Below are 82385 nucleotides of genomic sequence, written 5' to 3'. Positions count from 1 at the left end.
AACGTCCGGTCGACATCACCCCGGAACCATCGCCCGACACCCCAGTGTCCGAGGTCGCCTGACGACCCTCGATCCACAGGATTTGACTATTTCTCACTCTCGGGTCGAACAGTGTCGTAGACGTCATGGTTACTTCCTGCTCGTTGATCGGGCTTCGGGGCTGTTAGCCAACGCTTCGGCGCGGGCGCATTCCTTGTCCAGCTCAGCAACACATTCAGGGGTGAGGCAATGCGCGCCTTCGGTGACTTCGTCTGTGTCCATGTCGAATAGCGAATCGGGTTCGGGTCTGTACTGCACCACGATGCCGGGTTCGATCGCCCACAGTATCTGGCAGATCCTGGACACCATGTGCCAGTTGCCGGCGGAGTAGGGCGATTCGCCCGGGTACCAGTAGCGGCTGAGCGTGCTCACGAACACACGGTCCGGCTTGATCATGTCGCGACGGTCGTCAGAAGGGGCGCCGAAAATGGGGTGTGGCGCCGGCTTGTAGTAGCTATCGGGCCGGACGGCGAAGACCAAACCCTTCAGCGCTGGCACGATCCTTTGGTAGCGAACCGCTGGGTCCGGGATGGTCATTTCACCGATGAGGCGGTCAACGTCGCGAACCTCATCGAGAACCAGCAATGCGTCGACACCCATCTGTTAGTCCCCGTCTTTCAGGAACACGTCCCCGGCGTCGACGGGCTGTGCCGCGCGCACCACGTCCGGCGCCCGGTCGGTGATCAGCTGTTTCGGCATCGTGCTCCCCCTTCTATTCCGCCCACGTCCAAGCGCCGCCCAGGATCAGCCGGTCCGCCAAGTCATTCAGGAAGGCTTCGTCGTCGACGACATCTGCGTCCTCACCGCGACGGCACTGCATATTCAGCTTCCTTCCTCGCTCATCCAGCGCAAATCTGCGGTCGGGTCGCCCTGATCGCTCACCACAACGGCGCCGGCCTGCACCACCCACTCACCTGTGCCGGCTAGTTGCACCAGTCGTGCCCCACGAGCAGCGGGGTAGTCGTCGAGCTCAGCGTTGACGCGCCGCACATCGTCGGCGGTCAGTGCCGCCTGGCGAACGATGGTGAACGTGACGTCGTCCGCACCGGGCGTCTGCTCGACGGTCAACGTCACGTGGCCCCGGCTGTAGGTGGTGATCATGTGGTTGTCCGGTCACACCTGAGCGCAGGCCACCGGTACCAACGCCTTGCTCATCTGGCCAGGTGCACGCACCTCAGCCGCAATCTTTGCCGATAGCAGCTCGATCTGGGCGCCGATACGCTCGTAGATACCCTCAACCACCGCTTCACTGGCACCGCTGCCGTTGCCGAGTTCGGCGTACAGCTGAATCTTCTCGTTCTGCAACTGTTGGAACGTCTCGCGCCCCTCACGCCTGATGCCCAGGAACTCGGCAAATCCCTCCGGAAGCTCCGATGTGTCGTCCCGAACCACTGGGCCCGCTGGGTCATTCTTCCAGGTGAGAAACCGCCTACCCCCGGCGGAGATTCTGAGTTCCATCATCACGAATCACGAATTCCTTTCGCCTGGTTAGACTTCCGTCATCGTCGTCCCAAAGCCGGGCCCCACGACCACGACCATTGCGTCGTCGCCACGTCATCCCGAGTCCCGCCCAACCGCTCTGACAATCAGATACCGAGAGCACAAGCCAGCCTCGGCGGGCGGCACGACACTGACTGTAACCCCGCACTCGGACACGACGAAGCGATCAAAAAAGAGCGTGCGCCACACGCAGCTAACGACCCCTGGCCCAAATGTGATGTGAGAATCAAGAACATGGATATCTACAAGTTCAGCGCCGGGCACAACGGGAGGGAGGGCCTGGTTCCAGGCGAATCCTGGTCGATGCCGTTGTCCTCGCACTACGCAGCTACGACTACTAGAACCTTGGCTCGCTGAGACCACCCGGCGGCCGGCCCGGCCCCCCATCGCCCCTTGATCAACGCGCAGCAGCGTGCTGCACGAAAACGACTGGAAGACCTGCCCTATGCGAATCTGCCACGTTCCCTACACCTTGATCGCAGCCACATGCGGCCTGCTCGTTGCAGGCTGCACCGCAAACCCCGAGGAATCGACCTCCACAGCCGCCACCACCGCCGCCAGCATCGACAACCCTGATCCAAACCTCCAGAAAGCAAACGCCCCGCTCGGCGACCTGCTCACCGTCGGTGCCCACTGCTTTGCAACAGGAACAGAAGCCGTAGCCGCGCAACTGCGCGCCGCAACCGCAGACGCCAAGGGAGACGCCGAAGACGACGCGAGAGAGGCCCGCGGAGAACTCCGCAAGACGGGCAGGGACACCACCATCGTCAATGACGTTGAGGCCAACGGCACCTGCTACATCGTGACGACAAACTCACCGTTTCCCTGAGCTCTCCCACAGGCAATACCCCAGCGGGGGTCAATGGGATCCGTTCTCGCAGTAGCCCACCACCAGTCCGCCCGGGTGCACCCCGTAGCGGCTCCCATCAGGCTGCCGCTGGCCGATCTTCACCACCTGCACCTGATAGACCGTACCGTCGTCGTACTCCACTTCCAGCGCACCGTCGAACGCGTGAATCACGTACTCCGCCACTGCCTGAACGGCCTCATCGGTGGCGTCCTCAGTCTCACCGACCAGCGCATCCTGCGCCTCGTTGACCCGACCGACAACGACCTGCTTCGACGCGCCACGAAACTGAACACCGAACTCGCGCTCATCCCGCCGCCCGGTCACAGGGCGTACTCGCGCGAATGCGCCCAATAGCCAGGCACCGGGGTCATCTGCGTCCTCATCGCGCCGCCGAGCTCGATCGCATGCACGCCCGCCGCCCGACACTGACCATCACTGCCCGCGTAGTAACTGAAGTAGTGATTCACCAGCGCCGCGTAGGCAAACTCCCAAGCGTCCAGCGCCTGTCGCCAGTCGCCCCCGGCCGCATACGGCTCCCACGGCTGGGTCTCCATACCGACGAGCGCGACCGCCACCACCGGAACCTCAAGCGCCGCAGCAATATCACCGCCGGAATCGCATTGCGAACCAATGAATTCCGTGCGCCAGTCCGGATCGAGATCCCCCCGATAAGCCGCCTCGAGAACCGTCATCGTCAGCAGGGTGAAGCCAGCCTGGAAATCCGGATCGTCAACATCCAGCGCGCACAGTCGCTCCGTCAGCTGCGGCCGAACGCTCATGCGGTAGCCACCGCCTCAGCCGCAGTCAACGGAGCCCCCGCCAACCGAGCCGCGTACAACAGATCAGCACACCCCTCGGGGGTCAAGTGCGTGCGCAGACACTCGACCACCTCGGCCGCTCGCGCCGTGACCAGCGCCCGCGCCGGATCCGTTGCACCACCGTGGCCCACGTTCGCCATAGCCGTCTGGTACTCGATCAACGCCCCGAATCGTTCCCGGGTCACCTCGGGCCACAGCGCGTCATCGATCGGCTTGCGCGCCTCGAAACGATCCATGACTTCTTCGCAGGCCGGACTGTGAAGATGTCCTTCCACCGCGGCCATGAGCACGTGCCGGGAGGCGACCTGGTGGCGTTTCTCCTCGCTGAATGCGTGCGCCTGCTGCCACTCCCAGGGCATGCCGACCTGGCAGCGATGCCGTGTCGCAGGCAGCTCAAGATCATGAGCGACCGTCTTCGGGTTCACGCTGACCGGCCGCGCACCCACCTCACCGGCCCAGTCCATCACTCGGTCCATCGGCTGTGACGACGCGATCGCCAGCACCCGCGTACCCGGCGAGGCCATCTCGCGCGCCTGGGCTTGGCGCACCACGACCTCCAGCGGGTTGGCGCCGCCGGCGGCCGCCGTCTCGTCCCGCAACTTCTGACCCACCACCGAATCGTTGATTGCCAGTGACACGGCCTGCGGAACCCGCACGCCGAGCGGGATGTATGACGCGCCTTCGCTGGTGGCCAGCCACGCCGTCACCTGCCCGTTGCGCTCCCACATCACCGATACCGCGTAATCGATCGCCATGTAACCCTTGGTCTGCGCCAGCAACGCCGTGATGACGTCGCGGCCGGCGTCCATCGCCTGACCGAACAACGCGTCTCCGCTGGCGCCGTCGGCGCCGATACCCCGCACGCCCGGGCCCTGCATCGCCACCGGCGCCGGAGCTAACGACCCACTCGACCCGGCCTGCGGCGCCAAACCACCGCTGGATACCGGTGCGGGCCCGGCGGCCGCCGCTGACGACGGCCCACCACCAACATTCGGCGACCCCACTGGAGTACTCGTCACCGGATTGATCACCGACGATCCGCCACCGGCAGCACCGGCAGGCGGAACCATCATCGGACCACCGGCCGGCGCGGCCGCCGCCGGCACCGTCGACGCTGCCGCTGGAGGAGTCGCCGCCGCAGGCGCCTGCGCAGCAGCCTGAGACACCACATTCTGCGCCACATTGCTGCCCACACCAGCGGCACCAGACGCCGCGTTGACCGCGGTATTCACAGCACCCGAGGCCAACCGAGCCGACGACTCCGCAATCCCCGAGCCAAGACTCGCCAACCCCGGTGCCCGCCCGGCCGCGCCAGCTCCACCGGCCGCGGCATTCATGCCCGTCGCAGGAACCGCACCCGGCTTCGCATTCGCCATCTGACTCGATTGCGCCCCACCCGCAGGGTTCGATCCCGCACCGCCCGACGACGCAGGCGATGACGACGAGCTCGCCGGCGACGACGAGCTGCCCGATGATGCTGGCTTCAGCATCTGGCTGATGGACGACGCCGGACTCCCACCGCTACTACTCCCACCAGAACTGGACGGAGATGAGGGCGACGAAGCGGGCGACGGTGACGGCTTCTGATGCTGCGCCAGCTGATTCGGATCAGTCTTGTCCGGTGACCGCATAGCAGCCTGCTGGACGTCATTCTTTTGGTCCTGCTGAGAATCCGCAGTTTTGGTCTGTTTTGCCGCCTCTGCGCTCTGATTCGCATTGCGCATGTTGTCCGCTGTCGAGTAGTCGACAGGCTTCGCATTGCCGTTGTCCAGCGGTGGGGCGGACGGTGCCGGCGAAGCGGGCATGTTGCCGGCGCCAGCGCCGCCCTCGGGCAGGATGCTGTTGATGTACGGGGCGGCCCACTGTGCGATGTCATGCGACAGTGCCGTGACGGTGGTGGCGCCCTGCAGATCTCGTGCCTGAGCCTCCAGCTTGGCGGCATCAATCAGTGCCTGTTTCTCGACCTGGAATTTGGCCTCGATCACTTCAGCCGCGCCGGGGATGGCAGCTACCTTGGACTTCTGCTCATCAGCCGCGGAGCGCAGCGACTTGATCATCTTCTCGGCCGTGTTCACGATATCGACCAAATCCGTTTGAGTGGCCTGCAATTCACTCGCCGCTAGCCTGGCCTTGTTCCTGATGTGCCGATAGGCCTCAATGCGGTTCTGCAGCGCTGTCTCACGGCTCTGGACGAGACCACGAACGGCTTCAATGAAATTGCCGTCCATGCCTCCCAGCGACAGCTTGATGTCCATCTGAATATCAAGCTGTGCGAACAGGGTGTTTGCCTCCTGGCTATGCGCCATCGCATAGCCAGCCCACGACATCACTGACTGCGATGGCCACGACCCCGTCAAAATCTCGGCCGAATGCTCGGTCATCGGCATCGAGACCTCACCAAAACCCAAGGTGCAGACCTTTCTACGGGGCTAGGCGCTGGCAGAGTGCGACCATCTGATCGGAACTCTCCAGCGCCATCTCGAAGGCGTTGCCGGCGATTGGATCGAACGTGACGTACGCGTCTCCGACAAGCCGGAAGGCGCTGACCGCGGTATTCGCCGCCTGCGCAAGGACAGGGGTGGTACCCGGTGCTATGTGAGCGCGAAGTGCGTCACTTGCCTGCCTATAGGACTCGCCTGCAGTACGTACCGCTTCCTCCCAGGTGGGATTGTTCCGAACTGCCGGATCTAGCACCTTCACGCCGGGCGGAAGGATCGCCAGCGCTTGCGCTGCCGACTTCGTCGGCGCTTGGGTGCCGATAAATCCGACCTGGCAGGTCTCACGGTCAGCTTGGGCGGCCGGTAGCGGCGCCGGCCCAGAAGGGATGGGCGCCGGAACCGTGACTGTCGATGGCTGGGCTGCCGCCGACGGTGAGGCCGTGTCGCGGGCCTGTGTGGTGATGAGTGTGGCCGCGCCAGCCGCGACCACAGCTCCTACCGCGGCGGCTGCGACGAGCACTGGCCACCGTCGTCGGCGCTGGCCGCCGGACGGTGGGCCGGGTGGCAGCGGCGGATACCCCGGCGTCTGAGGAGGTGCGGGGGGCGGAGCGCCGAGTTCAAATGTCTTGTGACTCATCGGCACAGCCAATCCATGGCTTTCTGACTGGCCTTATAGACCGCCACCGAGTTTCCTGTGGTTGGGTCGAATGCCTTGTACGACTCGCTCAGCGTCCGAAGCGAACCGACGGTCGTCTGCGAGACCTGAGCCAGCATTGGGCTGGTGCCAGGGGCGAGCTGCGACTCGAAGCTGTCGGCGGCCTGGCCGTAGAGCTCACTGGCCCGGATGACGCCGTTCTTCCAGGTCGGGTTGCCCTGGACGGCCGGGTCCGTGATGGTCATGCCCTCGGGGATGACGCTCTGGGCCAGCGCGGCGGCGGTGTACAGCTTGTCGGTGGTGCCCCAGGCGTGGCAGGTCTGGGCGTCTGCCTGGGCGGCCGGCAGAGCCTTGGGTGGTGTCGGCGGGGCTGCGGTCACGGTGACGGTCTCGGCGGCCGAGCTCGTGGTGTCGGTGGTGGCCGGCGCGGTGACCGACAGTGTGATCACGGTGGTGATGAGGCCGGCGACGATCGCGCCCGCGCCGGCGGCCGCGGCGACAGCAGGCCACCGCCGGCGCTGTGTGGTGGGCGTCGGCGGATACTGCTGCGGCGGCCACGTCGGCGGGTAGGCCGGCGGTGGCGGCGCGATCGACATGTGGGCTCCTCAGATCCTGTGCGTGGGCTAGGCCGGCCGCACTTTGGTCACGTCGGGCGGGCCGATCGGGGGTTGGAATCCGGGCATCGGGAACACCGGTGGCGGTGCTGCGCGCTGGTAGTCGCCAGCGGCTTGGGTGTCCTGCTGCTGCAGCACTGGTGGGGATTCGGTCAGCGCTGCTTGCTGCTTGGTAGCCCACGTGGTGTCGGTGGCGTCGACTTTCGCCCGCAGGGCCTCGGAGCTGGTGGCGATGAGGGCCAGGGCGGCATCGAGCTGCGACGTGGCTGTCGGCGGTGGCGGCGGGATCGGCTTGGGCGCGCTGGCGGACAGCGTTTCGCCAGCTTTGCCGGCTGCGCCGGCCAGCTTGTCGGTCTCGATGTCGAGCTTCGTTCGGGCCCCCATGGCGTCATTGTCCCAGGCTTGGTGGACATTGACCACAGTTCACCGGGTTAAATGGTCTCGGGGGTGGAATGTGCGTCAGCTAATCGTCATCGTGGCCGTGGCAATGGCCGTTTCTGGATGTGGGGCCAGTCAGCCTGTGAATATGTCCTGGCCAGGGAAGTTTTACTCCAATGTCGGCGAAGTCGACTTCTACGGTCAAAGCTACGAGATCACCGACGTCAAGATCCTCTGTAGCGACAGTAACGGCGGCCTGACGATCCAGATCACCGCGCCCAACGGCACCGAGGTGACCTCAACCAGGCCCGAGGACGGCTCCCAGAAAGCTGCTATCCAGGTCGCTGGCGGCGGCCATCAGTCCGAAACGCTGGTCGACGGAGCGGTGTGGAACAACGTCAACGGTGAATGGGGATTCGAGGGCGATCCGGACGACACCGACAGCCACACGACATTCAACCTGCGTGACGGGGCGGCGATCTGCCCAGCGAAGTGATGTCGCCGAAGAATTAGATCGCTACCGTGCGACTTGGGACTCACCCGTGTGTGCGTGGAGCGCATGACCACCGACGACGTTGGGTGCCAGGCGTGGGACAGGACCGTGTAGGAACCCGGGGTGAATGTTTACCCCGGTTTCCTACACGAACGCCGGGGCCCGCATCGCTGAGCGACTTCGAGCGTGCCTGCCGCATTATTCGGGTTCTTTGAGCGCTGATGCTGGCCGGGTGTCCTGGATGAATCCGCAGACCCACTTCCTTCCCCACGGCGGAGCGGCGATCTGCCCGAGGTGATTGGGTCAGCGGGAACCCAAGATCAGTCGCCGACTCTGATCGACTTTTTCCCAGTCTTCGCGGGATCCGCCTTTGTCGGGATGGGCGCGGTGGTATGCGCGGCGGAGCAGGGTTTTGAGTGGTTCGTCTGGACGCGCCTGGGTGAAGTTGCGCAGCCAGGTCTCAGCCTCGACGCTGGTGTGGAATCGACCGTGACCCGTCCTGGCAAATGATGCGCGTGTGCGCTGGGAACGGTTCTTGGCCTCGTCTGCCGCCCGTTGGGCGGCGGCGAGGTGTTCCTGTGCTTCACGCAGTTGCTGCTCGATCCAGAACCACCTCAAGGTTTCTCTGCGCAAGTACTTCGCCAGTGGGACTCCATGGCGGCGCGCTTCATCTTGGAGGAACGCTTGCTCTTCGGGTGTAACCGCGAAAGTAGCTCTGCGAGTTCTGTTGACCACGGCGATGTGATTCCTTGTCGCTGGCTGTATCTGGGTTTCAGCGGGGTCAGAAGGCGCCGAGGTGGTGGGCGGTCAGCCAGAGCACAATGATCGTGACTGGGATGAGGTTGTAGACGGCATGGGCAGCCGCGGCGGCGTGAGTGCCTTGGTTCTGCAGGTTCTCAATCGCGTCGGCGTGCTCGGTTCTCTGCTGGATGTTTTGCTTCAGGGTGCTTAGCCAGTCGAGGCCGTGCGGGTGATTGACGATGCTGTCGGTGTCAGGGACGGCGTTGAGATGGCCGACTTCCTGGTTCCACATCGACTCAAGCTCGGCTTCGGCCTGGATATGTTCGATGCAGGCTGCCCTGTCAACGTGTTTGAGGTAGACCCACATGAAGTAGTAGCCGCTACCGATTAGTGCGAGTCCGGCGGCGATGGGTACCCCCGCTAGCGCTGAGTGCATGAGGCCGAATGCCGATTGATAGAGGAAGTTCTTTCCCGCCGTGCGGGTTTCGCTGTCGATTCGAAAGATCCTCTCCTCAATGAGGGCGAGTTTTGGGATCAGCAGCAGGGTGGCGATGGGGAGGAAGACTGCGAGGACGGTCCATCCCGCTCCGTTGTAGCCGGTTTGGCCGAGTGCGGCTGAGCCTGGTGTCCCGGAGATGAGCCACCACCAGGAGGCCCTGAGCACTGGTATCTGCCATAGGGCCGCGGTGGTCAGCCCGACCGCTGTCAGCACCACGATTGCCGCCGGCAACATCCACCACCTCATCGCAGCCAGAACAGCTCTGTACTCGCTGCGGTGAGATTTGTGACGGTGCGCTATGCCAACTTGGACGAGTGAGACGGCGGTGACGCCGAGAAGCCCGGCGGTAGCGATCATCGGCACGTTCATCGTCATGCTGTGAAGGTAAACGGTGAGTCGGACACGACGAGCGACGTCGTGTCCGACTCACCGACTGTCGTCGGCACCTACTAGCTGGAGACGCCTGCCTGGCCGATTTCGCCTGGCAGGGGCGGCCCGGCGATGAGCCGCTTTTCCCGGATGACAGTTTCTTTTACGCCCTGGCGCTGCATCGCTTCACTGCGGTGCTGTCCGTTGATGTACCAGACTCTGCCGTCTTCGCGGGCGAGCTCGATCGATTCGTACAACAGGGTGCTCGCGGCATCGGCGACACTCGGCGGCACGCCGTCGGGGATCGGGCCGCTGTTCTGGATCGCCTCGATGGCGACCTCCACAGCCTTGCCCCAGTCGGCCGACATGTACTGCTCCATGTCGCGGAAGAGGCGGCGTTGCGGGAGACCCTTGACCGGGAAGCGACGCCACACGTGGACAAACTTCGGCGGTGGCGGCGTGTACGGCACGAATCCTGCGCCTTCGTCCCATTCGGCGCCGAGACGGTTCAGGGTGTCGATGTCGGCGGGGTCGGCGGCGCGGTGACGGTCGAAGTTCCCGTGGTCGTCGAAGTTGAGGGTGACGATGTGCGGGGAGTCTTCGAGCTTCATGTTTGGGTTGAGGACGTTGGCAATCAGGACCGGTGGTGCTTGCTCGTGGGGGAAAAATTCTTTCCAGGCATCCTCGCGGAACATCTCGGCGCCGTTGATATGTCCGGGGCCTTGATCGCCGATGCGCTGAGTGATCAACACGAAGGTTCGGCCTGCCTCGTCGCGGAAGGCCTGGGCCCGTGATGTCCACGAGCCGCGGATCGTCCACATGTGGACGTCGGCCAGCCTGCCGGTGGCTGGCGCGGTGACGCGACGTAGCGCTTCTGGATACGGGGTGCCGGGATGTTCGCGCTGATAGCGGCGGGCGGCGGCTTTGCGTGCGTTAGGGGTGTCGCTCATTGGGTTCTTCCCATCGATTCGTGAGCCCTGTTGCCCCACACGCTTTTTGGGCTCCGTTCAACGGGGCTGGCGCGTCACCCGGTGGGTGTAGTCCCGGTATGTGGGGCAGGCTGGTGTGGGCAGCTGTCGATCCCCTGGGGAGACCGCCGCGCGCTGGCGACGTTGAGGTCGAGTGTATCGCCTCGGGGCGACATGGTGGTGGGCCAAGGAATCTAGCCGCCGGAGTGGACGGAGGACAGCACTTCCAGCGCCCAAGCGGCACCATGAATTGCCCGCTCAGTTCACCTTGATCGAGGTCCGTCGGGGAATCTGCGGCCGGAGCTCGTCAGCGCGGCGGCGCCGTCGTGTCCTCGGCGTAGACCGCCTAGACCGGGTTATGCCGTTCATCGCACGATCCCGGTGGAGGTGCGAGAGCATCAGGGTGACGTGGGCGTTGAAGTGTCTCGGAAGGGAGGTGCTGTGGGCGCGCAGGTGTGGACCATGCCGTGGATTCGGCCGACGCGGCCGCCGGCGCTGGCGGCCCTTACTGAGCTGCCTCGGCCCCTAGCAGCGTGGCGTACAGGCGAAGAGTTCGATGTTGATGACTACTATTCGCAGTTTTCGGCCAAAGAGATGACTCCAGTCGAGCGTGCTGTGCGGAAAGCGGGGGACCGCCCAGAGTGGCGGTTCGAGGAAATCTGGCTTCCTGACGATGAATCTGAGCTTGAGGAGTACGACAAGGACTGCCGTTTGGTCGAGGGGTACCGGATCAACCCGCGCTGTTTGGCGGAATACCGGGTGATGGTCGAGCGCATCGTGGGGGACGAGTTTGATGACCCGGAAGAATCCTTGCCAGACGACGATCTCGCTGAGGCGTTGGCATGGGCCGAGGCAGGTGTGTGCGTTTTACAGCAGAGCTTGCCCTACCCGTTCATGGATTGCTTGCCCTATGCGATTCTGGGAAATCGCGCTGTCCTTGAGTGCTGGTTCCTCTATGCGAGCTTGTTGAGCCGGCGGCACCCTCGCAAGGCCTCTCCCTGGTTTCGGGGTCTCGTGTTCGCCAATCCCACTGACAATTTGGGGGCTCGCTACTACTCGGCTGGGGCCGCCTACTCGGAATAGGGGCTTTGCGGATCTGTATGGCGATCTGGTGGCTTCATAGCCGGCCGCGGAGGCGGATGGCGTCTTGGCGGAATGCCGCGGCGAGATCGGGTGATGTTCCCGGCAGTCTCGACGCCTGGTCGAGCTGGCTGGATATTCGGTTGACGAGGGCTTTCGGCACATGCACCGGCAAGACCGGTCCCTTGAACATCATTTGCCCCAGCATCGAAAGGTGTTGAGCGAGTTCGTAAGCGTGATCGCGGTTTGTTTCAACGTTGCTCTGGAGGTGCAGTTGTAGCGCCTCGGCGAGGGCCGCGATGGCCCGGCCGACCATGGGTGCCGGCACCGCCACGTCCCGTGGCTCGGTCATGAGGTCGGTGCCGGGCTTCTCGTCGGCAAGCATCTCGGTGATGGAGTCAGCCAGGCCGGCGAGTGCGTCTGCGTCGATGTATCTGCGGGCTGAGGCGGTGGAGATTTGCAGGGCCGCGGCGAGGGCGTCGACACGGTCGTTGACGAGTGTTGCCGCGGCGTCGGTGGACATGAAGAGTCCACGTTCGTTGAGGTTGACGCAGAGCTGCTCGGCGCGGCTGTCAACCCATCTTTGTCGCGCCACCGCTGCCCCTCGATTTCATCGTTTGCGACTCCTCTTGATGCGTTCGCCGTTCGCGGACGTCATGGTAGGTGCATGACCCTCACCAGTGTGTTGTCATTCGGGCACGCCGTCCAGCCGTCTAAAGGTGGAGGTTTCGGAATGGACGGGGCCAGGGAGAGACGCTGATGCGGGCTCACTGCGTAAGACTGGCTCGTCAGCTTCGCCCAGGTGCGTGTTGCCGGGCAGCTATTCGGGGTTCTGTGGAGGCAGGGCAATCTTGTAGTGCGCGCAGAGTGCACGAAGGGCCGAACACGGTGCGGTCACGGTGCATTCGTCGCATGTGTAGCCCTCCCACTCCCCTGCCCAGGGCCCCGACGTCAGGGTGCATTTCATGCACACTGCTCTAGCGCAAGAACATTCGTCTCCGCGGTCATCGTCGACTGTGCCGGCGCAGTCTTCGCACACCACCACGGTCGGCAGGTGCTCAACTGCGTGGGCGAGCACATCGGCCCGTTGCGAGCGGCGGTACCGCCCCACCAAGTTGTCACCGAGCTCGTCGTCAGCGGCAATCGCTGTGAGCAGCCGGACACCTAGCGACGGGTCGCCCAACGCGGCGGTCAACGTGCTGACGTTCTTCGCGGTTGGTCTCACCGACGCGATCATTTCCGGTATGCGGCCCTGGGCGCCGGCCACGATCCACGCACACGGCACACACACGTGGCCATGCTGGAGATAGATCGAATCGCGTTCGTATGGGCCCCAGCTCGCCGCCAGCTGCACTAGGGCGCCACACACGGCGCCTGGGGCCGCATGACGACTCGATCCGTCGCCGATAGCGCGGACTGCCCTATCCCGGGTGACAGCATGGCGCAGATCGCCGCCCACACCAAACACGAGGTCGGTCTCAGGCAAGGTGATTGTTGTCCGATCAGCTACAGCACTCATTCGGCGCCTCTCTCCGACGACGTTCTCAGGGACCGGGCGGTCAGGCCGAGCGTGTCGCGCAGTGTGGAGTCCTTGCTCGCGGGGTCGGCTGGGTTGGCGTTCATCTGTTTCCTCCTGAGGCCTGGGCTGTACGTCACTTGCGCAGGTAGGCCCGCACAAGACGACCGACTGGTCGTGTGGCGAAAAGGCAAGCGGCGAAGCCGAAGACAAGCCCCACGAGAATTGCGGGCCCGGACAGTACGGCGGGGCCGGGAGTTGTCGCGATCGGGAGCGCCTCAGTGAGGGCTGTGACCGCGGCCGGGAACATGACGGCGACGATGAAGGTGAGGATGCCGGCGGCGAGGGTGAGGACCAAGGTGGCCAGTGTGGCCACGGTTTCCTTAGCGATGCAGCGGAACAGCTGCTTACCGTGGGCTGCTGAATCGCCAGGTGAATTGAGGATCGTGATGGCTTGTGGGCTGGTGCGGGTCGTGATGAGCGCTCCGGCGGTTGCTCCGATTACGACGGCCAGCACGGTGCTTGCGTGGTAGCCGATTATCCCCCACGCGGCGATGGCAGGGTTGGCGATGTCGTCGGGGATGAAGATCCCTGTGGGGGTGTCCGACAGCGTCATTTGTGAGCCGCCGGCGTACAGGATCGCTTGGTAGCAGGTGTAGCGCAGCAGCAGGCCCAGTCCGTAGGCGACAGTGGTGGTCACCGCGGTGGCAGCAGCCACCACGATGAGGACGGCTTTGAAATCCACTGTGGAATTGCGCGGGCCGCTGGTCGGGTGCGCGGGGGCGTCCATGGAGTGGACTTTAGGTGCTGGGTGCGACACGACGGCCGATCCCGATTTCTGCGGGAGCTGCCGGGTTCGTGAGTTTGCCAGTCGGGTGAATCTGACTAGGGTGCAGGGCGTGACCGAATCGCCGCTCGTCAGTCGTCAACAGCCACGGAAGTTTCCGAGCCTGGATGAGTTGACGATGATCGTGCGGCCACCGGGAAACCCGTTGGCGATCAAGACGTTTACCGAGGCTGAGCTCGCGGACGCGGAGGCATACGCGTTAGAGCACGGTGCTGTCGTGGAGCGGTTTCCACTGGGTGGATGATGCTCTCTACCTCTCAGCCGCGATGCCCTCGACCAGGGCATAGAGCGCTTTGACCGCGATAGCTAGTCCTGTGGTGAAGGTTTCGGGGCTGATGGCAGCAGCAGCCACTGTGGCGATCATCGTGATCATTACAAGCGCTCCTGCGATTGGACGACGATGTCTCGAATCGTGACGTTCGGTGGTGGTCATGTCTGTCTCGTTTCCTGGGACTAGGAGTGCCCTGGTTCGGGTTCGATGCCGAGTTTTCGGCCGATGCGGATCCGCTCCTCGCGGATGTTCCGTTTGAACCGTGCCCAGCCTTCTTCCCAGGCGTCGCTGGAGAGGTGCTGCTGGAAGTCGTCGGGGCCTGGGGTCGTGGGGTTGGCCGGTTGTCCTGTGCGCTCGGCGACGCCGCGCAGGATTGTGAGGAGGCCTTCGGCCATTTCGGCGGTGACGTCGTCGGGGCCGATAGCGGAGACGGCGAAGTCGAGTTGCCAGAAGACGTCGTAGCGCTCCTGCAGGTCGTCTGCGTGGTTGTCGGTCATTGGTGGTGTCCTTTACTGCGGCAGCATGTTTCGGGGTTGCGGGGTGTGGTCGTCGGTTTCGGCGTCGATGACGACGGGTGCGATTCCCCACCGATCGAGCATGGAGTCGAGGTTCGGCACGATTCTGGTGTATCGGTGCCCGTCTGCAACCCAGTTGTCGATTGGCACAGCGACGTAGCTGCCGTCCGGAGCTGTGGCTGGCCACCACCCATATGCAGCAGCTTTCGCGATGATTACGGCGGTTTCGTCCCAGTGCATGTATTCGTCGAGACCGCTGACGCCGGCCATTTGAGCCGCAGTTTTGCCGCTCACCGCGTTGGCCCAGGCCTGTTCCGGCGACAGTACGCAGCCTCGTGTTCGTGTTCGCACCAGCGCATCTACGACGGCTCCGAGGTCGGGTTCCACATGCACCTGTGCTGTAGCTGACTCGATTTCTCGGGATCCCGTCGGCTCCACGGTGGACCTTCCATTTGCTTTGACCGTTGCCTGGGAGCGTAAGGCGTGTGGCGGACATGACGCTCAGTTCCAGGGCGGCGAGCGCTGGGTTTCTCGGCTCCCTGCGATCTCTTCAAGCACTCGCAATATTGCTTGCACACGGTATTGCGCCGGAGTAATATTGCGGTGTGTTGATCGACTGGCCAGCCGAGTTCGACGCATACCTCACCAGACTGGAGGAGTCGGCTGACCCGATCGATCGACAGCGCCTGCGGCTGCTGCAGGCTGAGCTTTCAATCCTGCAGCGACTCGACCGGGCGCCGACCGAGGACACCCCGTCGCTCAAACAGGTACGGCAAGCACGCCGGTACCCGGTCTGGCGCGTCTCGCACCCCTACCGGGAGGGAGTCGCCGTCCGACTGATCGTGTGGTTTCCGACCACCGGTCGCGCGGTAATCGCGCTGTTCGCCGGAGATAAGGCCCGCATGGGAGATGTGTTTTACGACAGCGTCGGTACCCGCGCCGACGCGGCGATCGAGGCATGGATCGTGCAGAGTCGCGAGGAGGAGAAATGACCGAGAAGTTCATTCGCGGAAATGACCGGCTGGCCAAGATGCTGGCGGACCCGACGACCCGGGCGGAAGTCGATGCGATCGTCGACGAAATGGACCAGGTCGATCGCGCCTACAAGATGGGACTCGCCGCGGTCCGCCACGCTGCCAACCTGACGCAGTCGGAGCTGGCTCAGCGGATGGGGATTAAGCAGTCGGCGCTCTCGGGGGTTGAGAACCGCGAAGATCTCTTGTTGTCGACGTTGGCGAGTTACCTCGAAGCCGCTGGTGCCCATGACATCCGGATCTGCGCCAAGCTCGGCGACAACGAGATCGAAATGCCGCTGCAGTCGACGCCGGTTCCGCCGACTCCGGAACCGCGCACGTACACGGTGGTCTCCGGTGACACGTTGTGGGCGATCGCCGAACGGTTTTACGGAGACGGCAACAAGTACCAGCAGATCGCCGACGCCAGTGGTCTCACAGACCCAGAAGAGGACGTGCGGCCCGGTCAGGCCTTGACCATCCCCTGACCACAAGCGGATCCCAACCGATAGGAAACAGATGGTCCATCAGCATGAGGGATGGCAGCTGCAGGAGAGCGCCCAAGGTGGCTGGTACTGCGCTGCGTGTGGCCGGCCTGTCGACGACGTTGAGGCCCAGAGGCTGGGCAGGCCGCCGCTGGGGCGGGCGGGCGGACCGGCGGTCGCTGTGAGTCGCGATGGCTGACGGATTCTGGGTGGTCAGCATCAGCCGGGCCACAGGTGAGGCCAGCTCGCAGTTCGTTCTCGATCGAGATGAGGCCTATCAACGCAGTCTCGATATCGAGACTGCGGAGACCGCCACGACTGTGGTTGCGCGCCGGGAGGCGCCCCGACAGGGTGGTCGCACGCCCTAGTGGGGTTTCTCTGCGTCTAATCGCCGTAGTCGCTGGTCCGCGCTTTGATCGTGTAGTTGAGCGTGTTGGCAAGTTCGATGAGGTCCAAGACGCCCTCGACGGTGGCGTACCCGGCCACGGACCCGTTCTCGACTTCGCACTGCGCTTCGATAGCCCGCCGCAGGTCGACCGCGGTGATGGGGCCTGATGTTGGCGCGACGTCGGCCAGCGGAGCTGCTGGCTCTACTTCGAGTGCGTCGAGGAGGAGATCGACGATGTGCCCATCGCCTTCGGCCACCGCTTGATGTTGGTAGTCGGTGCACTCGCGCCATTCGCACCCTTGGCAGGCCATCCGGAAGCTTCCGGCGGGGCGTTCCACGGGGCCGATTACCTTGTGTTCCGCCAGGATTGACAAGAGTGCTGAGCGCTTCGAAGACCTCACTGTTTGACCAATCTCAGTCGTCGATTTGACGAGCTGGGTGGCGTACCGCCCACTCGTGGGCTGATAGCAGTGCGGACACGATCTCTCGCATCTGTTCGGGCTCTACCACGGAGAAGTCGGGCCACCAGTCCAGCCCTCGTCCAGGTCCACCGGACAGTCCCACCGATCCATCGCAGGTGATGACTCTGAAAGTGGAGTCTTCGTACCAGATTTCGGTGCTGTACTCGTTGGGATGTCGGCCGGAGATCTCGACTCGCAGCGGCTTGGTTCGGATGGTTGCTGCGGCGGCCGTTGTCGCCAGTCTTTCGATTTCGGCGCGCAGCGTTGCCAGTGCAGCATCGGCGGAGGTCGCTTCGTGCAAGGTCATGATTTTCGGCCTCCCTGCCCTTATGCCACCGAGATCCGTTCCGCGCAGGCGCGGTGCCCGTCGTTGGAGTAGTGGTAGCGTGCGCCGTCGCAGCCGCGGGGGCAGCCGCCTGTGCTGGCGCGGGGCTGACCTGAATGTGGGCATTGTCCGCGTTGCTGGCCCTCATCGTCATCGAGGTGGTGGATGGGCAGGGCGTCGTCGGGGTAGAAGTCGTCGTCATCACCGAGGTCATCTGCGGGATCTGCGTCGGTCGGCGCGTATGCGAACGGTTCAGCTTCCGATTCGTCCATCGTTGCTTCGGCTATGGCGTCGGCAGCGAGTTTTTTGCACTTGCCGCACAGCGTCGATTTGGTGACACCCAGATAGGGTTTCGGGCGGTCCTCGCGGGCCAGGCCGTATCCGCACCACGTGCGCCAGCCTGTGGAAGCGCTGTCGTCGCGGATCAGCATGTGGAAGACGCGATCTCGGCGCAGCGATGGGACGCGGTTGGATACTCCTTGCGAAAACATCGCTCCACTCCTCAAGGTGGTCGTTGGTCTACCTGTCGGTGGGATCCGGTCGGGGCCTGTCGCGGATCAAGGCCGCCAGTCCTGCTGCGCCTGCGATCACGCCGGGGATGAAGGTCCAGGCTGCCCAGCTTGATGTTGCCGGCGGCTGGGTGAACGACACGCTCGTTGCTGCGAGCGCGAAAGTGAAGGCGAGGCCGAACAGAATCGCTCGGGTCCGCAGGTCGTTGCCGTGGGGGCGTTTCCAGTACCAGGTGCGGATCACCGCGGCGAGCAGCACGATTCCCGACAGCGTGGTGAGGGTATCGACTAGCCAAGTGCCACTGGTCATTTAGAGCCCCAAGCGGAGTGCGTCATCGGGAGTCTGCGCGTGGTTGTCGGGCCACAGCGCCAGCACCGTGACCTTGACTTCAGGTGGCTCCGATGCGAGCAGCGGGTCGTAGTCGGGAAAGCCGGCGTGCTTGGGTACCGGCTTCACGTTGATCTGGACTTCGTGTGCGCCGGCGGCAAGCAGTCGCGGTAGAACTCGGGTTGTGTCTGCGGGCAGTGTCGTCACTGGTACCCACGTCGCGGCCGTGTCAGCGGTGCTCATGGGTTGCACTGTAAGTGCCGGATGCGACACGACAGCCGTTCCCAACGAGGTGTGAACGGTTTCAGGCTGGTTTGATCGCCCGGGTGTAGCCGTGGAGGTCGGCGGCGCGCAGTTTGTGGCCGGCGAGTAGGCGGTCGACGGTGTCGGGGTCGTCCCAGCGGGATTCGGCTAGTGCGGTGGCGTAGGCGCGTACGGCGTCCTTGAGTTCGTCGAGTTTCTTGGTTGTGATGACGCGGGCGCCGGGGAGTGCGGTGGCGTCTTTTCCGAGGCGTTCTGCGGGGTGGATCATGACGGGTAGTGCGGTGACGGTGTCGTCGTAGGCGCCGTCGAACCACAGCTTGGATCCGGTGAGCTGGTTAATGTAGACCTTGCCGATGTAGTCGGCGACGGCTCCGCTCTTGGCTTCGATCACCCAGTATTTGAGGTCGCCGAGGGCCCAGAGGTCGTCGGGGCCGCGGCCGATGTCGCGTTCGGGGCGTTGGGCGTTGAATCCGAGGTGCAGGCCGAGGTCGCAGAAGGCTTGTTCGAAGGCTTCGACGGCGGTCTGTGACGGGTCGAAGCGCAGTGCATCGAGGAGGGCTTCGAAGCCGACGCGCAGCTTGATCCGGTCGGTGCCGTAGGTCTTGGTGAGGTAGTCGCTGGCGGCGGTGGCCTGGGCGGCGGATGCCGAGATTTTCTTGTACTCCACCCCGGACAGTGGGAGTAGGACCGCTGGGTTTTTCTCTCGGGCTGCGGCGAGTACTTCCTGGGCGCGGGCGGGGTCGTACTGGTCGATGTAGGTGGCTTGTTGTTCGAGCAGCCAGCCTTGCTGGCGCGGATCGGTGGTGGAGGCAACGGCTTTGGCGAGTTCTTCGGCGGCGTCGGTGATCTTGCCGCCGGTAGCGGCCTGGAATGCTGCGCGGCGGTGGGTGGCGGCTGGGCTGACGTGGCCGACCGCCGGTGGGATGGAGGCCATGCCTTGGCGGGCGAACCGTACCCATCCGGGGTCACGGGTGAGGGCTTGCAGGGCTACGCCCATGATTTCCGAGAGTGGTTTGTCGACAAGGCCGCCGGCCATCTTGCGGGACTGCTTGAGCTGTTCCTGGGTGGCGGGGCTGAACAGGGCGAAGGTGTCGGGGTCGGCGACGAGCTGGGTGAGGCGTGCGCCGAGCAGCAGGACGACGCAGTGGTCTTCGTTGCTGCGGACGCCGCGGCCCATGCCTTGCTCGATGCGCTGGACTTGGCGGTCGTCGGTGCCGGATTCGCGGCTGGTCAGCTGGGTTTCGAGGCGTTCTTCGCCGCTGAAGGCCTCCGGGAGTCCGTCGAGAACCAGGATCCGGCAGGCGTCTCCGGGCAGGTCGATGCCGTCGTACTTGTTGACCAGCACGACCAGGCCGACGTGCTCCCCGCTGCGCAGTCGGGTCACGATGTCTGCAACGTCGTCGGCGCGGATGATGCGGGACGGGTCGCCGAGGAGTTGTTCCCATTCGGCGGCAACGCTGTTGCTGGGCACGATCACCACGGTGTTGTAGTCCTCGGCCAGGGTGAGGATGTGTGCGCGGACTTCGGCGGCGGAGATCTCGGGGTTGAGCTCCATCGGGGCGAGGATCATGCGCTCGCCGATGTCGCCGGCGGTGGTGGGGGTGATCGGTACAGACACGCTGGCCGGATCTGCGCCGAAGTCGGTGACGAGCACGGAGTCATCGGCGAGGGTGGCGGTGAGGTAGATGCGGTGCTTGGCGGTGTGGAAGTTGCTGATCAGGCTGACGGGGCTGCACAGCGGGGTGATGGTCACGCCGGTGCTGGTGAACACTGTGCGGCAGAAGCCCAGGACGTCCTTGACCGCTGGCCAGGAGTACGTCAGCGCGTCGAGCTCGCGGTCCTGGTGCAGTCTCTTGCGGACCTGTTCGAGTCGGGAGCGCCACGCCCAGAACGGGACTCGGGCGAGGGCGCCGAAGCTTTTCTCGTCGACGTCGAGCAGTGCGTTGGGTGAGAGGTTGTTGAGGTCTTCGCGGAACAGGTTGAGCAGGTCGGCGAAGAGTTTGCCTTCCGGTGTCTTGTTGTCGGCGGTGTCGCGCTTGATCGTGATGGACAGGCTGTCCCGAGCGGTGTCGAGGGCGGCGTGGGCGTCGTCGATGACCACAGAGCCGATCGGGACCGGCTTGGCGGGGTAGCGCTCCTCCCGGAACACCGAGCGGCCGTTGAACAGTTTCCAGATGTTGACGACGCCGATTGCTTCGCCGGCGCGGTATTGGGCGCTGTCGACGTTGTCGGTGGTGACGATGCCGATCCGGGCGGCTTCCTCGCGGACCTGGGCGGCTAGGTACTTGTTGGGGGCGACGTAGAGGGCGGGGCCTTCGTTGTCGTTCAGATAACTCTGCAGGATGACCAGGCCGTCGATAGTTTTTCCGCTGCCGGTGTTGACCTTGATGATCAGATCGCGCTCGTGGCGGCGCTTATGCCAGGTGGTGAGCACCTGGCCCTGGACGTCGCGCAGGTAGCCGTAGCCCTCGGCCTTGTCCGGCAACGATGTGTAGAGCTCGCGTGGCTCGATCGGCGCGGTCTGGGCGGCGTCGTCGAGCAGACGATCGAAATCCATCTCAGGATTGTGTCTTACGCCACCGTCAACCGTGCGTGGGGTGGTCGTTTCGTGATTGCTTCGTCGTGTCCTACAGCGCGGTTACATTGAGTGCTGTGCCGTCGCCGCGGCGGCGCGATTCCCGACAGAGACTGTTCGCCCACATCGATCGGTCGCCACAACAAGATCGGGACAAGCCCTCGGGGTCCGCGCGCACCCTGACAGAGAAACTGTCGCTATGCGGATGTGGGCTGCTGCGACAACGACTTTGGATGGGATGTGATTCTGTAATGTCCAGTGATGATTCGTTCAACAAGCAGGTGCGGCGCCGCCAGAAGGCGACCGGCGAGGCTTTCATGCGGGCGCGGCGCGAGGTCATCAAGGAAGGTGCTCTGGCCGGGGCTGGCGCGCTCACCGAGGTTGCGGATGAGGCGAGGTTGCTTTCGTTGTTGAGGCTTGCCCGTGGCGGTAGCCCGGCAGATGTTGCCGCTCAGTGGGCGTTGCGCGACTTGCCGGTCGGTACCGGTGAGTTGGTGGATCTCGGTGATGTGTTGCGGGTGCCGCTCGGGCTGCGGGCCGGTGGCAATCCGGTGTGGTTGGACCTCAAAGATGAGGCTGAGGGCGGGGTCGGCCCGCATGGGGTGATGATTGGGGCGACCGGGTCGGGTAAATCGGTTGCGCTGCAGGCGATGCTGATGGGGTTTTGTGCACGGCACTCCCCCGATCTGTTGCAGCTCGTGTTGGTCGACGACGTCGATTCGTCGGTGTTCGACGAGTTCGCCGACTATCCGCACACTGAGGCCAGGTTCTGTGGCGGGGAACCTGGCATGGCTGGTCTGCTGGATCTGATCAAGCGGCGCACCGAGGCCCTCAGCGCGGCAGACGCGATCGCACTGGACTACGACGGTGCGGTCAGCATCGTCGATAGCAATTCGGGGGCGGAGTTCTCGAAGTTCACGTCATTTCCGCATCTCGACGGTCTCGATCGGGCGGCTGCGGTGTCGCGAATTGAGCAGGTGGCCGAGCAGATTGAGGAGCAGTTGCGGGAACGTGCCGCGATGGCGGCGGCGGACCCCGGGTCGATCAGTCACGGCCCGGCTGGCAGCATCCTGCGGTACAACCAGGTCCGGTCGACGGCTGCGGGTGCTGATTTGCCGGCGGTGCCCTACACGCTGGTCGTGATCGAGGACTTCGGTGTGCTCGCGCACCGTCACCCCGACCTGGTGGGGGTGGTTGACACCGTGATGCGCAAGGGTCGCCATCTGGGTATCGGTGTCCTGGTGGTCAGTCAGACGATCGGGTCGTGGGGCGAGTCGATCTTGGCCAACGCGCAGTACCGCATTGCGTGGCGGGCCACGGAAGCCGAGGCGTCGTGGCGGCTGATCGGCAGCGATGCTGCCTACCACTTGCCGCCGAGGGCGACGGGTGTCGGCTTGTTCTGCCCGCATCCGGGAGCAGACCCGGTGCTCTACAAGGGTTTCCTGGTTTCGTGTGATCGGGTCCGTGATGTCGCGGGTCATTCCGTGGTGGCGCGCAGGCAGCGTGGGGCTGCGCAGGTCGTCGCCAACGATTTGCGGAAGATCAGGAGCGAGCACCCCGAGCTGGCTGGGATCGTCGACGAGTTCGAGGTGATCGCTCAGCAGCTCGACCGGCCCGCTGGGGAGACGGACACCGCGGACGATGATGCGGACAATAACCCACCGGTATGGGCGGTCGTTGCGAGCAACTACCCGGGGTCTCCGGTGTATGCCATCGTTGACCAGGATGGCACCATAGCGACAGACCCGCGGGACGGTCTCTGCGTATGGGCCACCCGTGCGACTGCTGAGTACCAGTTGAGCCGCAACGGGTTCCGCCTGCGACGCAGTTCGGAAAAGTCATCGTGATGACCTGTCGCCAGCGAGATCCGGGCGTGCTGCTGAGGTTTGCACATCGACTGTGGGACATCGCGATTGACGAGCAGGAGTGTGCGCTGCTGGCAGCGATCGCCAGCAGCGCACACCAGATGGTCGGCGGCACATCGACCGGCAGTGCGCTGGCGCGCGTGGCTCGACAGCTCGCGGGGAAGGGCCTGGTCCGGTACTTCAATAGTCGCGATGGCGGTTGGCCGGCCGGCATGTGGGCGGCCTATCCAACGTGCAACGGGCGCAACGCCATGTGGCGCCACGCTGGAGACACCCACGTCGATGGCTGTGGCGCACGGTGGAATCCCGACGGCCGGTGCTCTGGGTGCAGCACCGCACGGTTGCTCGACCTGCCCGCCTATGAGGCGTACTTGGTTGCCGTTCCAGCTGCTGAGCGCGCCAAGCAGCTGTCCACTGCGGCGCTGTGGTGCGCTGAACACGGATATCTCCGGTCGGCGGATACAACGACGCACAAGATGTGCCGCTTCGGAGGATCGCCGATCCATGACGGGATGGTCAGTCGGGTGTGCCAGCCTCGATTGCCCGACTCACGGCGGTGTCCTGGGACATCACGCGTTTAGTCGATCGCTCCGATCAGCACCGGTTGGCCGGCGGCAGCAAGGGCGCCGGCACGTCGGCCGGCGGCAACCCACAGTGCCCGGACCGGGTACGGCGTGCCGGATCGCTGGAAGCGCGCTTCGGGGTAGGCCTTTTCGAACTGGGCCTGGTCGTCGGTGACCCAGATGGTGCTCACGCCGTTTTCGTCGGTGGTCTCGAACCTGCTGGCGGTGTCGGTGATGAAGTCGTCGAGATCGAGCAGGTCGGCCAGTGTCGCCTCGCCTTGCGGGCGAGCTCCGCGCTCGGCCGCGTAGTACGACTTGACGTTGAGCCCCAGCAGGTGCGCTGTTTCGTTCTTGCCGAGGCCGGTGGCGAGTCGGGCAGCACCCAGGTCGAAGCGGCGCTCGCCGCGGTGCACCTCCACATCGCGGCCGCGCCGGCTCAGCTCCGCGGCGGCCCGGCCGACGGCGACGTGCTGCAGTGACACCGGGTAGGGCGTGTGGTCTCTGCGAGTGTGCGCGTCCGGGTAGCCGGTGGTGAATGTGTCCTGGTCGGCGATGGCGTGCAGGTCGATGGTGCCCTCTGCCGGCGCGTCGTCGATCAGCTTGTCGGTTTCGGCGGCGACGAAGGCCTCCATGGCGGCCAGCTCGTCGACGAGGCCTGCGGCTGTGCCGCGTAGATCCCGTGCACCGGTTTCATGGCTGCGGTAGCGGGTGAGGTCCATTCTGAGCAGGGTGGCGACGTCGTCGATCGAGAGGTTGAGGGTTTGGCGGCGTGCGGCCAGGTCTGACCACAGGTACTCGGGCAGCGGCTGGTCGGCGATGTCGTCCTCCTCGTAGAAAGCGGCAGGCAACGTTCCTGCCAGTGCGACATTCATGATGGTGGTCTCCCTTTCGTGGAGTTTCTGGGCCTGCCCTTGTGGCCTGCCCTCGGTTCACATGCTATCAGTGGGGGCCGTCATCAGGTCCATTCCCGCAGCCGCGGCAATGCTTTGACCAGGCGGTCGAACAGATCGGGCCATCCGGCCTGCAGGAACGCGATGTGGCCGTTGTCGAGTTTGGAGGCGTCGATGATGGAGTCGACGCGGATCCGGTGGGCTGGGACGCCCAGTTCGGCGAGTTTGGCGTACAGCGGGTTGGGTTCGATGTCGCGGCTGGCCAGGTACTCGAATACTTGGCGTGTCTGCCAGTCCCAGATCGGCCCGTAGGTGATGGTGCCGTCGATGCGGCGTATCACGCCGCCGGATGCTGCCCGGACCTGTTGGCGTGAGAGTTCTGGTTGTGTACGGGTTTCGGTGGCGAGGCGTTGGCGGTACAGGGCGCGGCGGCCGGCGGATTCTTCGGCGCGTACGCCCCAGAGGGAGCCGGGTCCGTGGCGGCGGTGGGCTTCGGCGGCCGGGCCGGTGATCATCAGTTCGGACAGTTCGAGACCGAGCAGCCGATCGGGGGCCTGGTGGTCGAATCCGCCGAGGGCGATCATCACGGTGAGCAGGTCGGGGTCGGCTTCGATCACGGTGAAGTTCAGTCGCCACGCCTCGCTGAGATCTTGGAGGTAGTGCAGGGTTTCGGGGAACTGTAGGCCGGAGTCGAAGAACACGATCGGCACGTTCGGGTCGACCTGGCGGGCGAGGTCGACGACGACGGTGGAGTCTTTGCCGCCTGACCATGAGACGAATCCGTCGTGGGTGTCGAGATGTTCGGCGATGCGGTCGAGCAGATGCCGATATGTGCCGGTGCCGCGGCGGCGCGCAGCGATCGCCCGCAGGGCCTGTATGTCCAGGCCCGGCGGGGTGGTCATCGGTTGTCCGTCACCGTGGTTGCCATTCCGGGGAACAGCAGGGCGAAGTACTCCTCGATGTAGGCGGTGGCGTCGGGGCCGTCGAGGATGGAGTCGTCGCTGGTGGTGCCGTCCCACCACCACCACTTTCCGCGGGTCTTGAACCCGAATGGTGGCGGGATCTCGGCGTCGGTGTGTTCACGGGCGAAGGTGTGCGCGACGCTGACAACGAAGAGCCAGTTGTCGGCGCTGAATGTCTTCTCGCCGCTGGTGTCGGCGAGGTGTGCCAGTTTGCGTGGCAACCGCACTCGGGCCTGGCACGGTTCGGGTGTGGACGACGGGCGTCGCGGTCGGCTGATCGGTCGGAAGTGTCCGTTGCGTCCGGGCTCATCGGGGCCGAGCGCGGAGCGGTTGGGGTGGACTACCCATTCGGTGTTGCTCATTGCTGCTCTTTCAGTTGCAGGACGAATCGAGTGCCGTGCCCGCCGCGGCCGTTGTCGTAGACGGTTCCCTCGGCTGAAACGACCTCGCACGAGAGGCCTCTGGGCAAGACGTGGGTGGTGTCTTCCACGGTGTCGGAGCGTCCGAAGTACATGCCGCGGCTGGTCGTCAGTTCGAACATCAGGTATCGGCCGCTGTCGTGTCCGGGCGCTTCGTGCAGGCTGTGGCGGGCGATCGTGAATTGGTCGAATGCGACCTTTTGGCCGGGGCGCAGGTTGGGCGGTAGTTCGCGCACACTGCCGATGTCAGCATGGGTGTCTGGCAGTTTGACCGCGACGTAGACCGTGTGGCTGCGGTCGTTTTCACGCTCGTAACTCTGGATGAGGCGGTCGAGGCGTTGCACTTTGGCGCGGTCGGTGTCGGAGAGTTCTTGTACGTCGCCGGCGGCGTGATGCAGTGCCCCGTTGATGCGCCGCCATTCGGCCGGGTCGTCATTGGTCAGCATGCTGCGGACGGCCTGCTTCTGGGATTCCGGTGCGGCGGCGAGCACCTTGCGTTTGGTGGTAGAGCGGATCTTGCGTTGCCGGCCGCTGAGTGCGTATCGGAATTCCTCGGGTTCGGGCAGTTCCCCACGGAGGCGGGTGGATTCGACGTGGCTGGAGTCGCGGGGTGTGGCGCGGTCGCGGTCGCGGGTTGCGCGGGTCAGGGAGGTGTCGCTGTCGCGGGCTTCGTCGCGGATGCGGCTGGACAGGCGGTGAAAGGCCGCGTCGTCCATTGCGGTTTCGGCGACTTCGCGGGCAGTTTTGACGTCGCGGTCGGTGATCTTGCCGCCTTCGACGTCGAAGCGTGTTTGTTCCCCGGGGGGCCGCGCGGTCTTGGCACCCATGTGGCCTCATGCTCCCCTCGACGCGCCTTTTTTCGCAGTCTAGGAGGTGGATCGGACACGGCGGCGGATCGCATCGCGGCCGGTCATCACGATGTTTGTGGCTCTCACAAGGGAGGCGGCCCCGGAGTCTGCTGCTGTGAGCTGGTCCGGGGGCCGCCTCAGGTGAAACCTTCACCCAACCCTTGTGTGCGTTTCGTGGCGTCTACGGTAGCAACCGGGGCTGGTGAGCGGCCCGTATCGTGTCGAGCAGCATGTTGTCCGATCCCGCCGCAGCGGCGTGGGTTGCTGCCGGTCGACCCGCCGTTGATGCTCCCCCGCCGGTAGCTGGGCGCTGCGGTCGCTGCGGTGAAGACGGTCCTACGGTCACCAGTTCGCGCATCATCTCGGAGAAGTTCACGGGGTTTGATGGCTGGCCGTTCGGCTCCCGCCGGCTGTGTGTGACGTGTGCGTGGGCCTACAGTGGCCAGCCCCGCGAACAATCGGCCATGCTCATCACGACTACCACGCTGACCAGGTACTCCAACGGCGCCGAGCTGGCGTCCCTGCTCAGTGCTGGGGCCCTGTCCATCACGTGTGCCGCGGTGGTCCCCAGCAGTCGCCGGCGCCACATCCTGCCGATCGCCGAGTGGGGGCACCTGGCCACCGACGGCTTGGTGATCGCGTGGGATGCGGCCGCGGCGCAGCGGCTCACCGATCTTGCGTGGTTGCGTACGACGATCGGTGCTACCTGGCCACAGTTGGCCGATCCCGTCCCACCCGCTCGGCTGCTTACAGCCCAGCCTGCCGATCAGTGGTCGCGCATCGTGGCGGCGTGGGCCTCGCTGCGGATCTGGCGGAGTGTTCCAGCGTTGTGGGATACGGTCCGGATTCTCACCAACAAGGTGTGACCGTCGGCCGGCGGCTGTCGTGTGTCGGCGGTCGTGGCGAGGCCGGCCGATACCCTGATGCCCATGACCGACGAGCTCAGCCCGACCCGCAGGTGGCAGGCGCTGGTCCCTGAGCTGCAGTCCTTCACGCTGAACGGTCAGAGGTCGGAGTCGCTGATGACGGATGCGGAGATGGCCGTCGCCCGGGCCGTCGATACCGCTGAGCGGCTGCTGTTGCTGGTGCATTACAGCATCGACTGGGACAACAGCTGGGTTGGCGAGGAGAAGTACCGCAAGACGTATTGGGATGAGATCCTGCCCGGCCGGGTGTTTCGCGCCGCCCGCCGCTCGACCACTCTGGATGAGTGGTGGTCCTCAGCTGCGCTGAGAAAACTTGGGCTCCAAGCGCCCCGCTACCCGGACCGGCGTCTCGAACTGGCCGAGTTGCTGCGCGAGCCGCCGAAGCCGGTGCTGCGCGCGTTTCAGACCAGCCTGCCGGCGCTGCTGCTGAGGGTCCGCATCATCGCCGAAGCTGTCTCCGCTGACCGGAAGTCGAATCGAGCATGAGCCTCAACACAATTCGGTGGGATCTCGACGTTGTGGCCTTGTCGTCGATCGTGCACCGCGGTTCGGACAACGATTCGGTCGGCACCGATACAACCTCGTCATTTCGCACCGAGAGAATCCTGACTTCCGAGGGCGAGTTGCTGTCTGTTCCGATCGTGTCGGGCAGCAGTTTTCGGGGCGTTTTGCGCCGCATCGGTGAAGAACTGACCGCAGCCGTCCTGGACTACGAGGATGTCGCGCTGCCTGTTGCGGCGGCGCACTTGCTCACCAACGGCGGCAGGCTCGCCAAGTCGGCGCGGCCGTTCACTGACGAGGACGAACGGAATCTCAAGGCCCTGCTCCCGCAGATCGCGGTGTTCGGCGGTGCCGCGTCGAACCGCATCATGTCCGGACTGCTCACCGTCGGCAAAGTGCTTCCCGAGGTGGCTGAACTGGCCCACATTCTGCCGCGACCGCCGCGAACCACTCCCCTGTCGTCGGTGTTCACTTTCGCCGAGGAATCGTTCACCCACCTGTCCGATCACCGGCCTCGCGCCGACCAGGCCCCCCACACCGACGGCGACGGTGACACGACCAGCCCGCTTGGACGGTTCGATGTGGAAACCCTTCCCGCCGGGACTGTGTTTCAGACCGGGGTGCGCCTGGCCAACGCCACTATCGGCCAGGTCGCGTTCATGCACGACGTTCTCAGCACCTTCGCCAGTCGCGGCCACCTCGGCGGGCGTATCGCCTCGGGCCACGGATCGGTGACCGCGATCTTCAGCAATATCGAGGTGGAACGTGGACACCTCCCCGACTACAACACCGTGGACTGGCAGGCCGAGCTCAAGGCGCACCGCAACGAGGCGATCGCCGCGCTGTCCAAAATCACCTGAACGCCATCATGATTGCGCTGCAGATCACGGCCACGACCCCTCATGGGATCGTGTTGTCTCGCCCGTGGGGTGTTGCGTTCGACGGGTTGTTGGCTTCGGTGCTGTGGCATCGGCGGAAATGGGCTGCCCGTGAAGCCGGCCGGTATGTCACCTACCAGCCCGACGGGCCTCAGGAAGTTCTGCCGTTGCCGCTGGCCCGCTGCGGCGATCCTGACCGCGACGAGGATTGGCATTGGTTGGCCACTTTCGCTGACCTACACCCCCACAGACAGACTGTCAGGGATCCCGATATCCGTTGGCGGACCTCACGAACCGACCACACACGGCTTCAGCAGCTCGCCCCGGTCATCGCCAGGGCCGGCGGCGGCGGTGTCTCCGATCGGACTGGCCGCTACCAACACCGCGTGGTGCCGGTCATGGCACATCCCGCCACCCATCTCACCTGGCGGGCTGTCGGGGATCCTGAACGGATCCGCGACCTGCTGACCGATTTGCCGGCGATCGGCAAGCACACCGGCGTCGGGGAAGGTCTGGTCACGCGGTGGGAGGTGACCGAAACCCCCGGCGTCTCGGATTGGGCGGCCGGCCACGAACACGAGCCCGGAGTACTTGGACGCACGACCCCACCGCGCTGCCTCGACGAGTCGCCGCCGATGGCCACCGGGCCGCTCGGAACCGGCTCGCTGCGGCCGCCATATCTGCATCCGGGCTCTCGCAGGGCTGCCTATCAGCCAGCGCGCTAGATGCGATGTCGCGCAATGTTTGATTACGCGGACCGACCCCGCGTTTCCCTGGACGAGGCGCCTGCGGAATCACTGTCAGGCTCGTCGAATCGGTCGCCGAAGATGTCGCGCCCTATAGCTTCAAAACTCTTGTCACGATCGTAGATGCCGGGAAACGCATCGAGATTGAGGCGGTGGAGGCGGTGGTAGCTGACCCAGCCGCGCCGATAGGCCACAACCGATATCAGCCAGGACAAGAACAGGATCGCGCCGAGGAATCTGATCGCGATGTCAATGGGGTCGTGTGCCATCGTGCGGATCTCCTTCTGCCGGACTTTCAGGCTAGAGCTACTTCGGCCTGGCCGGTGGGCGTGACGGCAAGGACCGCGGTGTGGACCGTCCCGGTCACAAGTTGCCATGCTTGGAGGCGGTCACGAAATGCCGTGTCGGGACGTCGGCAGTCGTAGTACCAGTCCGGCTGCTGTTCGGCTTCCAAGGTGTCGGGGTGCCAGCCGGTGGTGAGGCAGTGTGGATCCGTCCACCAGCGCCATCCTGCCGATCGGGGATGTCCACGGCCGTCTGCGAGTTCGTGTAGGCGCCGGGTGATTTCGGGGTAGTTGTCACGCAGGGTGTGCAGTTCGGCCCAGGGGATGCACCAGCGTGGCCGGTGACTCCATCCTTGCCATGTTCTGTCTGATTCGAACCGGAGGCCGTCGCGCCAGATGGCCCATGCCCAGCCGGGCGTCCCACCTTGGCCCCGGCGGTAGCTGGCCTTGCATTCGCCGTGTTCGAGCTTGGCCTCGATCACGGCCGGATATGCCCACCAGGCCAGCAAGTCCGGCCACGGTGTCGCGGCGAGGAACGTGCTCGCCGCGGTGGACCTTTCGCGGGCGGATTGTTCTGCGGCTGCCAGTGCGGATTCGACTTCGCCGAACAGGTCGTACTGTACCGCCGCGGTGCTGCTTCTCATCGGCGCGTCACGCGTCAGGCGACCAGCCCGACACCTGTTCCGAGGATCAGGGCAAGGAATACGGCCCCGACCGGGGAGAGGATGACACCGATGGTGGGCAGTGCTGCGATGAGAAGCACGTAGAGAATGACCGCGATGCCGGCGGTCGCGAAGATTCGACTATTCATGGCTCTGATTGTTGCCCGGTCATACGACACGACGGACGATCCCTGTAGCGCACTGCTGACCGCAGGGCAGAAGCGGACAGGTGGTTGGCATCTCCCACAGAACAGCGTCCTCAGCGAGCACACTGTGAACCGTGCTCCTCACAAACCTCGCGCACGTCACGCCCGACAAGCTCGATGAGCTCGGGATTGCGGTCCCGTCTGCCCTGGCGAGCGCCACCGTCGCGCTGTGGAGAAGCTCAGAGAAAGCCAAATGGCATTGGGCGGCTGAGCGTTCACGCTGCAAACACCTGCCCGGAAACTCGTACGGACGCAGCTCCCGTGAGATTGTGCCGCAGCAAGTCCCAGCACTCGGCCTCACCATCTCACCCCACACAGTGTGCTCGGGCTGCGTCGACCGCATTACTCTGAGTGCCCCGGCCGACGCATTCATCACCCTGGTTGCAGAACTCCTCCGCGCCCAGGACTGGCTGCACCAGGGCCGTGAGGCAGCCTCGGACCGAAAGTGGTCGTGGATAACCTTCGCTCGCTGGACGACCTCCCGGCCGCTCACAGGCGGGAACTGGGACGCCACGCTGCGCCAGGTTCGCGGCAAGCACTGGGCTGAGCCGGCTTTGGCCCTCCGCGGGCTCATCGCCAAGTACCACAGCGACGCCGATGCCATCACTCGCGCCTGCATCGACAGCATCGCAGAGAACCCCGCCCGCTCATCCCATGTCGAGCGGGCAATCCGAATGGTAGAGACCGACAGCCCGGCCCGCGAAGAATCTGATCGGATCCTGAACATCTCTGGTTGCCGTGTCCGCCCAGACGACCTTTGGGGCGAGCGTCGCCCCTATTCCCAGCACGCGCCGTGGGAAGTTGTTGCTTCAGCGTGGCGGTCTCACCAAATGAACCACAATGGCCTCGCTCTCTTTGATGCGCTCTGCGACTTCTTCGACGAGCAGTTTCCGCACGTACACGACCTCGCTGCGCTCGGCAGCTGCACTCACCGCACCCCGCCGCATGAGGCCGGGGAGTGCCTGCAGAACTGGGCGTGGCGATCAGCTCAGGCGCACCGGCGCGAGGTAGTCGGGCAATGGTTGTCCCGACTGGACCTTGCGCTCGATGGCATCTCTTCCACGAATCGCAACCCGGCGGCCAACTGCACACACCTGGTAGCTGTGCCGTTCTGGCCGCCCACCCTGGATGGCATGGAACCGGTCGCATATCTCGCCCAATTCGATGTTGTCGCAGGACCATTTGCGAAGCGCCCCAACTACTACGACACGCATTCGATCGCCGTGTTGCGCGTACCCGAATGGGCTGCCGAACATGCCGAGCAACTCCGCCGACCCCTACGAACTGTGGCTATCGACAACGAGGCCGTCCAAGTCGTTCAACTGGCCCGCGCTGAGGGGATCGCGATCGTTGCCGACGAATTTGGTGGCCGACGCAAGCCCTCTCAGCAGGTTATGGAGTCCCGTTCTACCTTGGGCGACAACTTTCACCCGTACCCCGAATACCGATACATTCGGCGCCCATTGGCTCCAGGAGCTCGACCGCCACAGCACTTTGGACGGCAGGAGCCTGAATCTGAGTGGACCTATTGGGGTGTTCAGCAAGCGCTCGACCGGGGCGCGATGTTCGTCTACGGCACAGACGATCTCGAACTGCTCCACCTCGCGTTCGCCAACAATCGCTGGCGCCCGGAAATCACGTTGACCGTTGAGCTGCAGACAGAGTGTCTACGCCACGGTGAACCCGGGCCTCATATTTGCGAGGTTGACGGCCATCTCTCGACAATGAAGCCCAACGGTTCGCTCACTTTCACTCCGCACGAGCTCGCCGACCCGATCGCCATCCCAGCTGCATACATCGCGGCCCTGACCTTTCGCTAGGCCGGGGTCGTCTATCACGACGGCCTACGTCTTACCCTCAGTTGCGGCGTTCCACCACAAGGGTTGGACCACCTGCCGGGTCGGGAGCGACAGTCAGCCAGTCCGCTGCCCAATGAGAACATTGAAATGGCGATCCGCCGGAGTGACAATCCCGTCAAGACGATTGTCACCTTCGACCGGACGATCCCTGCAGCTCGCAGTGCGGCTTCGACTTCGCCGATCGGGTCGTACTGGACTGTTGCGCTGTGTGAGTGGTTCATCGGGGTGTTGTGGGCCCAACGCGCAGCTGCACCCCGTAGTGCCCCGGTGCGAATGGGTTGTAGTCGGTTGGATGCACGCGGTATCCGTGGTGGCGCAGCTCGACCTCGGCGGCACGCGCGTTGCCTCCGGAATTCACGTGCAGGATCACGGTGTTGGTCGCAGCGGTGTCACGGGTTACCGAGATGATGGCGCTCGACGTGCAGCCGATGCGGCGGGCGATCGCACTTCGGGCGTGGCGTTCAACGTTGCGGGTGTGTACTTGCTTGATCGTTTTCATCGAACTGTGGTGTGCCGCTGGGACTATCGCCCGATGAGGTCGGACCAGATGCTAGCTGGCACGACCACGTAGGCCAGATACGCCAGGTAAGCCACCAGGCCGACGACACAGAGGATGGCGGTCCGGTGTTCGGCGCGTGCTTGCTGGGCCTCCGCTTGTCGCCGGCTCCGTTCGATCCTCTCCTGGTGTGCAGGCAAGTCGATCATCTCGCTCAGGGGCCGACTTTTGTCTCGGCCATCCAAGTCCCACATGGACCCTCCTTTTGTCCGTTTCTGTCCAGGAATTCCGGTGTTGGTCCGGCAGCTGCTCATACTTACGCGGTCATGCGACGCGACGGACGATGCCTAGTACGGCCGGTGTTCAGCGACGTAGGCCGCCGAGGGAGAGGTGTGGCCTCCGGGGTAGCGGATACTGCGACGTCGATCGTTCTCCCGCGCTTCGGCGAGGGCTGCGGCGTTCGACCAGAACGTGTGATCGGTGTCGGCGTGTTCCTCGCCTCCGCAGATGAAGCAGTTGTCGGAGGCGAGGTGCGGTGCAGTGTTGCGGGCGTGTTCTGGTTTGGTCGGGTGCATTGACCTGTCCTTTGTCTGACCGATGTCGGGGTTCGGTCTGATTGTCGCGCGGTCATGCGACACGGTGGACGATCACAGCGGCCAAGTGGTGCGCCGGCTGGATTTATGTGCGGTGTTGTCGTTGGCTTTTGCGTGCGCGGCGGGTTCGGTAGCGCCACTGCGGCAGCTCCCACGGTTGCTGTTGCTGTGTATCCGGCGGACCCTGTGTGGCCGGCCGTGTTGACCTGGGGTGTTGTGGTGCGGGCCCGTCCGGACGAGCGGGGCCCGGGCAGTCTGCGCTTCCAGCAGGGACGTGGGCTGGCGGTCCTGGTGGCGGTAGCGGTTTGGTGGCGGTAGGGGCGAGTTCGTGGTCTGGTGTGGTCGCTGCCGGCGGCGGTTCTGGTGCGGGAATAGGCGTGGTCTTCTGCGCCTGCGACAGGGGTGTGGTCGGCGAGGGGGCTGGGGTTTCGGCCGTGCGGCTGTCGGTGGGCCACGGAATGGCTTGCAGCGCTTGCTGGGAGCTCCGTTGGATCGTGCGCCGCACTGCCCAACGCCTGATCAGCGACACCGGGTGAGCTTATCTGTGAGGATCACTCGGTAGCAGCGCTTCCCCACGGCTGGCTGGCGGCCAGCGCTGAGAGGTCCACGGCTGGCGCGTCGTTCATCCACACTTGGGTGCGGCCGGTCTCCAGCTGCTCTTTGGCGGGATGCACTCGCCAGGCCTGGTGGTGGGTCATGACGGTGTGTGCGAGGGCTTGTCCGTGAAACCAGGTCGGCACCTCTACGGTGTCGAGAATGGTGCCGCGGCGGCGAAGGTCGGCGAGTGCGCGGTGGTTGGCCTTGGTGACAGCCACCTGGTACCAGGGTTTTCCGTAGATCGCGATGATGGCGACGGAGTGGGGTTCGAGCCAGCGCTGTTTCTGCCAGGCGGGCTGTGGAGGCTGGTCGTTGTCGAGGCTGTCGATCGCGGCCAGGGCGTGCTCGTATTGCTGTTGGTTGCGTCGTTCGACGAGTTCGGGGCCGCGTTGCAGCTGGGTGATGCGTTTCGGGGGGCATGGCGTTTTGCGGCGGCGGTCGTTGGAGTCGCCGCTGATCCAGCGGCGCACTGTGCGTGGTGTGACGCCGGCGTATTCGGCGACGGCCGCGAGGTCGATGCCGCCGTTGTCGTTGGGGCCGTAGCACTCGAGGAGCATGCCGGCGAGGCGGGCGCGGGTCCAGCGCGGCCCGGGTATGGGGGCTACCACAGTTCGTCTTGCCGTCCTCTTTGTTGGCCGAATCCGAAGTCGTCGATGGAGATGTATCCCCAGTCACCGACGTATTTCTGGTCGGCGATGTCGGTCAGCCAGCCGTGGACGCCGGCGTCTCCGTCCTCTTCGTATGCGCGCAGCATGGCTTGGATGTCGTCGACGTCGATGGGGAAGGCGACGGTGCGGTCTCTGGTGTATCTGTCGGTGTCGTTGCCGCCGGGGCCTTGGTTTCCACTGATCCACAACGTTGTTCCGCCGGTGATCGCCTTTTGCCCCGCTGCGCTGGATCGGAAGTCCGCGGTGGCGGATTTGCGGCCGGCTTTGGTGGTGGTGGCCTGTCGCGACGCCTTCTGCAGCGCGTCGAGGTGCGCTGCTGATGGCTTCTGCTTTCCTGAGGCCCAGCGACGGACGGTCGACACTGCGACGCCGAGTTTGTCGGCTGCGGCCTTGGCGTTCACCGCGGCGCCGCGTGCACCCCGGCCGAATGCGCCCAGGAGCATTCCCTTTGGACTGCCCTGCCCTGTGGCGTCGGCTCCGCGGCGACCTGAGATGGCGCGGAAGTAGGTTTGGCGGTGCGCATCTTTAGACTGTTTGATCACCTCGCGCACTTGGCTTTTCGGGATGTTCATGCGTGCGGCGGCCTGGTCGACGTTGACGGTTCCTGCTGCGACCGACCCGTACTTGCCGAGGTCGTCGCCGGTGAGGTTGCTGCGGCGGCGTGGCCTTGCCATCAGTGGCCTTTCTTCGCGTCAGCGGGGGTATCCAGTGTCGGGAGCAGTTCAGCCCACTCGTCGGGGTCGAGCAGCGCGGCTTTGCCTTTGTATGCTCCGCCGTTGAGGTACTCAACGTGGTCTGCCAGCAGGGCTGAGCCTTCGTGTTTGTATTGGCCGAAGCCGCGGCCCCAGTTTTCTGGTTTGCCGGGCCAGGCGGCCTCGGGGTCGGGGTTGTCCGAGATGTAGAGCACGGTGTCTTTATCAGCGGCTATCGGCCAGCAGTCGGTGTCTTGCCCGATCTGCTCGATGCGGTAGGCGATGTTGGCGCTGGCCTTTCCGATGATGCTGAGGCGCTTCATCGGGTCATAGCCGGTCTTGCCCTTCAGATTTGGATCTGATCCCATCAGGCCGATACCCACGCTGCGCACCACTTTGGACTGATCGCGGGCGGCCTGGGCGTCTGGGTCGTCGGTGTCCAACATGGTCGACGCGTCACGGATGCGTTCGTACCAGGTGTTGAGCACTCGGCCGTGTTCTGGCCAGGTATAGGCCTCCACGATGGTGGGTTTGTAGCCGAGCTTCACCGCTCGATCTAGACGGGCCGTGGTGACCGGTTTTGGTCCGGTGAACTGCAATCCGGCCGGGTTCAACAGAAAAGGCGCGCGCCAATCCTGGGGTTCGGGGACATCGATGGTCACCAGGCCGGGCGCCTTGAGTAGCTGGTCCAGCTTGGCGGGATCTTTGAACACCGATCCGTCTGGGCAGTGGACGGGGTCGCCGATCGGCAGCTCCAGTCCTGCGATGGCCGCCGGGTAGGAACCACCTCGGTCGTAGGCGTGGACGTAGCGGCGTTTCGCCTCATCCGCCGTGGGGATGCGCGTCCAGTTGAAGTCTCGCTCAACGTCGTTGACGGTGAACGGCACCTCGAACGTCGATGGTGCCAGCGGCCCATTGCACCAGTCGGCGATCGTGGTGCCCTTGGGCCTGCACGCAACCATGAGGTCGATCGCCGTGACGCCGGGGTTGAGCTTGAACGGGAAGCGGTGTGCGTCGGCGAAGAGCTTGAGTCGGCGAGCGATCTGGTGGGGCGGCGGCAGTTCGATGCCGTCGTCGGTGGTCTTGTCGATCAGAATGGGCAGGTTTCGGACACCCTCGCCCGAGTCGCCGCGACTAGCCATCCCGGGAATGACGGCCACCCAGACGCCTTTTCGTTTCTTGTCCGCGGGAAACACGCGAGTCCAGGTTCCCAGCCACGTGGCGGTGTCCTCGTCTTTGGCGCCGCCTAGCCGCCACCCGTCGTTGATCGCGTCGGTCACGAATGGGATCTGGTGGGTGATTTCGCGCAGCAGCTCGTCGCGGCGGCGGGGCTTGGCTTCGGCCAGTGTGTCGACTTCGATGCCGAACCGCCGGCACGCGGCCTCGGTGATCCAGATCTGCCCCGGCTCGCCGTAAGCGGGCTTGTCGCCGCGTGCGGGTGCCAGTTGGTATCCGAGGTTGTAGGTGTAGGCCAGCTCAGCAACGTGACCTAGGTGGGTAACAGGTTCGGTCAGTTCGATTTTCGTGCCGTCGGGCATCCAGAGTCCGTCGGCGTCCAAGACCGCCGCGGGTGTGCCGCCGAGAGCCGCAGTGGTTGTCGTGCGGTGTTTGCGCTTGGCGGTTTTCGGTGCGGGTCCGTCGCCGGCCGGCTGTGCCGTCTCGGAGGCCTCGGTCTCGTTCTCAGTGGTCTCGGTGGCGGGTGCGGGTTCTGGCCGCGCGTCGACGCTGGTCTGCTGGATTGCGGTCGCCGTCTCATCGGCGTCAGGTGTGGGTTGGTTGTTCAGGGCGGCTGGTAGTTGCAGTGCTGTGGTGAGCGCCGCGGCGACGTCGGTGACGGATTCGGCCAGCAGCACCGCCAGTATCGTTTCCGCAGTCAGTTCGGCGCGCGCGGTGGTGACCAGCCGTCCGAGCCGAGTGTGGGTGTCGGACAGGTCAACTGGTGGCTCACCTTCGGCTGACCGGGCCGGGCCATACACCATCACGGTGTCTTCGACGTACACCGGCCAAGCGTGGTACTCGCGTGAGATGCGCATCGCGCCCCGCCGTGTCCGGTATCGGATGTGCGCGGCGATCGCCGCGGCGTCAGCGGGCCGGTAGTGGTGCCGCATGTCCTCGTCGGCCCACATTTCCGGATCGGCCAGTGCGGCAAGGTAGTCGGCAGCAGCTGCCTCCACCAGTGCGCGCAGCGCCGCGTCGTCTGCGAAAGCTTCCAATGCGGCGCGCAGTCGTTTGGCCCAGGTTTCCAGGATTCGCGTCTTCTGTGGCCAGACAACGGCTTCGCTGATGTTGAGCTTCTCGATGGCCAGGCCCGCGCCGCCGGCGCGGACATCATTGGTCAGCCCTTCGAGGTCTTCGGTGCTCACCCACGCCTGCACGGCATGGTCGAGGGCCATTTGTGGATGCGGCAAGGGCAGCGTTTTCGGTAGGTCGAGATCGTTGGCGGCCGGCAGATCCACCAGCCATTGACCGAACGGCGGTTTGGCGGCGGCCGCTGCGGTGGTTGCGGCTGAAGCGTCCAGCTCGTCTGCTTGGCCGTGTCCGAACGTGAGCATCCCCGCTGAGGCCAGTGCTGGGCTCTGCTGGGCCAGGCACATAATTTCGTCACAGTGTTGAAACTCGTGCTCTACCTGGTCTGGGGTGGTCGCCCATGCAGGTTGGGTCCGAACCTCTGGTTTTACCCAGGCTGGCAGCGCTCCCGAGTCAGAGATCACGGCGCCGCGGCGGCCTTCACGGCCGGCCATGATGTGGTCGACGATTCTTGCTCCCGAGATGGCTGCGGTCTGCGCAGGCAGCACTCCCATCGCGGCGTACCAGCGGCCGAGGCGCCGGCCGAGCTCGTCGGGGTCGTCGGTGATCGATTCGTCGTCGGCTGCGAGCCACGGCTGCTGCTCAGCCAAGATCTCCACGAGCACTCTCTCGGAGTCGCCTCCGCGTGCCAGCACGACTGCCGGTCCACTCCCCTTGCGCAGTTCCCAGCCGTCGTCGACGAGCGGGGCCAGTGTCTGGGCCAGGTGGTCGGCTGGGTTGTCGGTCGAATCTTCCGGTGTTCCGGTCAGCAGTCGGACTGCGCCGCCGACCACCCATACTCGTGCTGGATCGGGTTCGTCGCCGGGGCCGGGGATCGGCTGCAGTCCCCCGCGTTTCTTGTCGGCGGCCCACAGGATGAGCTTGCCCAGCTTGTCAGCGGTGTCGACTGGGCCGGCCAGGCGCCGGCCCGCGATGGTGAATGTTCCTGTCGGGGTGAGGATCAGGACGTGGCGTCCGATCTCGATCCTGTCGCTCATGATGGTCTGCTCTGCGATTGCGCCTTGGCGTCGGCGAGGTAGGACCGCATGCGGGCGCTGATCCACTGCTGGCTGACCCCGAGCACGGCGCCGACCTCGGTGTAGGTCGCCCCCGCCGCCACGGCCGCGGCTGCTGCCGGCCTGTCGTCGAGGCCCGCAGCCCGCAGGAGTGCTGCGCGGGTCAACTGCACTGCTTTGGCCTCGACGGCGTCCCCTCTTTCAACTGCTTTGATCAGGCGCGCCCGCTGGGTTGGGGTGACTTTGCGTCGCGCGACCCGCCGCAACCACAGGTCGCATGCCGCCTCCAATGACACGTCGGCGATCTTGGCGGCGAATGATTCTGCATCCCGTTGTGCCGCAGCTTGAATCAGAGCGACAGACGGATCGCCATTCGCCACTTAATGCTCCCGATCAGCCGAGGGCTTCGGCTTGCCCGGTCGGTGAAATAGGTCGGCCGTGCCGCTGGCGATGACCGGCGCTTTGGCCAGCAGGGCTGTTTTGTCCACATAGCCAGGCAGTGCGCTGTGGACGCCACTTCCTCCGAGTGACGCTGGCCCAGTCGTGGCAGTTTCCGTGACCCCCAGGAGCTGGAAGACGTCTCGCGCAGATTCGTACGATCCGCTGTCGTTCATGCTCTTTTCCCCTCGTGCTACACGGATTTCGATATGAGCGACGCTATCGGACACCTCGGACACGCACAAGTGATTGTTGTACGTGGCCACAACAATCACTTGTGGATCATCATCGCGTTACCGCGCGCCAGGCTTACGTCCGGCGGCGCCTGGTGCGAACATTTGTTCGATTACACTGGTGAAGTGCGCCCTACTGATGGTGGGCACGCCTGTGTGCAGCTGGGATGGTGCGAAATGTTTGAGGATTGGCCAGTGCGGATGCAGCCGGCCCCGAGGCGGCTGGTCGACCCTCCCCAGGCCGTTCTCGTGGATCTCAGCCTTCTCATCAACAATCCCGACGACCGGTTTCGCCGCGACTGCGTGCCAATGCACATCAAGATGGAAGGCCTCGAATTCTTGGCCCAGGTGCCTGGGCTGCTGCACGCGTGGGCACGGACCACCCGCGGCGGCTGGCTTGCGTTGGTGAGTTGCGACGTGCCGACGGGCAACCAGGCCGGCAAGCTCCCGATCCGGCAGTGGTGCCCAGCGCGGGCCGTGGCCCCGCACCCGCGGCATGGGGATTGAGCGCGGTCGTCTACCAGTACCAGGCACGGTGGGTCAAATCACGGAACTCGTTCTCGCTCATGCCTTCTGGCGCGACCACGCCAAAAGCAACCAATCCGTCCTCACCGTGGGTGATGATGCAGCCAGCGTCGGCGAAGACGGTGAGCGCGTGGTGGTAGCGGAATCTTTTGCCTGCGCCCATCTCGCCGGCGATCGCGGCGTGTGGTGATGTCGCTGAGCCGATGTCGAAGGGTACGTGTCGGCGACCGGATGGCGTGTCAGTCACTGGTTGTTCTCTTCTCCAGTTGCAGCCGGAATCGATCTCGGAGAGTCGAATTCGTGCAGTGGATCCAGACTGTTAGCGGGGGCACCGAGATCGATGGCATCGGGGTTCGTGGGCAGGTCGTTCACGAACGAGGCCCATTCACCACCGTCACCGGGGGCACGTCGCACAGCCTCGATCGGCGCTGTGCGACGGTGGCGTAGGCGAGCCCAGAAGCCGACTGAGCCGAGCAGGCCGACGACCCCGAATGCGGTGACGATGGAGATGAAGATGACCACGACGCTGTTGCCGATTGTGGTGCTGCCGATCGGTTCGGTGCACAAGCGGTACACGGTCAGTGCGACGTTGGTCAGCGCGAGTAGGCCAGCGCCCACCCACAGGGCCTCTGTCGCGATGAGCCGGCGTCGCCGGCGGCTGGGGCTGGTGGCTGTCGTCGACCACACGAGGCAGACCGCGCCGGCCAGCAGCATCCCCACTTGCGCGAAGATCATGGCTTGTTCTGGCATGCCCCAAGTCTCCCCTCCGGGTCGGACATTTTGATCGATCACTTCCCTGGCGGCCTAGGCCCTTGAGTCGATCAGATCTTGCAGCGCCTCTTGGTTCGGGGGTAGGTGCGGATCTCGACTTCAGCTCCGGTGTCGTGGTGCAAGTACCCCTTCCACGATCCCTGGAGACTCACGATTTCAAGCGCCGCCCTCTCCCCCGCTTGAGCGTTCATTTGTCGTCGGTGCCGTTGTCCATGGCGGCGTCGAGTGCTTCCCAGCCGCTGTCGGACAGTCGGCCTTTGCCGTTTCCTGCGGCGAGCATGGCGGCTGCGATGTCGGCGAGTGTGTCGCGGGTGGCGCTGAATTCGTAGTCGAGGTTGGGTTCTGCGATGCGGACGCGCTTGGGCAGGTTTCCGGAGAGGATGCCTTGGACGATGGTCACGAGTGTGGGTTCGCCGCCGAGCAATCCGCCGGCGAGGCCGCCGGGCTGGGTCGGTAAGGGTGCGGCCTTCGTGCTGTAGGTGACGGCACCGCGAGTGGTGCTGAGGGTGATGTTGGTGGCCATGGCGCGGTGGGGATCTCCTGGGGGCTGCGGTGGTGCGGTGGTGGCGCGGGTGGTGCGCTATGGCGCACTGAGGAGTAGTCCGTTGGTCGTGGCGGTGAGGCTGTGGTGCAGTGCGCCCAGCCGTGTCGTGAGGTTGGTGTTGAGGTCGGCCAGTTCGCTGGTGACCTCGTGGATATCGCCGGTCTGCAGGGTGTTGCCGGCGGCGTCGACGTGCAGTTGGTGCACCGCGGTGTCGGTGATGCGGTGGCTGCTTTGGTGTAGTGCGGTGATCTCGGCGAAGACTGCGTCGATCGGTGCGAGTTGGGTTCGGTAGTCCTGCAGTTGGCGCACCAGGTTGACCAGGGTGTTCCAGGCTGCGGTGGCGGCGTCGGTGATTTCGGCGTTGCGGCGGGCGACGACGTCGTCGGGTGCGGCTGTCGGTGGTGGTACGAGGTTGGCGCGGGCGCGCCAGATTCGGTGCGCGCGTAGGTAGATGTCGTCGAGGGTCGCGGTGAGATCGATGCGGACGCGGTGGACGTCGAAGAGGTCGCTGTTCCATGCGGCGCTGGATCTGATCTCGCGGCCGAGCAGGTGGGCGACGGCGACCAGGTGGGGTTCGCGCCAGACGAGGGCGGCGGCTCCGGGCTGCATGCGCCACAGCCATCGCTTGTGCCATTCGCGGCGCAGCGTTTCGGCGCTGGCGTATCGGTCGAGTTCTTCTGGGACGGCCGGCCAGTCGAGTGCGGCTGCGTCGAGGGTGGCCACTTCGTCGGCGGTGTAGACCCATGTCGGCGAGGGGCGGTGGAGCCAGCGCAGGCGGTCGCCGATCCGGGCGAGCAGTGGGCGTGGGGCTGTCAGGTTCTCGGAGTGGGCGATGTTGGATAGGTCGTCGCCGTGCTCGGCTGCTTTGCGTTGCAGGTCGATCGGCAGTGCGCTGGCGTCGACGGCATTCGATCGCGGCAGGGCGTTCATGATCTCGCTGGCGGTGTAGGCGTGGGTCAGTGGTGCTCGCACTGCGTCGTCGATCGGTGGGTGCAGCGGCACGCTGCTGTTGCGTACGTAGTCGTCGATGTCGGGCTGCTCACTGTGTGATTCGTGCTCGTGACGCTGCGCAGCCAAATCGGTTCCCTTTCGACGGTTTTGCACAGGTCCACTATGGGCTCTGAATGCGACACCACGGCCAAGTTCTTCCCGCGCTCCCGAACGCTGTTGGGCACGCGATCTGGTGTGTTCTTACCGTCGGCCAGGATCGAGGGGGGCGGTATCGGGAAAGATCTCTTGGCCACCGTTGTAGTCCCGCGCGATGACCGATAACTGGGCCATGAACGCTTCCCTGACGAACTGGGCAAAGGTGTAGGGCCGCCCGGTGACCTTTCGCACGATGCGTACGGCCGCGCGGGCCCGCTGATGGAGGTCTCTGGGAATGTTGACCTTGCTGACCGGGCTCCCTCCGGACGTATCAGCGTCAGACATTGACGGTTGCAGGGAACATGCCGAGCTCCTTCGACATGTGCGCGATGACCTTGTCGTAGTCGCTATTCACGTCCTTTGCGCGATGCCCGTAGAGCGGGACCGGCAGATAGTTCGTGTAAGCCTCATCGACGATCGTGCGGCGCCGCACCTGTGGGGTGACCTTGTCGCCGAATCCCTCGCGCAGGAACTTGACCTGCTCGGGGTAGAGATCACCGCTGCCCGGCACCCCGCAGGGCACGATGGCCTGCAAGCGAATATCGATCCGGAACGTCTTCTTGATCGCTGTCAGCTCTTTCAGCAGCTGCTGAATGCCCTCTGATTCCTTTCCTGACGGCTTTGTGCAGGTGATCAGGCCCCAGGTGCCGGCCGGCCCGTCTTCGTCGATCGAGGTGGCGATCAGCGCGGCGGTGACGAGGGAACTGTTGGATCCCGGGCCATCGATCAGGGTGACGTCGACCGGATCGGCGTCTTCCAATGCGTCGCGCAGACGCATCACTCCCCCGGTCAGCGCCGACAGTTCCACCATGACCTTGTCCAGGGTTGCTCGGGCCGCAGGCACAACGGTGAGATTGTCGATCAGGTATTCCGGATCATCGCTGTACTCGGGCTCGCCGTCGTCGCTGTAGCCCTGGATGATGCGGGCAGGTCGTTCGACGTCGTTGATGGTCGCTTCCCGGCGCAATACGTTGGCGGTGGTGCCGTTCTCGATGTTCGGGTAGCCCAACCAGGTGGAAGCGTTGGCCTGCGGGTCCATGTCAATGACCCGTACGCGCAGGCCCGAGGCGGCAAGTTTGACTCCCATGGTGACGACGGTGGTGGTTTTTCCCACGCTGCCGGACAAGTTTGCGAAGGCGAAAGTGGCCATGAGATCGGTCTCTCCTATCGGTGCGAGTGTTAGTGGTCGGTGATGCAGGCTGCATCACCGGGCCGGACGGTTGCGGTGATGCAGGCTGCATCACGCGTGGCTGATGGTTCTGCGTGATGCAGGCTGCATCATGCGCGGTGGGTGTGGTCGGTGATGCAGGCTGCATCACCGGGCGACGGTGTTGAGTTGTTCGCGTTCCCAGGCGGTGGGTTGATAGCCGACCCGGTCGATGAGCAGTTCCACGTGGGCGACTGCGTCGTCGTCCCACGCCTTGTCCTTGAGTTCGGCGGTGTGCAGTTCGGCTGCAGCGACCGCTCGGTGGTAGGCGCTGGCGTTGCGGGCCTTCTCCCCCGCGCCGTCGGCGTGTGCATCCCAGTCCTTCAGGAGTGCGTTGACGGCGGAAGTTTGACTGCGCGCGGCCACGCCGGACAGGTACTGCCGGACCAGAATCTTGAGCAGGTCGGCGTTGGACGGCTGATGAGCGATCAGTTCGGCGCAGGATTCCCGACGCCGCTCCTGGGCCGCCGCGGCTGCGGCCGCCTCGACTCGCTTCTGTTCGGCGATCGCCTCCGCTTCGGCGTCCTGGCCCGACACCGCGGGTTCGTCCGACTCCGCGGGTTCGATGGTGGTGTCGTCGTCGGACTCCCCTGTCGCAGCTTGCGCCGGCCCGGTGGGCGCAACGGGCGCAGTGGGCGATGCGGTTGGTGGTGTGGGGTGATCGGGAACGTCGCCCGACACGGGAGCGGCGTCGTTGGGGGCTGCGGAGCGGCGGTACAAGTCGAGGCGGCCGGTGTTGGGGTTGATGGCTCCGACGACATCGGCGGCGGAGGTGAATTCGTCGCGGCGGATCCTGTGGTCGGTGTAGTGGTCGCCGAACTCTTTGTGCGGATCGTTGATGAGGTCGATTCCCAAGTTGGCCGACTCAACGCGGGCCTCCCGCTCGGCGATCACCCGTTCTGTGGCACGGGACACGGACCACGGCGTCTCCCCAAGGACGAGTCTCAGCGCGGAGTTCTGCTCGGCCTTGCGTTGATCGGTGTCCTGCTCAGGTTTGAAGGTCTTCTGCCAAGGCCGCCGCGGACCGTAGGGAAGTCCGTCTTTGCCGACGAGGGTTGCCGCTTCGTAGGCAGGCAGCGCACCGGACTCGACCGCTGCGCGCGCTTCCGGTGTGAGCAGTTTCAGTGCCAGGCGACGCTGAACGGTGGACTGGTCGACTCCGAGGCGTTCGGCGATGCCACGTTGGGGGAGCCCCATCTCGTAGTAGCGCGCGTAGAGGTCGCATTCGGCGATTTCTGAGAGTTGCTTGCGGCCAAGGTTTTCCAGCGCCATGGCATCGATGTCGCCGTCGTTTTCCATGGTGGCGTCGTCGACGATGGCGGGCACGGTCTCGCAACCGGCCTCTAATGCTGCGATGCGGCGGCGGTGACCGTAGACCACGACGTAGTGGGCATCCGGCGAAATCTCCTCGGCCGCAGCAGGTCTGGCGGCGGCGAAGGCCTCCCTACGGACCAGGAGCAGTGGCAAGCGGACGCCGTTGGCCTTGACGCCGTTGAGGAGTTCTTCCCATTCGGGGTCGTCGGGCTGCGGCTGGGAACGAGTTGGGTCGTTGAACGGGTGCGGTGCGGTCTCCGATACCCGGATCCGCACGAGTCGGTGCGCGTCGTCGGCGGCGACTGCGGACATTCCGCCGATGAGGCCGCTGCCGTTGGTTTCGGTGTCGGCCCCGTCGGAGCCGCCAGTAGGGGAGAGGTCGACGTCGGCGGCGGCGTCGCCTCCGGCGAGTTTGGCGAAGCGGTTGGCGGTCTTGTTGCCGGCAGGTCTGGTGGGGCGGCGGACTCGGGTCTTTGTTCCTGTCACGGGGTGACTCCTTCCTAAATACCGGTATTAGGTTATTGGGGGTACGAGGGCGGTTCAAGCACTGGTGTGCGCGTGTCGTGGATTGATTCCGGTGATGCAGGCTGCATCACCCGGTGGAGAACTCCGGACGTCGGCGCGCCTTCTTGCGTCACGTGACGTTTGGGGGAGTGGGGGATTGCATGGTCACCCCGAGAGCTGATGACACTCGCGACGGCTATCCCGGTGGCGCCATTCTGACAGGACTTGTGGACACGAGCCAGACTTCGCCGGTGTGTCACGCAGAATCCAGCACGTACCGGTTGAGCATTACCGCATATGCACCGCATATGTGTGTATGCGCGATGCGCATACACACATATGGTCGTTGGTAGGCATGTCTGCGTTTGATAGGTGGGTGGCTGCTATGACTGCTGGATGCATGGGCATCTATCGATCAGATGCCCATGCTTATTCGCTCGGTATCGGATACCCGGGTACGCGATCTATTTGTCGTGTCCAGACTTTGTGCTCTACTGCGGGCACGTGGGCGTCGACCCAGGAAGGGAAGGGGTGAAAGCCACGATGGCAAACGAGGATTCAGAATCCGAGAGCGCTGGCGGCGCCCTCGTCCGCGAGCTGTCCCAAAACATGCTCGAAACGGACAAGAAAGAAGCCACGACGCTCCGCCTCAAACGGTCGACGATACGCCGGCTCAGAGAGCAGGAGAGACGGTGGAACACCTCGATGTCGCTGATTACCGAGCGGGCGCTGGCACCTGTCCTGGTCGAGCTTGAAGCGGCTAAGCCGCCAAAAAAGGATGACGACGACGATGACTAGGTTTGAAGCTGTCGAGGTCACGGCACATCAGGCATGGTTTCTGGCGGACTACCTCAACGCTGGCGCCTTCCCTTGGAAGCTGGCTGTGACCGCCCCCTACTTCGATCCCGCCGAGCATGAGCAGTTCTACGAGAAGTCGATTGCTGAGCTCACCGAATCCGGTGTCATCGACACCTCGCTGACCGTCAAACCCGCTGCGGCACATTCGATCCGCACCATCTGCCGAGCGTCCCAGTGGTTGGAGTGGCTGACCATTGTCGATGCCGATCAGATCCTTCGCGGCGTGCTGGCCAGGGCATCGGATTCATCGGCGGTCGTCGCGCTGCGATACGCGCAGATGATTACGTTCACACCTTTGAACCTGACCCACAGCGAGGCTGTGGTTCCGATCATCACAGCGGGCCTGCCCACCGATGCGCACCCCGCACAGTTCAACGAGTTCGAGCTGCCCATCGACGTTGGCAAATCGATCGATGCACGTATCGGCCGTGGCGCCGACATCGTCGAGACGTTGACCGACCTGGGCATACCGGAACGGGAGGCCGACATCATGGAGATCGCTCGCACCGGCGATCGCATCACTGTGGAACTTACGGCGCATCAAGCCACCAACGGTGCCCGGCATCAGACAGATGTCAGCGTCAACATCATCAGTACCGAGGCCGGCGTGATCCTCGTCAGCCCGATGCCAGGCAAGCCCCGCGACGGCGGCGTTTCCGTTTTCGCACCAGGTGAGCCATTTGCCATCGCTATGGCGGTGCGCGATCTGACCAGCCGATTACCCGCTGGCCCTTGGTTTCCCGAAGAGAACTTCGATATCTGACACTTAACTTGAACGGACGTGAACGATGAGCACACCTCCTGATTTCTTCAACTCAGACAACAACGATCCACAGCGCCGGGATGACGCCTCGCCAGCGGGGGAGTCCGATCGCGACCAGTCGCCGGCAGCGGACACCGGGCCGCAGCACCGGGTGACACAGCGCCCGGTGGGGGAGCGGCCGCAGCCGCCGCAGCCGCCGCAGGCTCCCCGATGGCAGGCTGCCCCGCACCAGAGCGGGCCTATCCCGGTGCCGCGGCCTGCACCGCCGCAGATGCCGCCGCCGTACCAGCCCTTCGCGGGCCAGGCGTCCCAGCCCGGCGTGCAGCAGCCCAACAACGTCGACCCGCGCACCGGACAGCATCACCGGCCGGACGTACTGCTATCCGGACGAGCACAGCAGGACCACAGCCAACCACCCGCGGCGCCCGCGTCTCAGCCTGACCAGACCGGTCCGGCCACACCGCTACCACCGCTGGTCGATAACGGCGCCACCCCTGCCCAGCGCAGCGTTCGCCCGCCTCGTGGCAACGAGCCTGGCGAATACGACGAGCGGACCTCGGTGATCACTCCCGAGCAAATCGCAGAGGCACAGGAACTGGCTGGGTTCTTCACCGAGTCGGCCGATTCCGGCTCTGTACCTCAGGTGCCCGGACCGGTCTTCAGCGGGCCGATGGGCGGGGAGCCGTTCGTTCCTGCCGGTTACAGCAACGCAATCGCCACGCCGGATCAGTCGGCTCCCACTCGGCGTATCGACCCCACCGGTTGGCGTAAAGCGGTGCAGGTAATGACCTTCGGGCTCATCAAGCCCGGACCGAGCGCCAAGCAGATCCAACTCGAGGAGCTCATCCGCAGGATTCGCGCGTCCTTGACCGATGTTTTTGTTGTAGCGTTCGTCAGCTCCAAAGGGGGAGTGGGCAAGACGACGGTAGCGGTCGCCGTCGGCAACGCGATCGCCCGCCAACGCGGCGACCGGGTGATCGTCGCTGACGTCGATATCGACCTGGGTAACCTGTCGGCTCGATTCTTCGAGAACGGCGGCCCGCAGGCCAACATCGAGCAGTTCGCAGCGCAGCCCAAGAACGGCAGCTACTCGAACGTCCGCAGGTTCACCGTGCAGAACGATGACCGCCTGGAAATGCTGTCCTCGCAAAACGATCCGACGTCGTCGTACCGACTCAGCAGTTCCGACTTCGAGTCAACGATGCGGATCCTGCGGGGGCACTACAACGTGGTGCTGCTGGACTGCGGCACCTCGATCACCTCACCGCTGTTCACCACGATCGCCAACCAGGTGGACTGCCTGGTGGTCGTCGCGTCGCAGGATGCGCCGGGCTTCAACGGTGCGTCGCGGACGCTGCAGTGGCTGGCCAGCCATGGTCTGGGCCGGCTGCTGCCACGCACCGTGGTTGCCCTCAACCGCACCGGGGCCCAGAAGCCCAAGGTCGACGTCGAGGATGCCGCTGCCCAGTTCCGGGAACGTACTGAGCACGTTCTGACCGTTCCGTTCGATGACCACCTCAGCGAGGGCGGAGCGATCGAGTACTCGCGGATGGGCAAGAAAACGCAGAAAGCTGTGGACGAGTTGGCCGGAGCGGTCGCCCGCTACTACCCGACACGGCAAGCGCCGCAGCGCGCTGAGGAGATGGGGGGTTACTGACGATGGATCCTGCTGTTGCCACCAGGCAAGTACGCGTCAAGATCATCGGCGATACGGCCGGCGCCGACATCGCCTTGCCGACGAATCTGCCGATCCGCGAGTTGATCCCGCGGATCATCAAGACTCTGGATTCCGGCCGAGACGACGACGAGCTGCTGCCCACCGATACCCACAACGGTGCAGAGTTGCGTCCATATTCACTTGCGCCGCCGGGGTCTACGCCGTTCAGCTTGGATGCGACCTTGGAGACTCTGGCCATCGACGACGGTGAGTTGCTGTTGTTGCGTCAGTTGCCGCCTGGGCCCACCGCGCCTCCGGTTGTGGAGGACATCGCCGATGCCTCGGCGATCCACTCAGCCAGCCAGTTCAAGCCGTTCACCCATGCGCTGCTGCCCAACGTGGCCCAGATCGTGGTCCTGGGCCTGGGCGCATTAGTCTGCGGGCTGGCGCTGACGGCCTGGCACGATCACCACCAGTGGTGGGCTGCGGGGGCGCTGGGTGTGCTGACCCTGCTCTACATCGCTGGTACCGCCGTCTTGACTCGCCGCGGACACACGACCGCGGCTGCCCGCATGGGGGTGGTCACCACCGTGCCGCTCGCGCTGGCGTTGGCCGCGTCGCTGCCCGGTGACGGTGCCGCACCCCGGGTGTTCCTGGTGGCTGCGGGGCTGGTGGCGTGGTCGTTGCTGATGCTTACGCTTACCAGCACCTATGTGTCCACCTACACCGCCATCATCACCGTGGCCGCGGCCGTGGCGGTGGCGGCAGCGGTACGTATCTCGGCGCATCTGCCGTATCTGACCCTGGGGTGCGGTCTGGTCGCGATCTCGCTGCTGGTGGCTCTCACTGCGCCGACGGCGTCGGCGGTGTGGGCTCGCTATCCGTTGCCCAATGTGCCTGCTCCTGACGAAACCACCCCGGCGCCTTTGGCTTTGGCCGAGATCGAGGCCCTGCCCCGCAAGGCCGCGACGTCCAACGCCTATCAGAGCGGCCTCATCGCTGCCTCGGTCGTCCTGGCGGTGATCGGCTCTGTGCTGGTGGTGTGGCTTCCGGCGGCCCCGTCGCTGTTGGCGTGGTGGCTGGTGATCGCCACCGTCACCGTCACTCTGTTGCGGATGCGGATCTGGGATTCAGCCGCACCGGCCTTGTGGTTTTTGGCCACGCCGTTTCTCACTGCCGCGGCGTTGTCCGTTGCGTTCACGCTCACCGGTCATCTGGTGGCCGCGGTCTACGCTGCGGCTGCTGTGGCCGGGTTGACGGTGCTGTTGCTGCTCGTCACCGTTCTCAAGCCGCGGCCATTGACCATCCCGCAGCGCCGCTACCTCGATTTTTTCGAGAACACGCTGCTGGCCACGATCGTGCCGGCGATGTTGGTGCTGATCGGCCTGGTCGGCCTCATCCGCAATCGGGGGGCGCTGTGATGATCCGTCAGTTGGGCGCGATGACGGCTGCGGCGGCGCTACTGGTTGTGTGCAGCCCACCTCCGGCGGCCTCCGCGCTGGAACGTCCGGTTGCGGATCCGGCCGCTCTACCCGAGCCTGGGCCGCCATCACCGGGCACGGAACTGCGCTTTAGTGGCGAGTGCGCGTTCTTTGGGGCCATGCAGGGATTCGATCCGGCCGCCGTGCCGCCCAGTCAGGCGATGCTCAACCTGCCTGAGGCGTGGAAAACCTCGCGGGGTAGGGGAGTGGCGGTCGCGGTCATCGACTCTGGAGTGAGCCCGCAGCCGCGGCTACCTAACCTCACTGGCGGCGGGGACTACATCGATCCCTCCGCGAACGGCTTGACTGACTGCGACGGGCACGGGACTGCGGTCGCGGGCATCATCGGCGGTCAGCCAGGGCCGGACGGATTCTCCGGTGTGGCACCGGAAGCCGCGATCGTTTCGATCCGGCAGAGTTCGGCGCAGTGGAGACCCAAGCAGCCCTCCGGCGGTGATCCACAGACGGTGGAGACGGCCGGTGATGTGGCTACGCTGGCCCGCGCGGTCCGTCATGCCGCGGACATGCCGGGTGTGCGGGTGATCAACATTTCCATCACCGACTGCATCGCCCAGTACAAGCAAGTTGATCAGGCTGCGCTCGGCGCCGCGCTGCGCTATGCCGCGATCGACAAGGACCAGGTGATCGTGGCCGCGGCCGGTAACACCGGCGAGCACAACTGCGAGAGCAATCCTTTGACTGATCCGAACCGGCCCGAGGATCCCCGTAACTGGGCTGGCGCGACCACCATCTCCACCCCCTCCTATTGGCAGCCCTACGTCTTGTCGGTGGGCTCACTGACTCCTGAGGGGCAGCCGTCTGGCTTCACGATGGCCGGTCCCTGGGTGGGCCTCGCCGCGCCGGGCGAGCAGATCGTCTCGCTGGGCAACGCGCAGAATTCCGGATTGATCAACGGGCTTCCTTCCACCAAACAACCGCTGGTGCCGATTAACGGAACCAGTTTCGCAGCCGCCTATGTGGCCGGCGTGGCCGCTCTGGTGCGCTCGGAATTTCCTGACCTCACCGCACGGCAGATCGTGAACCGAGTGGTGTCCTCAGCCCATAACGCGGCGCGCTCTCCGTCAAACCTGGTGGGCGCCGGCGTGATTGATCCGGTGGCCGCGCTGACTTGGGATATCCCTGAGGGGGAGGCCAAGCCTGCCAATGCGCCCGTGGTGCGTGTCGACCCGCCGGCACCACCCCCACCCGACAACCGGCTTCCCCGCCTGATCGCTTTCGGTGGCGGCATCCTTGCCGTCGTCGCCGTGATCGTGACCGTGACGTTGATTGGAATGCGCCGTGGCAACAACACCCATTAGCCAACGCACCCGTTTCATTCCTGCCGCCCCGAGCTGGCGCCGACTTACCGTTCTCGTATCGGTGCTGATGCTGGGTTGGGCCGCCCTGGTGCCGGCCGGGCAGACGCCGCTGTGGTGGCACTACCTGATCGGGGTCGTCGTGATCGTGGCGTTCCTCGGATCCTGGCATGGTCAGCACATGTCGACGACGGTGCACCGCTGGATTCCGTTGTCGCGCTACAACCGTCGCCAACGCGCCCGCAGCGCCCAGCCGCGCCGCCGTCGCAGTCCCGAGAATGCCGCGCCTGCAGTGCAGCCTCGTTCCACCACCTTGCAGGCGCGGATCGTGATCCACCTGCGGCCGCATCCACATGGGCTCACCACGCCCACTGACACGGCCGATCAGATGCCGTGGCAGTTTGTCACCAGTTGGCTCAATCGCTACGGCGTGCGCGCCGATGAATTGACCATCACCTCCATCACGCGCACTCCACCGACGAGCGGCCTGCGCACCGATGCCGCCTCGTTGTTGAGTGCACGTACGCCGCAGCACCGTGATACGTGGCTGACCTACACCTTGCGCGCCGATCAGAACGTCGGGGCGTTGACCGCCCGCCAGACGACCATGGGTGCCGTTGACCGAGGTACCTCCGATGCGGACGAGGGTGTGGACTCGCCGCAGCGTGCAGCGCTGGCCGACACCACCGCCCGGCGCCTGGTCGCCGAGCTGAGCGAACGGGGGTGGCTGGCCACCCTCGTCGGCGATGACGAACCGCTGCCGCAGTTCGTGGCGCCGGCGGCCACGGTGCGCCGCGAAACCTGGACTGCCACCGAATACAACGACGGGTTCCGCGCGGTCTACGCCGTTGAATCTGGGGCACTGGCCACTGTTCTGCAGGGTCTTGCCACGCTGTCCACCAAGGCCCTGTGGGTCAGCGTGACCGTCTCTTCCCGCGGGAACCAGCCCACCTCGGTCTCTGCCTGTGTGGGCACGCTGACGGGGACGCAGCCGGTCCGTGACCCGCTGCCGGGCCTGGCCGGGTTCCACGGCCTGCACCGTGAGGTCATTCCTGCGTTGAAGGTGACGGGTTTGGATCACGCCTTGCCGGCGGCGCAGGTGGACTCCGCCGATCTGGCATCGCTGCGCTGGCCGACCTCGGCGCCGGGGGTTCCTATCGGCTTCAACCGGTCACGCCAACCGGTCTACGTGGGGTTGGCTTCTCCGGAGCCGGTGCGTATTACGGTGACCGGCACCCGTGAATTCCACGTCGGCATTGTGGCGCGGCTGGCGTTGGCGGGGCTGCCGATGGCCATGTTTACCTCCGATCCGCGTCAGTGGGCCGGGCTGGCCAATCACGGGGCTCCGCAGCAGTTCTCGGTGTCGCCGGCGCCGCTGCCGCCAGGGGCGATCGTGGTCAGCGACGGAAGTGCGGAAACGCCGGCGAGTTCGATCACTGTGACGCTGCGGCGGCCGCAGTCGTCCAAAGCCCCGTCCACCACGATTGTGATCACTCAGGACGGCAAGCATGCCAACTTGTTCGGTATCACCACCCCGCATGGGCATCAGCTTCTGAGCACCCGGCTCATGGAGGGTGCGCCGCGGCGCAGGTAGCGGCCCACAGGGATGCGAATGGGGCGGCCACCGTATTCGGTGACCGCCCCATTTCTTGTGGTGGAGCTAGGGCAGCGTCAGGCCCACTTGCCGCCTTCGGCCTGGTCGCGGGCGAGCATGGTCGCCGTGTTGTTCTCGTGTGAGTCGGTCATCAACTTGTAGGAGTTGACCAGTTCCTCGAGAACCTGGTTCCACTGCTGCTGCCACGCCTGGTAGGTGGAGCCGGTGTCGCCGGTCCAGCCGACGGCCAGTGCGCCCTGCTCGCTGGCGATGCCCGAGCCTACGGCGCGCAATGATGCTCCGTAGGTGTTCATCTCGCCGGCGTGCTGCAGCATCGCCGGGTAGTTGTACATGATCTGCGACATTGGTCATGGTCCTTTCAGTGAGTCTGTGCCGGTACCGGCGGGTTACATGGAGGTGGGCAGCGAACCGGCGGCCGCGGTGATGTCCGAAGCGCCGGCAGCGTCCTGCGCGGTGTAGGCGCCGGCACCCTCGTTGATGTTCGCGCCGGCCAGGTCGAGCAGCGCGTTGGCCTTGGCTGATGCTTCGACGAACCGGGCGTGGGCCTGCTGGAAGGCGATCGCGGACTCGCCCTGGTGGAAGGCCTGGGCGCCCATGGCCGAGCTCTCGGCCTGTTGGATGGTGCTGCGCATCAGCGCGGCCTGATCGCCGAAGCTCGATGACGAGCTGACCAACTGTGCGATGTTTGCGTCAAGCAATCCCATGATGATGTCCTTTCCTGACTAGGGATCTCGGATGGTGTTGAGTTGTCATAATTTTGTGTTTTCGCGTTAGAGATGCGCGGCTAATCGTCAACGGGCCATCGCGAAAGTCCCCCCGTCACTGTCGGCATCGGAGTCTTCGTCGACAGCGTCATCGGTGAAGGTGCTGACTTTGTCGGACGAGCCTTTGCGTCTGTTGGCACCTGCGCCCATCATGCCCGCGCCTCCCGCTCCGCTGCCGCTGCCGCTGGCGCCGGGAAGTCCCGTTGCCATGGGGGCGAGCCCGCGCGAGCTGTTGGCCAGTTCTGCTGTCGTCGTCGATGGTGCTGAACCCCACGTCGAGGGCATCAACGGTCGTGAGGGTCCGGACCCGAACGCTCCACCGGCAAGGCTGGTCATTCCCGCCGGGTTGAAGCCGTTGATTGCGCCGGTGCCCGGGAATCCGACCGGCATGGCCCCGCCGGCGGGCGAACCCATGCCTGAGCCGCCGGACCCTGCGAACTGGGTCAGCATGCCGCCGAGCGTCTGCGGCGCCTGGGCGAGGGTCTGGGGCGCTTGGGTGATCATCTGGGCGGGGCCTTGAATGGCCGAGGATGCTGCCTGCGGGGCGCTGCTGGCCAACGATGACGCCTGCTGCATGAATCCGGAGGCCGCGTTCTGCGTTCCCTGCTGCAATTGGTCTTGCTGTTGGGCCGCGCCCTCCGTGGATGTTTGTCGGCCGGGCAGCTTGTCGGCGACTGACGCTGGGCTGCTGGCTGCTTTCTTGACGAGCAGTGTGTTGCTCAGCATGTCGGCACCGGTCAGGGAGGCGCCACCGGCGGTGGCCTCTCCTTGGGTGAGAAACGATGCTGCCGTGGCAGAGATGCTGCCAGTCTCCCCGACGCCGGGGATCAGTGTGATCGGCGAGGCCGGTGTCTCCACGATGGTGTCCACTGCTGAGGTGGACACCCCGTCCCAGATGCCCATCACGTCGCCGGCCTGGATCCACATGCGCACGTAGTCGGCCTCGTTCATTCCGATCGGAATGGCATTGACGCCAAAGAAATTGGTTGCCTCCAAAACTCCGTGGGTGACGTGGTTTTGGACCAGCTCGGGCATGGTCGGCATCGTGGCCACCGCGGTCCCGTAGCCGGCGGTGATCACCGAGTGCGCGGCGGCGGCCTCTGTGGCCTTGGCGAAAACAGCTGAGAACCACCCCAGCATCGGCTGGTGGGCTGCGATGAACTGTTCAGCTGATGGCCCCTCGTAGTTGGCCTTGATGTAGGAGAGGATCCCTTGCAGTTCCCCGATCGCGCCGGCGTACTGGCCGGCGAGTTCGGCCCAGGACGTCCCGGCGGCGGCGATCCCCTCTGGGGTGCCACCGACGTTGAGCAGCGTCGAATGCACTTCCGGGGGCACTGCGTGCCAGATCGGAGGAATCGGAAGCATGGGGTTGGTTTCTCCGCTCTTTAGACCGCCACGCCGCCGGCGGCCGTGTAGATCGCGACACCTTCACCTTCACCGATGGTGTAGCTGATGCCGGATTCGGCGATGCCCTCGCCTGAACTGGCCAGTTCGACATTGCCCATCGCAGCGGTGACTTCGTGTGAAGCGCCCTTTGCGATCAGTGATGCGGCGGTCTTGATGGACGGTAGGTCCGAACCGGGTGGCAGGATCATTCCGGTGGCTACCATGTGCGCGGCGTTGGCCGCGACGAGTCGCCCAGTCAATGCGGCGACCTGCGCCGATGCTGCGCCGAGAACTTCCGGAGTTACGTCAAGAAGCATGAGATAGCGTCTCCTCTAGTCGCTGTCCGTTTCCAATTATCGTTGCCCCGCCGGGTGCGGCTGGACAGTTCTTGCTGGTCGGATATCCCGAAGGTCTCGGTTACTGCCAGCAAAGGGCACATGCCAGTCATTGCAGCATGCACGCTTAGCACGCGACCACCGCTGTCGTGCACTTTTAACATGGCGGTTACATTTCCTCGTAGCGGGCAGCCAACTGCACGTAATCGCAGTCCTCCTGGCTCGCTGCGACCAAATAGCCGCGGCCGGGATCGAGCTGCTCAAACTTCACACCGCGCACCTTGTCGTTCTGCGTCGACGAACCCAGCAGCAGCCGATTGGCGTTCTGCGTCGCGAACACCCCCGGCACGGTGCTGGGGTTCGCCTCCGCGAGCGACAGCTGCGAAGCCAGGTGGGTCACGATGACACGCAGGCCCACATCGCCGGCAGTCGCCAGGTGGCGCACCAACGGCTGCCACGGCTGAACCATGCGGCTGGCCGGCACAGTCCCAGGCTGCGCCCCGACCGGAAGCGGGTCATGCACCGTGACCTGGTTGGGGATCACATCGAGATTGTCGACGAACAGATAGATCTTCGGGCCGTCGAACGTCCACGTGTGCAGGTGATCCCAGCTATCGGTGTCTTGCTCGGGGGGTTTACGTTGATCGCACACCTGCGCCAGCGTCATGATCCGCTGCGCCATCTTCGCGAGATCCTGCTCGTAGTAGTCCTCTCCGTGCTGCAAGTACCGGGTCAGCCCCGTCAGATGCTTGCGCTTATCGAAGACGCAGACGATGGCATCGTCAGGACCACGCCGTCGTGCCACAACACTGCGAACCATGTTCTCGATGAACGATGTCTTTCCGTGACGGTCATCGCCGTACACCGCCAGCAGAGGCGACTCTGCAAAGTCGAACACCAACGGCTGCAGGTCGCGGCCGCGCACACCGACTGCGTAGCGTTCACCATCCAGTTCGGGCAGGCTCTGCATACGAACAATGGAGGGAAGCAGCTGGGGCGCGGGAACCACGCGCCCATCGGCGTAGCGGTTCACCAATTCCGCGATCGTCTCCCGCACCGCGACGTCGAGCTCGTCCATGGTCGCGTTGCCGTCGGTGCGTCCAACGGCGAAGCGGATCACTTCCCCTTCCTTGGTGATGCCACGACCCGGCTGGTTGATGGGAATGCGGTCCTGGGGCCGCATCAGCTTGTCGTCGACACGCGCTCTGACCTTCGACTCGGAGGCGCTGGCCAGCTTGAGCTCATAGGTCACCGACACCTTGTTGTCGACCTCGTTGCTCAGCTTGATCCATGACGCCGCGGTGACCATCACGTGGATTCCCCGGCCGGCGCCGACAAGCCGATCCAGCTTCTTTTCGAACGGGTTCCTTTGGCTCATCGGCGATGAGTTGTCAGCTATGAATGCCTCGTAGCCGTCGACGATGACGAACAGGTCAATGGGATACCCGTCGTCCAATGCCGCCTCCCCGTTCCGGCGGCGGCGACGGTATTCCTCCAGAGAACCAATGTTGTGCTGCTCGAACAGCCGTCGGCGCCGGTTGGCTACCGCTTCCAGATCGGCGAACAGTCGCACGTTGAGCTGGCTGCGATCGGCGCCGCCGATCGCCCCGACATGCGGCAGATCCTTGACTGTCCCCAGCCCGGGCCCGCCGTAGGCGAACGCGAAGAACCCGACTTCGGCCGGCGAGTACCGAGCGGCAGCCGACAGAATGAATGTCTGCACCACCATTGACAATTCGTCGACACTCTTGCCGAGCAGCAGGATGTTGCCGTCATCGGCGCTGTAGTTGAGCAGCCCGTGGGTGAGTTGCCGCGGCATATCGATCTTGCCGAGCGGCCACCACGGGCCACCAGAGCGCTGCGGGGCTGCTGAGGCCTCGGTGAGCACTTTGTCCAGGGGGATCGGATCGTCCAGGGGTGGCGCCCACAACTGCGGCGCTCTCTTGCCGTAATGGGCCGCCAGCTGTGGGCCCACGGTCAACACCAGTGAGCGTGGCGGGCCTTCGATCACCGACTCGGCGGCGATCTCCTCTTCGATCACCGTCTCGGGGTCGGGTTCCACCCGGCCGGCGGTGAATACGCGTGCGCGGGGGTCGGCGGTGATCACTCTGCGGTTGACGGTGGTGGGGGGTTCGTAGCGGCCCGGAAGCATGAAGCTGCGGAACTTCACCGGCTGAGCGCCGGGGGCGCGAACGAAATACCCTGTGCCCTTGGTGTTTTTGCCGTCCGGGATGTGGTAGGCGTCCTCGGTGCCGATGACCTGTCGCGAGATGCTCGGGCTGGCCACTTTCAGGCCGATGCGGTACTGGGTGTTCTTGTCGATGTCCTTGATCGTGCCCGGATCCAGCGTCTGGCTCGCGAACAGGAAGTACACGCCCTGGGAGCGGCCTTTGCGGCACAAGATGTCGAAAACCTCGGCCAGTTCGGGGTGCTCTTTGAGCAACAAGCTGAACTCGTCGACCCACACCAGCATGTAGGGCACCGGCGGCAGGTGTGCACCTGCCGGGGTGGCGCGTGCCTCGTTGTACTGGACGATCGAGGTGAACGGCGCGCCTTGGAACTTCATACCGGCGTCGAAGAAGATGCGGCCGCGCAGGTCGAGAAGCCCCAGGAGGGTGTCGCCGAACCGCTCCACGTGGGACTTCTTCTCTTCCATGTTGGTGATGATGGCCGCCACGTGCGGATAGCCGGCGAAGGTCTCGAACCCGGCGCCGTCTTTGAAGTCGGCGAGGATGGCCTGGACGACGTCGGGGGAGTGCTGGGCGAACACGGCGAAGGCCAACGCTGCCAGCGTGGTCGACTTTCCCGATCCAGTCATGCCGATCATCAGCCCGTGCGGCCCGAAGCCCCCGTCAGCTTCGTCTTTGAGGTCGTGCAGCAGGGGCGCACCGTTGGGTTGCACACCCATCGGCGCTTTGAGGATGGGCTCCAGAATGACCGGCTCACCGGTGCCTACGGGCAGCATTCTGGGCTTCCACAGTGCTTCGACGTTGATCTTGGCCGCGTTGGGGATCCCGAGCAGTGCCAGTAGGGTTTGCGCCGCTTGGGATTCGGCGTCTTGGTGACTGATCGGAGCCGCGTCCCACTTCGACATCCGTCGGGCCAGGTGCTCAGTGACCGGCGTTGCGAGTACGTCGGGCTCGGCGCAGAACACCTGCCAGCGGTAGTCCTTCCAGGAGTCCATCTGCACGGTGTCTGTGTCGGTCAGCGGGTTGCGCTGCACACGCAGCAGAAGTTCTCGTTCGTGAGGTTCGTAGTCACGGTCTGGCCCGGCAGCGTCGCGGTAGGTGATGACGGTGACGCCGTTCTTGCCTGCGATCTTGCGCAGTGCCGCTGGCGACACCGACGGGTCGTCGACGATGAGCACCAGTTGCTTGTGTGACTTGTTCACTTCGGACGTGTCGACGTTGCCTTTTTCGTCGACTACCTTGGCGCGTTCCTTGAGTAGCGGATCCAGCATGGGCTCGACAGCGGCCAGCGACGTGGCGAGATACCGAGCCGGGCCGGCGCCGTCGATGTCCTGGCTTTCGGTGTGCGGCAACCATTTCGTCCAGCTCCATTCCGGGGACTCCAGGTCCGGAGATACCAGGGCCAGCCCGCAGTTGTTGGGGTTGTGCCAGCACATGATCTGGGCCACCCAGGCCCGCATCGCTGCTCGGAATGTTTGGCGATCCCCGTAGATGGTGATCTGGCCGTAGCCGGAAAGGTCGATGGCTTTGGGGCAATGGGGTATTACCTGTTGGACGGCCCGCATGTGCTGCAGAGCCATCTTGGTCACTGGCTCCAGGTCGATTTCGGCGTCGACGGGTTTGACGCGGATCTTGTTGGCCAATCGCACCTGGTCCCGGCCGATACGCACCTGCAGGAAGTCACTGTCGGTGGGGAATCGTTCCCACAGTCGCTTTGAGTCGAACACCGCTTCAAGCACCTCGGGGTCGGGGTGTGACCATTCGGCGGCGGCGCGCTGGCTGGCTGCGGCCTCGCGGATCTGCTCGGCTTTGCCTGACAGGTAGCGCAGGTATTCGGCCCGTTCGGCGTTGACCTTGGGTGTCGTCACATCCTCGCCACCGGAGTTCTGCATCGAGGAGAACAGCGCGATGCCCATCATGAGCATGAAGAACAGGTACATCGGGTTCATCTGGCGGAACCCCATGATGAACATCATGGCGACCATGCCGACCATCACCAGGCCGAACACCCACGGCAGTGCCTTGCGCCAGGCGCTCTGTTCGACCAAGCGGGGCAGTTCGGGGGGCGCCTCGAACGTGAAGTCTTTGTCGACGGTCTTCGGGCCGAGGATTCGGCGGCTGTGTCGAGGTTGGGTTCGCATCGGAGGGTCTTTCGGTCAGTGCGCTACGCGCGCATCGGCTTCGGACAGGGTGGGGCCGTCGGCGAACAGGCTCAGCACCGACCAGGGGATGGGCAGTGGGTCTGCTGTCATGCCGAGCGCTTCGGCTGGGGTGGCGGTCGTGTTCTTCTCGGCTTCCAAGCCGTAGCGCACACCGAGATCAGAGATCCAGAACTGCGACTCTTTGGTGGTCGAGTCAGGTTGCTGCCCGGTGACCTGGACGTAGAAGCCAGTTCCCTTCGGAAGTAGCACTTTTGCCCCTGGCGATGACGGTGGGGTCAGCGGCTTGGCGTCTGCGTCCACGGGCAGGCTTTGGCCTGCCAGCAGCGTCAGGCTGGAGGTGGGTGCGCCCGACAGTTTCGTCCACTGGCCACAAGTCACCGGTTCGGTCGCGGGATCCATCACCTGCAGCGGATTGGCCGGGTAGTTGTCGACCGCCACCACGTTCGTTTTGGGCGCTTTGGCAGCCTGGTCGGGGGTCAGCGCGGGAGGCTCGACCAGTCCGTAGGAATCGTTGGCTCGCAGAATCGCCGCCACTACCGACGAGATCGGCTGGATGCCTTCGGGGGCGACCACGTAATAGCGCAGCTGGTTGTTCTCGTCGTGGTCGACGACCACTGAGCCGGACAGGGGTGCCGGTTTGCCGGGTACCGGCCATGGGAACCGCGGCGGATCACCGGCATTCGGGATGAACGGGACGACCAGTGGTGGTGACTCCGGGATGAGGTTGAGCAGTGCCCGGTTGATCGACCGGGGAGTCGGGGTGTCGACATTGATGCCGACCGCAGCGGCCACCGCCGAGTTGTTCAGGTCGATCTCACTGCGCTTGTTGCCCCAGATCAGCCATGTGGTGCTGCCTCCATCGCTGGTGGCAAGCACGGCTGAAGTGTCCGGCAGCGCGGTGGCACGGCCCGGGCCGGCTACCGGGTCTGCGGCAATCACTGTCGTGCCCGCGTCCGGGCCGCCGACGGCGTCACACACAAGCCAGCGCGAATCGCGAGCGGCGTTTTGCACCATGCGCGAGGGTGCGTTGGGGATCCCCAGGGTGTTACCGAGCGGGAAGCGGTCGATCTCACTGGACTTGACGACGGTCGGTTCGTCGGGTTTGCCGACGATCAGGCGGGCGCTGGCGAGGTTGAGCACCGGGTGCAGGGTGTCGTTGACGCGCACATAGAGCGCGTTGGTGGATCGCTCGGCCAGGACCGCCTGGTTGCCGCCGGCGCCGGCCGGCTTGATGATCGACAGGATGAAAGCGCCTGCGCACAGCACTGCTCCGAGCATCAGGCCCACGCTCAGGGCGCGGCCCTGACGGCGCAGCGGCTCGGTGAGCATGCGGGTGTCCCGCAGCGCCACACCGTTGCTGATCCGCCGGATCAGGAACCGCCATCCCGAGATCTGGTGTCGGGTGACAAATCCCCAGGGCCGGTTGCGTTCGCTGGTCGGACTTAATTCGACGCTCTTGGATTTGAAGCCGCGCCGTGGGCGCGGTGTCGGTGCGGTCATCGCGGTTCTCCCGTTGTCTGGCGGGACAATTCGATCTGCTGTTCGGTGCGTGCTCGGGTGAGTTCGCGGGTCACGGCGGCGCGAAGATCCTCGCCGGTGATGGTCTGCAGTTCCTCGTCGGTGGCCTCAGCGAGCCGGCCGGAGGCGTCCAGACGGAAGTTCAGCTCCTCCTCGGCGAATCCGATGAGGTTTTCGGCGAAGCGGGCGTTGCCCAGCACGTCCAGTGCCCCTCGGCGGCGGCCGTTGGTGTCGACGGCGGTGGCGGCCCGCAGATCGGTGTAGATCTCGCGCAGCGGTTCCAGCTCCTCGATGAGGCTGCCGCCCTTGGTTGCTTTGCGCACCGTGATCTCGATCAGTTCGTCGACGTCGTAGGAGGGCAGGGTGATCGAGCGGGTGAACCGGGAGCGCAGGCCGTCGTTGGAGTCGAGGAATTCCTGCATCTTGTCGGCGTAGCCGGCGGCGATCACCATGAGTTTGTCGGCATGGTTGGTCATCGCCCGCAATAGCTCCGCGATGACCAGGGGTCCGAAGTCGTTGTCGGATCCGGAGTCGGTCAGGGCGTAGGCCTCGTCGATGAACAGCACGCCACCGCCCTTGTCGACGATGTGGTCGATCATCTTTGAGATTTTGTCTTCGGATCCGCCGATGACCTTGTCGACCAGATCGGCACGGCTGACTTCTTCGAAGGTGTCTGAGGGCAGCACGTCAGCTGCGCAGAGCAGTTTGGCGATCACCCGGGCCACGGTCGTCTTGCCGGTGCCCGGGGGGCCTTTGAGCACCAGGTGCAGCGATTTGTTGCGCACCGGAATACCGCGGGCTTCGCGGACTTTCGCGGCTCGCACACTGGATTCCAGTCGTGCGATCTGGTCTTTGACATCGGTCATGCCGACGAATTCGGCCAGTTCCTTGTCTGCTTCGGCTTTGAGTTCGGCCCGCTTGTCGGCGCCGAGCTGGCGCACGAAGTCCCGTTCTCCGGGTTCGGTGTTGGCGTCCCAGTAGTCGGTGCGGGCGTCAATGCGCGCCGCGGTGGTCGGCACGATGCCGTAGCTCGGGTCGCTGAGCGCAGTGGCGATCGTTGTTCGGGTTGTCTCGTCGATGCCGTCGACGGCGTATGCCTCGTTGAGCAGTGTGGTGGCTTCGTCCACTCGTTCCAGCGCGCGGGCGGATATGGCGGCGTTGAGCAGTGCCTCGGCGCTGGCTGTGGGGATGGGGCCGCGTCCCCTCGGGGTCAACCGTTCGAATGCCTGGTCCCACATGCCCAAACGGGCTTCGCACAAGCCTTGGGCCACGGCAATCGCCTGGTGCAGGAAGGGGTCGGCGGGGTTGACTTGCTGAGTCAGTGGTGCCAGTACGCGGCGGGCGTCGTGCCAGCGATTGGCCCTGAAATAGATGACGGCGAGCATCCAGCCGGCGAAGAGCGGTTGGCTGCTCAATAGCCGTTGATCGATCAGATCCCGCGCCGCGGCGAACTTGTTGTCGGCGATCTTGGCCGCGGCCATGGCCAAGGTCAGCCCTTCGGCGCCGCGTGCTGGCAGTTGCACGTAGAGGCCTGTGTCGAAGGTGAAGTCGACTGCGTCCACGGCGACATCAGCACCGCCGATGAGTTCGCCGGCGGTGTCGATCGCGCGGTAGGCGTTCTCGAGGACGTCGGGCCGGACGACACCGCTGGCGGCTAAGCCCAGCCAGCCGTCGCACTGATCCGGGAACTGTGCTGTCAGGCGTTCAAATCCGCTGCGCGCAACGCGTTTGTCGGGGATTTGTCGGCGCCCGTAGACTTCCGCGCCGAGGGCGATGCAGCTGTCAGCGAACAGCTGTGTGGCGGTGTCGGTCATCGCTGCTCCAGGATGGCTGCGACCTCCGCGCTGACCTTTTGCGATACCTGGGCATACCCTGTGGCCGACATGGCCAGGAGCAGTTCACTGAGCTTGTCACTGCTGGGGTAGCGGTTGAATACGTCGTCGACGAAGGTGGCGTCGACGACCATGCCGTCACCGGCGAAGACGATCTCGTTGTCGCCATCGGGGCAGGGGATGGTGACCTGCATACCTTCGACGTTGCGTCGCGCTGAGCGGACGCGTTCGAGAAATTCACGGCCGCGCGCGATTTCGGTGGTGACGGCGGGGTGCAGCGGGATATCCATACGGCGCCTATCGGTGATGAACGGGTGTGGTCGGGATGAGAGCTTTCACGTCGACGAGACCCGCGGTGATGCCCTTGGTGTGGGGTTGTAGCTTGGCCTGTCGCGCGTTCATGTCATGAGCGTGGCACAGGTTTGCGACACGACGGCCAATGTCTCCTCCGGGCCCTAGCTGTCGACCGCGGTGTCGCGCTTGCGGCGGGAAATGCGCTCCCTCACCGCGTTCTGAGCTTGCGGGTTGATCACCGGCGCGGGCGTGGCTGCCCTCTCTCCCACGACACCGGGTCGGCCGGCCTCTTCGACCTCGGCGAGGGGATCCTCGTAGCTGTGGATCCGGCTGGCTTTGTCGTCGCCGCCGGGTCGGTGTCCCATCGGCATCATGCCCATGCCACCGCCAGCGCTGGGGCCCGAGGCGCGCGGCGCCGACGCTGCCGGCTTGATCGGCTCGGCTGCCGATGGTGAGGCCGATGGCGTCCCCGACAGGGACGATGCCCGGACGCCGCTCAGTGGGCTGGACGGTTTGATCGGGCTGCCCCCGCCGCCTTTGCCCTTGCCGCCCCCGCCTTTACCGAGGCCGGCGGGCTTGGCCAGGGCTGCCGGTTTGATCGGGCTCGATGCGGCTTTCTTCACCGCGTCACCGCCGAGCTTGCTGACCTGCTGGCCGAGCTGCTGGGCCATCTGCCCGACCGAGTTGAGCGGATTGGCTTGGCCGAGCGACTGTGTCAGCGGTCCCAGCGCCCCCATCAGCTGTCCGAGGGTGTCCTGTAGCCCGCCGCCCTTGCCCTCGTCGGCGGCTGCCAGGGGGTTCTTGGCCTTGTCGCCCTTACCCGGGTTGTCGCCGGGGCTGTCGGCGTTGGGGTCCAGACCGGGGTCGGGCAGGTCTCCTGGCGGGGTGCTGACGGTTTGGCCACCGACTTGGTAGCCGTTCATCGCGACGCCTTTTTCGGTGTTCTTGGTGGTCAGGGCGGTCTGCAGCGCATCCACTTTGGGTTGTGACAGCCCACCGGTGAGCTGGTTTTCCCAGACCGCTTCGTCGTACGCCGTGTTCAGGGCCCGCCAACCTTCGGACGGTCCCACCGTGGCCGATGTCGTGCTGTGCAGTTCGCCGGCGACTCCGTAGCCCTCGGCCAGCGCGTCGGCGTGGCCGGCCACGCCGGCCGTCCATGCGATGGCTTGGTTGAGTCGTCGCATCAGTCCGGGATGCGCTTGAGACTGCCCCGCCGCCACGATGTGGCCTTGGGCCATCGTCAGACTGGCGTTGGCGGCTTGTGCCCGTGTGGACAGTGTGCTCAACTGCGAGGCCGCGTTGATCGCCGGGCCCGCGCCCGGGCCGGTTTCGAGCTGGCGGGCCAGCGCCTCCCCGTCGGTGCCGCTGACGTCAGGGATCGCCGACAGCGTTGGCATTCCGGTCGGGGCGGCAGCAGCGGGCATCGTCGACGTCGATGGCGCTGGCGCGGCCCCTGATCCGCCGCCGCCGTACCCGGCTGCGCCTTCTGCGTCTTGGGCCTCAAAGGCGTTGGCGGTGTCCTTCATTCCCGCTGCGGCGTTGGATGCTTGGGTGATCCCCGTGCGCACGTGCGAAACCAGCCAGCGGCGCCGCGCGTTGAGGTTGTTCATCACCGCCTGAGAGACCTCGTCGCTGCCGCAGGCTGGCACGTCGGCGTCTAGGTCGGGGTGCAGGAATTCCCCGGCGTTGCTGACGAATTCACTGGCCCGCCGCACTTCGTCGGTGTCGATGTCCAAAGCCACAGCATCCCCCTCCCGACGTGCCTAACCAGAGAACTGGACCTGCTGATACCCGGCGGCGCCAGCGGCATCTTGTCCCGTATAGGCCGCGGCATGCTCTTCGAATCGCTCCGAGTACACCCCGAACTGGGCGACCTTGGCATCCATCCGGGCCTGCTTGCGGGCCAGGCCAGCCACCACTCCGACCGCCACGGGATATCCCATCGCGCCGTGGGTGGTGATGATCCGATTGACTTCCTCGACAGCCTGCGGCCCGATCGCGGCGGCCTGGCGCTGCAGCTCGGCGTATTCACCGGCCACGTTGGTCAGATCAGACGGCGTGACGTCCAGTTTCTTGCCTTGGCCCGCATCGTCGGCATTTTTGCCGTCTGTGGTGGGGTCGTAGGACGCCGGGCGCACCTGTCCGGGCGGCAGCGGGCGGTGGTCGGGCCACCACAGGTCCGGGTCACCCCTGTCCTGCACGTAGTCCTTCGTCCAGTGCGGTGGCAGCTCGCCGGGGTGGCTGGGCGACCAACGCATCGGGTCGTCGTCACGGGTGCCGTGAATCCCATCGAGCGTCGACTCGGGCAGGTGGGACGTGTCGACTGGAGCCTTGGGTGTAGGGGTGGTGGTCGGCCACAGGGGCGACATGCTGATTCCGTCGCCATCGTCGCTTCCAGGTGGCCCTAGCGGGATTCGCGGGGGCGGAGTGGGTTCAGGGTTCGTCATCGTTTCTCCTGCGGTCTAGACGAGTTGGACCGGTGGGTTGCCGGCGGGTGCCGTTACCCGCCCCGTGTTGCCTTTGTACCTGGCAACACGTGTTCGCGGCGAAGGTTGAGGCTTGTTTGCGACCGTCATGGCTTAATCCAGGTCCATCACCGGGTCGTAGCGGTGGGCGAATGCCGACTGGGCGCAGGTGACGAACAGTTCTTTGAGTCCGTCGGCCCCGAGCGGGCGCAGTTTGCTCACCTGTGCGTCGACGTCGACAATCTCGCCGGCGGTGTTCACCGACACCGACAGCGCTTCGGGATCGGTTGCTGCAGTGGTGATGACTTCGTCGTCATCGTCTTTGAACTGGGACAGTTCGATGGAGTGCATTGCTACCTGCCTCATTTGGTCAGAACGAGTACCGCCGGATCCCGGTCGGGATCGGCCACAGCGCTGAAGTACTGCCTGCGCAGTTCTTTGAATGTTTCGTCGTCATGTCCGTCGAGCGCGGCCTGCATGGCGACCTGCCACAAGTCCTGACGTACCGAGTCGTACCAGAGCCCTTTGCGGGCGATCTCCACTGCGGCACTGAACTTTCTCGCTTCGTGGTGGCGACGTGCCAGCTCGGCGGCGGCACTAGGTACGCGAGTGCGCAATTGTTCGCGCAGGTCTTTTGCCCAGCGCCAGTCCGTGGGTGTGATCGTGCCCAGCGGTGGCCCGGTGACCAGGTTCATCGCTGCGACGAGGTGGCTGGTGGGGGTTGTTTCGACGACGATCTCCAGTAGGCGCTCGAATTCCATCCAGTCGGAGCGCACCGCGGGGTCGAGGCGGTATCCGCCGTCTTGCATGGGGGGTAGTGCTTTTGGTCCGCCTGGACGCACGTTTCCAAGGCGGGTGCGCAGCGGCGAGATCTGCTGGGTGACGGTCTTCGCCGTGGCAGCGCCACGGTAGATGGCGTCGATGATGTCGCTGCTGTTGGACCATGGGTTGGTCTGCAGAAACACCAGAAGTTCGTTGAGTCGTTTCTCCCGGGGGCCGGGTTGTCCGCCTGGCTCGGGCGGGCACAAAACGACCTGGCCCAGCAGTCGATTCCACAGCGGGGCAACTACGGGTAGGACGGTTTCGTCGGCGGCCACAGTGTCGGGCGCCACCGCCGCGGCTACCGGTGTCACCGGAACTGCCGGATCGGCGGCGGCGGTGTCGATCTCACTCGGTGAGGACACCGCGGCGGCAGGTGCGGTGTCCTGTGGGCTGTCTTCGGTCTCTGGCCACGATGCGGCAGTGAATGCGTCGGGGCTGTCGTCGTTCGAGTCGAATACGGCGTCGGGTTGGGGTGCGAAGAAGTCGATTTCATCCCCGGAAGCCGCGTCGAGGTCGGCCCAATCGTCGTTCGCGGCGACGGGCAGCGATGGATCGGTGGCGGGCTCGTCGGCAGAGTCGGGGTCGTCCGCCGGCGCCGGCGGGCGGGCTGAGGCGGGCGTGGTCGGAGAGCTGGCGAGCAGATCGCTGCGGCCCACGGTGTCGATCAGGGTCGCGGTCATCGCCCGAGATTGACCGTTGCTGATCTGCCCGACCTGGTCTGGGCCGCAGCTGATCGTCCATTTCGTGTCCACGGCCGCGTCCTTACCGAGGTCGACCATGATCCGGCTGGTGGAGTTGGACACGATCTGTGCGCGGTCGGTGTAACTCAGGTCGGGCCCGCAGATCAGTACGTCAACGGCCGGCACGTGGCCGACGCTGACCGGCTGAACTCGGCTGGTCAATGGGCCGCTCCAGACATCGGCGGTCACCCCGACGGTGATGGCTGGGTGTGTCGCCAGCAGTTCCAGTACCCAACGGCTGACCAGCCCGGTTGTGGTGGTGCGTTCACCGTCGATGCGGATCCGGGAGAACGCGGTCAGGTTCATCGCCACGAGTCCGCCGTCGTCGGTGGTGCCGAACACCACCAGGTAGACCGGGTGCTGTGGGTCCGGTTCGGTCCCGGGATCTACGGCATCCCAACTGATTCGGGCTTCCGAGCCCGAATCAGCCGGGTGCCATGGCTGCGGGAGTGGCACCCGAAGCGTGTCGATGAAGGTGACGGTGAGCTCGTCGCGGCGAGCAGTGACCAGCCCGGCGGCGGCCGGGGCCGGATTCAGCGTGTACAGCGCCTCCAGTCGCCGTACGACTCCGACTGCGCCGCCTTGCCCGTACCACCAGGAGGTGACCGGTGTGCTGCTGACCACGGTTGATGTCATGCCTATGTGTTACCTGCCTATGAGGTGGCCGCAGCCGGGTCGGCGGGCACAGCGGAGCCGTCGGCACCGGAGAATGCGTCGACGTCCATGCCGCCGCCGGCGGCCGCGGCCGAGGCACTCGCTCCGCTGCCCCCGTTTTCGCCGTTGCCGCCGTCGGTTTCGTCGCCGGACTTGCCGTCGTCGTTGCCGTTGGTGTCGTCGGTGCTGGCGGCGGCGAACGGATCTGCTGAGGTGGTGTTGTCGGCGGTGGTGACGGTGCCCGTTCCGCTGGACGGGGTGGAGGCGAACGGATCCGCCGAGGGGTTGTAGGCGGCGGCCTGAGTGGCCGGTACGCCGCCGGCGGAGGATCCGGCAAACGGGTCGGCGAAGGGGTTGGCCGCCGGCGTCGCGCCGGCCTGCTGGCCGTAGGGATCACCGAACGGGCTGCCGCCCATGCCTTGACCCATCGGCATACCTTGCTGCCCAAACGGATTCATGCCCTGCATGCTCGACCCGCCGCTGCCCAGCAGGGAGCTGAGCACGTCCATCAGGCTGCTGCCGCCACCTCCCATGCCGTCGCCGCTGCTGTCCTTGCTGTCATCGTGGTCGTCGTGGCTTTTGTCGTCACTGTCGCTGCTCTTGCCTTCGGCAGCCTGGGTGCCGTTGGCCTGCTCGGTGGCCGCTGAACCTTCCACTGTGCCAGCGCTTTTGCCCTGATATTTTTCGATGATCGCCAGGATCGCCGCTTGGCCGGCCGGCGACTGGGGGTCCGGGACGGCGGCGATCTCCGCAGCTTCTGCTTCTGAGTTGCTGGCCACGTCGTTGGCGCCGTTGACATTGACATCGGCGCTGGCGTCGGCGGCGTCAGCGCCCGCATCGGCGCCACCACCGAATCCGTCCAATGGCAGGTGGTCGAGCCGTGTGGTCTGGGCGAATGGGCCGTTACTCATCCGGTCACCTCCGTAGAGAAGTTCAGGTCGAGCACCCGTTGGCGGATCTCGCGTGCTTGTCGGCCCACCTCACGGCTGCGCCTGGCGACCTCGCGCAGACCGTCGCCGCGCACCGGGTTGGCGCCATAGAGCTGGTGGTACCGCAGGTGCTGCTGCTGGGATTGCTCGGCGAGCGCTTCGATCGGGATCATCAGTGGTCCTCTCCACCAGGGGCGCCTACCGACGCCAGTTGCGGTGCGGGTCCGGCGCCGTTGCTCTGTTCGCCGCCGGCCGCGTCGGCGGTGGCTGACGCGGCTGTCTTCGGCGCGGCCTTGGCGGTCTCTTCGCTTGGCCGTGATGGCAGCGCCGGGATTTTCGGGGTCTTCTTGTAGCCCATCTGGTCGAGTTGGTCATTGGTGACCGCTCCGGCCTTGACTGCCGCCGCGCGTGCATCCTCGAAATTCTTCTGCAATTCCACGGCCTGTTTGAGTGCACTGTCGAGGGCGTCCCATGCCTCACCGACATCACCGACAAGGGTGGTGTTCTCTTTGAGCAGGGCTGCGTAGGCGGCTTCCGCTGCGGACCGACCGGTCTTTTTCCTGGGGGCCATGACGCTCCTTGTCATCAGTTCATATGCAGTTGGCGAGCCTGCATTACTTCATGCGGATCGACGTCGATATCGGCCACGTTGCCACCGTCTTCGAGATCCCGGTACGGGATCACAAGGCGGTCCGAACCTTCGGCGTCGTCGCTGAGGTAAGGCTCAGCGTGAACGTAACGCCAGTCCTGGACACCGTCAACGGAAAGGTCCACCAGGTCACCGCGCCGCAGTTCGTTCGCGGTGACCGCCACGGCCGGTCCGTACTCCTCTTCGGCGTCGGGCATGTACTCGTCATCGAACCCGTCCACGGGACCGGCGAACGTCGACGGCACCGCATCACCATCGGACGTTCGCGGACCGTCGGCCAGTCCGAGTGGGCGCCACGCCGCGGCCACTTCTGCGGGGTCAGGTTCGCTGTGATCGTCGTCCATTGTGGGTCGACGTTCCGGTGGCAACGGCCGCACATAACGATCGCTGAGCGGGTCCAAATCGGGGCGGGCCGAAGCGAGCACAATCGCCGAATCGCGGATCTTCTTGAACGAGATTTTCGCGTCGTCGTCTTGTCCTGCTTCATCGTCGGGGTCGTAGTTACGAAGGGCCGAGTCGATGACACGACGCGGCCAGAAACTGTCGACGTTGCGCAGCTCGTCGAGGATCGACCGTTCGTGATCGGAAAGGGCTGCCTCTTGCTCGGCAGTGGCCGGCACTTTCGGGGTGTAGAACGCCTGCATTTCGCGGAAAGTGCCGTCAGGAAGCTGCACGGTGCCGCGGCCTTTGATCCCCGGTTGCAGCCGGGTGCCGGCCACCGCGTCGTTGAACATCATGATTGCCGCGTCTTTCGAGCGCAACCGACCCATTGCCACCCGCAACGCGGTGTTGTCTCGCGCCTCACCAGCGACGTACATGGTGTCGGGACGCTGGATTCCGATCGCCATATGGATGCCGACCGCACGCGCGGTGCGCAACAGGATTCCGACGTCGGTGCTCGTCGGTGGCTCACCGCGTTCCTTGGTGGTGCGGTAGGTCTTGTAGAACTCCGCCAAAGCCACCACAAGGTTGGAGAACTCATCGGTAATGACGACGATCGGATCGAAATCATCAGCTTTGTTGGGATTGATCTTCACCTGCGACAACCGGTCACGCATCGTGTCGGCGATGAACCGCAACGCCGCGGTGTGCCCGACCAGACCGTCCTCATCGGTACCAGCTGTCACCAGCGATACGTTCGGCCAGTTCCGCATACCGGGCGAGTCGAAGCCCTTCGGATCGATCCACACCACGTTGATGCCGCGCCGTGCGCACTGCGTGGCCACCGTCATCAACAGAGACGTTTTACCGGTGGAGGTGGCCCCGGCGATCAGGAAGTGCGGCGACGCCCGGAAATCCCACTCCATGATGTTGCCGTAGGCATCGATACCGAACGGAATGTTGGTCTTCTGGTAGAGAGACCGGATGGCCGCACGGGTGACGTTCGGGAACTCCAGCGGGGGATCGACCATCGTCGGCAGGCCCGGACTCCGGACGAACCGCACTCGCCGCGAGGCCATCGACCATTCGGCCTCCCACGACCCGCCAAGTGCGTCACACACCATGCCTTCGATCACCCCGCGGCGATAGGCCGAGCTGACCCGAAGGTTGTAGACGAAGCCGATCGTGAACTCGCGGACCTGGGCGGCGATCGCGTCGTTGCCGGTCACCGCCGAGCGCTGCGCCAACTCCTCGTCGATGTCGACGTCTTCCAAGCCGTCGCCGTCCTCGTCGACGACCGGCTTACCCATCACCACCGACACGATGTGTGCCGAGGCATCGAACCAGGATGCGACCAGCGGAGCGAGCACCGATTGGGCGTCCACCACCGGGTCTTGCTCAACAAACAGCATCTCCGTTGCCCGCAGGGATCGCGCCATCATGTCGTGGTCGAACTGGTAGGTGCGGCCGGTGATCTCGTGCAGCACCGCAGACAGTTCGGTAAGCATTTCTTCACCGACCGCCCGAGGATGCTGGCTGTAGAGGAACTGCACTACTTTCGGGAACGCTTTCTCACCGCGCGGGTAGGCGCAGTGCAACACCTTCACTCGGCCGGCGCGGGGGTCCGGCCAACCCAACGCCGGTGACGCCAGGAACGTGATCTTGTTGATTTGATTGGTGATACCGGCGCGGGCGTAGGCCCACCGTGCGAATTGCACGAACCCGAACAGCATCACGCCGAACACAGCGACCAGCAGCAGTCGTCCGGCCAGCACAGTGGCGGCCGGGCCGGCCCAGCGCAGCAGCACTCCACTGACGACGAGCAGAACGGCGGCCGCGGTCAGGATCAACGGCACGGCTGGATACTGCTCACCGGGCCAAGGCTGGCCGGGTCGCAGGTGGCCTGCGTGCCCGGATCGTGCCCGGTGATTCGATGCGGCCTGCATTGCCAGCCACAGTGCGGCCAGCAGCGCCGCGGCCGCCGGCGTGGCGATGAACAACAGCCAGAACCATCCGACGCCAACCCCGGCGATCACGTACAGCGGGTGCTCTGAGGACGGCAGCAGGTAGTCACGCGCCGGCGACGGGCGATACAGCAGCTGCTGCAGCAGGGGCCAGCCTCGCGTGTAGGCAAGCAGTGCGATCACACCGATGCCGGCCAGCGCGATCCAGCGCCAGGTTTCGGCAGACTCTTTCTGCTCTGCCGGGCTCTCCCCGGGCGTGTAGGGCTTGTTGAGTTCGGTGGCGGTGGTGCCGAACGAGCGGGGACGGTTGTCCGGGTCGGCTTTGCCGGATCCGATCTTGCCGGCGGGGCCTTTGCTTGCCGGGGCGATCATGGCGTCTCCTCTGCACTGGTCGGACCTGCATCCGCAGGTGACTGTCCAATTGCCTCACCGGATGTGGCGGGTAGGCCGTAGGAGCTCAGGGGCAGCACGTCGACTGCTTTCCAGCCCTGCTGTCCGGTCTCCATGCGGATCTCGATCCGCGACTGGTCGTCGTAGGTGACGTCGAAGGTCACGCTGGCCGGCCCCTGATGGACCGGACCGTCCACCGCGCTCACCGCGGCCTGGGTGACGTTGCGGATGTCAGTCAGCCGGTACTGCTCAACGAGCTGGGCTGATATATCGGGGGTGATACGGGCCAGCCAGTCGTCCCGATTTCCATTGGGGGAACCGAAATTCGTCGCGAATCGGGTCACGACCGTGCGGGCGTCTGCCACCGCGCTCGCATCCACGTTGACCGTCGGGGGCACGAGCTGCCCCGCACTGATGTCACCGAGATCGGCTGGGTCCGGCGTTGTCGAAGCTGGTGCGTTCACAGCCGGGTTCGATGGCTGCGCCTGGCCGACTGTCGCCTCGCGGTGGTGGTGCCATGCCAAGCCGACGATGGCCACCGCGGCCACCACAGCACCCGCCGCTATGCGCGCTCGCCGTGATCGCATGAAGCTCAGCCCGTCCATCAGTGCACCTCCCAGATGGGCGCGGGCGGGATATAGCGAAGGTCGTCGACGACGAAAGTCATCGACCACGCCGTGAGGAGCCCGAACCCAGTAGCAGCGAGCAATCTCACGACCTCAGCTGTGCCGAAACGCCGTTGACGTGTCGGCACAGGTTGAACCGTGGGGGCTTTCGACTTGCGACGGTTGCGGTACACGGTGAGCGCCCAGGCAGTCACGGCCACCACGGCGGCTGCACCCAGTAACACCGCCCCGGCGATCCCGACCACCGTGGATATGGCGTTGAAGACCAGCTCGCCCTGTTTCGAGAGTTCGGACATGACAGGGTTTCCTTCCATCACAGGACTCGTTTGATGACGACGAAGTGGGTTGGGAAAGGCGACAGCTTCACCGGGACGCCAAAGGTGCTGGCTTCGACGATGGTGGTGGGGTTGACCACCATGGCCACGTGACCGGGACCAGTGATCCCGGTGGACGGGTTCGGTTCAGGGTTGAGGAACACCAGATCCCCTGGCGCGACTGCGTACCGCGGCACTGCGCGCCCGTAGCGCACCATGTCGAAAGTCAGGTGTGGCAGTGCGATCCGGTGTCCGGATGCTTGGAAGATGGAGTAGAGCACGAGCCCGGAGCAGTCGAAGCCGCCGCCACTCGGCCCGTTGAGTGTGCCGCCGCCCCAGACGTAGGGAAGGCCGATTTGGGCTTCGGCGAACTTCACCGCGGCCACACCGGCCGGGGTGCCGGGCTTGACTGGATCGCTGTCGGGGCTTTCGACCGCACCGCAGACGTCGCGGCCGGCGGGATCCTGGCCTTCCGATGGTGGGGCAGGCTGACCGGAGGATGCCTGCACCTCGTGCAGGTGCTGGCGGTAGAACAGGGTCGCGGCCGAGACGTCGTCGGCGTAGGCGTCGGGGAACGCCGAGCGCTGCACGGACTGGGCCGCCACCGTGGGGGCCATGTTCTGCCAGCCACCCACCTTGAGTAAGGCGAGGTAGAACTTTTGTGCTGCCACACCGGGGGTCATCAGCTCGCGGATGGTGCCCCACCACGGCTGCTGCTGCATGATGCCGACCGAGAGGTGGTCGTGGCCGTCGCCCTCGTGCGGATACTGCTCGGATTCAGGGACTTTCGGGTTGGCCAGGTTGCGCAGCCCGGATTCCTGCAGCCCGGTGGCCAGCGCGACGATGATCCCCTTTTCGGGGATCTTCATCTGCAGACCGGTCGCGATGACGGCCTTGCCGTTGTTGATCGGTCCGGGCCCGAATGACTTTCCGGTGTCGCTGCTGATGCCTTGCGACTGCAGTTGCTGCTTGCATTGCGGTGTCATCACCGTCGCGGCCGGCGATGAGGCGCCGCCGCCGGCCAGCAGCACGAAGACGACCAGCAGCATGGTCAGAGCGAACGGCGCCAGCAGCGCAACGGCGGCCAGCAGCTTGCGCCGCTGGCCCCACACCATGCGTGCGATCGCCGCCCACTCCATCGGTTCCATCGGTCAGCCGACCTCACTGACCGGGTCTGCCGGGACTGCGGATTCCGGGATGGCGGGTGTTGCCGGCTCGGCGGCCGTGGATGTTCCCACAGGAATGACGCTGCTGACCTTCCACCCGGTCAGGTCCATCTCCAAGGTCACTTCGAGACGGCCACCGTCGCCGAACCCCGTTGATGCGTCGCCACTCGGCCCGAAACCCACCTCGAACGTCGGGGCGGCGGGGTTGCTGGCCATCGGCCCGTTGACCTGGGTGACCACGGTCTGCGGGATGTTTCGTACATCGGTGAGCCGGTACTGGTCGAGCAGCTCGGGCATGACATCCTCCCCGATGCGGGTCAGCCAGTCGTCATGGTTTCCGTTGGGGGAAGCGAAGTTCGACGCGAACCGTTCGACGGTGATGCGGGCAGCTTCGGGGGAGTAGTCCGGAGGCGGCGCCATGGTCGCCGGGTCGGGCTGGTACTCGCCGTGCGCGTGCCCGTCGTCGCCGTGGTCGTGGCCGGCGTGGTCGTGGCCAGCGAGGGCATCGTCGCTGGATTCGGCGACGCTGTGCTGATCACCTGCCACGGGGGCTTGGGTGGTGTAGTGCTGCCAGGCCAGGCCGGCGATCGCCACGGCCGCTACCAGCATGCCCAGCCGGGTGCGCCCCGGGATCTGCCGCCACCGCCACAGCAGCTGCGCCAACCGCGCCCGCATCAGGAACGCCCCTCGGTGTTGTCTGCGATCTGGGGTTCTGTGATGGTCATTGGGGCGGTCCTTTCGTAGAGGGGGCGGCGCGGTGATCGGATGAAGGTCACGGGTAGCCACCGCCTTTGGTGGCGACGTGCACGTGGTCGAAGTGGTTGGCGGTCAGGCCGCCGCGGTCGTCCATGAGTTCGGAGGTGCCGTCGGGGTAGTAGATGTGTTGGCGCCAGATGGCGTGGTCGACGCCGAGCGTCTTGGCGTTGGTGAGCAAGAACTTGAGGACGCCGTTGCCCAGTGCGATGCCTTGGGGGCTGAGAAAGTTCGGGATCATGACATCGAGGGCCAGGCCCTGGGGGTGCCACTTCAGCGAGTCGGGGCGGACACCGCCGATGCTCTGGATTTGCGGGAACGCAGCTGACACGGCTCGGTTGGTCACGATGGTGTAGCGCTGCAACCCCTTCTCGGAGGCTTTCCCGGGGGGCAGTTTGGACAGCTGGTAGACCGATCGTGACGCGCGCGGGCGCGAAGCAGCGCAGAGGTTTTCGGTCTCGTGATTGGCCATCGACTCGGGTTTGGCTGCGCCGGGGCCAAGTGCACCCAGGACCGCGTTGAGGTGCTGGCGGTAGAACAGCGTCGCCGCCGGCACGTCATCGGCGTAGGCGTCGGGGAACGCCGAGCGCTGCACGGACTGTGCAGCCACGGTCGGGGCCATCTGCTGCCAGCCGCCGACCTTGAGCAGTGCCTCGTAGAACTTGCGGGCCGCCACACCGGGGGTCATCAGCTCGCGGATGGTGCCCCACCAGGGCTGCTGCTGCATGATGCCGACCGACTTGTGGTCGTGCCCCATGCCTTCGTTCGGGATGCGTAGGGACTCGGGCACATTCGGGTTGGCCAGGTTGCGCAGGCTGGATTCCTGCATGGCGGTGGCCAGGGCGACGATGATTCCCTTTTCGGGGATCCGCATCTGCAGACCGGTGGCGATGACTGCTTTGCCGTTGGCGATCGGACCGGGCCCGAACCGCACGCCCTTGTCGCCGATGCCTTGGGCTTCCATCTGCTGGCTGCACTGCGGCGTGGTCAGCGCGGTTTCTTGGGTTTGGGTGGTGCCGCCGCCACCGCTGAGGACGAGGAACGCCAGCAGCATCATCGTCAGCGCGAACGGGGCCAGCATCGCCACGAGCGCGTAGAGCTTGCGGCGGTGCGCCCACAGCAGGCGCGCGGCGGTCACCCAGCCCATCAGGCTGCCTCAGACAGTGCGTACCGGCTGCTTGCTCCATCGGTGGCCGCCCCGCTGACATCGCCGCGGCTGGCGCGGTAGATGCGCATCGCAGTGGCCAGCGTGTCCTTGGAGCGGCTGCTGTCTGCGCTGGCATAGGCCGGTTCTTGGGCCGGGGTGCTGTGTCGGCCGCCGCCCCTGCTGCCGCTGGTGTCGGCGTCGCTGTCGAAATCACCGGCGCTGGAGCCATGTCCGGCACTGCTGCCGGTCGGAGCACCGTTACCGGCGTCGCCGACCGAGCTCGCCCCGGACGGACCGCCGTCTCCGCCGCCGCCACCGTTGTCGTCGCCACCGGAGGCGCTCGAGGTTTCCGATTCGCTGTCGACGCTGCTCGGGCCGCGGCCCTTACCGCCACGACCGCCCTGGTTCCACCCGAACTGTTCGCCTATCTCACTTTTCGCCCTGGAGAAGTCGGCGAACTTGTGCAGCATTCCGTGTCCGGAGCGCCCGGCCGAGCCGCCGCCGGACAGCTTGGCGGCCATGGTGTCGCGCTGTCGGTCGAACATCCGTCGCAGCGGCCCGAACACGGCGAACCCGAAAGCGAGGACCAGTGCGGTCATGAACAGCGACTGGACGGCGTTGTGTGAATCTTTAAAGACCTGGTCGAGGATGACGTTGTAGGCGCCGAACGCTGCGGTGTAGATGACCATCGCCGCATAGGCCATGGCGCAGTCGAGGATGGTCTTCCAGGCGAACATCTGTGGGCCGCCGGGGATGACGCCGATCGCGAACGCCGGCGGCGCCAGGGAAGCGAAGAGCATCGCCTGGACCGCGGCCTTGACGACGTGCCATACGAAGTAGCAGGCGAACGCCACCAGGAACAGTGCCAGCATCCCGCAGATGTTCAGAGGTACGAGGATGGCGGCGGGGTTGCCCATCGACTTCTGGTGCATCTGGGCGCCTTTGACGGTGTCGCACCCTTTGATGTCGTCTTTGAGCTTGTCGCCGTGCTCGTTCTTGATGCCTTTAGACCAAGCCTCTCGGCATTTGCGGCTCACCGAGTCGCTGACCTGACCGAAGTTGATCATCTGAGTGGGTGAACGCAGGAATCGGTCAGCCAAGCGCGCCACCATGGCATCGACGTTGGCGCCGTCGCCCTGCTTGGACATGGCCCCGTCCGACACCGAGGTGGCGATCTCCAGACCGGTGTCGCGCCCCTTGGCCAGCAGGCCGTCCGGGCCGACCAGTTCGCTGAGTGGGTTGGCGAAAATCGTTGCGGCAATGCCGATCATCAGCATGCCCATGGCGATGTTGGAGAACGCTTTGGCGGTCCTACCCAACAGTGCGGTGACGACGACGACGATCGCCAGGATCGCCAGCGCGGTCGCGGCCAGTCCGAATCGATCCATCGTTTCGGTGACGCCGCGCCCGATCGTCTGAAAGGGAACGGTGAACAGGCGTAGCCACTGGAATTCCAGAACGAACTTGATCAACCACAGCGCGGTCGTGGTGACGCACAGGTAGATCTCGTAGCTGATCGAGGAGACCTTGGCGAAAGCCGTTGAGATCGGATCGTTCCAGCCGCCCTCGTTGAGCGTCAGCGAGTACTTCGCGACCGGAACACCGTCGCTGTCTTTGATTCCCATCCAGGAGATGAGGACGTTTCCGCCGTCGGCGTTGTTGCTGCCGGTGCCCGGATCGGCCCAGGCCGCCGCGGCGCCCAGGACCAGCAGCAGCCCCACTGCGACCAGGACGGTGATGCGCTTGTGCCGCCAGCACCACCGAAACAGCACCGCCGGGCTCCACACCCGCGCCCACGCCGCGGCGCGCTGCAGCGCTTCGGCGCAGCGGGAAACCTCGATTGTGCTCACCAGGAACCGCCCCTCGAAATCGGGATTGGGATGACCGGGCAGCTGACTTCGTCGATGTGGTCGCGGTAGAACTGGCGGGCCGACGGCTCATCGGCCTCATAGGCCTGCGGGATGGCTGAGCGCTGCACCCTGCCCGCCACCTGCGCCGGCGACAGGTGCTCCGGCGCCGGCTCCTCGCGGATCGCGGTGAAGAACTTTCGTGCGGCCTGCGCTGGATCCATCAGTTGGACAACAGGCCAGGTCGGCGACGGTGTCTGCGACAGAATGCCTACTCCGTGACCGCCGTTGGCAATCCCGTCGTGTGGACCGCGCAGTGAGTCCGGCTCGTTCGGGTTGGCCAGGTTGAGCATCCGCGTTTCGCGCATGGCGGCGGTCAGGCCGGCCACGATCTCGTCCTCGGACATTTCGAGGCGCATCCCGGCGGCGATCACGGCCTTGCCGTTGTTGACCGGTCCGGTCCCGTAGGACTTGCACAGTTCAGGCGGGGCCGTGGCGATCGGGATGGCCATGGCGATTGTCAGTGCAGCGAGGGCGGCAATGAGCCCGCGTTGCAGCCAGCGGCGCCGTGCGGCTTCGACGCCGTGGTCCGGTTCGTTGGTTTCGACCATCATCAGTGAGACCTCGTCTCTGTCAGGCGACTTCGGCTTGTTGGTCTGGCGGAGTGGTGCTCATCGCTTCGCGTCGAATCGCTGAGGACGGGCCGAGTACCTTGATGCGGCCGATGTTGCCGCGGGCATCACGCATGTAGCCCTCGCCTTCGCGACCGCGGATGACCTTGCCGTCCGGGCCCTTCGGGGCGGTGTTGGTGGTCAAGTCACGCACGATGTGCGGGTTGCGGTCCGGATCGATGCCCAACCAGTGCAGGGATCGGCGGGCCAGGCTTTCGTCACGGTGACGCATCACGTAGCGCGTCGGGATCAGATCCAGGGCGGTGCCCGCCGGGTAGTCCGCGACCGGGTCGTGGCTGCCCAGGATCAGCGAGATGTTGTCTTTGCGACCGTCTCGGGCGAGTCGGGCGGTGCGGGCCAGACCGGTCGGGGTGCTCGTGACGTGGTAGGCCTCGTCGAGGGCCACTGCGGCTGGGCGGGCCTTGTTGAGTTGGAACGCTTGGCGGCCCAGTTCCATCGACAGCCCATAAATCGCTCGGCCGAACACTTTCGATGGCGACAGCGATTCGCGGCTGGACATTTCTTCGGTGGTCGGCACCTCGACACGGTTGGTGCGGATGACGATGCCTTCGGCGTTGAGGTCCATCGCCGGCAGGTTCGGATCGAACAGTGAGGCGGCGTAGCGGCGACCGGACCAGAACGACAGGTGACGGTGCAGCTCGTCCCAGCCCGCCGGCAAGCCTTTCCCGCTGTTGTCGGGCATTTTCCCGGCGTCGACTCCGGCCTGCAGAACGCGCAGCAACTCAGGGATGGAGTTGACGTTCCATTCGGGGCGAAGTACTTCACCGAGGGTGATGCCCATCGGGGAGTTGGCTTCGCACTCGAACAGCGGTGTGAGCAGTTCGACGGCCGCATCAACGCCGAGGTCCGAGCGCAGGGTGCGGATCGGGTCGATCGACCACTGGGGCCGCATCAGGTCGACGATCACCTTGTGGCGCAGTGTTTCTGTGGGGCGTGCGTACTCACCGGAGTCGGTGCGGTCGATGGCGAGGTATTGGCCGCCGTTGTCGACGAGGGTGAACAGCTTGAACATGATCAGCCAGGTCTTGCCGCTGCCCAACTCTCCGGCGATCGCCACGGCCGAGGACGCGTCCTTGACCGTCTCCCGCCACCATTCGGTGTGCACCGGTTGGTGCCGGCGGCCGGACAGATTCAGCGCAAGGATTGGCCCGCGCATATCTCCGACGTGGTTGGTGGCGCAGGGCACCGTCGCTGCGGCGTATTCGCTGATGGTGACGTGGGAGAAGTCCGCGACCGCCCGGTGGTTGGTTCCCCCGGGATTCATCGCGGCCCACAGTTCGCGTTGGCCGCCGAGCGGTGCGACCACTTTGATGCGCGGACGCTCGAACTTTTGGACCAGTTCCAGCGCGCCCTTTTCGCAGGCGGCGCGGTTGGGTCCGGCTACGGCGAAGATCGGGCACAACGCCACCTCAATCTCGTCATCGTTTGTCTCCAGATGCGAGGTGTATTCGCGCAGCAACATGACCTGTTCGGAGAGGGTGTCGTGGGCGAAAGACACCTCTGAGTCGCGTTCGTCGACCTGCTCGTTGAGTCGGCGCAGGTTCTTGTTGTTGCGAGAGATCGCTTGTTCACGTGGGGTCTTGCTGATCCGCACGGCCCAGTCGATGTCGAATCCGTCGACGCGGTCGGCGATGGTGAAGAACTCTGATCCGGGGAACTGCAGTCCCTCTAACGGCAGTGCTTCGATGGCCAGCAGGGCCTGCCAGGATTCACCGACTCCGATGCGACCGCGCTGGGTGATCTTGACCAGTGGCGCGAAGCTGCTCGGCAGCCACCGCTTCTTCTCGGCGCGGCGTTCCCCTTCGTCGAACTCGGCCATGGCGAATGCGCCCGCTGGGGAGGCCACGTTGGTGGCCGTTGGTGTTGGGAAGATCTCGGCGGGGCCACCGCGGGAAAGTGCGTGGTTCCACAGCCACACCATCTGGGCGGCGGTCAGTGGTTCGAAGCTGAACACCGATGGCAGCTGGGACACGATGCCTGCGGCCAGGTCGGCGGCTTTGGCCATCTCGGCGCGATCCCGTTCCCGCGAGCGACGTGCCGCAGCTCCCATGCCGGTCCAGTCCGACACCATGTCGGAGTTGATCACCGGGAATGACAGGGTGAAGATCCGCTCGGTGGCCCGCACGGTGGACGAGAAGAACTCCCGTTTCCCTTCGCATTCCTCGCGCCAGTTGGGTCGGTTGAGGTCAGTTCCACCGATGACACGCGACATGATTTCGTCCGGGTTCATCGCGGCGATGACGCCTGCGATTACTGATTGATCCGGCAGCTTGCGGAAGAGGTTGCGGTGGTGAACGAGGGTGTCGTACTTGCGCTCGTCGGAGGTGAAGCCGTAGGCGAGTCCGCTGAGTCGGTAGTCGGCCCAGATAGATCCGTCGCGCATCCGGCGCAGGTTGCTGAACACCGACACGGTGGGCTGCAAGTCCTGGTCGAGTTGGTTGGCCATGAAAGCTGTCCTTTGTGTGGTCGGAGCGCTTAGCCGAATAGTTCGGCGGCGGCGCTGCGGGGCTGGCTGAAGATGTCGGCCAACTCGTTGGGCTCGGATCGCTGATTGGCGGGCGGCTGACGGCGGTAGTCAGGGGAGTTCAAAGCCGCGTGTGGTGCGTCGAGAATCTCGATTTGTGGTCGCACTGTGGACGTGGTTGTTGGAGTGCGAGACAGGGCGCTGCCGGTCACACTGATCGGGGTGCTGTAGAGCCGCATCACTCGGTGAACGCGGGTACCGAAACTGACCGGTGAGTAGGGCATGGTGCGCATAGCACCCACCGCCATGACGGTCACGGCCACGCCGATGAGTCCGGTGATCACCGGGTGTCCGGTGCGGGGGAGCAGAAACAGCGTTGCGAGAAGACCGAGCACCAACGCAATCAACTCGGGGATGGGGTAGGGACCACCGGGCAGTTTCCATCGACCGTCGAACTTGGCGATGACGATGCGCACCCGGCTGGCGCGGGTGTACCACTTGGCGACGAAGGTGTGGCTCATCGCGTCCCGCTGTTGGTTAGTCCACCGACGGTGTCTTTGGACACGACACCGAGCGCGGGCAACGACCCGACAAGGCCGATAAGTACTACGCCAACTGCCAGAGTCTTGAGTGC

General features: G+C 65.0%; 89 protein-coding genes (1 of these 89 running past the window's edge). 21 read left to right on the top strand and 68 right to left on the bottom strand.

All coding sequences use genetic code 11. The features are described from left to right. Positions 1-129: 129 nt before the first annotated feature. From AB0876_RS32350 to AB0876_RS32340, 3 genes are all read right to left on the bottom strand, one after another. Complete coding sequence (locus AB0876_RS32350; RefSeq protein ID WP_526044037.1) at positions 130-639, bottom strand: hypothetical protein; 510 nt, start codon at positions 637-639, stop codon at positions 130-132. Between the two features lie 222 nt (positions 640-861). Continuing rightward, positions 862-1140: a hypothetical protein gene (locus AB0876_RS32345; RefSeq protein WP_526044036.1), complete on the bottom strand. Its 279-nt coding sequence runs from the start codon at positions 1138-1140 to the stop codon at positions 862-864. Positions 1141-1152: 12 nt separating this feature from the next. Beyond that, the gene (locus AB0876_RS32340; protein WP_526044035.1) at positions 1153-1431 is read right to left on the bottom strand and encodes a hypothetical protein; all 279 of its coding nucleotides are present in this window, start codon (positions 1429-1431) and stop codon (positions 1153-1155) included. A 520-nt stretch (positions 1432-1951) separates the two neighbouring features. Here AB0876_RS32340 and AB0876_RS32335 point away from each other — a divergent pair. Then, positions 1952-2368, top strand: coding sequence for a hypothetical protein (locus AB0876_RS32335; protein WP_526044034.1), 417 nt, complete (start codon positions 1952-1954; stop codon positions 2366-2368). Positions 2369-2398: 30 nt separating this feature from the next. On the opposite strand, the gene AB0876_RS32330 is transcribed toward AB0876_RS32335, so the two are convergent. From AB0876_RS32330 to AB0876_RS32320, 3 genes are read right to left on the bottom strand one after another with little or no spacing between them, the layout of a single operon-like run. Then, the gene (locus AB0876_RS32330) at positions 2399-2713 is read right to left on the bottom strand and encodes a DUF7446 family protein (RefSeq protein ID WP_526044033.1); all 315 of its coding nucleotides are present in this window, start codon (positions 2711-2713) and stop codon (positions 2399-2401) included. Further along, on the bottom strand, positions 2710-3168 hold the full coding sequence (locus tag AB0876_RS32325; RefSeq protein ID WP_526044032.1) for a hypothetical protein: 459 nt from the start codon (positions 3166-3168) through the stop codon (positions 2710-2712). The genes AB0876_RS32330 and AB0876_RS32325 overlap by 4 nt, the downstream gene beginning before the upstream one ends. After that, positions 3165-5282 (bottom strand): EspK C-terminal domain-containing protein, encoded by a 2118-nt coding sequence (locus tag AB0876_RS32320; RefSeq protein ID WP_526044031.1) that lies wholly within the window; start codon positions 5280-5282, stop codon positions 3165-3167. Before AB0876_RS32320 ends, AB0876_RS32325 begins: the two co-directional genes overlap by 4 nt. A 764-nt stretch (positions 5283-6046) precedes the next feature. On the opposite strand from AB0876_RS32320, the gene AB0876_RS32315 reads away from it, so the two are divergent. After that, a complete protein-coding gene (locus tag AB0876_RS32315) occupies positions 6047-6235 on the top strand; it encodes a hypothetical protein (RefSeq protein ID WP_526044030.1) in 189 nt (62 codons plus the stop codon). Positions 6236-6278: 43 nt separating this feature from the next. On the opposite strand, the gene AB0876_RS32310 is transcribed toward AB0876_RS32315, so the two are convergent. Together AB0876_RS32310 and AB0876_RS32305 are read right to left on the bottom strand one after the other, a co-directional pair. Further along, positions 6279-6896 (bottom strand): hypothetical protein, encoded by a 618-nt coding sequence (locus tag AB0876_RS32310; RefSeq protein ID WP_526044029.1) that lies wholly within the window; start codon positions 6894-6896, stop codon positions 6279-6281. A gap of 27 nt (positions 6897-6923) precedes the next feature. Then, entirely contained in the window at positions 6924-7298 is a 375-nt protein-coding gene (locus tag AB0876_RS32305) for a hypothetical protein (RefSeq protein ID WP_526044028.1), read from the bottom strand. 142 nt (positions 7299-7440) lie between these two features. Here AB0876_RS32305 and AB0876_RS32300 point away from each other — a divergent pair, with 142 nt between their 5' ends. Then, the gene (locus tag AB0876_RS32300) at positions 7441-7788 is read left to right on the top strand and encodes a hypothetical protein (protein WP_526044027.1); all 348 of its coding nucleotides are present in this window, start codon (positions 7441-7443) and stop codon (positions 7786-7788) included. A 300-nt stretch (positions 7789-8088) separates the two neighbouring features. Here AB0876_RS32300 and AB0876_RS32295 read toward each other — a convergent pair whose 3' ends face one another. The 3 genes from AB0876_RS32295 to AB0876_RS32285 all read right to left on the bottom strand — a co-directional run bounded on the left by AB0876_RS32295 (position 8089) and on the right by AB0876_RS32285 (position 10344). Further along, complete coding sequence (locus AB0876_RS32295; RefSeq protein WP_526044026.1) at positions 8089-8520, bottom strand: hypothetical protein; 432 nt, start codon at positions 8518-8520, stop codon at positions 8089-8091. A gap of 46 nt (positions 8521-8566) precedes the next feature. Continuing rightward, positions 8567-9400, bottom strand: coding sequence for a hypothetical protein (locus AB0876_RS32290; protein ID WP_526044025.1), 834 nt, complete (start codon positions 9398-9400; stop codon positions 8567-8569). A gap of 74 nt (positions 9401-9474) precedes the next feature. Further along, positions 9475-10344, bottom strand: coding sequence for a hypothetical protein (locus AB0876_RS32285; protein ID WP_526044024.1), 870 nt, complete (start codon positions 10342-10344; stop codon positions 9475-9477). Between the two features lie 459 nt (positions 10345-10803). Here AB0876_RS32285 and AB0876_RS32280 point away from each other — a divergent pair, with 459 nt between their 5' ends. Next, positions 10804-11445, top strand: a complete 642-nt coding sequence (locus AB0876_RS32280) for a hypothetical protein (RefSeq protein ID WP_526044023.1) — start codon at positions 10804-10806, stop codon at positions 11443-11445. A 34-nt stretch (positions 11446-11479) separates the two neighbouring features. On the opposite strand, the gene AB0876_RS32275 is transcribed toward AB0876_RS32280, so the two are convergent. Together AB0876_RS32275 and AB0876_RS32270 are read right to left on the bottom strand one after the other, a co-directional pair. Next, positions 11480-12037 carry a hypothetical protein gene (locus AB0876_RS32275; protein ID WP_526044022.1) on the bottom strand — a complete coding sequence of 186 codons (558 nt, stop codon included), beginning with the start codon at positions 12035-12037 and terminating at the stop codon, positions 11480-11482. Between the two features lie 1057 nt (positions 12038-13094). Beyond that, the gene (locus AB0876_RS32270; protein ID WP_526044021.1) at positions 13095-13748 is read right to left on the bottom strand and encodes a hypothetical protein; all 654 of its coding nucleotides are present in this window, start codon (positions 13746-13748) and stop codon (positions 13095-13097) included. A gap of 109 nt (positions 13749-13857) precedes the next feature. On the opposite strand from AB0876_RS32270, the gene AB0876_RS32265 reads away from it, so the two are divergent. After that, positions 13858-14049, top strand: a complete 192-nt coding sequence (locus tag AB0876_RS32265) for a hypothetical protein (RefSeq protein ID WP_526044020.1) — start codon at positions 13858-13860, stop codon at positions 14047-14049. A gap of 6 nt (positions 14050-14055) precedes the next feature. On the opposite strand, the gene AB0876_RS32260 is transcribed toward AB0876_RS32265, so the two are convergent. The 3 genes from AB0876_RS32260 to AB0876_RS32250 are packed head-to-tail and all read right to left on the bottom strand — an operon-like array spanning position 14056 to position 14942. Continuing rightward, positions 14056-14238 carry a hypothetical protein gene (locus tag AB0876_RS32260; protein WP_526044019.1) on the bottom strand — a complete coding sequence of 61 codons (183 nt, stop codon included), beginning with the start codon at positions 14236-14238 and terminating at the stop codon, positions 14056-14058. 20 nt (positions 14239-14258) lie between these two features. Continuing rightward, entirely contained in the window at positions 14259-14573 is a 315-nt protein-coding gene (locus tag AB0876_RS32255; RefSeq protein WP_526044018.1) for a hypothetical protein, read from the bottom strand. Between the two features lie 12 nt (positions 14574-14585). Beyond that, entirely contained in the window at positions 14586-14942 is a 357-nt protein-coding gene (locus AB0876_RS32250; RefSeq protein WP_526044017.1) for a hypothetical protein, read from the bottom strand. A gap of 254 nt (positions 14943-15196) precedes the next feature. Between AB0876_RS32250 and AB0876_RS32245 the strand changes: the two genes are divergently transcribed. The 3 genes from AB0876_RS32245 (at position 15197) to AB0876_RS32235 (ending at position 16457) form a co-directional block, all read left to right on the top strand. Further along, a complete protein-coding gene (locus AB0876_RS32245) occupies positions 15197-15583 on the top strand; it encodes a hypothetical protein (RefSeq protein WP_526044016.1) in 387 nt (128 codons plus the stop codon). After that, a complete protein-coding gene (gene relB / locus AB0876_RS32240) occupies positions 15580-16092 on the top strand; it encodes a type II toxin-antitoxin system RelB family anti-toxin (protein WP_526044015.1) in 513 nt (170 codons plus the stop codon). Before AB0876_RS32245 ends, relB begins: the two co-directional genes overlap by 4 nt. A 188-nt stretch (positions 16093-16280) precedes the next feature. Then, on the top strand, positions 16281-16457 hold the full coding sequence (locus AB0876_RS32235; protein WP_526044014.1) for a hypothetical protein: 177 nt from the start codon (positions 16281-16283) through the stop codon (positions 16455-16457). Positions 16458-16473: 16 nt separating this feature from the next. On the opposite strand, the gene AB0876_RS32230 is transcribed toward AB0876_RS32235, so the two are convergent. The 6 genes from AB0876_RS32230 to AB0876_RS32205 all read right to left on the bottom strand — a co-directional run bounded on the left by AB0876_RS32230 (position 16474) and on the right by AB0876_RS32205 (position 20921). After that, positions 16474-16734, bottom strand: a complete 261-nt coding sequence (locus AB0876_RS32230) for a hypothetical protein (RefSeq protein WP_526044013.1) — start codon at positions 16732-16734, stop codon at positions 16474-16476. A 157-nt stretch (positions 16735-16891) separates the two neighbouring features. After that, on the bottom strand, positions 16892-17245 hold the full coding sequence (locus tag AB0876_RS32225) for a hypothetical protein (RefSeq protein WP_526044012.1): 354 nt from the start codon (positions 17243-17245) through the stop codon (positions 16892-16894). Between the two features lie 20 nt (positions 17246-17265). Next, positions 17266-17754, bottom strand: a complete 489-nt coding sequence (locus tag AB0876_RS32220; protein WP_526044011.1) for a hypothetical protein — start codon at positions 17752-17754, stop codon at positions 17266-17268. A 28-nt stretch (positions 17755-17782) separates the two neighbouring features. Beyond that, on the bottom strand, positions 17783-18082 hold the full coding sequence (locus AB0876_RS32215) for a hypothetical protein (protein WP_526044010.1): 300 nt from the start codon (positions 18080-18082) through the stop codon (positions 17783-17785). Further along, positions 18083-18343, bottom strand: coding sequence for a hypothetical protein (locus tag AB0876_RS32210; RefSeq protein ID WP_526044009.1), 261 nt, complete (start codon positions 18341-18343; stop codon positions 18083-18085). It abuts the gene before it with no gap. A 61-nt stretch (positions 18344-18404) separates the two neighbouring features. Then, a complete protein-coding gene (locus AB0876_RS32205) occupies positions 18405-20921 on the bottom strand; it encodes a DEAD/DEAH box helicase family protein (RefSeq protein ID WP_526044008.1) in 2517 nt (838 codons plus the stop codon). Between the two features lie 269 nt (positions 20922-21190). Here AB0876_RS32205 and AB0876_RS32200 point away from each other — a divergent pair, with 269 nt between their 5' ends. Continuing rightward, positions 21191-22786, top strand: a complete 1596-nt coding sequence (locus AB0876_RS32200) for an FtsK/SpoIIIE domain-containing protein (protein ID WP_526044007.1) — start codon at positions 21191-21193, stop codon at positions 22784-22786. Positions 22787-23381: 595 nt separating this feature from the next. Here the strand turns inward: AB0876_RS32200 and AB0876_RS32195 are convergent. From AB0876_RS32195 to AB0876_RS32180, 4 genes are all read right to left on the bottom strand, one after another. Then, positions 23382-24239, bottom strand: coding sequence for a hypothetical protein (locus tag AB0876_RS32195; RefSeq protein WP_526044006.1), 858 nt, complete (start codon positions 24237-24239; stop codon positions 23382-23384). A gap of 83 nt (positions 24240-24322) precedes the next feature. Next, positions 24323-25159, bottom strand: coding sequence for a phosphoadenosine phosphosulfate reductase domain-containing protein (locus AB0876_RS32190; protein WP_526044005.1), 837 nt, complete (start codon positions 25157-25159; stop codon positions 24323-24325). Beyond that, positions 25156-25581 (bottom strand): hypothetical protein, encoded by a 426-nt coding sequence (locus AB0876_RS32185; RefSeq protein WP_526044004.1) that lies wholly within the window; start codon positions 25579-25581, stop codon positions 25156-25158. The genes AB0876_RS32190 and AB0876_RS32185 overlap by 4 nt, the downstream gene beginning before the upstream one ends. Beyond that, entirely contained in the window at positions 25578-26465 is an 888-nt protein-coding gene (locus tag AB0876_RS32180) for a hypothetical protein (RefSeq protein WP_526044003.1), read from the bottom strand. Before AB0876_RS32180 ends, AB0876_RS32185 begins: the two co-directional genes overlap by 4 nt. A gap of 485 nt (positions 26466-26950) precedes the next feature. On the opposite strand from AB0876_RS32180, the gene AB0876_RS32175 reads away from it, so the two are divergent. The 4 genes from AB0876_RS32175 (at position 26951) to AB0876_RS32160 (ending at position 29516) form a co-directional block, all read left to right on the top strand. Beyond that, positions 26951-27352 carry a hypothetical protein gene (locus AB0876_RS32175; RefSeq protein WP_526044002.1) on the top strand — a complete coding sequence of 134 codons (402 nt, stop codon included), beginning with the start codon at positions 26951-26953 and terminating at the stop codon, positions 27350-27352. Positions 27353-27415: 63 nt separating this feature from the next. Continuing rightward, a complete protein-coding gene (locus AB0876_RS32170) occupies positions 27416-27898 on the top strand; it encodes a hypothetical protein (RefSeq protein WP_526044001.1) in 483 nt (160 codons plus the stop codon). After that, positions 27895-28773: an RAMP superfamily CRISPR-associated protein gene (locus AB0876_RS32165; protein WP_526044000.1), complete on the top strand. Its 879-nt coding sequence runs from the start codon at positions 27895-27897 to the stop codon at positions 28771-28773. The genes AB0876_RS32170 and AB0876_RS32165 overlap by 4 nt, the downstream gene beginning before the upstream one ends. An 8-nt stretch (positions 28774-28781) precedes the next feature. Beyond that, the gene (locus AB0876_RS32160; RefSeq protein WP_526043999.1) at positions 28782-29516 is read left to right on the top strand and encodes a hypothetical protein; all 735 of its coding nucleotides are present in this window, start codon (positions 28782-28784) and stop codon (positions 29514-29516) included. A 23-nt stretch (positions 29517-29539) separates the two neighbouring features. Here the strand turns inward: AB0876_RS32160 and AB0876_RS32155 are convergent, their stop codons facing one another. The 3 genes from AB0876_RS32155 to AB0876_RS32145 are packed head-to-tail and all read right to left on the bottom strand — an operon-like array spanning position 29540 to position 30632. After that, entirely contained in the window at positions 29540-29806 is a 267-nt protein-coding gene (locus tag AB0876_RS32155) for a hypothetical protein (RefSeq protein ID WP_526043998.1), read from the bottom strand. 26 nt (positions 29807-29832) lie between these two features. After that, on the bottom strand, positions 29833-30465 hold the full coding sequence (locus tag AB0876_RS32150; protein ID WP_526043997.1) for a hypothetical protein: 633 nt from the start codon (positions 30463-30465) through the stop codon (positions 29833-29835). 14 nt (positions 30466-30479) lie between these two features. Beyond that, positions 30480-30632, bottom strand: coding sequence for a hypothetical protein (locus tag AB0876_RS32145; protein WP_526043996.1), 153 nt, complete (start codon positions 30630-30632; stop codon positions 30480-30482). 131 nt (positions 30633-30763) lie between these two features. Between AB0876_RS32145 and AB0876_RS32140 the strand changes: the two genes are divergently transcribed. Then, on the top strand, positions 30764-32509 hold the full coding sequence (locus tag AB0876_RS32140) for a hypothetical protein (RefSeq protein WP_526043995.1): 1746 nt from the start codon (positions 30764-30766) through the stop codon (positions 32507-32509). Between the two features lie 256 nt (positions 32510-32765). Here the strand turns inward: AB0876_RS32140 and AB0876_RS32135 are convergent, their stop codons facing one another. From AB0876_RS32135 to AB0876_RS32110, 6 genes are all read right to left on the bottom strand, one after another. Further along, positions 32766-33047 carry a hypothetical protein gene (locus AB0876_RS32135; protein WP_526043994.1) on the bottom strand — a complete coding sequence of 94 codons (282 nt, stop codon included), beginning with the start codon at positions 33045-33047 and terminating at the stop codon, positions 32766-32768. A gap of 344 nt (positions 33048-33391) precedes the next feature. Then, positions 33392-33619: a hypothetical protein gene (locus AB0876_RS32130; protein WP_526043993.1), complete on the bottom strand. Its 228-nt coding sequence runs from the start codon at positions 33617-33619 to the stop codon at positions 33392-33394. Positions 33620-34188: 569 nt separating this feature from the next. Further along, positions 34189-34842: a helix-turn-helix domain-containing protein gene (locus AB0876_RS32125; RefSeq protein WP_526043992.1), complete on the bottom strand. Its 654-nt coding sequence runs from the start codon at positions 34840-34842 to the stop codon at positions 34189-34191. Continuing rightward, a complete protein-coding gene (locus AB0876_RS32120) occupies positions 34836-35576 on the bottom strand; it encodes a helix-turn-helix domain-containing protein (RefSeq protein ID WP_526043991.1) in 741 nt (246 codons plus the stop codon). Before AB0876_RS32120 ends, AB0876_RS32125 begins: the two co-directional genes overlap by 7 nt. Next, the gene (locus tag AB0876_RS32115) at positions 35576-38878 is read right to left on the bottom strand and encodes a hypothetical protein (protein WP_526043990.1); all 3303 of its coding nucleotides are present in this window, start codon (positions 38876-38878) and stop codon (positions 35576-35578) included. Before AB0876_RS32115 ends, AB0876_RS32120 begins: the two co-directional genes overlap by 1 nt. Continuing rightward, positions 38875-39276, bottom strand: a complete 402-nt coding sequence (locus tag AB0876_RS32110; RefSeq protein WP_526043989.1) for a Fis family transcriptional regulator — start codon at positions 39274-39276, stop codon at positions 38875-38877. The genes AB0876_RS32115 and AB0876_RS32110 overlap by 4 nt, the downstream gene beginning before the upstream one ends. Positions 39277-39543: 267 nt before the next feature. Between AB0876_RS32110 and AB0876_RS32105 the strand changes: the two genes are divergently transcribed. Further along, the gene (locus AB0876_RS32105) at positions 39544-40074 is read left to right on the top strand and encodes a hypothetical protein (RefSeq protein WP_526043988.1); all 531 of its coding nucleotides are present in this window, start codon (positions 39544-39546) and stop codon (positions 40072-40074) included. Between the two features lie 10 nt (positions 40075-40084). Here the strand turns inward: AB0876_RS32105 and AB0876_RS32100 are convergent, their stop codons facing one another. The 7 genes from AB0876_RS32100 to AB0876_RS32070 all read right to left on the bottom strand — a co-directional run bounded on the left by AB0876_RS32100 (position 40085) and on the right by AB0876_RS32070 (position 45560). Beyond that, on the bottom strand, positions 40085-40339 hold the full coding sequence (locus tag AB0876_RS32100; protein WP_526043987.1) for a hypothetical protein: 255 nt from the start codon (positions 40337-40339) through the stop codon (positions 40085-40087). Then, positions 40336-40842 carry a hypothetical protein gene (locus AB0876_RS32095; RefSeq protein WP_526043986.1) on the bottom strand — a complete coding sequence of 169 codons (507 nt, stop codon included), beginning with the start codon at positions 40840-40842 and terminating at the stop codon, positions 40336-40338. The genes AB0876_RS32100 and AB0876_RS32095 overlap by 4 nt, the downstream gene beginning before the upstream one ends. A gap of 208 nt (positions 40843-41050) precedes the next feature. Next, positions 41051-41386: a hypothetical protein gene (locus AB0876_RS32090; protein WP_526043985.1), complete on the bottom strand. Its 336-nt coding sequence runs from the start codon at positions 41384-41386 to the stop codon at positions 41051-41053. A gap of 57 nt (positions 41387-41443) precedes the next feature. Then, the gene (locus tag AB0876_RS32085) at positions 41444-42484 is read right to left on the bottom strand and encodes a hypothetical protein (protein WP_526043984.1); all 1041 of its coding nucleotides are present in this window, start codon (positions 42482-42484) and stop codon (positions 41444-41446) included. Between the two features lie 114 nt (positions 42485-42598). Continuing rightward, the gene (locus AB0876_RS32080; RefSeq protein ID WP_526043983.1) at positions 42599-42838 is read right to left on the bottom strand and encodes a hypothetical protein; all 240 of its coding nucleotides are present in this window, start codon (positions 42836-42838) and stop codon (positions 42599-42601) included. Continuing rightward, entirely contained in the window at positions 42831-43703 is an 873-nt protein-coding gene (locus AB0876_RS32075; RefSeq protein ID WP_526043982.1) for a ParA family protein, read from the bottom strand. The genes AB0876_RS32080 and AB0876_RS32075 overlap by 8 nt, the downstream gene beginning before the upstream one ends. A gap of 165 nt (positions 43704-43868) precedes the next feature. Beyond that, positions 43869-45560: a ParB/RepB/Spo0J family partition protein gene (locus tag AB0876_RS32070; RefSeq protein WP_526043981.1), complete on the bottom strand. Its 1692-nt coding sequence runs from the start codon at positions 45558-45560 to the stop codon at positions 43869-43871. A gap of 522 nt (positions 45561-46082) precedes the next feature. Here AB0876_RS32070 and AB0876_RS32065 point away from each other — a divergent pair. The 6 genes from AB0876_RS32065 (at position 46083) to AB0876_RS32040 (ending at position 53247) form a co-directional block, all read left to right on the top strand. After that, on the top strand, positions 46083-46376 hold the full coding sequence (locus AB0876_RS32065; RefSeq protein WP_526043980.1) for a hypothetical protein: 294 nt from the start codon (positions 46083-46085) through the stop codon (positions 46374-46376). Beyond that, the gene (locus AB0876_RS32060) at positions 46357-47199 is read left to right on the top strand and encodes an ESX secretion-associated protein EspG (RefSeq protein WP_526043979.1); all 843 of its coding nucleotides are present in this window, start codon (positions 46357-46359) and stop codon (positions 47197-47199) included. The genes AB0876_RS32065 and AB0876_RS32060 overlap by 20 nt, the downstream gene beginning before the upstream one ends. 25 nt (positions 47200-47224) lie before the next feature. After that, positions 47225-48856, top strand: coding sequence for a MinD/ParA family ATP-binding protein (locus AB0876_RS32055; protein ID WP_526043978.1), 1632 nt, complete (start codon positions 47225-47227; stop codon positions 48854-48856). Between the two features lie 2 nt (positions 48857-48858). After that, complete coding sequence (gene eccD / locus AB0876_RS32050; RefSeq protein WP_526043977.1) at positions 48859-50277, top strand: type VII secretion integral membrane protein EccD; 1419 nt, start codon at positions 48859-48861, stop codon at positions 50275-50277. Continuing rightward, on the top strand, positions 50277-51656 hold the full coding sequence (gene mycP / locus AB0876_RS32045) for a type VII secretion-associated serine protease mycosin (RefSeq protein WP_526043976.1): 1380 nt from the start codon (positions 50277-50279) through the stop codon (positions 51654-51656). Before eccD ends, mycP begins: the two co-directional genes overlap by 1 nt. Positions 51657-51723: 67 nt before the next feature. Continuing rightward, a complete protein-coding gene (locus tag AB0876_RS32040; protein ID WP_526044038.1) occupies positions 51724-53247 on the top strand; it encodes a type VII secretion EccE family protein in 1524 nt (507 codons plus the stop codon). Positions 53248-53324: 77 nt separating this feature from the next. Here the strand turns inward: AB0876_RS32040 and AB0876_RS32035 are convergent, their stop codons facing one another. The 26 genes from AB0876_RS32035 to AB0876_RS31910 form a co-directional block, all read right to left on the bottom strand. Continuing rightward, positions 53325-53612, bottom strand: a complete 288-nt coding sequence (locus tag AB0876_RS32035) for a WXG100 family type VII secretion target (RefSeq protein WP_526043975.1) — start codon at positions 53610-53612, stop codon at positions 53325-53327. Positions 53613-53654: 42 nt separating this feature from the next. Beyond that, positions 53655-53972: a WXG100 family type VII secretion target gene (locus tag AB0876_RS32030; protein ID WP_526043974.1), complete on the bottom strand. Its 318-nt coding sequence runs from the start codon at positions 53970-53972 to the stop codon at positions 53655-53657. An 87-nt stretch (positions 53973-54059) separates the two neighbouring features. After that, on the bottom strand, positions 54060-55397 hold the full coding sequence (locus AB0876_RS32025) for a PPE family protein (protein ID WP_526043973.1): 1338 nt from the start codon (positions 55395-55397) through the stop codon (positions 54060-54062). A gap of 20 nt (positions 55398-55417) precedes the next feature. Further along, positions 55418-55735 carry a PE domain-containing protein gene (locus AB0876_RS32020; RefSeq protein ID WP_526043972.1) on the bottom strand — a complete coding sequence of 106 codons (318 nt, stop codon included), beginning with the start codon at positions 55733-55735 and terminating at the stop codon, positions 55418-55420. Between the two features lie 187 nt (positions 55736-55922). Continuing rightward, the gene (eccCa, locus tag AB0876_RS32015) at positions 55923-60083 is read right to left on the bottom strand and encodes a type VII secretion protein EccCa (RefSeq protein WP_526043971.1); all 4161 of its coding nucleotides are present in this window, start codon (positions 60081-60083) and stop codon (positions 55923-55925) included. A gap of 15 nt (positions 60084-60098) precedes the next feature. Beyond that, positions 60099-61604 (bottom strand): type VII secretion protein EccB, encoded by a 1506-nt coding sequence (gene eccB, locus AB0876_RS32010; protein WP_526043970.1) that lies wholly within the window; start codon positions 61602-61604, stop codon positions 60099-60101. Next, positions 61601-63436 (bottom strand): type VII secretion AAA-ATPase EccA, encoded by a 1836-nt coding sequence (eccA, locus tag AB0876_RS32005; protein WP_526043969.1) that lies wholly within the window; start codon positions 63434-63436, stop codon positions 61601-61603. The genes eccB and eccA overlap by 4 nt, the downstream gene beginning before the upstream one ends. Beyond that, entirely contained in the window at positions 63433-63744 is a 312-nt protein-coding gene (locus AB0876_RS32000; protein ID WP_526043968.1) for a hypothetical protein, read from the bottom strand. The genes eccA and AB0876_RS32000 overlap by 4 nt, the downstream gene beginning before the upstream one ends. Positions 63745-63909: 165 nt before the next feature. Beyond that, positions 63910-65490, bottom strand: coding sequence for a Fis family transcriptional regulator (locus AB0876_RS31995; RefSeq protein WP_526043967.1), 1581 nt, complete (start codon positions 65488-65490; stop codon positions 63910-63912). 21 nt (positions 65491-65511) lie between these two features. Next, positions 65512-66117, bottom strand: a complete 606-nt coding sequence (locus AB0876_RS31990; protein WP_526043966.1) for a hypothetical protein — start codon at positions 66115-66117, stop codon at positions 65512-65514. Between the two features lie 210 nt (positions 66118-66327). Beyond that, positions 66328-66564 (bottom strand): hypothetical protein, encoded by a 237-nt coding sequence (locus AB0876_RS31985; RefSeq protein WP_526043965.1) that lies wholly within the window; start codon positions 66562-66564, stop codon positions 66328-66330. 11 nt (positions 66565-66575) lie between these two features. After that, positions 66576-68411, bottom strand: coding sequence for a bacterial transcriptional activator domain-containing protein (locus AB0876_RS31980; protein WP_526043964.1), 1836 nt, complete (start codon positions 68409-68411; stop codon positions 66576-66578). Positions 68412-68428: 17 nt separating this feature from the next. Beyond that, complete coding sequence (locus AB0876_RS31975; protein ID WP_526043963.1) at positions 68429-69340, bottom strand: hypothetical protein; 912 nt, start codon at positions 69338-69340, stop codon at positions 68429-68431. Continuing rightward, a complete protein-coding gene (locus AB0876_RS31970) occupies positions 69337-69531 on the bottom strand; it encodes a hypothetical protein (RefSeq protein ID WP_526043962.1) in 195 nt (64 codons plus the stop codon). Before AB0876_RS31970 ends, AB0876_RS31975 begins: the two co-directional genes overlap by 4 nt. Continuing rightward, positions 69531-69929, bottom strand: coding sequence for a hypothetical protein (locus tag AB0876_RS31965; RefSeq protein ID WP_526043961.1), 399 nt, complete (start codon positions 69927-69929; stop codon positions 69531-69533). Before AB0876_RS31965 ends, AB0876_RS31970 begins: the two co-directional genes overlap by 1 nt. Before the next feature lie 14 nt (positions 69930-69943). Beyond that, positions 69944-72724 (bottom strand): FtsK/SpoIIIE domain-containing protein, encoded by a 2781-nt coding sequence (locus AB0876_RS31960; protein WP_526043960.1) that lies wholly within the window; start codon positions 72722-72724, stop codon positions 69944-69946. Then, positions 72721-73347 (bottom strand): hypothetical protein, encoded by a 627-nt coding sequence (locus AB0876_RS31955; protein WP_526043959.1) that lies wholly within the window; start codon positions 73345-73347, stop codon positions 72721-72723. Before AB0876_RS31955 ends, AB0876_RS31960 begins: the two co-directional genes overlap by 4 nt. Beyond that, entirely contained in the window at positions 73347-73664 is a 318-nt protein-coding gene (locus AB0876_RS31950) for a hypothetical protein (protein WP_526043958.1), read from the bottom strand. Before AB0876_RS31950 ends, AB0876_RS31955 begins: the two co-directional genes overlap by 1 nt. 17 nt (positions 73665-73681) lie before the next feature. Continuing rightward, positions 73682-74830 (bottom strand): C40 family peptidase, encoded by a 1149-nt coding sequence (locus AB0876_RS31945; RefSeq protein ID WP_526043957.1) that lies wholly within the window; start codon positions 74828-74830, stop codon positions 73682-73684. A gap of 3 nt (positions 74831-74833) precedes the next feature. Beyond that, entirely contained in the window at positions 74834-75523 is a 690-nt protein-coding gene (locus AB0876_RS31940) for a hypothetical protein (RefSeq protein ID WP_526043956.1), read from the bottom strand. A 97-nt stretch (positions 75524-75620) separates the two neighbouring features. Continuing rightward, positions 75621-76748, bottom strand: a complete 1128-nt coding sequence (locus AB0876_RS31935; RefSeq protein WP_526043955.1) for a VldE C-terminal domain-containing protein — start codon at positions 76746-76748, stop codon at positions 75621-75623. Further along, positions 76748-78598, bottom strand: coding sequence for a hypothetical protein (locus tag AB0876_RS31930; RefSeq protein ID WP_526043954.1), 1851 nt, complete (start codon positions 78596-78598; stop codon positions 76748-76750). Before AB0876_RS31930 ends, AB0876_RS31935 begins: the two co-directional genes overlap by 1 nt. Next, positions 78595-79209 carry a hypothetical protein gene (locus AB0876_RS31925; RefSeq protein ID WP_526043953.1) on the bottom strand — a complete coding sequence of 205 codons (615 nt, stop codon included), beginning with the start codon at positions 79207-79209 and terminating at the stop codon, positions 78595-78597. The genes AB0876_RS31930 and AB0876_RS31925 overlap by 4 nt, the downstream gene beginning before the upstream one ends. A 19-nt stretch (positions 79210-79228) precedes the next feature. Next, positions 79229-81733, bottom strand: coding sequence for an ATP-binding protein (locus AB0876_RS31920; protein WP_526043952.1), 2505 nt, complete (start codon positions 81731-81733; stop codon positions 79229-79231). A gap of 29 nt (positions 81734-81762) precedes the next feature. Continuing rightward, positions 81763-82272 carry a hypothetical protein gene (locus tag AB0876_RS31915; RefSeq protein WP_526043951.1) on the bottom strand — a complete coding sequence of 170 codons (510 nt, stop codon included), beginning with the start codon at positions 82270-82272 and terminating at the stop codon, positions 81763-81765. Then, positions 82269-82385: the final stretch of a hypothetical protein gene (locus tag AB0876_RS31910; protein ID WP_526043950.1), read on the bottom strand. It continues 201 nt past the right edge of the window; only the last 117 of its 318 coding nucleotides appear in the window; the start codon falls outside the window, past its right edge — the gene reads right to left on this strand; its stop codon occupies positions 82269-82271. Before AB0876_RS31910 ends, AB0876_RS31915 begins: the two co-directional genes overlap by 4 nt.

Source organism: Mycobacterium sp. NPDC049093 (genome assembly GCF_040704635.1).
In the GTDB taxonomy this organism is placed as follows: Bacteria; Actinomycetota; Actinomycetes; order Mycobacteriales; family Mycobacteriaceae; genus Mycobacterium.
The sequence above is the reverse complement of the archived record's forward strand: the minus strand, read 5'-3'. Positions and strand labels throughout refer to the sequence as shown.

Bases quoted from the DNA above. Each gene is read 5' to 3' on its own strand.
- AB0876_RS32350 (WP_526044037.1), bottom strand. From the start codon at position 639: ATGGGTGTCGACGCATTGCTGGTTCTCGATGAGGTTCGCGACGTTGAC.
- AB0876_RS32165 (WP_526044000.1), top strand. From the start codon at position 27,895: ATGAGCCTCAACACAATTCGGTGGGATCTCGACGTTGTGGCCTTGTCG.
- AB0876_RS31980 (WP_526043964.1), bottom strand. From the start codon at position 68,411: ATGACATCAACCGTGGTCAGCAGCACACCGGTCACCTCCTGGTGGTAC.
- AB0876_RS32290 (WP_526044025.1), bottom strand. From the start codon at position 9,400: ATGACGATGAACGTGCCGATGATCGCTACCGCCGGGCTTCTCGGCGTC.
- AB0876_RS31975 (WP_526043963.1), bottom strand. From the start codon at position 69,340: ATGAGTAACGGCCCATTCGCCCAGACCACACGGCTCGACCACCTGCCA.
- AB0876_RS32135 (WP_526043994.1), bottom strand. From the start codon at position 33,047: ATGAAAACGATCAAGCAAGTACACACCCGCAACGTTGAACGCCACGCC.
- AB0876_RS31920 (WP_526043952.1), bottom strand. From the start codon at position 81,733: ATGGCCAACCAACTCGACCAGGACTTGCAGCCCACCGTGTCGGTGTTC.
- AB0876_RS32180 (WP_526044003.1), bottom strand. From the start codon at position 26,465: ATGGGTGCCAAGACCGCGCGGCCCCCCGGGGAACAAACACGCTTCGAC.
- AB0876_RS32115 (WP_526043990.1), bottom strand. From the start codon at position 38,878: ATGAGCGACAGGATCGAGATCGGACGCCACGTCCTGATCCTCACCCCG.
- AB0876_RS32105 (WP_526043988.1), top strand. From the start codon at position 39,544: ATGAGCGACGCTATCGGACACCTCGGACACGCACAAGTGATTGTTGTA.
- AB0876_RS32145 (WP_526043996.1), bottom strand. From the start codon at position 30,632: ATGAATAGTCGAATCTTCGCGACCGCCGGCATCGCGGTCATTCTCTAC.
- AB0876_RS31970 (WP_526043962.1), bottom strand. From the start codon at position 69,531: ATGATCCCGATCGAAGCGCTCGCCGAGCAATCCCAGCAGCAGCACCTG.
- AB0876_RS32155 (WP_526043998.1), bottom strand. From the start codon at position 29,806: ATGGCACACGACCCCATTGACATCGCGATCAGATTCCTCGGCGCGATC.
- AB0876_RS32030 (WP_526043974.1), bottom strand. From the start codon at position 53,972: ATGGGATTGCTTGACGCAAACATCGCACAGTTGGTCAGCTCGTCATCG.
- AB0876_RS31955 (WP_526043959.1), bottom strand. From the start codon at position 73,347: ATGGACGGGCTGAGCTTCATGCGATCACGGCGAGCGCGCATAGCGGCG.
- AB0876_RS32200 (WP_526044007.1), top strand. From the start codon at position 21,191: ATGTCCAGTGATGATTCGTTCAACAAGCAGGTGCGGCGCCGCCAGAAG.
- AB0876_RS32055 (WP_526043978.1), top strand. From the start codon at position 47,225: ATGAGCACACCTCCTGATTTCTTCAACTCAGACAACAACGATCCACAG.
- AB0876_RS32175 (WP_526044002.1), top strand. From the start codon at position 26,951: ATGCTCATCACGACTACCACGCTGACCAGGTACTCCAACGGCGCCGAG.
- AB0876_RS32025 (WP_526043973.1), bottom strand. From the start codon at position 55,397: ATGCTTCCGATTCCTCCGATCTGGCACGCAGTGCCCCCGGAAGTGCAT.
- AB0876_RS32305 (WP_526044028.1), bottom strand. From the start codon at position 7,298: ATGGGGGCCCGAACGAAGCTCGACATCGAGACCGACAAGCTGGCCGGC.
- AB0876_RS32185 (WP_526044004.1), bottom strand. From the start codon at position 25,581: ATGAGCAACACCGAATGGGTAGTCCACCCCAACCGCTCCGCGCTCGGC.
- AB0876_RS32205 (WP_526044008.1), bottom strand. From the start codon at position 20,921: ATGGATTTCGATCGTCTGCTCGACGACGCCGCCCAGACCGCGCCGATC.
- AB0876_RS32075 (WP_526043982.1), bottom strand. From the start codon at position 43,703: ATGGCCACTTTCGCCTTCGCAAACTTGTCCGGCAGCGTGGGAAAAACC.
- eccCa (WP_526043971.1), bottom strand. From the start codon at position 60,083: ATGCGAACCCAACCTCGACACAGCCGCCGAATCCTCGGCCCGAAGACC.
- AB0876_RS32170 (WP_526044001.1), top strand. From the start codon at position 27,416: ATGACCGACGAGCTCAGCCCGACCCGCAGGTGGCAGGCGCTGGTCCCT.
- AB0876_RS32255 (WP_526044018.1), bottom strand. From the start codon at position 14,573: ATGACCGACAACCACGCAGACGACCTGCAGGAGCGCTACGACGTCTTC.
- AB0876_RS32130 (WP_526043993.1), bottom strand. From the start codon at position 33,619: ATGCACCCGACCAAACCAGAACACGCCCGCAACACTGCACCGCACCTC.
- AB0876_RS31950 (WP_526043958.1), bottom strand. From the start codon at position 73,664: ATGTCCGAACTCTCGAAACAGGGCGAGCTGGTCTTCAACGCCATATCC.
- eccB (WP_526043970.1), bottom strand. From the start codon at position 61,604: ATGACCGCACCGACACCGCGCCCACGGCGCGGCTTCAAATCCAAGAGC.
- AB0876_RS32090 (WP_526043985.1), bottom strand. From the start codon at position 41,386: ATGGCCACCAACATCACCCTCAGCACCACTCGCGGTGCCGTCACCTAC.
- AB0876_RS32120 (WP_526043991.1), bottom strand. From the start codon at position 35,576: ATGGCAAGGCCACGCCGCCGCAGCAACCTCACCGGCGACGACCTCGGC.
- eccA (WP_526043969.1), bottom strand. From the start codon at position 63,436: ATGACCGACACCGCCACACAGCTGTTCGCTGACAGCTGCATCGCCCTC.
- relB (WP_526044015.1), top strand. From the start codon at position 15,580: ATGACCGAGAAGTTCATTCGCGGAAATGACCGGCTGGCCAAGATGCTG.
- AB0876_RS32190 (WP_526044005.1), bottom strand. From the start codon at position 25,159: ATGACCACCCCGCCGGGCCTGGACATACAGGCCCTGCGGGCGATCGCT.
- AB0876_RS32160 (WP_526043999.1), top strand. From the start codon at position 28,782: ATGATTGCGCTGCAGATCACGGCCACGACCCCTCATGGGATCGTGTTG.
- AB0876_RS31935 (WP_526043955.1), bottom strand. From the start codon at position 76,748: ATGGGCTGGGTGACCGCCGCGCGCCTGCTGTGGGCGCACCGCCGCAAG.
- AB0876_RS31965 (WP_526043961.1), bottom strand. From the start codon at position 69,929: ATGGCCCCCAGGAAAAAGACCGGTCGGTCCGCAGCGGAAGCCGCCTAC.
- AB0876_RS32095 (WP_526043986.1), bottom strand. From the start codon at position 40,842: ATGCCAGAACAAGCCATGATCTTCGCGCAAGTGGGGATGCTGCTGGCC.
- AB0876_RS31990 (WP_526043966.1), bottom strand. From the start codon at position 66,117: ATGTCGCCCCTGTGGCCGACCACCACCCCTACACCCAAGGCTCCAGTC.
- AB0876_RS32235 (WP_526044014.1), top strand. From the start codon at position 16,281: ATGGCTGACGGATTCTGGGTGGTCAGCATCAGCCGGGCCACAGGTGAG.
- AB0876_RS32225 (WP_526044012.1), bottom strand. From the start codon at position 17,245: ATGACCTTGCACGAAGCGACCTCCGCCGATGCTGCACTGGCAACGCTG.
- AB0876_RS32150 (WP_526043997.1), bottom strand. From the start codon at position 30,465: ATGAGAAGCAGCACCGCGGCGGTACAGTACGACCTGTTCGGCGAAGTC.
- AB0876_RS32040 (WP_526044038.1), top strand. From the start codon at position 51,724: ATGCTGGGTTGGGCCGCCCTGGTGCCGGCCGGGCAGACGCCGCTGTGG.
- AB0876_RS32020 (WP_526043972.1), bottom strand. From the start codon at position 55,735: ATGCTTCTTGACGTAACTCCGGAAGTTCTCGGCGCAGCATCGGCGCAG.
- AB0876_RS32270 (WP_526044021.1), bottom strand. From the start codon at position 13,748: ATGGACGCCCCCGCGCACCCGACCAGCGGCCCGCGCAATTCCACAGTG.
- AB0876_RS32000 (WP_526043968.1), bottom strand. From the start codon at position 63,744: ATGGATATCCCGCTGCACCCCGCCGTCACCACCGAAATCGCGCGCGGC.
- AB0876_RS32220 (WP_526044011.1), bottom strand. From the start codon at position 17,754: ATGTTTTCGCAAGGAGTATCCAACCGCGTCCCATCGCTGCGCCGAGAT.
- AB0876_RS32060 (WP_526043979.1), top strand. From the start codon at position 46,357: ATGACGACGACGATGACTAGGTTTGAAGCTGTCGAGGTCACGGCACAT.
- AB0876_RS31960 (WP_526043960.1), bottom strand. From the start codon at position 72,724: ATGATCGCCCCGGCAAGCAAAGGCCCCGCCGGCAAGATCGGATCCGGC.
- AB0876_RS31985 (WP_526043965.1), bottom strand. From the start codon at position 66,564: ATGCACTCCATCGAACTGTCCCAGTTCAAAGACGATGACGACGAAGTC.
- AB0876_RS31940 (WP_526043956.1), bottom strand. From the start codon at position 75,523: ATGCGGGCGCGGTTGGCGCAGCTGCTGTGGCGGTGGCGGCAGATCCCG.
- AB0876_RS31925 (WP_526043953.1), bottom strand. From the start codon at position 79,209: ATGATGGTCGAAACCAACGAACCGGACCACGGCGTCGAAGCCGCACGG.
- AB0876_RS32035 (WP_526043975.1), bottom strand. From the start codon at position 53,612: ATGTCGCAGATCATGTACAACTACCCGGCGATGCTGCAGCACGCCGGC.
- AB0876_RS32310 (WP_526044029.1), bottom strand. From the start codon at position 6,896: ATGTCGATCGCGCCGCCACCGCCGGCCTACCCGCCGACGTGGCCGCCG.
- AB0876_RS32195 (WP_526044006.1), bottom strand. From the start codon at position 24,239: ATGAATGTCGCACTGGCAGGAACGTTGCCTGCCGCTTTCTACGAGGAG.
- eccD (WP_526043977.1), top strand. From the start codon at position 48,859: ATGGATCCTGCTGTTGCCACCAGGCAAGTACGCGTCAAGATCATCGGC.
- AB0876_RS32260 (WP_526044019.1), bottom strand. From the start codon at position 14,238: ATGACCACCACCGAACGTCACGATTCGAGACATCGTCGTCCAATCGCA.
- AB0876_RS32300 (WP_526044027.1), top strand. From the start codon at position 7,441: ATGTCCTGGCCAGGGAAGTTTTACTCCAATGTCGGCGAAGTCGACTTC.
- AB0876_RS32325 (WP_526044032.1), bottom strand. From the start codon at position 3,168: ATGAGCGTTCGGCCGCAGCTGACGGAGCGACTGTGCGCGCTGGATGTT.
- AB0876_RS32285 (WP_526044024.1), bottom strand. From the start codon at position 10,344: ATGAGCGACACCCCTAACGCACGCAAAGCCGCCGCCCGCCGCTATCAG.
- AB0876_RS32080 (WP_526043983.1), bottom strand. From the start codon at position 42,838: ATGTCTGACGCTGATACGTCCGGAGGGAGCCCGGTCAGCAAGGTCAAC.
- mycP (WP_526043976.1), top strand. From the start codon at position 50,277: ATGATCCGTCAGTTGGGCGCGATGACGGCTGCGGCGGCGCTACTGGTT.
- AB0876_RS32210 (WP_526044009.1), bottom strand. From the start codon at position 18,343: ATGAGCACCGCTGACACGGCCGCGACGTGGGTACCAGTGACGACACTG.
- AB0876_RS31915 (WP_526043951.1), bottom strand. From the start codon at position 82,272: ATGAGCCACACCTTCGTCGCCAAGTGGTACACCCGCGCCAGCCGGGTG.
- AB0876_RS31945 (WP_526043957.1), bottom strand. From the start codon at position 74,830: ATGGAACCGATGGAGTGGGCGGCGATCGCACGCATGGTGTGGGGCCAG.
- AB0876_RS32345 (WP_526044036.1), bottom strand. From the start codon at position 1,140: ATGATCACCACCTACAGCCGGGGCCACGTGACGTTGACCGTCGAGCAG.
- AB0876_RS32215 (WP_526044010.1), bottom strand. From the start codon at position 18,082: ATGACCAGTGGCACTTGGCTAGTCGATACCCTCACCACGCTGTCGGGA.